Source organism: Thauera phenolivorans (assembly GCF_001696715.1).
Lineage (GTDB): Bacteria > Pseudomonadota > Gammaproteobacteria > Burkholderiales > Rhodocyclaceae > Thauera > Thauera phenolivorans.
Genome location: NZ_MBFM01000004.1, coordinates 1 through 88,477 on the forward strand (window position 1 = coordinate 1; position 88,477 = coordinate 88,477).

Sequence of the window (88,477 nt, forward strand, 5' to 3'; positions counted from 1 at the left end):
CGAAATACCCGCCGCAGCTCCGAGAAGCCCAGCGACTTCCACAGCTCGGTCAGCGCCCACACGTTACCGAGCGCGCGCGCGGACTCGAACGACACCGTGGGCGCCGGCGGCTTGGCGCCCATCGGCGCGCGGCCGGTGATCTTCAGCAGGCCGTTGATGACCGCGTCGAGCGACCCATCGACCTGTTCGGCGCGGCCGAGCGTGGCGACGGTGCGCTTCTTTACCCGTCCAGCCTCGTCGCGGTAGGACTCGACGAGTTGGACGTAGCGGCGACCTCCGGAGGTGGTGAGCTTGACGTGCATGATGCCGCCACTTTAACCACCTAAGAAGCGCCGTCAAGCTTGAGGGTGGCTGTTACAAACGTGCCACCACAGCGCTTTTGCGATCGCGGCCGTCAAACCCGCGCCGGCGCTGGAGGCACTTTCCGAAAAGGGGCGAAAATCGGGGTGAAGTGTCGAACCTCGGGGTCCAGGGCGGTGTCGCACTCACCCGGGCGCAGTTCGACGCGCTGGTGCTCGGGCTGCCATGGCAGCGGCTGGGCGACGGCGGTGTGATCCGGACACTCTGAACACGCGCTATCGGCGGATGCCCCGATGGTGGCGGAGGCGTGCATCGGACATGATCGATCCATGCCGCTGCCCGCCGACCTCGATCAACTGGATGCCGACGCCTTGCGTCGCCTGCTCATCGAGCAGGAGCGCGAACTCGTGTGGCGTCAGACCAAGATCGAGCGGCTCACGCATGAGCTGGCGCTGCACAAGCGTCATCGCTTCGGCGTGAGGACCGAGCGCCTGTCCACCGAGCAGGTGCAGCTCTTCGAGGAGACCGCCGAGGCCGATCTTGCGGCGATGAGCGAAGAGCTCGAGCAACTCCAGCCCAGTGTCGGCACGTCGACGCCCAAGGGCCAGGCCCGACGCAAGCCGCTGCCGCCCGAGCTGCCGCGCACCGAGATCCGTCACGAACCCGACTCGACCACCTGCGCCTGCGGCTGCCAGATGCGCCGCATCGGCGAGGACGTCGCCGAGAAGCTCGACTACACCCCGGGCCGCTTCACCGTCGAGCGCCACATCCGGGGTAAGTGGGCGTGCGCGGCGTGCGAGACCCTCGTGCAGGCGCCGGTACCGGCGTACATCATCGACAAGGGCATTCCCACCGCCGGCTTGCTCGCCCAGGTGCTGGTGGCCAAGTATCAGGACCATCTGCCGCTCTACCGGCAGGAAAGCATCTTCGGTCGGGCCGGGTTGGCGATCCCGCAGTCGACGTTGGCCCAGTGGGTGGGCCAGAGCGGCGTACACCTGCAGCCGCTAGTCGAGGCGCTCAAGGCCGACGTGCTGGCGCACCCCGTGCTGCACGCGGACGAGACCCCGGTGGCGATGCTCGATCCGGGTGCGGGCAAGACCCACCGCGCCTACCTGTGGTCCTACAGCGTCGGCGCGTTCGATCCGATCAAGGCGGTCGTCTACGACTTCGCCGACAGCCGCGCGGGCCGTCATGCCCAGGCGTTTCTGGGCGACTGGCGCGGCACGCTGATCTGCGACGACTACGCCGGCTACAAGGCGCTGATCGCCCTGGGGGTAACCGAAGCCGGCTGCATGGCGCACGCGCGGCGCAAGTTCTTCGATCTCGCTGCCCAGGGCCAGAGCCAGATCGCCAGCGAGGCGCTCGAGGCCATTGCCCAGCTCTACGGTGTCGAACGCGAAGCGGCGGAACTCGACATCGACGCCCGGCAGCGCTTGCGGGAAGCGAAGGCCCGCCCCATTCTCGAACGCCTGCATGCGTGGCTGCTCGCGCGCCGCACCCAGGTTCCCAACGGCTCGGGCATCGCGCGCGCCATCGACTACAGCCTCAAGCGCTGGGCTGCGCTCACGTACTACGTGGGCGACGGTCGGGTACCCATCGACAACAACTGGATCGAGAACCAGATCCGGCCGATTGCGCTCGGGCGCAAGAACTGGCTCTTCGCGGGCAGCCTGCGGGCGGGCCAGCGTGCCGCTGCGATCATGAGCCTGATTCAGTCCGCGCGGCTCAATGGCCACGAGCCCTTTGCGTATCTTAAGGATGTGCTCGAACGGCTGCCGACGCAGCCCTACAGCAGGATTGGGGAGTTGCTGCCGCATCGCTGGCAGCCGGTCGCCTGCGCCTGAGCGAAACGGCAAGACGGGTTCGCCGGGTGCTTACGGTACGGCTGCTTCCGCAGTCTTCGTCCTGAAGCGATTCGTAGACGGCCGACGCCCGATCCATTGATGAGATGGATCGGGCGCGGGAGGGATGGGGTTAGTCTGACGATGACCTACTTTCGCGAGGGCAATCCTGACTATCATCGGCGCGCACCTGTTTCACGGTCCTGTTCGGGATGGGAAGGCGTGGTACCGGGTGGCTATGGTCGTCAGACTTTGACTTGTCCGCCAGGGGGGGGGTTTTCCCCGTGGCGCAAATTGGGAAGGAGGTGTTGTTGCGTTGTTGTGTGATTGTTCAGGCGAGTGTTGCCTGTATAAGGTTATAGGATCAAGCCTCACGGGCAATTAGTATGGGTTAGCTTAACGTGTTGCCACGCTTCCACACCCCACCTATCAACGTGGTGGTCTTCCACGACCCTTCAGGGGGCTCGAGGCCCCGGGGAAGTCTCATCTTGAGGCGAGTTTCCCGCTTAGATGCTTTCAGCGGTTATCTCTTCCGCACATAGCTACCCGGCGATGCGACTGGCGTCACAACCGGTACACCAGCGGTGCGTCCACTCCGGTCCTCTCGTACTAGGAGCAGGCCCTCTCAAACTTCCAGCGCCCACGGCAGATAGGGACCAAACTGTCTCACGACGTTTTAAACCCAGCTCACGTACCACTTTAAATGGCGAACAGCCATACCCTTGGGACCGGCTACAGCCCCAGGATGTGATGAGCCGACATCGAGGTGCCAAACTCCGCCGTCGATGTGAACTCTTGGGCGGAATCAGCCTGTTATCCCCAGAGTACCTTTTATCCGTTGAGCGATGGCCCTTCCATACAGAACCACCGGATCACTATGACCTGCTTTCGCACCTGCTCGACGTGTGGGTCTCGCAGTCAAGCCACCTTTTGCCATTGCACTATCAGTACGATGTCCGACCGTACCTAGGTGACCTTCGTACTCCTCCGTTACCTTTTGGGAGGAGACCGCCCCAGTCAAACTGCCCACCATGCACTGTTCCCGACCCGGATTCACGGGCCTGGGTTAGAACCTCGACGACACCAGGGTGGTATTTCAAGGTTGGCTCCACCGGAACTGGCGTCCCGGTTTCAAAGCCTCCCACCTATCCTACACAAGTCCCGTCAAAGTCCAATGCAAAGCTACAGTAAAGGTTCATGGGGTCTTTCCGTCTAGCCGCGGGGAGATTGCATCTTCACAACCATGTCAACTTCGCTGAGTCTCAGGAGGAGACAGTGTGGCCATCGTTACGCCATTCGTGCAGGTCGGAACTTACCCGACAAGGAATTTCGCTACCTTAGGACCGTTATAGTTACGGCCGCCGTTTACCGGGGCTTCGATCAAGAGCTTGCACCCCATCACTTAACCTTCCGGCACCGGGCAGGCGTCACACCCTATACGTCCACTTTCGTGTTTGCAGAGTGCTGTGTTTTTAATAAACAGTCGCAGCCACCGATTCTCTGCGGCCCCTTCGCCCTTCGGCTGTTCGCCTACAAGCTAACGGGGCATACCTTCTCCCGAAGTTACGGTATCAATTTGCCGAGTTCCTTCTCCTGAGTTCTCTCAAGCGCCTTGGTATACTCTACCAGCCCACCTGTGTCGGTTTGCGGTACGGTCACGCCATGACTGAAGCTTAGAGGCTTTTCTTGGAAGCAGGGTATCAGCTACTTCGGATCCGAGGATCCTCGTCATCACGCCTTGGCTCAGCCCGACGGATTTGCCTATCGGGCACGCCTACACGCTTAAACCGGGACGTCCAACACCCGGCCAGCCTAACCTTCTCCGTCCCCCCATCGCATCATGGCCTGGTACAGGAATATTGACCTGTTTCCCATCGACTACGCATTTCTGCCTCGCCTTAGGGGCCGACTCACCCTGCGCCGATGAACGTTGCGCAGGAAACCTTGGGCTTACGGCGAGGGTGCTTTTCACACCCTTTATCGCTACTCATGTCAGCATTCGCACTTCCGATACCTCCAGCATCCCTTACGAGACACCTTCGCAGGCCTACGGAACGCTCCCCTACCACGTGTCAAAGACACATCCGCAGCTTCGGTTCATGGCTTGAGCCCCGTTACATCTTCCGCGCAGGACGACTCGACTAGTGAGCTATTACGCTTTCTTTAAAGGATGGCTGCTTCTAAGCCAACCTCCTAGCTGTCTGTGCCTTCCCACCTCGTTTACCACTTAGCCATGTATTTGGGACCTTAGCTGGCGGTCTGGGTTGTTTCCCTCTTGACAACGGACGTTAGCACCCGCTGTCTGTCTGCCGTATATCACTTTGCGGTATTCGGAGTTTGCTATCGCGGGGTAGATCGCAATGACCCCCCCAACGATTACAGTGCTCTACCCCCGCAAGTGTCCGTACGACGCACTACCTAAATAGTTTTCGGGGAGAACCAGCTATTTCCGGATTTGTTTAGCCTTTCACCCCTATCCACAGCTCATCCCCTAATTTTTCAACATTAGTGGGTTCGGACCTCCAGTGCGTGTTACCGCACCTTCATCCTGGCCATGGATAGATCATCCGGTTTCGGGTCTACGCCCAGCAACTGAAGCGCCCTTATCAGACTCGCTTTCGCTACGCCTCCCCTATTCGGTTAAGCTCGCTACTGAACGTAAGTCGCTGACCCATTATACAAAAGGTACGCAGTCACCCCTCAAGGAGGCTCCTACTGTTTGTATGCATGCGGTTTCAGGATCTATTTCACTCCCCTCCCGGGGTTCTTTTCGCCTTTCCCTCACGGTACTGGTTCACTATCGGTCGATCACGAGTATTTAGCCTTGGAGGATGGTCCCCCCATCTTCAGACAGGATTTCTCGTGCCCCGCCCTACTTGTCGCACGCTCAGACCCGCCACCTGGTTTTCGCATACGGGGCTATCACCCATATCGCCGGACTTTCCAGACCGTTTTGCTAACCTGATGGTTTAGTCGTGCAGGCTCTTCCGCGTTCGCTCGCCACTACTTGCGGAATCTCGGTTGATTTCTTTTCCTCGAGCTACTTAGATGTTTCAGTTCGCTCGGTTCGCCTCCACTGGCCTATGTATTCAGCCAGGGATGACCCTTAACGGGCCGGGTTTCCCCATTCGGACATCGTGGGATCAAAGCTCTATTGCCAGCTCCCCCACGCTTTTCGCAGGCTTACACGTCCTTCATCGCCTGTGATCGCCAAGGCATCCACCACATGCACTTAGTCGCTTGATCCTATAACCTTAGACCCTCTCATCGAAGGCCCAGCCTATAGGCTAACTCGCTTGTGTGGTGACCTTCGTCGCTGACAAGCACGAAAGCCACCGATGCAATCACACAACATGCAGCGCACACCGGCTCGATGCACGCTACACACCTTCTTCCAATTTGTTAAAGAGCCTACTGCCGAAACACCGCTTCACGCAGCGTCCCAAGAAGTAAGCCATGCCGACCCAACGATCGGCAGGGCTTACTTCTCGCACCTCGAGCACCCCACACGCGCCGCCACACACACGACACGCACTGGTGGAGCTGGTCGGGATCGAACCGACGACCTACGGCTTGCAAAGCCGCCGCTCTCCCAGCTGAGCTACAGCCCCCCGTGTCTTGCGTCGAACAACCAATCCCTTGGTGGGTCTGGTTGGGTTCGAACCAACGACCCCCGCCTTATCAAGACGGTGCTCTAACCAGCTGAGCTACAGACCCGCTACACCTCGAGGCCTATGGGCCTGAACAACCGATAAGTTGTGGATACTTGATCACCGCGGCTTCTTCTCTTGAAAGGAGGTGATCCAGCCGCACCTTCCGATACGGCTACCTTGTTACGACTTCACCCCAGTCATGAATCTCACCGTGGTAAGCGCCCTCCCGAAGGTTAAGCTACCTACTTCTGGTGAAACCCACTCCCATGGTGTGACGGGCGGTGTGTACAAGACCCGGGAACGTATTCACCGCAGCATGCTGATCTGCGATTACTAGCGATTCCGACTTCACGTAGTCGAGTTGCAGACTACGATCCGGACTACGATCGGCTTTGTGGGATTGGCTCCACCTCGCGGCTTGGCAACCCTCTGTACCGACCATTGTATGACGTGTGAAGCCCTACCCATAAGGGCCATGAGGACTTGACGTCATCCCCACCTTCCTCCGGTTTGTCACCGGCAGTCTCACTAGAGTGCCCAACCAAATGATGGCAACTAGTGACAAGGGTTGCGCTCGTTGCGGGACTTAACCCAACATCTCACGACACGAGCTGACGACAGCCATGCAGCACCTGTGTTCTGGCTCCCGAAGGCACCCTCGGCTCTCACCAAGGTTCCAGACATGTCAAGGGTAGGTAAGGTTTTTCGCGTTGCATCGAATTAATCCACATCATCCACCGCTTGTGCGGGTCCCCGTCAATTCCTTTGAGTTTTAACCTTGCGGCCGTACTCCCCAGGCGGTCGACTTCACGCGTTAGCTGCGTCACTCAGTGCATTGCTGCTCCGAACGACTAGTCGACATCGTTTAGGGCGTGGACTACCAGGGTATCTAATCCTGTTTGCTCCCCACGCTTTCGTGCATGAGCGTCAGTACAGGCCCAGGGGGCTGCCTTCGCCATCGGTGTTCCTCCTGATATCTACGCATTTCACTGCTACACCAGGAATTCCACCCCCCTCTACCGTACTCTAGCCTGCCAGTCACAAGCGCAGTTCCCAGGTTAAGCCCGGGGATTTCACACCTGTCTTAGCAAACCGCCTGCGCACGCTTTACGCCCAGTAATTCCGATTAACGCTCGCACCCTACGTATTACCGCGGCTGCTGGCACGTAGTTAGCCGGTGCTTCTTAGTCCGGTACCGTCATCCACATCCTATATTAGAGAATGCGATTTCTTCCCGGCCGAAAGAGCTTTACAACCCGAAGGCCTTCTTCACTCACGCGGCATGGCTGGATCAGGCTTGCGCCCATTGTCCAAAATTCCCCACTGCTGCCTCCCGTAGGAGTCTGGGCCGTGTCTCAGTCCCAGTGTGGCTGATCATCCTCTCAGACCAGCTACGGATCGTCGCCTTGGTGAGCCTTTACCCCACCAACTAGCTAATCCGACATCGGCCGCTCCAATCGCGCGAGGTCCCGAAAGATCCCCCGCTTTCCCCCTCAGGGCGTATGCGGTATTAGCCACGCTTTCGCGTAGTTATCCCCCACGACATGGGCACGTTCCGATGCATTACTCACCCGTTCGCCACTCGCCGGCAGGCCGAAGCCCCCGCTGCCGTTCGACTTGCATGTGTAAAGCATGCCGCCAGCGTTCAATCTGAGCCAGGATCAAACTCTTAAGTTCAATCCAGCAAAGTACTCAAAATACTGACTTACAGTATGAGCACTCGATCCTTGCGAAACAAAACTGCACAAACGCAGCTTCACCGCAGCAACCAAGCACCCACACTTATCGGTTGTTCATCTTTTTAAAGAACCGCCGCAACCCGTGCAGCGAAGAAGCGAGATTATGAGCAGATCAAACCACCCCGTCAAGCCCCAACCGGTAAATTCTTCAGCGCAACCGCCAAAGCCCCACCGACAGAACCAACCCCCTTCCACCCCCCCCGCACCGCAGATAAATCACCGCAGCGACGAAAGAAGCTGCGCATTATAGACACGGGAAAACGCACGTCAAGCGTCCGATCCATGAAAGTGCAAAAAGCGCGGGCGCGCGCCATTCCCTACCCTGAATGGAATTCAGCCTCGACGCTACAGAACGCGATAGCTGCGCAAATCGAAGTCATAGCCCCGACTCACGCCTGCCAGCGGAAGTAACCGGGCGGAACCGTGTTCGCCCTTCGCGAACAGTGTCTTCTCACCGATCGTCAAGCCTGGTGGCAAGGCGAGTCGGACGGAGTGGCCGGGCTGGATGGGATCGCAGGCAATCACGTCGAGCGCAAGGTCCGCACACTCGACGCTGAGCAAGACGGGCTCCAGGCAGAGCGTCTCGATGCCGACCGAAACACGTCCGGTGCCATAGCGCACGCGGCGCGCGACGCCGATCTGCCATTCGCCTCCGTCGAGCGCACGCACGCCCACCAGTTCCCCGTTGTCGGGAACCGGTCGGCTCGGCTCGAAGGGAATCGACGCTCCGAGCCCGGTTCGACTGAGATCGGTCACCCGCCAGGTTGCCGGCGCCGTTGCCGCTCGCGACGACAGGGCCGCACGCGTACCGGAGAACCCGCAGATCACCGCAAGATCCCCGTCCAATGCATAGCGGCGCGCGCGCCGCTTGGGCGGGTCGACGCACAGGCACGCCTTCAGCCTACGCACCGCGGCGATCGCCGATTCACGATCGAGCCCCTCGAGCCTCCGCGGCGTGCGCCCAAGACTCAGCAGCAGCGCGAGCTCGTCGAAGAACTCGGAGGCCAGGCCGGGACGAAAACTCCAGCCCCGACGGTCGGCAATCGGCGACAAGCGCCGCTGCGGGACGCAGACATCCGGTGGATCGACGAAGTAGTGAATGCCGACAGGCGCATCGCGACCAAGCGCCAGGAACGGCAGAGCGGCACCGATCGCCTCACAACTCGCGAGCGCCTCGGAAAAGGGCAGCTGATCGATATCTGCGGCAAACAGGGCGACCGCACGCAGGAACTCGCGTGAAACATTGGGAAGATCCCCCGCCACGTCACCAGCGGCCACCTCGTCCGCTGCTCGAAAAAGCGAGCCCAGGCGAATCCAGGCCAGCGAGGGCGGATCGTGCCGATCACAAAGACTCCACTGCACCTGGGATGCCATCACGCTCGCAGCGCGAAGCCGCAACGTCTCGGTGCCCACCGATGTTTCGTCGCCCAGCAAGGTCCAGTAGGCGTCGCCTAGCGCCGCGAAGACGTCGCGCACCGTTGCCAGCCACGCCGGCCTGCGGAACTCCCCCCCCGCGCCCACCTTGTAAGAGATCGCGAGGGAATGGGTCGCATCGCGCACGCTTTCGTCATGGCCCGTCACGAGCTCCACGTCGGCAGAGGACAGCCCGGCATGAAGCATTGCGCGAAGCGACGCACTCACCGCGCGAAGGCTGCGAACGACGTCGTCCTCGTCGAAAGGCGTTGGCGCCGAATTGACACTCGGGGACTTGACAGCGTTTTCCACGACTGCCTCCGATCAAAAAGGCTGCGCCTCCCTGCCACAGCGCACGGAAGATGGCGACTCAGAAATGTGCTGAAACAAATCGACGATAGCACAAAGCCATGAAGCCAAGTGAGCGTCGACCGCGAAAGAAGGGGACCTCACGGCAGACCGCGACGTTCCGAAGCCTGCCCCGGCAGGCAGCACAGCCAACCAGGATGTAATAACATCCTCTGTTTTCGACGGAAGTGCAGATGAAGCAATATCTCGATCTGATGCGTCACGTGCTCGAGCATGGCGACCGCAAGACCGATCGCACCGGCACCGGCACGCTCTCGGTCTTCGGCTGGCAGATGCGTTTTCCGCTGTCTGACGGCTTTCCGCTGCTGACCACGAAGAAGCTGCACACCCGCTCGATCATCCACGAACTGCTGTGGTTCCTGCAGGGCGACACGAACATCCGCTATCTCAAGGATAACGGGGTCTCGATCTGGGACGAGTGGGCGGATGCCGACGGCGAGCTCGGCCCGGTCTACGGCAAGCAGTGGCGCCGTTGGGAAAGCGGCGACGGCGGCACGGTCGACCAGATCGCCCGCTTGGTGGCCGGACTGAAAGCGAATCCCGACTCGCGCCGGCACATCGTCACCGCCTGGAACCCGGGCGAGGTAGACCGCATGGCACTACCGCCATGCCATGCGTTGTTCCAGCTCTATGTCGCCAACGGGCGGCTCTCCTGCCAGCTCTACCAACGCAGCGCGGACATCTTTCTAGGCGTGCCTTTCAACATCGCTTCCTACGCACTGCTGACGCTGATGCTCGCGCAGGTCTGCGACTACGAGCCGGGCGAGTTCGTATGGACCGGCGGCGACTGCCATCTCTACCTCAACCACCTGCAACAGGCCGAGGCGCAGCTCGCGCGCGCGCCGCGCGCCTTGCCTACGATGCGGCTGAATCCGGCGGTGAAGGACATCTTCGGCTTCCGCTTCGAGGATTTCGCCATCGACGGCTACGACCCCCACCCCCACATCAAGGCACCGGTAGCGGTATGAGCATCGACAACGAAATCGTCATCGTCGCTGCGGTCGCGCGCAATGGGGTGATCGGCCGGAACAACGCCCTGCCCTGGCGGCTCAAGGCCGACCTAGCGCACTTCAAGGCGCTGACGCTCGGCCACGCACTGCTGATGGGTCGCAAGACCTGGGAGTCGCTCGGGCGGCCGCTTCCCGGGCGGCGCAACCTGGTCGTCAGCCGCGACCCCGGCTATTCGGCGGCCGGCGCCGAAGTATTCACCAGCCCGGAGGCCGCATTGCGCGCGGCCCCCGGCGCGCGCGTCTTCGTCATCGGCGGCGCCGACCTCTACCGTCAGCTGATCGGGCAGGCCGACCGCCTGGTGATCACCGAAGTCTGGGCCGACGTAGAAGGCGATGCCCACTTCCCCGAGATCGATCCGCTGCGCTTCTGCGAGGATCGGCGCGAACCGCACCTCGCCGACGAGCACAACGAGCACGATTTCGACTTCGTCGAGTATCGACGTCGGGACTGACTCGCGCCGCATGCGCAAAAAACAGGGCCGCGCATAGCGGCCCTGTCTGTTTTCCGTTTCCGCCGGCCTCAGCCGCCGGCCACGCAGTCGATGTAGTATCGGCCGTCCTCGCCCTTCACCAGTCCGTGGATGTCGGTCTCGAACCCGGGGAAGCGGGCGTTGAAGTCACGACCGAAGCGAAGGTAGCGGACGATGGTGGCGTTGAAGCGCTCGCCGGGGATCAGCAGCGGGATGCCCGGAGGATAGGGCGTCACCAGCATGGCGGTGACGCGCCCCTCGAGCTCGTCGATCGCCACCCGTTCGATCTCGCGGTGCGCCATCTTGGCAAAGGCGTCGGCCGGCTTCATCGCCGGGATCATGTCCGAGAGGTACATCTCGGTGGTGAGGCGGGCGACGTCGTGCTCCTTGTAGAAGCTGTGGATCTGGTTGCAGAGGTCCTTCAGCCCCACCTTCTCGTAGCGCGGATGCTTGGCGATGAAATCGGGCATCACGCGCCACAGCGGCTGGTTGCGGTCGTAATCGTCCTTGAACTGCTGGAGCTCGGTCACCATCGTGTTCCAGCGGCCCTTGGTGATGCCGATCGTGAACATGATGAAGAAGGAGTAGAGGCCGGTCTTCTCGACGATGATCCCGTGCTCGGCGAGGTACTTGGTGACGATCGCCGCCGGAATGCCGGTGTGCTCGGCGAAGTCGCCGCTCATGTTCAGGCCCGGGGTGATGATGGTCGCCTTGATCGGGTCGAGCATGTTGAAGCCTTCGGCAAGGTCGCCGAAGCCGTGCCAACCCTCGCCGGCGTGCAGCATCCAGTGCTCGCGCTTGCCGATGCCTTCCTCGGCCAGGTACTCCGGCCCCCACACCTGGAACCACCATTCGTGCTCGCCGAAGTCGAGATCGACCTTGCGCATCGCGCGACGGAACTCGACCGCCTCGGTGAGCGACTCCTCGACCAGCGCCGGCCCGCCCGGCGGCTCCATCATCGCCGCGGCGACGTCGCACGAGGCGATGATCGCGTACTGCGGCGAGGTCGAGGTGTGCATCAGGTAGGCCTCGTTGAAAATGTCGCGGTCGAGCGTGCGGGTCTGCGAGTTCTGCACCAGGATCTGCGAGGCCTGGCTCAGGCCGGCGAGCAGCTTGTGCGTGGACTGGGTGGAGAACACCATCGACTCGCGACAGCGCGGGCGGTCGGCACCGATCGCATGGTAGTCGCCGTAGAACTCATGGAAGGCCGCGTGCGGCAGCCACGCCTCGTCGAAGTGCAGGGTGTCGATGTGGCCGTCGAGCATCTCCTTGATCGCCTCGACGTTGTACACCACGCCGTCGTAGGTCGACTGGGTGATGGTGAGGATGCGCGGCTTCTTGTTCTTCGCCTCGCGGGCGAAGGGGTTCGCCTCGATCTTCTTCTGGATGTTCTCCATCGAGAACTCCTCGATCGGGATCGGCCCGATGATGCCGTAGTGATTGCGGGTGGGCGTCAGGAACACCGGCACCGCGCCCGTCATGATGATCGAGTGGAGAATGGACTTGTGGCAGTTGCGGTCCACGACCACGATGTCGCCGGGCGCGACCGTCGTATGCCACACCATCTTGTTCGAGGTCGAGGTGCCGTTGGTGACGAAGTAGAGGTGGTCGCAGTTGAAGATGCGCGCGGCGTTGCGCTCGGAGGCCGCCACCGGGCCGGTGTGGTCGAGCAGCTGGCCGAGCTCGTCGACCGCGTTGCAGACGTCGGCGCGCAGCATGTTTTCGCCGAAGAACTGGTGGAACATGTGGCCGACCGGGCTCTTCAGAAAGGCGACGCCACCCGAATGGCCCGGGCAGTGCCACGAGTAGGAACCGTCGGCGGCGTAGTGGGTCAGCGCGCGGAAGAAGGGTGGCGCGAGCGAGTCGAGGTAGTTGCGCGCCTCGCGCACGACGTAGCGCGCGATGAACTCCGGCGTGTCCTCGAACATGTGGATGAAGCCATGCATCTCGCGCAGCACGTCGTTGGGAATGTGACGCGTGGTGCGGGTCTCGCCGTGCAGGAAGATCGGGATGTCGGCGTTGCGGAAGCGGATCTCCTGCACGAAGGCGCGCAGGTCGGCGATCGCCTTGTCGGCCGCCTCGGGCGAGGAGAACTCCTCGTCGTCGATCGACAGGATGAAGGCCGACCCCCGGCTCTGCTGCTGGGCGAAGGAGGTCAGGTCACCATAGCTGGTGACGCCGAGGACCTCGATGCCCTCCCCCTCGATCGCCTTCGCGAGGGCGCGAATACCCAGACCCGAGGTGTTCTCCGAGCGAAAATCCTCGTCGATGATGATGATGGGAAAGTGGAATCGCATCCTGCAGTTCTCCGGCGTGGCGCAGGACGATCCTGCAGGTCGGCAGGATCGTCCGAAAGGGGATCATGTTACTCCCCGCTCCTTTGCGCGCGCGTTACCAATGGTGTTTAAGAATGCACGAGGGGCCGCGATCGGCCCCCGTCACGCATCGATGAGGAATCGGCGGCGCTCAGATCTTCGGCAGCGTCACGCCGGTCTGGCCGAGGTACTTGCCGCCGCGATCCCGGTAGGAGGTCTCGCACACCTCGTCCGATTCGAAGAACAGCATCTGCGCGACGCCTTCGTTGGCATAGATCTTCGCCGGCAGCGGAGTGGTGTTCGAGAACTCGAGGGTCACGTGCCCTTCCCACTCGGGCTCGAGCGGGGTGACGTTGACGATGATGCCGCAGCGCGCATAGGTGCTCTTGCCCAGGCACACGGTGAGCACGCTGCGCGGGATGCGGAAGTACTCGACCGTGCGCGCGAGCGCGAAGGAGTTCGGCGGGATGATGCAGACGTCGCCGGTGAAATCGACGAAGTTGCGCGCATCGAAATCCTTCGGGTCGACGATCGTCGAGTTGATGTTGGTAAAGATCTTGAATTCGTTCGCCACGCGCACGTCGTAGCCGTAGCTCGACGTGCCGTAGGACACGATGCGCCCGCTGTCGTTGCTGCGCACCAGTTCCGGCGCGAAGGGCTCGATCATGCGGGCCTCTTCCGCCATGCGGCGAATCCACTTGTCGGACTTGATGGACATCCGGTACGCCTTCCTCGAGGGCCGCAGGGCCCGGTTGCGAAAGCCGCGTAGTGTAGGGCAAGCACCGCCGGCGGGAAAGCCGGCGATCCGCCATTTCCGGCCTCAGGTGTTCTTCATGACGATATTGGGGAACTTGTGCGTCATGTCCTTCGCCTTCTCCGCGATGCGCACCGCCAGCTTGCGTGCGATTTCCTTGTAGATCCCGGCGATGCGGCCGTCGGGATCGGCCACCACGGTGGGGGCGCCGCCGTCGGTCTGCTCGCGGATCTGGAGGTCGAGCGGCAGCGCGCCGAGGAAGGGGACCTTGTACTCCGCGCACATCTTCTCGCCGCCGCCGTGACCGAAGATGTGCTCCTCATGGCCGCAGTTCGAGCAGATGTGGATGCTCATGTTCTCGATCAGGCCGAGGATGGGCACACCGACCTTCTCGAACATCTTCAGGCCCTTGCGTGCGTCGAGCAGGGCGATGTCCTGCGGCGTGGTGACGATCACCGCTCCGGTGACGGGTACGCTTTGCGACAGGGTCAGCTGGATGTCGCCCGTACCCGGCGGCATGTCGATCACGAGATAGTCGAGATCCTTCCACGCGGTGTCCTTCAACAACTGGTTCAGCGCCTGGGTGGCCATCGGCCCGCGCCACACCATCGGCGTGTCGGGATCGATCAGGAAGCCGATCGACATCGCCTGGATGCCGTAGGCCTCGAGCGGCTCCATGGTCTTGCCATCGATGGATTCCGGGCGGCGGTCGCCGATGCCGAGCATCTGCGGCTGCGACGGACCGTAGATGTCGGCATCGAGGATACCGACCTGCGCGCCCTCGGCGGCCAGCGCCAGCGCCAGGTTGACCGCCGTCGTGCTCTTGCCCACTCCGCCCTTGCCGGACGACACCGCGATGATGTTGCGCACGCCGGGCAACAGCTTGACGCCGTGCTGCACGGCATGAGCGACGACCTTGCTCGTGACCGTGATGTCCACGCGGCCGATGCCCGGGAGCTTCGCCAGTGCATCGGCCAGCATGCGGCGGATCGCCTCGTGCTGACTGCGGGCCGGGTAGCCGAGTTCGACGTCGAAGCGCACGTCGGCGCCATCGACCGCCAGATTGCGGATCGCACGACTCGACACGAGATCCTTGCCGGTGTTCGGGTCGATCACGGACTTGAGCGCTTCGCTGACGGTTTCCTGGTTAAGACTCATCGCGGTTTCCTAGATAATCATGGCCCCGGCTCCCCGGGGCGGTGCGGGGATCATACCGGACCCGCCCCGTTCCCACACCCGTGCTGGCAGTGTGGTCTGTGCGAACGGCCGCACGCACGCAAGTACCCGAAACACGAGCACCCACCATGAAGAAGACCCTTTCCCGACTGATGCCCCTCTGCCTCACCGCCCTGCTCGCCGCCTGCGCAACGCCGGGCCCGCAACAGATCGACGACGGCAGCAAGCGCGGCGCGAGCGCCGAACGCATCGACTGGAGCGGGCTGCGCCTGCGTCTCGCCGCCGGCGTCGCCACCGACCCCGGCATCGAGCTCGGCGAACGCGAGGCCGGGAGCCTGCAGGTGCGCGTCCCCGTCGCCGACGGCTTCGCCCCGGGCAAGGCGGAAGTTCGCCCGGCACTGCAGCGCAGGCTCGACATCCTCGCCACGGCGCTCGCCGCCGAACGCGAGGTGGCCGTGCTCGTCGTCGGCCACACCGACAGCCAGGGCAGCGAGATGTACAACCTGCAGCTGTCGATCGCCCGCGCCGAAGCGGTCGCGGAGCAGTTGCGCGGCCGGGGCGTCGCCCTCGAGCGCCTCGCCGCCGACGGCCGCGGCGAGGCCGAACCGATCGCTGACAATGGGAGCGAGGCCGGCCGCGCGCAGAACCGCCGCATCGAACTTCTGCTGCGCGCGATGCCCTGAGAACGAGCGCGACGGTCAGCCGGTCGAGCGGGACCGGCCGGCGCTTTGTTAAACTTCCGTTTTTGATTCGCGCGAAACCCTCATGTCCCGCAAGCTCCTCGTCACCAACGCCCTGCCCTACGCCAACGGCGACATCCACCTCGGCCACCTCGTCGGCTATATCCAGGCCGACATCTGGGTGCGCTACCAGCGCATGCGGGGCAACCAGGTGCACTACGTGTGTGCGGACGACACCCACGGCACGCCAGTCATGCTGCGCGCCGAAAAGGAAGGCCTCACCCCCGAGCAGCTGATCGCCCGCGTCCATGGCGAGCATCTGCGCGACTTCACCGCCTTCGGCGTCGCCTTCGACAACTACCATTCGACGCACACCTCGGAGAACCGCTTCTACGCCGAGGACATCTACGGCAAGCTCAAGGCGGGCGGAATGATCGAGACGCGCGCGATCGAGCAGTACTATGACCCGGTCAAGGAGATGTTCCTGCCTGACCGCTTCATCAAGGGCGAGTGCCCGAAGTGCGGCGCCCCCGACCAGTACGGCGACAACTGCGAGGCCTGCGGCGCCGCCTACGCCCCCACCGAGCTGAAGAACCCCTACTCCGCGGTGTCGGGTGCCAAGCCCGTGCTGAAGACGTCGGAGCACTACTTCTTCCGCCTGTCGGACGAGCGCGCGGTGGCCTTCCTGCGCGAATGGACGCGCGGCACCAACGCCGCCGGCCAGCGCCGCCTGCAGGCGGAGGCCGCCAACAAGATGAAGGAATGGCTCGGCGACGAAGGCGAGAACAAGCTCTCCGACTGGGACATCTCGCGCGACGCGCCCTACTTCGGCTTCGAGATTCCGGGGGCGCCGGGCAAGTACTTCTACGTCTGGCTCGACGCGCCGATCGGCTACCTCGCCAGCTTCCGCAATCTCGCCGGCAAGCTCGGCGACATCGCGCTCGAGGACTACACCGACGCCGACCGCGCCGAGGCCGCCGGCACCGAGATGGTGCACTTCATCGGCAAGGACATCCTCTACTTCCACGCCCTATTCTGGCCGGCGATGCTCAAGTTCGCCGGCTACCGCACGCCGAGCCAGCTGTGCGTCAACGGCTTCCTCACGGTCGACGGCGCGAAGATGAGCAAGAGCCGCGGCACCTTCATCACCGCGCATTCCTACATCACGCAGAAGCTCAACCCGGAGTGGCTGCGCTACTACTTCGCCGGCAAGTCGAACGGCACGATGGAAGACGTCGACCTCAACCTCGACGACATGATCGCCAAGGTCAATTCCGACCTCGTCGGCAAGTACGTCAACATCGCCAGCCGCTGCGCCGGCTTCATCGCCAGGCGTTTCGACGGCAAGCTGGCCGCCAGCGATACGGTCGCGACGATGGAGTTCGAGGCCGCGCACCGCGCCGGCCTCGTGGCCCAGGCCTACGAGGAGCGCGATTACGGTCGCGCGCTACGCGAGATCATGCATCTCGCCGACACCGCCAACCAGTACGTCAACGAAAACAAGCCGTGGGAACTCGCGAAGCAGGAAGGCCAGGAGGTTCGCCTGCACCAGGTGTGCAGCACCGCGCTGACGATGTTCCGCGACCTCACCCTCTACCTGAAGCCGGTGCTGCCCGCGCTCGCCGTCGAGGTCGAGCGCTTCCTCGCGATCGAGCCGATGGCCTGGCCCCCGCACTGGGCAGCGCTGCCGGCTGGGCACGAGATCCGGCCCTACCAGCACCTGATGACCCGCATCGAGCGCAAGCAGATCGACGCCCTGCTCGAGGCCAACCGCGAATCGCTCGCGCCCGCCGCCCCGACAAAACCCGGCGGGGACGCCAGGGAGGGCGAGGCCGCTTCCTCCCAGCAGCGTCATGCCGAGAAGCAGCAGCACGCCGCCCAGGCGGCCGAGACCGCCTCGCCGCAGATCTCGATCGACGACTTCGGCAAGGTTGACCTGCGCATCGCGCGGATCGTCGATGCCCGGCACGTCGAAGGCGCCGACAAGCTGATCCGCCTGTCGCTCGACATCGGCGAAACCGACGACAGCGGCGCGCCGAGAACCCGGCAGGTGTTCGCCGGCATCAAGTCGGCCTACGACCCGGCCAACCTGGTCGGCCGGCTGACGGTCATGGTCGCCAACCTCGCCCCACGCAAGATGAAGTTCGGCATGAGCGAGGGCATGGTACTGGCCGCCTCGGATACCGACGGCAGGACACCCGGGCTGTTCATCCTGTCGCCCGACGCCGGCGCACAGCCGGGGATGCGCGTAAAATAAAACGATGCCTCTGACGCCCTCGAAACGCTGGATCATCCTGCATCACGCGGGACGAGGGTGCCTGTCTCCGTAGCACCGCCGCAGTCGCGGCATCGCGTTCACCTCAGTTCGCACGGAGACACCATGAAAATCCTGTTCCGCCCCAAACTCCTCGACACCCTGCACGGCTACGACCGTGCCGCCATCGTGGGTGACGTCTCGGCCGGCATCACCGTCGGCGTGCTCGCGCTGCCGCTCGCGATGGCCTTCGCGATCGCCTCCGGCATGTCGCCTGCCGCCGGCATCTGGACGGCGATCGTCGCCGGCTTCCTCGTCTCGCTGCTCGGCGGCTCACGGGTACAGATCGGCGGTCCCACCGGCGCCTTCATCCCCATCATCTACGCCATCGTGATGGACTACGGGGTGCAGAGCCTGCTCATCGCGACCATGATGTCCGGCGTGCTGCTGTTCGCGATGGGCGCACTGCGGCTCGGCAACATGATCCGCTTCATCCCGCTCTCGGTCGTGATCGGCTTCACCAACGGCATCGCGGTGGTGATCTTCATCTCGCAGATCAAGGACTTCCTCGGCCTGCAGATCGACAACCTGCCGGGCGAGTTCTTCGCCAAGATGGCCGCGCTGTGGGCTGCGCTGCCGACCCTGCAGACGCCCACCGTGGTGCTCGCGCTGGTTTCGCTCGGGGTGCTGGTGGCGTGGAACCGGGCCGCGGTGAAAGTCCGCTGGATGCGGCGGATGCCCGGACCGCTGGCGGTGCTGCTGATCATGACCGCGGTCAACGCGCTGTTCGCGCTGCCGGTCGACACCATCGGCAGTCGCTTCGGCGGCATCCCGCGCGAGATTCCCACCTTCGGCCTGCCCGAGCTCAGCCTCGGCACGCTCGGCAAGCTGATCGCGCCGGCGATCACCATCGCCCTGCTCGGCGCGATCGAGTCGCTGCTGTCGGCGCGGGTCGCCGACAGCGTGATCGACGACCGCCACGACCCCAACCAGGAGCTGATGGCGCAGGGGGTGGCCAACCTCGCCGCCCCGCTGCTCGGCGGTTTCGCCGCCACCGGCGCGATCGCCCGCACCGCGACCAACATCCGCTCCGGCGGCAAGACGCCGGTCGCAGGCATCGTCCATTCCATGGTGCTGCTCGCGGTCGTGCTGGTGCTCGCACCGCTGGCGAGCCACATCCCGCTCGCGACGCTGTCGGCGATCGTCGTCATGGTGTCGATCAACATGGGCGAATGGCATTCGTTCGCGCCGAAGGAGCTCGCTCGCTACTCGCTGAACTACCGCACGACCCTGCTCGGCACCTTCTTCGTCACCGTGCTGTTCGACCTCACTCTCGCTGTCGAGCTCGGCATGGTGATGGCGAGCCTGTTCTTCATCTACCGCATGTCCGACCTCACCCGCATCGAGCTCATCCCGCTGGCGCGGCGTTATCCCGACGCCGAGCTCGTGCGCCCCGACGGCACGCCGCGGGTGCTCGCCTACCGCATGTTCGGCAGCCTGTTCTTCGGCGCCGCGAACAAGCTCGAGAACCTGTTGCTGATGCAGCACGGCCATCCCGACGTGGTGATCCTCGACATGGACAAGGTCATCAGCATCGACACCACCGGGCTCGACATCCTGCAGACCCTGCACCGCAACCTCGGCAAGCGCGGCGCCCGGCTGGTGCTCTGCGGCCTGAACTCGCAGCCGGGCTCGCTGGTGTTCCGCTCCGGCTTCCTCGACCGCCTCGGCGACGACAACGTCGTCGCCACCCTCGACGAAGCGCTCGTCCGTGCCAACCAGCTGCACGGCGACGATCCGGAGATCGCCTATGCCTGATCGTGATCCAGCCCCCGTCGCCCGTCTGCTTCGCATCCGCGGGCGGGTGCAGGGAGTGTGGTATCGCGCCAGCGCGGTGGAACAGGCGCAGCGCCTCGGCCTGCGCGGCTGGGTGCGCAATCGCGCCGACGGCAGCGTGGAGATCCTGGTCGCCGGCAGCGAGAGCGGGATCGAGGATTTCCTCGACTGGGCGCGAATCGGACCGCCGAAGGCGCAGGTCAGCCGGATCGAGATCGAGGCTGCCGACCCGGCCGAGGCGGGGCCCTTCGCCCAGCGGCCCGACCACTGAAGCGGCTCAGTTCGGGTAGATCACCTCTACGCCCTCGGGCGCGAGCCACTCCCGCAGACTCTCGAGCAGCTGATCCTCGAGCCGCACCCGCCAGCCCTCGCCGAGCGGCAGCTCGGCCTCGGCCACCGCATTGCGGTAGTTCACCCGGATCGGACAGCCCCCGTCGCGGAAGGGCTCGAGCAGGGTCTGCAGGCGGTTGGCCGCCGCCACCGCACCGCCGGATTCGCCGACCTCGCCGTTGATCTTCAGCGCGAGTGCGCGCGCGAAGCGGGCGCGGGCCTCGCCCAGGGTCAGCAGGCGGTCGGCGACGATGCGCAGCCCCCCGGAAAAATCGTCGTTGCTCACCTTGCCCTCGACCACCAGCACCTCGTCGGTGACGATCTTGCCGCGGTTGGCCTCGAGCACCTCGGAATACACCGCGACCTCGCGCGACTGGGTGCCGTCGTCGAGCTGCACGAACACCATCTTGCCGCGGTTGCCCATCTTGGTGCGGGCCTCCATCACCACCCCGGCGAGCATCGCGAGATCGCGGGAGGGCTCGAGCTGGGCCAGGGTGCGGCGCACGAAGCGGCGCACCTCGGCCCTGTAGGCATTGAACGGATGGCCGGAGAGGAAGAAGCCGATCGCCAGCTTCTCCTCCCTGAGCCGGTCGCGCTCGCCCCACGGACGCGCGCGCACGAACTCCACCGGCGCACCCGCGGCCTCGGGCAGCAGGTCGAACAGGCCGCCCTGCATCGCGTTGGCTGCGGCCTGTTCCGCCGCCTCCATCGCCAGCGCGACGGTCGCCATCAGCTCGGCGCGGTCGCGACCGGCGTGGCCGGCGAGCGCGTCCATCGCCCCGGCGCGGATCAGCGCCTCGATCACCCGGCGATTGGCGAGGCGCCGGTCGACCCGCTCGCAGAAATCGAACAGGTCGCGGAAGGGCCCGGCCTTCTCGCGCGCGGCGATGATCGCGCGCACCGCCGGCTCGCCGACGCCCTTCACCGCGCCGAGGCCGTAGCGGATGGTCTTTCGATCGACCGGCACGAAGCGGTAGTCGGATTCGTTCACATCCGGCGGCAGCACCGCGATGCCGTTGGCGAGCGTGTCCTCGTAGAAGATCTTGACCGTGTCGGTGTTGTCGAGGTCGGACGACATCGTCGCCGCCATGAAGGCCGCGCAGTGGTGCGCCTTGAGCCACGCGGTGTGGTAGGTCACCACCGCATAGGCCGCGGTGTGCGACTTGTTGAAGCCGTACTCCGCGAACTTGGTCATGAGGTCGAAGAGCTGCTCGGCGAGCGCCGGGTCGTAGCCCTTCTGCTTCGCGCCATCGGCGATGGTGGCGCGATGCTTGGCCATCTCGTCGGCCTTCTTCTTGCCCATCGCGCGGCGCAGCATGTCGGCGCCGCCCAGGGTGTAGCCCCCGATGATCTGGGAGATCTGCATCACCTGTTCCTGGTACACGATCACGCCGTAGGTCGGCTCCAGACAGGCCTTGAGGTCCGGGTGGAAGTAGTCGATCTCCTGCTGCCCCTTCTTGCGCAGGATGAAGTCGTCCACCATGCCCGAGCCGAGCGGACCGGGCCGGTAGAGCGCGAGCACCGCGATGATGTCCTCGAAGCGGTCGGGCGCGAGCTTCTTCAGCAGCTTCTTCATGCCGTCCGATTCGACCTGGAAGATCGCCGTGGTGTTGGCGTCCTTCAGGATCTGGTAGGCGGCGGGATCCTCGAAGCCGAGGCTCATCAGGTCGGGGCGGCTGCCCTCGAGGCGCTCGACGTACGCCAGCGCCAGCTCGATGATGGTGAGGTTGCGCAGGCCGAGGAAGTCGAACTTCACCAGGCCGACCGCTTCCACGTCGTCCTTGTCGAACTGCGACACCGGGGTGGCGTCGTCGCCATCGGCGATGTAGAGCGGGCAGAAGTCGGTGAGCCTGCCGGGCGCGATCAGCACCCCGCCGGCGTGCATGCCGACGTTGCGCGACAGCCCCTCGAGCGGCTGGGCGAGGCTCCACAGCTCCTGCACCGACTCGCCGTCGTTGCCGTCCTTCATCATCTCGCCGATCTGCGGCTCCATCTCGTAGGCCTTGGCGAGCGAGACCGGCTTCGCGCCCTCGATCGGCACCAGCTTGGAGAGGCGGTCGCACAGACCGTAAGGGAGGTCGAGCACGCGGCCGACGTCGCGCACCACCGCCTTCGAGGCCATAGTGCCGAAGGTGGCGATCTGGCTCACCGCGTCCTTGCCGTAGCGCTCGCGCACGTACTCGATGACGCGGTAGCGGTTGTCCTGGCAGAAGTCGATGTCGAAGTCGGGCATCGACACCCGCTCCGGGTTCAGGAAGCGCTCGAACAGCAGCGCGTAGGCGAGCGGATCGAGGTCGGTGATCTTCAGCGAATAGGCCACCAGCGAGCCCGCGCCCGAACCCCGGCCCGGCCCCACCGGCACGCCGTTGTTCTTGGCCCACTGGATGAAGTCCGCGACGATCAGGAAGTAGCCGGGAAAGCCCATCTGGATGATGGTGTCGGTCTCGAACTTCAGCCGCGCCTCGTAGCGCGGGCGTTCCTTCTCGCGCTCCTCGGGATGCGGGTAGAGCTGGACCAGGCGCTCCTCCAGCCCCCGCTTCGCCTCCGCCACCAGGAAATCGTCGAGGGTCATGCCGTCCGGGGTCGGGAACAGCGGCAGGAAGTTCTTGCCGAGCTGCACCGTCAGCGAGCAGCGCCGCGCGATCTCGACCGCATTCTCGAGCGCCTCGGGGATGTCGGCGAAGAGCTCGCACATCTCGTCCTGGCTCTTGAGATACTGCTCCTCGGTGAATTCGCGCGGGCGGCGCTTGTCCGCCAGCACGTAGCCCTGCGCGATGCAGACTCGTGCCTCGTGCGCCTTGAAGTCCTCGCGCTTGAGGAACTGCACCGGGTGCGTCGCCACCACCGGCAGGCCGAGCTTGCCGGCGATGCCCATCGCCTGGCGGATGTATGCCTCGGTGCCGGGATGGCCTGCGCGCTGCAGCTCGATGTAGAAGGCGTCGGGGAACAGCCGCGCCCAATCCGCCGCCAGCGCCTCGGCCTGCTCGGGGTTGCCGTGCACCAGCGCCTGGCCGACATCGCCCGTCATCGCCCCCGAAAGACACAGCAGCCCGCTCGCCGCACCGCCCTCGAACCACTCGCGCCGGATCTCGGCGCGACCACGATGCTTGTTCTCCAGGTAGGCGCGCGTGAGCAGCGCACACAGCTGGCCATAGCCTTCGCGGTTGCGGCACAGCAGCAGCGTGCGCAAGGGCTTGTCGCGCTCGACATCGTTCTGGATCCAGACGTCGACCCCGACCACGGGCTTGAGCCCGGCCCCGCGCGCGCCCTTGTAGAACTTCACCATGCCGAACAGGTTGGCCAGGTCGGCGATGCCGAGCGCCGGCATGCCGTCGGCGGCGGCGCGCGCGATGGCCTCGTCGATCTGGACGATGCCGTCGGTGATCGAGTACTCGGTATGGACGCGCAGGTGGACGAACCGGGGTTCGCGGGACAGGGGGGCTTCGGCAGTCATGGGCGCGATTTTACCCGACCCCCGCCGCCCCACGCGGACCGATCAAGGCAGCAGCACGGTCGAGCCGGTGGTGAGACGCGCCTCGAGCGCGCGATGCGCCTCGGCGGCCTCGCGCAGGGCGAAGCGCTGGCCGATCTCGATCTTCACCTTGCCTGCCGCGACTACCTCGAACAGCTCGCCCGCGCGCTCGAGCAGTTCCCCGCGGTCGGCGATGTAGTCGAACAGGGTCGGCCGGGTGACGTAGAGCGAGCCCATCTTCATCAGCAGCGCACACTCGAAGGGCGGCACCGGCCCGGTGGCGTTGCCATAGCTCACCATCAGGCCGCGCCGGCGCAGACAGGCGAGCGAATCGAGGAAGGTGTCCTTGCCGATCGAGTCGTACACCACCGGCACGCCGGCGCCGCCGGTGATCTCGCGCACCCGCTCGGGAAATTTCTCGCGGGTGTAGACGATCACGTGGTCGCAGCCGAGCGCGCGCACCTTTTCCGCCTTGGCATCGCTGCCGACGGTGCCGATCACGGTCGCGCCGAGCGCCTTCGCCCACTGCACCATGATCGAGCCCACCCCACCGGCGGCCGCATGCACCAGGACGGTTTCGCCCGCCTGCACCGGGTAGGTGCTGCGCAACAGGTATTGCGCGGTCAGGCCCTGCATCATCATCGCCGCGCCCTCCTCGAAGGAGATCGCATCGGGCAGGCGCACCAGCAGGCCGGCCCCGATGTTGCGCACCTCGGCATAGGCGCCGAGCGGGCCGCCGGCATAGGCGACGCGGTCGCCCACCGCGACCTCGGTGACGCCCTCGCCCACCGCTTCCACCACCCCCGCGCCCTCCTGGCCGATCCCCGAAGGCAGCGACACCGGATAGAGGCCGCCGCGATGGTAGGTGTCGATGTAGTTCAGGCCCACCGCGTGCTGGCGCAGGCGCACCTCGCCCGGCGCCGGCGCGGGCGGCTCGACCGCCTCGAACTGCAGCACTTCGGGGCCGCCGTTGCGGTGGAAACGGATGACATGGCTCATTGCGATCTCCTTCAAGAGGGCGCACGGCACCGGCCTGGCACCTGCGCCACGGTTCAGCGGACGAACGACAGGCCGATACGGTACTGCGGATCCACCGACACGTTGTAGTCGCGCAGCGTCTCGCCATAGCCGCGGAAGTACTGGAAGTGAACGAAGGCCCCCACCCCGGAGAAGATGCTGCGCCGGAGCGGGTAGGAGAGATCGATCTCCGTGCCACTGTTGCCGTCGGTGCCGCGCCGCAGGAGCGCGGTCGCCATCAGCGCGTCGTCGCGCCCGACACGCAGCCCGAGCTGGGCGTAGCCGCGATAGCGGGTGATGTCCGGATTGTCCCGCTTGCCGAGATAGGCCCATGCCTTCGGAATCAGCCCGACGTAGGTGCCCCGCTCGTCGAGATAGTGGCGCAGCTCGGTCTGCAGGAACAAGGTGTCGATGCTGCGGGTGTCGGGGCCGTCCTTCCCGTTCGACTCATGCTCGTAGCCGGCGGCGAGCGTCGCCCAGCCGCCCGAGCCCGGGTCGGAAAGACGGAACTGGTAGAACAGCGACGGGCGGAAGCTGGTGTCGCGGAAGGGCTTGGAGTCGCTGCCGAGGTCCCACACCGAGGTCTGGGTGTAGCCGAAATACAATCCGCGCGCGAGCGGAAAGCGTTCGGCCACGACGCCGATGTCGTCGAAGATGCGGTAGCGGAAGCTGAACTGGAAGCGCGCCGAACGCGGATGCGAGCCGCCATAGACGAAGTACATCGGCTCGTGAAAACCGAGCGCGTTCGGCGCGGCAGGCACCGTCCCCGAAATCGCGGGCGACACCGGCGCCATGCGATCGACCCCGCTATCGACCCTGCCATCGACCGCCGCCAGCGGCGCGCCACCGGCGGCGGCAGGCGCGCCAGTGGCCACGGCGCTCGCGTCGAGCAGCAGACGCGCGGAGGGCGCTTCGCTCAGGCTCAGCATCGCCGTTCCCACCAGCTCTTGCGGCCAGCGGCCGAAGTAGTGGCGCTGGCGCGGATCGACGGGTTCGGCCTCGGCCGCCGCCAGCTCGATGGCGATGCCCTCGCCGCCGCCGGGCGGCGCGATGCGGGCTGCCAGCCGCGGCGGCAGCGCCTCGCTGTCGGGCGGCGCGATCACCACCACCTGAAAGGCCTCTCCCGGCACCACCGCGGGGTCTGCGGAGGCGAGCAGCCAGCTCGCGGCCTGTGCCGGCAGGCTCGCAGCGGCGCACAACAGGCCGGTCGCCAGCAGGCGCGCGGCGCATGTCGTCAGCTCGGTCTTTTTCATTGATACCCCGCAAAGGAGAAGAGGCAGCCGGGCGGCCCCGACTGCCTCGAACCCAGGCGCTCGCCCGCACGCGTCTACCACGCCGCGCGAGCACCACCGCGCCCGGATTCAGCGCGCGGCCTGCGCGTCGACCACCGCCAGCGCGGTGATGTTCACCAGCCGCCGCACGGTGGCCGACGGGGTGAGGATATGCACCGAGTTCGCCGCCCCGAGCAGGATCGGGCCGATCGACACGCCGTCGCCGTTGGCCATCTTCATCAGGTTGAAGGAGATGTTGGCGGCGTCGAGGTTGGGCATCACCAGCAGGTTGGCCTCGCCGCTCAGGGTCGACTCGGGATGCATCTTGTCACGGATCTCGACCGACAGCGCCGAGTCGCCATGCATCTCGCCATCGACGTTGAGGTCGGGCACGCGCTCGCGCAGGATCTCGCGCGCCGCGCGCATCTTGCGCGCCGAAGCCGACTTCGAACTGCCGAAGTTGGAATGCGACAGCAGCGCGACCTGGGGCTCGATGCCGAAGCGGCGCAGCTCTTCGGCCGCCATGCGGGCGATCTCGGCCACTTCCTCCGCGTCCGGCTCCTCGTTCACATAGGTGTCGGTGATCGCCAGCATGCGCTTGGGCAGTAGCAGCAGGTTCATCGCCGCGAACTGCCTGGCACCCGGCTTCAGGCCGATGACGTCGCGCACCTGCTGCAGGTGGTAGTCGTAGGTGCCGAAGGTGCCGCACACCAGGGCGTCGCCGTCGCCGCGGCGCAGCAGCATCGCACCGATCAGCGTGGTGTCGCGCAGGACCTTGGCCTTGGCGAGGTCGGGCGTGATGCCGTCGCGCCCCATCAGCCGGTAGTACTCGGTCCACAGCTCGCGATAGCGCGGGTCGGACTCCTGGTTGACCACGTCGAAGTCGCGCCCGGGCACGAGATGCAGACCGATACGGGCGATCCGCATCTCGATCACGCTCGGTCGCCCGATCAGGATCGGACGCGCCAGGCCCTCGTCGACCACCACGCGCACCGCATGCAGCACGCGCTCGTCCTCGCCCTCGGAATAGATCACCCGCTTCTGCTCGATAGGCACCGCCTTGGCCGCCGAGAACACCGGCTTCATGACGATGCCGGACGTGTACACGAAGCTGTTGAGGCTGGAGACGTAGGCGTCGAAGTCGGTGATCGGCTCGGTGGCGACCCCCGAATCCATCGCCGCCTTCGCCACCGCCGGCGCGATCTTCACGATCAGGCGCGGGTCGAAGGGCTTGGGAATGATGTAGTCGGGGCCGAAGCCGAGGTCCTGGCCACCATAGGCGGAGGCCACGATGTCGCTCTGCTCGGCCCGCGCCAGCTCGGCGATCGCCTTCACGCAGGCCAGCTTCATCTCCTCGTTGATCGTGGTGGCGCCGACGTCGAGCGCGCCCCTGAAGATGAACGGGAAGCACAACACGTTGTTGACCTGGTTCGGGAAGTCCGAACGGCCGGTGGCGACGATGCAGTCGGGGCGCACCGCCTTGGCGTCGGCCGGCAGGATCTCGGGGTTCGGGTTGGCGAGCGCGAAGATCAGCGGCTTGTCGGCCATCTTCGCCACCATCTCGGGCTTGAGCACGCCGGCGGTCGACAGGCCGAGGAAGACGTCCGCGCCCTCGATCACCTCGCCCAGGGTGCGCGCCGAGGTGTTCTGGGCGTAGCGCGCCTTGGTCGGCTCCATGTTGGCCTCGCGGCCCTCGAAGATCACACCCTTCGAGTCGCAGACGTAAACGTTCTCGCGCTTCAGGCCGACGCTCGCCATCAGGTCGAGACAGGCGATCGCCGCCGCGCCAGCGCCGGAGCACACCAGCTTGACCTTCTCGATGTCCTTGCCCACCACCTTGAGGCCGTTGATCAGGCCGGCCGCGGAGATGATCGCGGTGCCGTGCTGGTCGTCGTGGAAGACCGGGATCTTCATGCGCTCGCGCAGCTTCTTCTCGATGTAGAAGCACTCCGGCGCCTTGATGTCCTCGAGGTTGATGCCGCCCAGCGTGGGCTCGAGCGAGGCGATGATCTCGATCAGCTTGTCGGGGTCATTCTCGGACAGCTCGATGTCGAAGACGTCGATGTTGGCGAACTTCTTGAACAGGCAGCCCTTGCCTTCCATCACCGGCTTGGCCGCGAGCGGTCCGATGTTGCCCAGGCCGAGCACCGCGGTGCCGTTGGTGATCACCGCCACCAGGTTGCCACGGCTGGTGAATTCGCGCGCCTGCGTGGGGTCGGCGACGATCGCGTCGCAAGCGGCGGCCACACCCGGCGAGTAGGCGAGCGCAAGGTCGCGCTGGTTGGTGAGGCCCTTGGTCGGCACAACCGCGATCTTGCCGCGCGTCGGCGAACGGTGGTAGTCGAGCGCTGCAGCAATGAAGTCCTGATCCATTTTCTCCCTCTCGGAACAGTTTGGTGTATGCGGCCCGGTCGCGCCTGCGTCCAGGCCGCGCGTCCGGGATACGCCTTTGGGAGTTCGCTGCCGCGAATGCTTGTTGTTGTCGACGCCGGAGCGACGTGCGGCATAGCCCCGGGCCTTGCGGCCCGCATGTCGTCCGGCCTCGGGGAACGGGCGAGGATCGGCATGAATGACGAAGCGGAATTTTAGCGCAGCGCAACACCCTTTGGCAGAATGCTCGGCATTACGGGAAGGAGATCGACAGATGCGGCGAGTGGTGTTCAATCAGAAGGGCGGGGTCGGCAAATCGACGATCACCTGCAACCTGGCGGCGATCAGTGCCCACGGCGGGGCGCGCACCCTGGTGGTCGATCTCGACCCGCAGGGCAATTCCACCCAGTACCTGCTCGGCGGCGAGGCGGACGGGCTCGAAGCGACACTGGCCGACTTCTTCGACCAGACCCTCAATTTCAGGCTCAACCCCAGGCGCACCTCGGAGTTCGTCGTCGCCACCCGCTTCCCCGGCCTCCACGTGCTGCCCTCCCATCCGCAGCTCGAGGAGCTGCAGGCCAAGCTCGAGTCGCGCTACAAGATCTACAAGCTGCGCGACGCGCTCGCGGAACTCGCCGCCGACTACGACTGCGTCTACATCGACACCCCGCCGGCGCTGAACTTCTACACCCGCTCGGCGCTGATCGCCGCCGACGCCTGCCTGATCCCCTTCGACTGCGACGAGTTCTCGCGCCGCGCGCTCTACTCGCTGATCGAGAACGTCGAGGAGATCCGCGCCGACCACAACCGCGAGCTGCGGGTCGAGGGCATCGTGGTGAACCAGTTCCAGCCGCGCGCCAGCCTGCCGCAGAAGATGGTACTGGCCCTGGTCGAGGAAGGCCTGCCGGTGCTCGAGCCCTACCTGTCGAGCTCGGTGAAGATCAAGGAGTCGCACGAGCAGGCGATGCCGATGATCCACCTCGATCCGCGGCACAAGCTGACCCAGGAGTTCGTCGCCCTGCACGACGGCCTGGCGCGCAAGTACGGCGCCTGAGGCCCCGCTCGGCGGCGGGGCTCGTGCGCGGCCCCGCCGGGTTCAGGCCGCCTCGAGCTTCGCCACCGCGAGCAGCAGCCACTTGACCCCGGCGTCGCCGAAGTTGATCTGCGCCCGCGCGTCGCTGCCGCTGCCCTCGGCGGCGATGATCACCCCCTGGCCGAAGCGCGCGTGCCGCACCAGCTGGCCGACGCGCAGGCCGCCGGGAAGAGGCGCGCTCGCGGTCGGTGGCGGCGCAGGACGCGGCGACCGCCCGCTGCTCGAAGGCGTGTAGTAGCTGCCGCGCGCACTGCCGCCGAAGGCGCCGGCGGTGCTGGTCCGCACGCTCGGCGGCGTGAGCCACTTGAGCAGCGCCGGTGGAAACTCCTCGAGAAAGCGCGAACGCAGGTTGTAGCGGGTCTGGCCATGCAGCATCCGGCTCTGCGCGAAGGACAGGTAAAGCCGCTCGCGCGCCCGTGTCACCGCCACGTACATCAGGCGGCGCTCCTCCTCCAGGCCGGTGGGCTCGAGGATGCTGTTCTCGTGCGGGAACAGCCCTTCCTCCAGGCCGGAAAGGAAGACGACGTCGAACTCCAGCCCCTTGGACGAATGCACCGTCATCAGCTGCACCGCGTCCGAGCCCTGGTCGGCCTGATGCTCGCCCGCCTCGAGTGAGGCATGAGCGAGGAAATCGGCGAGCAGGGCGTGGTCCTGCTGCATCGCCTCGGCGCCGGCGTCGGCCTCGGCGAGGAAGTTGGCCGCCGCGTTGAGCAGTTCGTCCAGGTTCTCCAGCCGCTCGCGGCCCTCCTTTTCCGCCTTGTAGTGGGCGCGCAGGCCCGACAGCTCGAGCACGTGATCGACCAGTTCGGGCAGCGGCAGGCGCGTGGTGTCGCGCCGCATGTCCTCGATCAGTCGCACGAACTGCGCCAGCACGGTGCCGGGCTTGCCCGTCAGGTGCGGCACCGTGGCATACAGGCTGGTGGCGTAGACCCGCGCCGCATCCTGCAACACCTCGATCGAGCGCGCCCCGATGCCTCGGGTGGGAAAGTTCACCACCCGCGCGAAGGCGGTGTCGTCGTCGGCGTTGGCGATCAGGCGCAGATAGGCGAGCGCGTGCTTGATCTCCTGGCGCTCGAAGAAGCGCAGCCCGCCATACACCCGGTAGGGAATGCCGGCGGAGAACAGCTGGTGCTCCAGCACCCGCGACTGCGCGTTCGAGCGGTAGAGCAGCGCGATCTCCGCCCGCATCAGGCCCTCGCGCACCAGGGACTGGATCTCCTCGACGATCCAGCGCGCCTCGTCGATGTCGGCATAGGCCTCGAACACCCGGATCGGCTCGCCCGCACCCTGGTCGGTCCACAGGTTCTTGCCCAGGCGGTTGGCGTTATGGCGGATGATCGCGTTGGCGGCATCGAGGATGTTGCCGCGCGAGCGGTAGTTCTGCTCGAGGCGGATCACGCTGTCGACCCTGAACTCGCGCTCGAAGTCGCGCATGTTGCCGACCTCGGCGCCGCGAAAGCCGTAGATCGACTGGTCGTCGTCGCCGACGCAGAACATCGACGCGCCGCCCTCGCGGCCCTCGTCGGCGAACTGCTTCAGCCAGCGATACTGCAGCCGGTTGGTGTCCTGGAACTCATCCACCAGGATGTGGCGGAAGCGGCGCTGGTAGTGGCGGCGCACCGGCTCGTTGCGCTCGAGCAGTTCGTAGCTGCGCAGCAGCAGCTCGGCGAAGTCGACCACCCCCTCGCGCTGGCACTGCGCCTCGTACGCCTGGTAGAGCTGCACCCGGTGACGGGTGTAGTCGTCCCAGGCCTCCACCGCGTGCGGCCGGACGCCCGTCTCCTTCTGGCCGTTGATGAAGTGCTGCAGCTCCTTGGGCGGAAACTTCTCGTCATCGACATTGAGCGTCTTCAGCAGCCGCTTGATCGCCGCCAGCTGATCCGCCGAGTCCAGGATCTGGAACAGCTGCGGCAGGCCGGCATCGCGGTGATGCGCGCGCAGCAGCCGGTTGGCGAGGCCGTGGAAGGTGCCCACCCACATCCCGCGCGTGCTCACCGGCAGCATCGCTCCCAACCGGGCGAGCATCTCCTTCGCCGCCTTGTTGGTGAAGGTCACCGCGAGGATGCCGCCCGGGTCGGCCTGGCCGGACTGGATCAGCCAGGCGATGCGGGTGGTCAGCACGCGCGTCTTGCCCGAGCCGGCGCCGGCCAGGATCAGCGCGTGCTGCGGCGGCAGGGTAACGGCCTGGAGTTGTTCGGGATTGAGATTGGCAAGCAGCTTCGACATGAACGGACCCTTGTTCGAGCCCGCATTCTACCCGCCCCGGGGCTCGCCGCCGCCTGCGCCCGCCTGGCACCGCCCGGACCGCACGCCGCCATCTTGTTTCAATAAGCAACTATTGCTTGCTACACTGCCGGAGATCCGCTATCTTCCCGATTGTGCATAGCAGCATTTCGCCTTCAAAGCCGCAAACTCAGGCAGAAATGTAGGTGATTAATCAGACAGTAAGCTGCCCATTCGGCAGATATTGCAGCACCACAATCCGGACCGTACCGGCTTCACGAGAGCCCTCGCGGCAACCAGCCGAAACGCGGCAAGTAAAAGGATGCAAACCATGAAAACACCCAAACTCCTCCCCTGGTACGCCCGCAAGGCCGGCGTGCCGATCGAGCGCGCCGAAGTCCTGTGGGCGAAGGCCGTGCGGCAAGCCACCGACGAAACCGGCTGGGTAGGCAACGCCGAGTTCTGGGGCGCGAGCATGGACATCTTCCGCCAGCTCCTGGACGACGAGAAGGCCAGCCTGTGCGCACCGCGCGTGAGCCCGCTGCTCCGCCTGCAGCGCCGCCTGTGGCGCCTGCCGCTGCTCGCCCTCGAGGACCTGATGATGGCGTCGCGCACCCGCTGGCTGCGCAGCGGCGGCTTCCCGCGCATTTCCGTCTGACCCTGTTTACGGTATCCGCCTGCGGCGGGTACCACCGTCTCCCTCCCTCTCCGATGTCTGGAGAATTCGGCATCCGGCTTCCCGCCGGGTGCCATTTTTTTGCCCACTCGGCGCCAGCCGGACCTGCCCGCGCAGCTTCGCGCTGCAGCGGCCGCATCGCCCCTCCCGCTTCGGGGTATACTTTCGCGCTTTCAACGTCTTGAAGCGCGCACGCACCCTCATGCAGGACAAATACCAGCCCGCCGCCGTGGAAACGGCCGCCCAGCAGCACTGGGACTCCACCGAAGCCTTCCGCGTCAGCGAGGACAAGGACAAGCCCAAGTACTACTGCCTGTCGATGTTCCCCTACCCCTCGGGCAAGCTGCACATGGGGCACGTGCGCAACTACACCATCGGCGACGTGCTCGCGCGCTTCCACCGCATGAAGGGCTTCAACGTGCTGCAGCCGATGGGCTGGGACGCCTTCGGCATGCCTGCCGAAAACGCCGCGATCCAGAACAACGTGCCGCCGGCCAAGTGGACCTACGCCAACATCGAGTACATGAAGGGGCAGCTCAAGCGCCTCGGCTTCGCCATCGACTGGTCGCGCGAGCTCGCCACCTGCACCCCGGAGTACTACCGCTGGGAACAGTGGCTGTTCACCCGCCTGTTCGGGAAGGGCCTGATCTACAAGCGCCTCGGCACGGTCAACTGGGACCCGGTCGATGAGACCGTGCTCGCCAACGAGCAGGTCATCGACGGCCGTGGCTGGCGCTCGGGCGCGCTCGTCGAGAAGCGCGAGATCCCCATGTACTACATGAAGATCACCGCCTACGCCGACGAGCTGCTGTCCGCGCTCGACGATCTGCCGGACTGGCCCGAGCAGGTCAAGCTGATGCAGAAGAACTGGATCGGCCGCTCCGAGGGTGTGGAGATCAGCTTCCCGTTCGACTTCTCCAGCATCGGCCACGAGGGCGTGCTGAAGGTGTTCACCACCCGCGCCGACACCCTGATGGGCGCGACCTACGTCGCGGTGGCCGCCGAGCACCCGCTCGCCACCCAGGCCGCGGCCAGCAACCCGGCGCTCGCCGAGTTCATCGAGGAGTGCAAGCGCGGCGGCGTCGCCGAGGCCGACATCGCAACGATGGAGAAGAAGGGCATGCCCACCGGCCTCAAGGTGCGCCACCCGCTCACCGGCGAACCGCTGGAAGTGTGGGTCGCCAACTACGTGCTGATGGGCTACGGCGAAGGCGCGGTGATGGCGGTGCCGGCGCACGACGAGCGCGACTTCGCCTTCGCCACCAAGTACGAGCTGCCGATCCGCATGGTGGTGGGTTCCGAGGCCTACGCCGACACCGTCGCGCCCTGGCAGGACGCCTACGCCGGCTACGGCCGCCTGCTCAATTCGGGCAAGTACGATGGTCTCGATTTCCAGCGCGCGGTCGATGCGATCGCCGCCGACCTCGCCGCCAAGGGCCTGGGCGCCAAGCGCGTGCAGTACCGCCTGCGCGACTGGGGCATCTCGCGCCAGCGCTACTGGGGTTGCCCGATCCCGATGATCCACTGCGCAGACTGCGGCGACGTGCCGGTGCCGGACGCGCAACTGCCGGTGGTGCTGCCCGAGAACGTCGAGCTCACCGGGCGCGGCTCGCCGCTCGCCCGTATGCCGGCGTTCTACGAGTGCAGCTGCCCCAGCTGCGGCAAGCCGGCGAAGCGCGAAACCGACACCATGGACACCTTCGTCGAGTCGTCCTGGTACTTCCTGCGCTACGCCTGCGCCGACAACAAGGACGCGATGGTGGACCAGCGCGTCGATTACTGGGCGCCGGTCGATCAGTACATCGGCGGCATCGAGCACGCCATCCTGCACCTGCTGTATTCGCGCTTCTTCACCCGCGCGATGCGCGACTGCGGCCTGGTCGAGGCCTCCGAGCCCTTCAGCGCGCTGCTGACCCAGGGCATGGTGGTGGCCGAGACCTACTACCGCGACCTCGAGGGCGGCAAGAAGCAGTGGATCAACCCGGCCGACGTGGTCGTCGAGCGTGACGAGCGCGGCCGCATCGTCGCCGCCAAGCTCGAATCCGACGGCCTGCCGGTGGTCATCGGCGGCACCGAGAAGATGTCGAAATCGAAGAACAACGGCGTCGACCCGCAGTTCCTCGTCGACCAGTACGGCGCCGACACCGCGCGCCTGTTCATCATCTTCGCCTCGCCGCCCGACCAGCAGCTCGAGTGGTCCGACTCCGGCGTCGAGGGCGCCTCGCGCTTCCTGCGCCGGGTGTGGAACTACGGCCACGCCTTCACCACCGAGACGCGCGCTGCGCTGCCGGCCGAGCGGCGGCTCGCGGCTGGCGCGCTGCCCGCCGCGGCGGCCGACGTGCGTCGCGACATCCATACCCACCTCAAGCAGGCCACCTACGACTTCGGCAAGCACCAGTTCAACACCGTGGTGTCGGCGGCGATGAAGATCCTCAACGCGCTCGAGAAGGCGCAGAAGGAGCTCGCCGCCAGCGACGCCGCGGCGCACGCCGAAGTGGCCGAGGAAGGTTTCTCCATCCTGCTGCGCCTGCTGTCGCCGATCACCCCGCACATCTGCCATGCCCTGTGGCAGGACTGCGGCCTCGGCACCGACATCCTCGCCGCAAGCTGGCCCGAGGTCAGCGAGGACGCCCTGAAGCAGGACGAGGTCGAGCTGATGCTGCAGGTCAACGGCAAGCTGCGCGGCAGCATCAGGGTCGCCGCCGACGCGTCGAAGGCCGACATCGAGGCGGCGGCGCTCGCCAACGAAGCCGCGCAGAAGTTCATGGACGGCAAGCCGGCGAAGAAGGTCGTCGTCGTGCCCGGCCGCCTGGTCAACATCGTCGCCTGAGGTCAGTCGATGCCCCTATTCCGGCCTCGCGCCCGGCCCCTCTCCCGCCGCGCCTTCCTGCTCACCGGCCTGCTGCTGCCGGCCGCAACGGCCCTCGGAGGCTGCGGCTTCCGCCTGCGCGGTCCGCAGCGGATGGAGTTCGCGACCCTGCACGTCGGCGTGCCCGCGCAGACCGAGCTGGGCGCCCAGCTGCGCCGCCTGGTCGCCACCAGCGACAGCACGATCGTGGTCGAGGATCCGGCCGAGGCCGAAGCCCGCTTGCAGATCCTCGCCAACGCACGCGGCCGGGAGATCCTCAGCCTCACCGGCGCCGGCAAGGTGCGCGAGTACCAGCTCAACCAGTCCCTGCGCTTCCAGCTGCTCGACAAGGCGGGCAAGACACTGATCCCGCCCACCACGCTGTCGGCGCGGCGCGACTACAACTTCGACGAGGACGCGGTGCTCGGCAAGGCGCAGGAAGAGGAGATGCTCTACCGCGACATGCAGGACGACCTGGTTCAGCAGCTGATGCGCCGGCTCTCCGCCTACCGCCGCAGCGGCTGAAGCAGCGGTGAACCTGCGTCCCGACCAGCTCGCGGCCCAGCTCGCGAAGCCGCTGGCGCCGCTCTGGGTGCTGCACGGCGACGAACCGCTGCTGGTGCTGGAGGCGGCCGATGCGATTCGCGCCGCGGCGCGCAAGCAGGGCTACGAGGAGCGCGAAACCCTGGTCGTCGGTCAGGGCTTCAAGTGGGAGTCGCTGGCGCTCGCCGCCGGCAACCTGTCGCTGTTCGGCGGCGCCAGGCTGATCGACCTGCGCATCCCCACCGGCAAAGCCGGGCGCGACGGCGGCGAGGCGCTGCAGCGCTACGTCGCCCGCCTGCCCGAACAGACCCTGACTCTGGTGACCCTGCCGGGGCTCGACTGGGCGACACGCAAGACCGCCTGGTTCAGGACCCTCACCGATGCCGGCAACACCATCGAACTGAAGGCCCCCGAGCGCGAGCGCCTGCCCGACTGGATCGCGCGCCGGCTGGCAGTGCAAAAACAGTCGGCCACACCCGACGCGCTCGCCTTCATCGCCGAACATGTCGAGGGCAACCTGCTCGCCGCCCACCAGGAGATCCTCAAGCTCGGCCTGCTCCACGGCGAAGGCGCGCTGAGCCTGGAACAGGTGCAGGAGGCGGTGCTCGACGTCGCCCGCTACGACATCGACGGCCTGCGCCAGGCGGTGGTGGAGGGCGAGTCCGCCCGCTGCGCTCGCCTGCTCGAAGGCCTGCGCGGCGAAGGCGCTGCGCCGCCGCTGGTGCTGTGGGCGCTCGCCAACGAGGTGCGCACCCTCGCCAGCCTGCGCGCGGGACAGGACGCCGGCCAGCCGCTGGCCGCGCTGTACAAGAGCGAGCGGGTGTTCGACGAGCGCCGCAAGCGCCAGCTCGGCCACGCGCTGAGCCGTCTCCCGCTCGGCGCGCTCACCGCCGCCCTGCTCCACGCCGCGCGCATCGACCGCATCATCAAGGGCCTCGCCCCGGGTGACGTCTGGGACGAATTCCTCCAGCTCGCGCTGCGCCTGGCCCGCCGCGCATAGCCCTTGCGCCGCGTTCGGTGCTTTAATTGCCGTTTAGCCCGACACTGCCGACACCGCGATGGACATCCAGAACTACATGCAGACCCTCGGCCAGCAGGCTCGCGCCGCCTCGCGCCTGCTCGCCGCCGCATCCACCGAAGCCAAGAACACTGCGCTGCGCGCGATGGCGACCGAGATCCGCGCGCGTCGCGACGACCTGCTCGCCGCCAACGCGGCCGACCTCGAGGAAGCCCGCCGCGCCGGCCTCGAGCCCGCGCTGCTCGACCGCCTCACGCTCGACGCGAAGGGCATCGAGGCGATGGCCGAGGGCCTCGAGCAGATCGCCGCCCTGCCCGATCCGGTGGGCGAGATCAATGAGGTCAAGCGCCGCCCCTCGGGGATCCAGGTCGGCAAGATGCGCGTGCCGCTCGGCGTCATCGGCATCATCTACGAGGCCCGTCCCAACGTCACCGCCGACGCCGCCGCGCTGTGCCTGAAGTCGGGCAACGCCGCGATCCTGCGCGGCGGCCGCGAGGCGATCAACGCCAATCGCGCGATCGCCGCCTGTGTGCGCGCCGGCCTGCTCGAAGCCGGCCTGCCCGAGCACGCGGTGCAGGTGGTCGAGACCACCGACCGCGCCGCGGTGGGCGCGCTGATCACCATGCCCGAGTTCGTCGACGTCATCGTCCCGCGCGGCGGCAAGGGCCTGATCGAGCGCATCTCGGCCGAGGCGCGGGTGCCGGTGATCAAGCATCTCGACGGCAACTGCCACGTCTATATCGACGCCGAGGCCGACCCCGCGAAGGTGGTGCCGATCGTCGAGAATGCCAAGACCCAGCGCTACGGCACCTGCAACACCGCCGAATCCTTGCTGGTGGCGCGTGACGTCGCCGACATCTACCTGCCCGAGATCGGCCGCATGCTCGCCGCCCGGGGGGTGGAGATGCGCTGCTGCGCCGACTCGCTCGCGCTGCTGCGCGAGGCGGGCGTCGCCGCCGACAAGCTGGTCGCGGCTACCGACGCCGACTGGCGCGAGGAGTACCTGGCACCGATCATCGCGGTGAAGCTGGTCGACGGCCTCGACGCGGCGATCGCGCACGTCAACACCTACAGCTCCGGCCACACCGAGGCGATCGTCACCGAGAACTACACGAGCGCGATGCGCTTCCTGCGCGAGGTCGACTCCGCGTCGGTGATGATCAACGCGTCGACCCGCTTCGCCGACGGCTTCGAATACGGGCTCGGCGCGGAGATCGGCATCTCCACCGACAAGATCCACGCGCGCGGTCCGGTCGGCCTCGAGGGCCTGACCAGCCAGAAGTGGATCGTCTTCGGCAATGGCGAGATCCGCCGCTGAGGCAGACACCCGGCGGGGCGAAACCGCGCTGGCGCACGCCGGTGCGGGCTTCGCCGCCATCATCGCCCTGCCATTCGGCCCGTTCGGCATCCGCACCGCGGACGCACGCCTGAGCGAACTGGTCTTCCTGCCGCCCGGCACCCCGCTGCGGGCGCCGGTCGACGCCCTCGCGCGCGGCGCCGCCGAGGCCTTGCTGGCCTGGGTCGACGACCCCGCCCGTCGCTTCACCCTGCCACTGGCCGATTCCGGCACACCCTTCCAGCGCCGGGTCTGGGCGGCGATCTCGGCCATACCGCCGGGCCGCACCGAGACCTACGGCGAGCTCGCGCGCGCCCTCGGCAGCGCCGCACGCGCGGTCGGCCAGGCCTGTGGCGCGAACCCCTTCCCGCTCGTCGTGCCCTGCCACCGCGTCACCGCCGCCACCGGCATCGGCGGCTTCGCCAATGCGCGCGACGGCTGGCTGCTCGAGGCCAAGCGCTGGCTGCTCGCCCACGAAGCCCGCCGATGAGCGTCGCTGCACGCGCCGAGGACGCGCTCGCGGCCGCCACCCGCGCCGAACTCGACGCCTTCACCGACTCGCTCTGGCTCGAACACGGCCTGTCGCGCAACACGCTGGCCGGCTATCGCAGCGACCTCGCGCTCTTCGCCCGCTGGCTCGAGCCGCGCGGCGGCGGCCTGCGCGACGCCACCGCTGCCGACCTCGCCGCCTACCTCGCCGAGTTCGCACGCCGCGCCCGGCCGGCGAGCCAGCGTCGCCTGCTGTCGGCCTGGCGGCGCTACTTCCGCCACCTGCTCACGCACCAGCAGATCGCCGAGGATCCGACCCTCTTCCTCGACCCGCCAATGCCCGCCCAGCGCTTCCCGCGCACCCTGAGCGAGACCCAGGTCGAGGCCCTGCTCACCGCCCCCGACACCGGCAGCCCGCTGGGCCTGCGCGACCGCTGCATGCTCGAGGTGCTCTACGCCGCCGGCCTGCGCGTATCGGAACTCGTCGGCCTGAAGACTTTCGCCGTCAGTCTCGACCAGGGACTGGTGAGAATTATCGGCAAGGGCGGCAAGGAACGACTGGTCCCGCTCGGAGAAATCGCCGCGGACTGGATCCAGGCCTATATGCGCGAGGCCCGGCCGCAATTGCTCGCGGGGCGCAATTGCGACGAGGTTTTCATTACCCGGCTCGGCGCCGGAATGACAAGACAGATGTTCTGGCGCATCATCAAGACGCACGCCCTCACTGCCGGAATTGCGCCCGAGCGCATTTCACCCCACACCCTGCGCCATGCATTCGCCACCCACCTGCTCAATCACGGCGCCGACCTGCGTGTGGTGCAGATGCTGCTCGGGCATGCGGACATTTCGACGACCCAGGTCTATACCCATGTCGCGCGCGAGCGCCTGAAGAAGTTGCATGGCGAACATCACCCACGCGCCTGAAACAATGCACACGAGGCCATCATGAGCCAGACCGAACGCCACGCTCCGGAAACCCCCGCCACCCGCTTCCTGCGCCAGAACCATATCGCTTTCTCGACCCACCTCTACGAATACGAAGAGCACGGTGGTACCAAGGTTTCCTCGCGCGAATTGAACGTCAGTGAGCATGCGGTGGTGAAGACCCTGGTAATGGAGGATGAAAACGCCCATCCGCTGATCGTGCTGATGCACGGTGATCGCAAGGTATCCACCAAGGAACTCGCCCGCCAGATCGGCTGCAAGAAGGTGGAGCCCTGCAAACCGGAGGTCGCCAATCGCCACACCGGCTATCTGGTGGGCGGCACCACGCCGTTCGGCACCCGCAAGCGCCTGCCGGTCTACCTCGAAAGGACCATCCTCGACCTGCCGCTGATCTATATCAATGGCGGTCGCCGCGGATTCCTGGTCGGCATTCACGCGCACGACCTGCTGCGCGCGCTCAATCCCACGCTCGTCGAGGTCGGGCAATAAGGAATGATTTTTTTGATCTCCGCGACAATCGAATTCATTTCACGCGCAATTGGTGGCAGAATCGGATTCGTCGAGCCCGCACCATTGCGAACCATCGTAATTGGCCCGTAATTCGTAGGATACACAAGGACCCGGTCGCTCCACGCGGCCTCAATTACGGAGAAATCATGGATATTCCCAGCCTGTCCACCTTGTCGCTCGTCGAGCTGCGCCGCCTGCAATCCAAAGTCGAAACCGAGATTCGCCGCCGCAGCGACACGGCCCGCCGCGCTCTGCTGAAGAAAGTGCAGAAAATGGCCGCCGACGAAGGCCTCTCCCTCGACGATCTGATCGAGAGCACCGTCGAAGCGGAGAAACCCGCAGCCAAAAAGGTCGGCCCGCGCGCCGCGGCGAAAAAGGACAAGCCGGCGCCGGTGGTCAAGTACCGCAATCCGGCCAATCCGGAACAGGGCTGGAGCGGCCGTGGCCGCAAACCGCAATGGGCGCTCGACTGGATCGCCAGCGGCAAGTCGCTCGACGAACTGGCAGTCTGAATCGCGCCGTCAAAGAACGAATCGCCGGCCGCGGGCCGGCGTTTTCATTTGCGCCGGAGCGCCCGACTGGCTGCCGGGCGCCGCAATCAGCCTTCCGCGTCGGGCAGCAATACGCCCTCGCGGCTGCGCTGGATGAACACGCCGACGCGTTTCACCCCTTTCATCACGCCGATCTTGGCGATGCGGATCTTCACCCAGGGCGCGCCGAATTCCTCGAACAGCATGTTCACGACGAATTCGCCGAGCGTTTCGATGAGGTTGAAATGGCGCGCCTCGAGCTCGGCGCAAATCCGCTGGATCACCTTCGAATAATCGATGGTGTCGGCAATGTCGTCGCGCCGGGCGGCGGCATCGGGGACGCCGAAAGTCAGGTTGAGTTCGAGCAACTGCGCCGCCTGCCGCTCGCGCGGATAGATGCCGACCCTCGCGTGGACGCGCAATTCCTCGATGAAGATGAAATCCATGCTGTTTCCCGATTAGAATCGACGCGATTCTAGCGCGGATGCGGGACACACCCGCAGGCTTCTCGGCCCGATCCGGTCCGCGCACTGGCCTTGATCGGCCCCGCATGCCGGGGCCGGGGAGAAACGATGTCCCTGCTGCTCCTGCTTCTCGCCGCCTATCTCGTCGGCTCGATTCCCTTCGCAATCGTCGTCAGCAAGCTGTTCGGCCTGCAGGACCCGCGCGCCTATGGCTCCGGCAACCCGGGCGCGACCAACGTGCTGCGCAGCGGCAACAAGGGGGCTGCAGCGCTGACCCTGCTCGGCGATGCGTTCAAGGGCTGGCTCGCGGTGTGGGCCGCGACCCGCTTCGGCTTCGGCCCATCCGAGGCTGCCTTTGCCGGCCTCGCCGCCTTCCTTGGCCATGTCTTCAGCTTCTTCCTGCGCTTCAACGGCGGCAAGGGCGTCGCCACCGCGATCGGCGTGCTCGCCGGCGTGGAGCCCCGGATCGCGATCTTCTGCGCGATCGTCTGGCTGGCGGTCGCCTACACCACCCGCTACTCCTCGGTCGCCGCGCTGTCCGCAGCGGCGCTCGCGCCGGTCGCCGGCCTGATCTTCCTCGGCCCGGTGCCGGCGGTGCTGGCGCTGCTGGCGATGAGTGCGATCCTGTTCTGGCGCCACGCGGAGAACATCCGGCGCCTGAAGGCAGGCACCGAAGGCAGGATCGGCGCGAAGAAGTCCTGAGCGCTCAGTCGGCCGCAGCCAGCGGCGGGCGCAGTTCCATCAGCGGCCAGCGCGGCCGGATGCGCACCGCCGGCGGCGACAGACGGCGTTCCCCGGCCGCGAGCCGCAGCGCGCCGGCGAAGGCGATCATCGCCCCGTTGTCGGTGCACAGCGCCGGCTCGGGGTAATGCACCCGACCGCCGCGCGCGGCGAGCGCCGCATCCAGGTTTGCGCGCAGGCAGCGGTTCGCGCCGACGCCGCCCGCCACCACCAGGGTGTTGAGGCCGGTCTTCTTCAACGCCGCGAGCGACTTCGCACACAGCACGTCGACCACCGCCTGCTGGAAGTCCGCCGCGAGATCGGCCGCATCCGCGGGATTCCAGTCGTCCGCCGACACCACGTTGAGCACCGCGGTCTTGAGGCCGCTGAAGCTGAAGTCGAGGTCGCCCGAACGCAACATCGGCCGCGGCAGCCGGAATCGACCGGTCGCGCCCGTCTCCGCCAGCGCCGCCAGCTGCGGCCCGCCCGGATAGCCGAGCCCGAGCAGCTTGGCGGTCTTGTCGAAGGCTTCGCCGGCGGCGTCGTCCACCGACTCGCCGAGCAGCGCGTAATCGCCCACCCCGCGCACCCGCATGAGCTGGGTGTGCCCGCCCGAGACCAGCAGGGCGACGAAGGGAAAGGCGGGCGGGTCGGCAGACAGCAGCGGAGACAGCAGATGGCCCTCGAGATGGTGCAGCGGCAGCGCCGGCACCCCGAGGCTCAGGGCGAAGGCCTCGGCCACGCTCGCCCCCACCAGCAGGGCGCCTGCCAGGCCGGGGCCGGCGGTGTAGGCGACCGCGTCGAGCTCGCCGACGGCCAGGCCCGCCTCGGCGAGAGCCTGCCTGATCAGCAGCGGCAGGCGGCGGATGTGGTCGCGCGAGGCGAGCTCGGGCACGACGCCGCCGTAGGCCGCGTGCAGGTCGATCTGCGAGTGCAGGCAGTGCGCGAGCAGGCCGGCGTCGGTGTCGTACACCGCGACCCCGGTCTCGTCGCAGGAGGACTCGATCCCCAGTACTTTCATTGCTTCCATCCGCTTGATTCGGTGCAGCATTCTAGCAACCGCGACGGCCGCCGGGCGCATACGGGGGCTTGCCATCGCGGGTGTGCTCGGTTATATTCGCCGTCTTTCTGCTCACCGACACCCAAGGAAGTACGCAATGCCCGGTATTCGCGTCAAGGAAAACGAGCCGTTTGAAGTTGCGATCCGCCGCTTCAAGCGCACTATCGAGAAGACCGGTGTGCTTACCGAGCTCCGCGCCCGCGAGTTCTACGAAAAGCCCACCGCCGAGCGCAAGCGCAAGCTGGCCGCTGCCGTGAAGCGCAATCACAAGCGCCTGCGCAGCCAGATGCTGCCGCCGAAGCTCTACTGATCACGCCGCAGCCGGTTCTTCCGGATGCCTGAACGCCGGGCGGAAACCCCTGAGGTTTCCGCCCGGCGTCGTGCTTTCCGCACGGAATGATCCCACAGTCTTTCGTCCAGGAACTGCTGTCGAGGGTCGACATCGTCGACGTCATCGAACGCCACCTGCCGCTGAAGAAGAGCGGTGCGAATTACTTCGCCTGCTGCCCCTTCCACGGCGAGAAGTCGGCTTCGTTCTCGGTCAGCCCGAGCAAGCAGTTCTACCACTGCTTCGGCTGCGGCGCGCACGGCAGCGCGATCGGCTTCCTGATGGAACACAACGGCCTCGGCTTCGTCGACGCCGTGAAGGAACTCGCCGGCCAGGTCGGCCTGCAGGTTCCCGACGACGGCCACCACGCGAGCCCGGCGGAAACCGACGCGCGCGAGCGCCTCTACGAGGCAATGGCCGCAGCGGCCCGCTTCTACAAGGAACAGCTGCGGCACGGCCCGGCGGCGGTCGCCTACCTGAAGCGGCGCGAGGTCAGCGGCGAGATCGCCGCCCGCTTCGGCCTCGGCTTCGCCCCCGATGAATGGCAGGCGCTGCAGCGCGTGTTCCCCGACTATCAGGCGAAGACGCTCGCCGAGGCCGGCCTCGTCATCGACAACGACCAGGGCCGCCGCTACGACCGCTTCCGCAACCGCATCGTGTTCCCGATCCACGACCGCCGCGGCCGCATCATCGCGTTCGGCGGCCGGGTCATGGACGGCGGCGAGCCGAAGTACCTGAACTCGCCGGAAACCCCGCTGTTCGAGAAGGGCCGCGAACTCTACGGCCTGTTCCTCGCCCAGAAGGCGATCCGCGACGCCGGCCACGTGGTGGTGGTCGAGGGCTACATGGACGTGGTCGCGCTCGCCCAGTTCGGCGTCGCCAACGCGGTCGCCACGCTCGGCACGGCGACCACGCCGCAGCACGTGCTCGCCCTGTTGCGCCAGACCGACCGCATCGTGTTCTGCTTCGACGGCGACGCCGCCGGCCGCCGCGCCGCCTGGCGCGCGCTGGAGAACGCGCTGGAGGCGCTGCGCGACGACGCCACCCTCGCCTTCCTCTTCCTGCCCGCCGAGCACGATCCCGACTCCTTCGTGCGCGCCGAAGGCGCCGAAGCGTTCCGCAAGGCCGCCGCCGGCGCGACCTCGCTGGCCAATTTCCTGATCCAGGAACTTTCGGCACGGCATGCACTCGATACCGCCGAAGGGCGGGCCGGACTGGTGCATGAAGCACGTCCGCTGGTGACCCGTATCGGCGCGCCCCTGTTGCGGCTGCAGGTAATGAAGATGCTTGCCGAAGCGAGCGAACTGACCCAGACCGAGATCGAGGACGCCTTGGGCTTGCGCCAATCGCGCGCCGTACGCAAGGCACCGCCGCACCAGGAGGGTTGGCGACCGCCCGCAGGGAATTTCACGCCTCGCCGGGCACCTGTGCGTGGTGGGCGCCGCAAGCCGCCATCGGCGATCGAGTCGTTGCTGCGTCTGGTGCTCACCCACACCGCCCTGGCCGCCCGCCTGCCGGTGGGACTGATCCCGGACGACAGCGCCGAAGGGCGCGCCCTGATCGCGATCATCGACATGCTGAGCCTGGGCGAGCCGGTGCCGGCCGGCGGCCTCGGCGCGCTGATCGAGCGCTTCCGCGACACGCCGCACGGCGAGCCCCTGTCACGGATCGCGGCCGAGCTGGTGGATGCCGAATTCGACGAGGCGGTGATAGAGCCCCTGTTCGAGGACATCCTGCGCAAATTGCAGATCGACCATGTCAGCGCCGAGCTTGCCGAGCTGATGCAACGCTCGCGCGAAAACGGTCTCGACAACCGCGGCCGGCACCGCATGGCCGAGCTGCTGGTGGAGAAGAGCAAACTCTCCTCCGCGGCTAAAGGCTCGGATCTATAGTATAATTTTCCGTTTTTCCCCAATCCAAGCTCTGACTTGAGGAGTGCCATGGCACGCGAAAAAGCCAAGGATGCGCGCAAGGACGGTCCGAAGGGACGCGCCTCCAAGTCGAAGGACAAGGTTGCCCAGCTGATCGAAGCGCCGGCAGCCAGTCCGCTCGACGCCGAGGTGCGGCGCACGCGGCTGAAAACCCTGATCACGCTCGGCAAGGACCGCGGCTATCTCACCTACGCCGAGATCAGCGATCACCTGCCGGACGACGTCGCCGATGCCGAACAGATCGAAGGCATCATCGCGACCTTCAACAACATGGGCATCCAGGTCTACGACGTCGCGCCCGCGGCGGACGACCTGCTCATGTCCGACAACGTCGCCAGCTCGGTCGACGAGGACGTCGCCGAGGAAGAGGCGGAACAGGCCCTGTCGTCGGTCGACGCCGACTTCGGCCGCACCACCGACCCGGTGCGCATGTACATGCGCGAGATGGGCACGGTCGAGCTGCTGACCCGCGAGGGCGAGATCGAGATCGCGAAGCGCATCGAGGACGGCCTCAAGCACATGGTACAGGCGATCTCCGCCTGCCCGACGACGATCGCCGAGATGCTCGAGAGTGCCGACAGGATCGCCCGCGACGAGATGCGCATCGACGAGTTGATCGACGGCCTGATCGATCCCAACGCCGCGGACGAAGCGGCGGCGCAGGAGGATGACGAGGCGCAGGAGGACGCGGACGCGGAGGAGGAATCCGACGACGCCGACGGCGACTCCGAAGAGGAGGACGAGGACGAGGAGGATGAGGGCGCCAAGGCCGAGCGGGCCGCGGCCCAGTCGCTGCTCCAGCTCAAGACCGATGCCCTCGCCCGCTTCGAGGGGATCCGCGAACTGCAGCAGAAGATGATGGCCGCGCTCGAAGCCAGGGGCTCGTCCGACCTGAACTACCTCGCGCTGCAGCAGGCGATCTCCGACCAGCTCCTGAACATCCGCTTCACCGCCAAGACCATCGAGCGCCTGTGCGACTCGGTGCGCCAGATGGTGGATCAGGTGCGCGGCCACGAACGCCACATCCTGCAGTTGTGCGTCGACCGCGCCGGCATGCCGCGCCAGCACTTCATCAAGATCTACCCCGGCCACGAGACCGACTCCGCCTGGCTCGAGGCCGAACTGGCCGGCAACAAGGCCTACGTCGAAGGCCTGTCGCGCGTCGCCCCCTCGATCCTGGAAGAACAGCAGAAGCTGCTCGAGCTGCAGGACAGGCTCGGCATCACGCTGAAGGACCTGAAGGACATCAACCGCCAGATGTCGACCGGCGAGGCAAAGATGCGCCGCGCCAAACGGGAAATGACCGAGGCCAACCTGCGCCTGGTGATCTCGATCGCCAAGAAGTACACCAACCGGGGCCTGCAGTTCCTCGACCTCATCCAGGAAGGCAACATCGGCCTGATGAAGGCGGTCGATAAGTTCGAATACCGCCGCGGCTACAAGTTCTCGACCTACGCTACCTGGTGGATCCGCCAGGCGATCACGCGCTCGATCGCCGACCAGGCACGCACTATCCGCATCCCGGTGCATATGATCGAGACGATCAACAAGATGAACCGCATCAGCCGCCAGATCCTGCAGGAGACCGGCCTCGAGCCCGATCCCGCGACCCTGGCCGAGAAAATGGAGATGCCCGAGGAGAAGATCCGCAAGATCATGAAGATCTCCAAGGAGCCGATCTCCATGGAGACGCCGATCGGCGACGACGACGACTCCCACCTGGGCGACTTCATCGAGGACACCGCCACCCTGGCGCCGGCCGAGGCCGCGGTGTACACCGGACTGCGCGACGCTACCGGCGAAGTGCTCGACTCGCTCACCCCGCGCGAGGCGAAGGTGCTGCGCATGCGCTTCGGCATCGAGATGAACACCGACCACACGCTGGAAGAGGTCGGCAAGCAGTTCGACGTCACCCGCGAGCGCATCCGCCAGATCGAAGCGAAGGCCCTGCGCAAGCTGCGTCACCCGAGCCGCTCCGAGAAGCTGCGCAGCTTCCTCGACAGCGACCAGTAAGGATTTGCCGGGCCTTTAGCTCAACGGTTAGAGCAGAGGACTCATAATCCTTTGGTTGCGGGTTCGAATCCCGCAGGGCCCACCAGCAGAATCAAGCACTTGCGCCAGTCCTTCGGGGCTGGCGTTTTGCTTTTCTTGGGTCGTGTAAGCGCTATGTAAGCGCCAGCGCGAGGTCAGCACCACGCGGCCGGCCTCGTCGTTTTTCGCGGTTAGCGGTGAAGGAAGGGGGTCCATGCGGTTCGCGCGCTCGGTTCCTCGTGATTTTTGGCGGCAGGCGGCCGCCGGGAATGCCCTTCAGGCGCGCCAGGAACGGCCACAGCAGGCGCAGCAGGCCGGGGTGATGCTCTGCCCTTGCCGGGCGCTTCAGCGGCTTGTGCGGCCTCTGGTGCGCGGTGCCCTTGGCGCAATGCAACACGCCAGAAGCGAAAGCAATGGTCATGCCGTCGCTTCGCGTGCATTGCAGGGCTGGTGATGCGGCGTTTCTTGCTTGTGGTTGCTACTGTCATTGTGCGACGCAGCGTTGCGGCTAGGCCACCACGGACGGCAGGCGAAGAAAAACCGCCTCGGGGGCGGTTCAGTTCGCAGGGGTGCGGGTTCAGTCCGGGCCGGGTGCGCGTCGAGGTCGTTTGCTGATTTTCGCGGGAATCAAAACGGGCGAAACCTGCATAGCGCAAGGCTATCGGACAGGTTCAGTTTGATTGTTTTTGAAAACGGGGGTTTTTTCTGCGCGTGCGAATGGGCGCGGTTTCTTCGGTCGGCACCTTCTAGACTTTTCACCCGCCCCTACCCCGTCAGCCTCGCAAGCTCTCGCGCCAGTCGGTCGCGCTTCGGTTCCAGCAGCGGAAGCGTTCGCGCTCCCCATGCGCTCGGGTGCGCTTGGTACCGTGCAATCATGCCCTCCACATGCGCCAGGGCGGCGCGTATGCGGTCTAGGGCGGCTTCTTGCTTGCGTCGGCAGGCCACCCCACAGTAAAGGCGCTTGCGGCCTGTCTCAGGCTGCTCTAGGGGCTTTCCGCAGACTCTGCAATTCTCCGGCATCGTCGGGTTCCTCCGAGCATGTGACCGTTTTTGGATGCGTTTATGGTTGAAAGGCTTACCGGACGGTTCCCAGTGGGGTCGCCCTCCATTCTGGAATGGCCCCTTGGGGTGTGAAGGTGTCGGCCACGCACTCACCACAAATGCTGCCGACGGTCGATTTATTGCGATGGCTCGACGGGCCACTTTCAGGGGTGAAACCTAACCCCCGCAATTCTTTGTCGCTTAGCTCACGACCAGCGCAGAACCCGCAGTGCGGAAAATCGGAATCACGCGAAGTTCGCCCAAAACCGTCACGAGGTTCTTGGTGAAATCGTCGCCGCTGTAGCCGACCTCGATGCTGAAACCATCGGCCACGATAAGCTCGCAATGGCTCGAATCCAGCACCATCGCTGAACCGGCTGTCACGCTGGGACTCAGCACCACACGCAAGCCGCGCAGGTTCGGCTCAATCGCGCCCAGGTAGCTGCCGCTCAAATAGTGGTCATTCAAGGTGCCGGTTGCCGTGCAAATGCCCAGCCACGCCGCCGGACTCATGCAAACCACATCGGGCACAAAGCCATCGCCCTGCATGTCAGCCGCTGCGGCGGAAATGCTGTCAACCAATGCGGGGTAAGTGCTCGTGCTGAATCCCGTCGCCAGCGCGCCGAACCCAGCCCATGCGGGCGTGATGTTGCCGTCAAACAGCGCTGCATCAAGGGCGCTGCCAACGCTGCGCATCAAGGTGATATTGACGGCGCGCTTCAGTTCCTCGCTGTCTGCCAGGGCTTGTTTCGACATCTTGCAGTAACCCGCAATCGTCAACGCGCTTTGCGTGATGATGGTGTGGTCAGGACGGATTGCAGCCTTCGCAGCGCCTTCGCCAGCTTGAACCGCTGCCGCGCCTTGCGTGCCGGTAAACCGCGAATACTCAACAACTGAAGTGCTTGCCACGCGGCGCGATGGCATGGCGTTTTGCAGGCCAATGATGCCGCCTTCAATGGCACCCACGCCGCCCGCGATGATGCTGCGGCCCGATGCGGTGCTCACAGGGTCGGCGGCGGCTTTGATTTCCAGGCGCAGGGATTTGGTTTTGCCGAACAGCTCGCGGTTGGCTTCGAACTGCGTCGCCACCTGCGCCCCGAGATTGTCAGCAGTGCCGCCGGGCATGGACTTCATGGTGACGCCGCCTTGCGCGAGGTCGGTCAGTGCCGCGTCAATCTTTGCGTCTTGCTCTGCCTTGGCAGCTTTGATTTCTGCGGAGAGCTTGGATTGCAGGGCCTTGATGCCCTCCTGGACTTCTTGAATAACGGTGGTGGACATGATGATGCCTTTCAAATGTTGGATGAATCGCCTAATCCATCGCATCGCAAGCATCACGCAGGTGTCAGCAATTGGGTGTCTTTTCGCTGGCAGGGTCAGAATCGCTCTGTTGTCCAGCCCGAGAAAATCACTCGGCGCCTGCCGGATGTTTTTGCATCGCGGCATTGGCCGCGAGTTTAACACATAGGATAAAAAGCGCCCGCGTTTAAAGGTTTTTCACCAGTTCGCGCAGGCCACCAGCGGCCGGGCGGTTTGGGTTCGTCGTGCGCGGGCGGCGTTGCATGCTTGGTGCGCTTCGTCGGCAAGGCGTGCCACTGCCTCGGGGCTCACGCCAAATTCAGCGGCGGCCACGGTTGAAGCTCGCGCCAGGGGGTGCCCTTCCTCCAGCAGAAGGCGGGCGGCTTGCACTGCTCGGAAAAGGCTCAGGCTCATCGTTCAGGGCTCCAGAAAAGGGGGGCGGTTTGGCTCTCTGCTGCGGTCTGTCGGGTTCCCGTTTTTTCCTTCCCGCTGTTCCCGCCCCCATAAAGGGGGCGCGGGAAAAACGGGAAACCCCGGCGCTCCTGTTTTTTCCCGTTTCGGGAATTTCGGGAAAGTCACGGAAGCCACAACCAGCCCTCCTGGTGCTTCAGGTTTCCCCGGCCCACCAGTCCGGTAACGGCTTGTTGTGCGCGTTCCCGGCGGCGCTTCTGCTCGCACGGAAGCGCAGCGGCGGCGGCGGTTACTGCGGCCTCCAGTTCGATGCAGGGGCGGCCGGGCGGGGCCGATGCCTTCCCATAGGCGCGCACGTCCTTCAGCGCGGCGGCGATGGCGTCATATGCCAGCCGTTGATTACCTCCACCGGGCAGGGCGGCGCGGCGGATGCCTTCGGCGGGGCGCTCCGTCGGCTCGATTGCGCACGATGTAAGCGGCTCTCCGTCGCTGTCGGTGCCAAGTTCCACCACGTCGAGGCGGAAGGGGTGCGCGTCTCCGTCTGCACCGTCCTTGCTCTTGGCGGTTCGCCATTCCCGGCGGTCGTCGTTGCGGCTCACCTCGATTACGGCATCAAGCGCACCCAATAGGCTTGAATGGCCTCGCATGCCTCGGGTCTGGTCCTTCCCCGAGTGATGTACGGCAAGCACCAGCCCGCCAAGCTCGGTTTGCAGGGCTTTCAGGCCGGCGATTACTTCGCCCATGTCGGCGCTCGTGTTCTCGTCCATTCCCGGCGCGGAAGCGGCCAGGGTGTCGATACACAGCACGCCACCGGCCAGCCCGGCGGCCTTTGCGGCTCGCACGATGTCGGCGCGGTCTGTCGGCTTGCGCACGTCGAGGGGCGCGGCAAGGAAGCGCATGCGTTCTGCTCCACCGTGTCGGGTCTGGTGCGCTTGCACTCGTTGCGCAATGCCGGCTTCGCCCTCAAGGGCGATGTACAGCACAGGCGCGGACTGCACTCGATAGCCAAACCACGGCCGGCCGGTCGCAATGGCGGCAAGCACGTCGAGGGCTAGGAAGCTCTTACCGGAACCGGGCGGGCCGTAGATTGCGGCGATGCCCTCTTGTGGCAGCACACCACGCACGCGCCAGCGCACAGGCGGAAGGGCGGCGAGTTCGTCGGCGGTCATCAGGCGGAACCGTTGCGGCGGCGCTTTCGGGTTGCGCAGCAGTTCGGCCAGGGCGTCGAGGCCGTCCCTCTGATGCATGTCGTTCGCGTCGAAGTTCTGCGGACTGTCGGCGGGCATTTCCACCCAGGTGCATTCAATATCCCTTGCGATGCGTGCGCAGTGGTCCTCCTTGCCGGCGTCGGCAATCAGCACCAGCCGGGCGGCCGGATAGCGGGCCTGAAACGCGCGGGCTACCTGCTCCATGCGGCCGGCACCGAAGGCCACCACGGCAGGCATGCCGGCGGCGGCGTTGCAGCTCCATGCCTGCCCGATGCCCTCGCACACGGCGATGCTCGGCCCTTCGCCCGGCGGCGTGATTCGCCCCACCACGAAAGCACCGGCCACCGGGCGGCCGGGCGCGTTCAGCTTCTTGCCCTCGCTCGGGATGAACTGCACCGTTTGCAGCTTGCCGGCCATGTCATAAGCCGGAACCATCAGCGCACCGTCGAGGGCTTGCCCGGCGATGCGCTCCGGGCCTCGATACACGCGCAGGCCGGCGGGGTTGCCTTCCTTCTTGATGATGTACGGGTGCGCCTCTGTCGCAGGCTCTCCGGCCTTCCATGCGCTTTCCACATCGAAGGGCGGGCGCTTGCCTTGCTCGGGGCGCTGCGGGGCTTGTGCGGGCTTCTGGCGCGTCTGGTGCGGTCGGTGTTGCGGGCCGTTGTGTTCCTGCCAGCCGGCCGCCTTCGCCATTGAAAAGAGGGTGCCGGCTTGAATGCCTCCGTCCTCCTTGATGCTTCTCCACACTGCGGCGCAATCAGCCTTCCCGGCGTAGTTCCCGGCGGTCGCGCTCCACTGCTCGAAGTCATCGAATTGCAGGCCGGCGGCCTTCGCTGCCATTGCGGCGCGCACCCATTCAGCGCGCTCCGCTCCGGCGTCGAGGATCCACAAGGCGCGGCGTGCGCGTTCGGGGTCGTGTCCGTTGTGCATGCCGGGCCTCACTGCCAGCCGGCAAGGGTTGCGGCCACAGCCAGAAGCGCCAGCCAGCCGGCCAGCTCGGGGGCGATGAATCCGCCTTGCTTGCGCCTTTCGAGGGCGGCAGCGGTTGCGGGGACCTGCCGGTCGAGGCTGTATTCCGCAATCAGCGGGCGGCAGCGCGGATGCGCGATAAGGCGCGAGCGGATGCCCCATCCGTCATCCTTCAGGCTCTTGATGTGCGCGGCCAATCTCCAGCCGGGCCGGTAGTCGGCTTGATTCAGCGGGCCTGCAATCAGGGCTTGCAGTGCGTCGGCTTTGCGGGTGCCCTCGGTCGGCCAGATAGCGGGCGTTGCAGCGGGCAGGCTGTCCGGGAAAAGGTCCGGCGCGGTATCATTGCGGCGCTTGTCCAGGGCGCTCGCTTCCTTCGGGGGGCGGGCGTTTTTCATTGCTGCGCCTCCTTGTATTCGCGGACTGCCTCGGCAATCGCACTGCCCGGCGCACTCCCGATGCACTCGGGCTCCAGTGAGCGCAGCAGGCGCGGGGTCAGGTACTCGGCTACAGCAGCGGCGGCGGATTGCTTGTCCTGCCCGAAAATCTGCGTCAGGCGCGCGGCCAGCCGGGCGGAAGCGTCGGTAATGCTGTCGGACTGGTACAGATCGGATAGCGCGTCCTCGGCAATGCCGCGCGCATTTGCTGCCTGGATTGCGCCGGCCTGCTGATGGCACTCCGTCTGGTCGGCGGCCTCGCGCAGCTTGTCGGCCATTTCGCGCAGGGCGCGGGCGTCTGTGCGGGCTCGCACAACGAAGCCAAGGGGGTCGTTGACCAGCAGCATGCCGGCGGCCGGGTCGGCTTGAAGGGCGCCCACCGGGCCGAGGCTGGCAATCGTGATGAGGGCGGGCGCGTTCATGCTGCCACCTCCTCGCCAGCGGCCAGCCGTTCGATTTGGTCAGCAGGCCACGCCAGGAAGCGATTAGCCAGCTTCAGCGGGCGAACGTTGCAGTAATGCCCATCGCGGCAAAGGGCGGCGCGCAGGGTTTGCGGGCGGATGTGAAGGGCGGCGGCGGCCTGCTCGGTCGAAAGGGTGCGGGCGGCGAGCGGCGCATCATTGCGCCATGCGGTCGGGATGGTTTGGGCTTGCATCGCGGGGGCTCCGTCGAGTGTTGACGGTGCCCATTACATGCAATGGAATGCCCCCGGTCGCCAGTTTGCAAAAACGAGGGCGAAAGTCTGCAAAGTCAGATTCGCGGCCAGTTCATCCGAAGGGCCTTGCGGAAGGGCTTTTGCTGGCGCTCATGCTCGTTGAATAGGTCGGTCGCCTTGCGCTGGCAAATCGGCAAGCGCAGTTCCTCGCGCGCTCGCTTGATGCAGGCGTCTTTGCTCAGGTGCGGTTCCTTGGCGTGAATATCCCAAACGCGCACGGCAAGGCTAACCGCTTGCGAGTGGGTGCGGCGCACGTTCTGGCCTCGCTTCCCGGCGGGCATTCGGCGCGCAACGCCGAAAGCGTCATCAAGCGTTACCGGCTCGGCTTCAAAGCGTCTGATGCGCTCCTGAAACCCGGTTGCGCACCAGTACGGAAGCGGCAGATTCTGGCGCGCACACTCCCGGATTGCCCACAGAATCGCGGAACTGTCGCCGGCCTCGTATTTCAGCCGATACACCTCCAGCAGTTCATGCACATCTAGCAGTGACTGCATATGCAAGGCGTCGCCATCCGGCCGCCATGACCAGCGGATGCCGGTTCGGAATCCATGCGCACAGTCTCCCCATGCCTGCTCGATGCGGGCTAGCTGTTCCTCGTCCTCGCTCGGTCGCATGTCGGGCGGCGCAAGCTCAAATGCCTTTCTGAAAGGGTTCATTTCTCGCGCTCCTTCGATGCGCTCCTTCGTTTGGGTGCCGCGCCAGCCGGGTGAAGGTCTCCCGGTTTTCTCCCCGTCGGGATAGGCGCGGCATGCTCGGTCAGGCCACGCGCAGCGCGGGGGCGGCCTCTTGCTCGGTCGGCTGTTCGATGCCGGCTTCGCTCAGAATCCAGGCTTCAATCTTCGTGTGCCACTGGCGCAGCAGGTCGATAGGGCGGACTCGGTAATGCTTTTCAGCGGTCGCGCTCGGCTTGTGCCCTTGGATTTGCGCCACGATGCCGGCGGGCACTTCGCACCACTCGGACAGGCTGCCGAAACTGCGGCGCAGGCCGTGAATCGTGATGTTCGGCAAGCCGGCATCCCTCAAGGCGCGGTTGTGCGCAATGCGCGGCTCTTGCAGGTAGCCAGAAGCGGCGGTCTTGCTGGCGAATACCCACGGCGAAGGCTCCCAGGCGTCGAGGTCGTTTTTGATGCGCTTGCCGTGAAGGATGCGGAACTCAGCCGGCCGGGTGTCGTTGCGGCGCTTCAGGTCGCGCAGCAGGCCGGAAACATAGGGCGTTAGCGGAATGGTGCGCTCGCCTTCCACCTTGTCGCGGATGATGATTTTGTTCCAGCGAAAATCCACGTCCTCCCATCGCATTTCGGCCACTTCTTCCCGGCGTGCGCCAGTCAGCAGGGCCACTTGCAGATAAGCGGCCTGCACCGGGTTGGTGATGGCGCGCACTTGCTCGAACCAAGGGCGCAGCATTTCGCGTTCTAGGGCGTCTCGCTTGGCTTGGCGCTTGGGCAGTTCCTCGCGCACTGCCTTCGATGCGCAGGCGTCGGCGTGAATCTGCTTCTGGTACTCGGGGCGGTCGGCGCACCAGTTCAGGAAGCCACGCAGCAGGCGGAAGGCCAGCGCGGCTTGCGTCGGGCGCTTGGCGGCTTCGTCCTTCAGCCAGGATTGCACGCGGGCGGCGTCGATTTTCGCCAGCGGCAGCACCAGCAGCGGGCGCAGCAGGCCGGGCTGTGTCTTGCCGTCCTCGGTCGTCTTGCGGCCTCGGGTGATGGTCTCGCCTCCCTCTTTGCTCAGGGTGACGTGATTCCGGTAACTGGTTTCGCCCCACTTCGGCCGGCGGGCCTCAAGGTAGGTTGCCCAGGCTTCCAGGGCGGGCGCTTCGATGCGGCGGGCTTCCTCGCGCTTGGCCTCGCTGGCGGCGATGCGTTCGGCCTTCTCTTGGCGCGGGTCGGTGCCCTGGTCGACAAGGGTTTGCAGGCGGCGCGCTTCGGTGCGGGCGTCGTCAATTCCCCATGCGCGGGAATCCCCGATGGTGACGCGAAAATCCTTGTTGTTCAGCTTGCCTTGATAGACGAAGGCTTTCGCGCCAGCGGTCGCACGCAGGGCAAGGCCGGGCGCTTCGGAATCCCACAAAAAGGCTTGGGCCTTGCCGGTCGGGCAGGCGAAGTCACGGATGCGGCCGGCGGTCAGTTTGGTGCGTGCCATGTTCTCGGTCTCCCTTGCAGTCGCTTACATCGGGGTTCCATGTAAGCGCTATGTAAGTGGATTCTAGAATATGGCTCAACATCAAGCAATGCAGAGAATCGCCTTTTCCCTTGCTTTTCCGTCGTTTAGCGTTTTGTCTGCATACTGCTCAACGTCGAAAAAGGGGCTTTCCCTCGGACTCATAATCCTTTGGTTGCGGGTTCGAATCCCGCAGGGCCCACCAGCAGAACCAAGCACTTGCGCCAGTCCTTCGGGGCTGGCGTTTTTCTTTTCGGGCGATGCGGAGCACGGCCCTTCTCCTCCGCCGAGCCGCAGGCTCAGGGCTCACCGTGCCGCTCCAGGGCCCGCGCCGCACCGATCAACGCCGCATGCGGCGCGCGGATCACCCAGGTCGGGATCGCGGCGAGATAGCCGCTGAAACGGCCCTTGCTCTCGAAGCGCGCGCGGAAGCCCGAGCGCACGAAGAAGTCCCCCAGCTTGGGCACGATGCCGCCACCGATGTAGATGCCGCCGCGCGCGCCGAGGGTGAGGGCGAGATCGGCGGCCACGGTGCCGAGCATCGCGCAGAAGCTCCCGAGCGCTGCGACGCACAGGGGGCAAGTGCCCGCCAGCGCGCGCGCGCTCACTTCGGCCGGGGTGAGCGCCTCGCCCACTTCACCACGCAGCGCGGCGTGCGCCTCGTACAGTGCCAGCAGCCCCGGGCCGGACAATGCGCGCTCGGCGGAAACGTGCGGGTATCGCGTCGCGAGCCGCGCGAGCAGGGCCGCCTCGCCGGCGTCGCTCGCCGGCAGGGTGACGTGGCCGCCCTCGGCCTCGAGCGCGACGTAGTCATCGCCGCAGGGGATCAGGCCCGACACGCCGAGGCCGGTGCCGGCACCGAGCAGACCGATCGCCCGGCCCGCAACAGGCCTGCCGCCGCCGACCGCGAGCAGGTCCTCGCCCGCCAGCGCGGGCAGCGAGAGGGCGAGCGCGGTGAAGTCATTCACGACCTCGAGCCGCTCGAAGCGCAGTGTCTGACGCAGCCCGCGGATCGAGAACACCCAGTCGAGATTGGTCATCCGCACATCGTCACCGGTGACCGGGGTGGCGATGCCGAAGGCGCACCAGCGTGGCCGCGCCCCGGGCAAAGCCTCGAGATAGTGCGCGATGGCCTCGGCCGGCCCGGCGAAGTCGCCGCTCCGCAGCGTGCGTGTCGCCTCGGGGGCGGCACCCGGCGCGGTGACGAGGGCGAAACGCGCATGCGTTCCACCAATGTCGCCGACCAGGTGCGGATAGGTATGAAGGGATGGAGCACTCATCTCGCGACCTCGTAATCCTCCGCTGCCCGCCCGGGAGCCCGAACCGGCGCTCGTTCACGCCAGTTTCGCCCCGGCTCCGTGCACTCTTTTACAGATTGGACCGAATTGTGCTTGAATGATTTGACACTCCTCGGATCCCGGGCCCGCCATGGCGACGACGCGCTGCACCTTCTGCCAGCACGACAACCCCGACGATGCACAATTCTGCAACGCGTGCGGCTCATCGTTGAAGCTGCAGCTCTGCGAGGGCTGCGGCGCGATCAACGACATCACCGCGCCGGCGTGTCACAAGTGCGGGAAGCCGTTTCCGCAGGTGGTTGCGAATGCCGCGCCCGGGACGAATGGCGACCCCGAGCAGGTCCCGGCGGGCGAGACACCCGCCGCCCTTCCCCCGGGGCGCTCGGCGCCGCAGGTCGACGTACGCACCACGCTCATCGGGCTGGTCGTGCTCGCGCTGCTGGCAGCGCTGGCCTACCTCGCCCTGCGCCCCGCCGACGAGCCTGCGCCCCCGCCCGCTGCCGCCGGCACCGTCGCCCCGGCCGCCCCGGCCGCCGTTTCCAGCGTGCCCGATGCGCGTGAGACGGCACCGGAGCCGCCGGTCGAGCCCGTGGTCGAGCCCGTGGTCGAGCCACCGCCTCAGCCCGCGCTCGACCGCGCCGACGAGGCCGTAGCGGGCGAGGCCGCAGCGGCGCAGGAAGAGGCGTCTGCTCCGCCAGCGGACCCGGCGCTCAACGCCGTCGTCCCCACGGCGCCGCCCCCGAAATCCACCACCGCCTGCGAGCCGGCGCTGGATGCGCTCGGACTGTGCGATCACCCCCAACGATAGGCAAAGGAGAACATCGGCATGCGGCGACTGGTAACGGGCATTCTCACCTGCGTGACGCTCCTGCTGCCCACGGCGGCGCAGCCTGCCGCGGAGTACAAGATCGTGACCGCCTCCGAGCGCGGCACCTACATCCAGATCGGGCGCGATCTCGGCAAGTTCGTCGCCCCCCAGGCCGACATCGCGCTCCAGGTCCTGCCCTCCGCCGGGTCGGCGGAAAACGTGCGCCGCCTGCGCTACGAGCCGGGAGTGAAGTTCGCCCTCGTCCAGTCCGACGTCTATCAGGCCTTCCTCGACCAGGCCGACGAGGGCAATGCCGAGGCGGCGCGCATGCTGCGGCCGCTGCGGGTGATCACCCCGCTCTATGACGAGGAGATTTACTTCATCGCCCGCGCCGATGCGCCGATCGAGTTCGTGCACCAGATCGCCGACACGCGCATCAACGTCGGGCCGCTCGGCAGCGGCACCGCGCTGTCCGCCACCACGCTGTACCGGCTCATGTTCGGCGCCCCCATCGCGGACGATAAGACGAGCCACCTGACGAACGAGGATGCCCTCGTGCGCCTGCTCACCGACAACAGCCTGGACGTCGTCGTCGTCGTCGCCGGCCAGCCCGCCCGGCTGCTCGCCGAAATGAAGCCCGAGGCGCGCCAATACATCAAGCTGCTCAAGTTCGACCCCGAGCACGCCAGCAGCCAGGCGGCCCTCCGCACCTATTTCCCGGCGCGGATCCGGGCAGGCAGCTACCCCAACCTGCTCGCGACCGACCTCGACGGCATCGCGGTACGGGCCTTCCTCGTCACCTACGATTACACGACGCCCAGGACCATTCGCCATCTCGCCGCCTTCGCGCGCGCCTTGTGCGAGGGCATGCCGCGCCTGCAGGCCGAGGGCCATCCGAAATGGAAGGAGGTGAGCCTGTCGCTGCCCGCCCTCGGCAAGGGCTGGGCCTATTCGAGCGCGACCGAAGCACAGATCCGCAGCTGCATGCAGGGCGCCCCTGCGACGCCGTCACCGCCCAAGCGCGCGGACTGCACCCAGCAGGAACGCATCCTCGGTCTGTGCGAATGACCCCGGCGAGCGCAGACCGCCCCGACGCGCGTGCCTGAGCGGAGCGCAGTGATGAGCGCCGCGATGAGCGCCGCATCGCGCCGACGCCTGTTGCAGGCGCTGCTCGCGGGCACGGCCGCGCTCGCCTTGCCGGCCACCGCCCGCGCAACCGGCGCCGCCCTCGCGGGCGCGCCACTGACGCGACCGATCCCCTCCTCCGGCGAGCAGCTGCCGCTCGTCGGCCTGGGCAGCTGGATCACCTTCAACGTCGGCAACGATCCGGTGGCGCGCGCCGGCTGCGCCGAGGTGATGCGCAACTTCTTCGCCGCCGGCGGACGGCTGATCGACTCCTCGCCGATGTACGGCTCCTCGCAGGCGGTGATCGGCGAGGGCCTCGCCCGCCTCGGGCTGCCGCCGCAGGCGTTCGCCGCCGACAAGGTGTGGATCTACGGTGGCCCCCGCGGCCGCACACAGATCGAGGCATCGCGCGAGGCCTGGGGCGTGCCGCGCTTCGACCTGCTGCAGGTGCATAACCTGCTGTCGTGGGAGGCCCACCTCGAGACCCTGTTCGGGATGAAGGCGGCCGGCGAGCTCCGCTACGTCGGCATCACCACCTCGGAGGGCCGGCGCCACGCCGACTTCGAGCGCATCATGCGCAGCCAGCCGCTCGACTTCGTGCAGTTCAGCTACAACGTCCTCGATCGTGAGGTGGAACGCCGGCTGCTGCCGCTCGCGCGCGAGCGCGGCATCGCGGTGCTCGCCAACCGCCCCTTCCGCCAGGGCGCGCTGACCACCGCGCTCGCCCGCCAGCCGCTGCCGCCGTGGACGGCGGAGCTCGGCTGTCGCAGCTGGGCGCAGCTGCTGCTCAAGTTCATCGTTTCCCACCCGGCGGTCACCGCCGCGATCCCCGCGACCCGTCGCGTGGATCACGTGCTCGAGAACATGGCGGCCGCACATGGCCCCATGCCCGACGAGGCGATGCGCCGGCGCATGATCGCCGAGGTCGAAGCGCGCTGATGGCCGATTGGTGGAGCTACACCCTGGCGGACTTCGCGCTGTACTCGCCCGCCACCTACCGCCGCATGCTCGAGCTCTACAACGTCGCGATCTGGCCGGCGCAGCCCTTCGCCCTGGCGCTCGGCGGGCTCGTCCCGCTGCTGGCGGCGAGGCCCGGCGGCGCCGGACGCATCGCCACCGTGCTGCTCGCGCTCGCCTGGCTATGGACCGGCTGGGTCTTCCATCTCGGCCACTACGCCGCGATCAACTGGGCGGCAAACGGCTTCGCTGCCGCCTTCCTGCTGCAGGGCGCGCTGCTGCTGGCATTAGGCGCCGCGGGCGGCGTTCTGGCGGCGGCGCACACGCCCACCGCGCGGTCGCGCGCCGGCCTCGGCCTGTTTCTGTTCGCGCTCCTCGCCTATCCCTTCGTCGGCCTCCCCGGCGGTGGTGGCTGGCGCGAAGCGGAAATCCTCGGGCTCTTTCCCGACCCCACCGCACTCGCCACCCTCGGCCTGTTGCTGATGGCTCGCCGCGCCCCGCTCCCCTTGCTCGCCGTGCCGCTCGCCTGGTGCGCGCTCGCCGGCGCCACGCTCTGGGAGCTCGACCCCGCGCGCGCCTGGCTGCTGCCGGCGGCGGCGATCGCCGTGCTCGGCCTGCGCCCCTGGCGCGACGCCGCACATCGACCGTAAAGGGAAGGTCGATGACCGGGAGAGATCCTCCGCATCTCCGACGCACGCCGCGCGTCAGCACGTCTTCATAGTCGCCCGTGCTGCCCACAACGGGCAGCCGTCATCGATCGGGGAGGGTTTTCCGCAATACTGCGCACCGCGGGGGACGGCAACAATCGTCCCTGACTCCCGCAGCGAGTCTCCGAACCTTCACCCCGGCAGGAAGCGACCATGAGCGAGTTCGTCCTCGAAACGGCGGGCCTCACCAAGGAATTCAAGGGCTTCGTCGCAGTCTCCGACGTCAACCTCAAGGTGCGCCGCGGCACCATCCATGCGCTGATCGGCCCCAACGGTGCGGGCAAGACCACGGTCTTCAACCTGCTCACCAAATTCCTCACCCCGAGCGCCGGCACGATTCACTTCGAGGGCCGCGACATCACCCACGAGGCGCCCGCGCTCACCGCGCGCCGCGGCATGGTGCGCTCCTTCCAGATCTCGGCCACCTTCCCCAATCTCACCGCGCTCGAGAACGTGCGCATCGGCCTCCAGCGCAGGCTCGGCAAGCATTTCCACTTCTGGCGTTCGACGAAGTCGCTCGCCGCGCTCGACGACCAGGCGATGGCCCTGCTCGAGTCGGTCGATCTGGCGCAGTTCGCCCACACGGTCACCGCCGAGATGCCCTACGGCCGCAAGCGCGCGCTCGAGTTCGCCACCACGCTCGCGCTCGAGCCGAGCATGATGCTGCTCGACGAGCCGACCCAGGGCATGGGACACGAGGACATCGGCCGCGTGGTCGAGGTCATCCGCAAGGCCGCTGCCAACCGCACCATCCTGATGGTCGAACACAATCTGTCGGTGGTCGCCGACCTGTGCGACCGCATCACCGTGCTCACCCGCGGCAGCATCCTCGCCGAGGGCGACTACGCCGAGGTGTCGAAGAACCCGAAGGTGCTCGAGGCCTACGTCGGCTCCGAGGACATGAGCGACGCCCACCACTGAGCCGGAGCCGCCCCACAATGACCAGCGCCTTCCAGCCCCGCCCCGAGATGCTGCGCCTGCAGGACCTGCACGCCTTCTACGGCGAGTCCCACATCCTGCACGGCATCGACCTGCGGGTGATGCGGGGCGAATGCGTCACCCTGCTCGGCCGCAACGGCGCCGGCCGCTCGACCACGCTGAAGGCCATCCTCGGCCTGGTGGGCCGGCGCACCGGTTCGGTCATGGTCAATGGCAAGGAAGTCATCGGCGAACCGACCCACCGCATGGCGCAGCACGGCATCGGCTACGTGCCCGAGGAGCGCGCGATCTTCGCCTCCCTCAGCGCCGAGGAGAACCTGCTGCTGCCGCCCCAGGTGTCGAGCGGCGGGCTGTCGGTCGACGAGATCTACGCGATGTTTCCCAACCTGCACGAGCGCCGCGCCAGCCCCGGCTCGAAGCTCTCGGGCGGCGAGCAGCAGATGCTGGCGATGGCGCGCGTACTGCGCACCGGGGCGCGCCTGCTCCTGCTCGACGAGATCACCGAGGGCCTCGCGCCGGTGATCGTCAGGAAGCTCGGCGAGGTCATCGTCGAGCTGAAGTCGCGCGGCTTCACGATCGTGATGGTGGAGCAGAACTTCCGCTTCGCCGCACCGCTCGCCGACCGGCACTACGTGCTCGAGCACGGCGAGATCATCGCCACCATTCCGGCCGAGGAACTCCCCGGGCGGATGGCGTGGCTGCATCAGACGCTCGGGGTCTGACCCGCGCGAGCAGAACCATACCAACGGAGACAACGATGCACGTTCGCAAACTGCTCACCCTCGCCTGCACCGCAGCCTTCGCCGCCTTCGCCGGCGGCGCGCACGCACAGATCTCGGGCGACACGGTCAAGGTCGGCGTCCTCACCGACATGTCGGGCACCTACTCCGACCTCGCCGGCGCCGGTGCGGTGCTCGCCACCCAGATGGCGATCGACGACTTCGTCGCCGCCGAGAAGCCCGACTTCAAGGTCGAGCTGGTCTCCGCCGACCACCAGAACAAGGCCGACATCGCCTCCAACAAGGCGCGCGAGTGGTTCGAGCGCGAGGGCGTCGACACCGTCACCGAGCTGGTGTCGACCACGACCGCGCTGGCGGTGATGAAGGTGGCCAAGGAAATGAACCGGATCACGCTGATGAGCGGCCCGGGGTCGACGCCGATCACCAACGAACAGTGCACCGACCTCAACGTGCACTACACCTACGACACCTACGCGCTCGCCAACGGCACCGCCAAGGCGGTGACCCAGCAGGGTGGCGACAGCTGGTTCTTCCTCACTGCCGACTACGCCTTCGGCCAGGCGCTCGAGAAGGACTCCTCCTCGGTCGTGACCGCCACCGGCGGCAAGGTGCTCGGCTCGGTGCGCCACCCCTTCCCCGCCTCCGACTTCTCCTCCTTCCTGCTTCAGGCACAGGCCTCGGGCGCCAAGATCATCGGCCTGGCCAACGCCGGCGCCGACACCACCAACGCGATCAAGCAGGCGGCCGAGTTCGGCATCACGCCCAAGCAGCAGCTCGCCGGCCTGCTGATGTTCATCTCCGACGTGCATTCGCTCGGCCTCAAGAACACCCAGGGCATGTACCTCACCACCGGCTTCTACTGGGACCTCAATGAAGACACCCGCGCCTGGTCGCAGCGCTACTTCGAAAAGCAGAAGCGGATGCCGACGATGGTGCAGGCCGGTCAATACTCGTCGGTCATGCACTACCTGAAGGCGGTGAAGGCGGCGGGCACCGATGAGGCGGGCAAGGTCATGGCGCAGATGAAGTCGACCCCGATCAACGACTTCTTCGCCACCAACGGCCGCATCCGCGACGACGGCCGCATGGTGCACGACATGTACCTCGCGCAGGTGAAGTCGCCGGCGGAATCGAAGGGTCCGTGGGACTACTACCACATCCGCCAGACCATCCCGGCGGACGAGGCCTTCCAGCCGCTGTCCGAGTCGCGCTGCCCGCTGGTGAAGAAGTGATGCCCGCCGGCGTCCGCCCGGCCTGATCCGATCCACCACGACGCGCCGGGGACGACACACCGTCCCCGGCGCGGGAGCCGCGCCATGGAAATCTTCGGGGTACCGAGCGCGCTGTTCGGCAGCCAGCTGCTGATCGGCCTGATCAACGGTTCCTTCTACGCCATTCTGAGCCTCGGCCTGGCGATCATCTTCGGCCTGCTCAACATCATCAACTTCGCCCACGGCGCCCAGTACATGATGGGCGCCTTCGTCGCCTGGATCGCGCTCACCCGCTTCGGCATCAACTACTGGGCCGCGCTGCTGCTGTCGCCGCTGCTGATCGGCCTGCTCGGCGTCGTCCTCGAACGGACCATGCTGCGCAAGCTGTACAAGCTCGACCATCTCTACGGCCTGTTGCTGACCTTCGGCCTGGCGCTGATCTTCGAGGGCCTGTTCCGCGACCAGTACGGCATCTCCGGTCAGAGCTACGACGTGCCCGAGCTGCTGCAGGGCGGCATCAACCTCGGCTTCATGTTCCTGCCGATCTACCGCGCCTGGGTGGTGGTCGCCGCGCTCACGGTGTGCTTCGGCACCTGGTTCATGATCGAGAAGACCAAGCTCGGCGCCTACCTGCGCGCGGGCACCGAGAACCCGCAGATCGTCCAGGCGCTCGGCATCAACGTGCCGCTGCTGATCACCTTCACCTACGGCTACGGCGTGGCGCTCGCCGCCTTCGCCGGAGTGCTCGCCGCCCCGATCTACCAGGTCAGCCCGATGATGGGCTCGAACCTCATCATCGTCGTCTTCGCGGTGGTCGTCATCGGCGGCATGGGTTCGATCATGGGTTCGATCGTCACCGGCCTCGGCCTCGGCCTGATCGAGGGCCTGACCCGGGTCTTCTACCCCGAGGCCTCCGCGGTCGTCGTCTTCGTCATCATGGTGATCGTGCTGCTGGTCCGGCCCGCCGGATTGTTCGGCAGGACCGCCTGAGCGCGCACAAGGAAGCCAACATGCAGAGCAACATGTCCGCGCTCGAGCGCGCCACCCCGCTGATCTTCATCGTCCTGTTCGTGATCGGGCTGGCCGCGCCTTTCTTCATCTATCCGACCTTCCTGATGAAGATCCTGTGCTTCGGCCTGTTCGCCTGCGCCTTCAACCTGCTGCTCGGCTACGTCGGCCTGCTCTCCTTCGGCCACGCCGCCTTCCTCGGCACCGCCGGTTACGTGTGCGGCTGGATGGTGCGCGATCTCGGGCTGACGCCGGAGCTCGGCATCCTCGCCGGTACGCTCGCGGCGGGCGCGCTCGGCTGGATCTTCGGCACGCTCGCGATCCGCCGCACCGGGATCTACTTCGCGATGATCACCCTGGCACTGGCGCAGATGGTCTATTTCCTCGCCCTGCAGATCAAGGCCACCGGCGGCGAGGACGGCCTGCAGGGGGTGCCGCGCGGCCACCTCTTCGGCCTCATCGACCTGTCGGACAACATCGCCATGTACTACCTGGTGTTCGCGGTGTTCTGCATCGGCTTCTTCATCATCTACCGCACCATCCACTCGCCCTTCGGCCAGATCCTGAAGGCGATCCGCGAGAACGAGCCGCGCGCGATCTCGCTCGGCTACGACGTGGCGAAGTTCAAGCTGCTCGCCTTCGTCATCTCGGCCTCCCTCGCAGGCACCGCCGGCGCCACCAAGACCCTCGTGTTCCAGCTCGCGTCGCTCACCGACGTGCACTGGCACACGTCGGGCGAGGTGGTGCTGATGACCCTGCTCGGCGGCCTCGGCACCGTCCTCGGCCCGCTCGTGGGCGCGGCCACCATCGTCAGCCTGCAGAGCGAGCTGGCCGACACGGTGGGTTCCTGGGTGACGGTGATCATGGGCGCGATCTTCGTCGCCTGCGTGCTCGCCTTCCGCCGCGGCATCGTCGGCGAGATCATGGCCCTGGTACGCCGCGCCGGCATCCGCTGAGCGCGGCGGGGTTCAGCCCGGGAACAGCCGCCGGTAGAGGGCGCGACCGGTGTAGGCCGCCACCGGCAGGCTCACCACCAGCAGCGGCAGCAGCAGCGCGCTGACGATGATCGCCACCGCCATCGCGAGCGCCCAGCTCATCACCACCGGGAAGCGGGTGAACACCGTGCGCACGCTGGCCGCCACGCCCGACACCAGGGTCGCGCGTCCGTCGTAGATGAGCGGGATCGAGAAGGCCGAGACGGTGAAGATGATGAAGGCCAGCACCGCCCCCATGATCGAGCTGAAGAAGGTGAAGCGCGCGATGTCGGTGTCGAAGGCGAAGAGGCGGCCGAACCCGCTCGGCACCTGCCCCACCATGAAGCCGTAGAGCGTGCCCGCATCGGTCATCCAGATCAGGAACAGCAGCGCGCAGACGAAGGACACGACCCAGCCGCCGCGCGGCATGCGCGCGAAGCCGGCGCGAATGTCGGCGAAGCCCGGCCGCCCGCCCTGACGATGGCGATCATCGATCGCGAAGAAACCCGCCAGCAATGCCGGCGCCAGCAGCATGAAGCCGCCTGCCAGCGACAGGCTCAACGGCGCAAGCGACATCAGCTCGAGGGCCACGAACAGGATCAGGCCGAGCAGCGCGAAGATCGCGGCGAATGCCATGCTGAGGCCGCGCACCGCGCGGAACACCGCGACACCCTCGGCGAACGCCGCAGCGAGGTCGCACATCCGGATCGGCGCCGGGCGCAGCGCGCCTGCTTCGGGTGCGGACTGCGGGCCTGGATCGGCAGGAGAAGTCGGCATGGCGGGCCTCCGCGCGCGGGGAAAATGCCTCGATTCTCGATCCGTGCGCGGCGCCGCGCCTTGATTCGAATCAGGCGGCTCAGGTCTTCGCCTGGATCAGCTCCACCTTGTAGCCGTCCGGATCCTCGACGAAGGCGATCACCGTGGTTCCGTGCTTCATCGGGCCGGCCTCGCGCACCACCTTGCCACCGCGGGCGCGGATATCGTCACAGGCCTTGTAGGCGTCGTCCACCTCGAGCGCGATGTGCCCATAGGCGGTGCCGAGCTCGTACTTGTCCACGCCCCAGTTGTAGGTCAGCTCGATCACCGCGCCCTCGGTCTCGTCCTGGTAGCCGACGAAGGCCAGGGTGAACTTGCCGTCCGGGTAGTCGTGGCGGCGCAGCAGGCGCATGCCGAGCACCTCGGTGTAGAAGGCGAGCGAACGATCGAGATCGCCGACGCGCAGCATCGTGTGCAGGATTCGCATCTTGTCAGTCCTCTTGTGGCGTGAATGAAGTTGCGGCAGCGCCGCCGATCAGCGGCAGTCCGGCGGCTGCCTTGCGCAGCGCGGCGCGGGCGCCCCGCCATTGCGGGTAGAGACGCTCGACGACCGCCCAGAAACGCGGCGAATGGTTCATCTCGAGCAGATGGGCGACCTCGTGCGCGACCACGTAGTCGATCAGCGCCGGCTCGAGGTGCACCAGGCGCCAGTGCAGGCGGATGCCGCTCGCGCGGCTGCAGCTGCCCCAGCGGGTGCGCGCGCTGGTCAGTCGCACCGGCGGCGGGGCAAGCTGGAGCCGTCCGCAGTAGTGCTCGACGCGGCCGCGGTACCAGGCGAGCGCCCTCGCCTTCAGCGCGCGCTCGAGCGCGCGACCGCGATCGACATGTGCGGGCAACACGAGCGCCTCGCCGCCGTCGGCGGCCGCGGTCCAGTGCGTCGCACGGCAGGCGGCGACCCGCAGGCGGACCTCGCCACCGAACAGCGGCAGGCGGGCACCCTCGGCAGGCTCGAAGATCGCCGGTCGGGGCGCGCGCTCGCGCGCCTCGAGGCGGTCGAGCAGCCAGCGGCCGTGGCCGCGGACGAAACGCTCGACCGCGCCAAGCGGCGTGCCGTGCGGCACCGCCACGCGGGCACCGCGATGATCCACCTGCAGGGCGAAGGAGCGCCGCGCGGAGCGGCGCAGCGTCAGCGGCACCGCGGTGCCATCGATGACGATGGTGTGAGGCTGTTCGGATGCGGCGGCGCGTGCGCGCGCGACCCGGCTCAGGCCTTGGCGGTCCACTCGAGCCCGCGGCGGTCGAGGTCGGCCTGTATGCGCGCCATCGCGGCAGCCACCAGCGCAGCCGGCCCCTTCATGCCGAGCTCGAGCGAACGGCGCTGGCCCTCGTCGGCGATGGTCGGCAGGCTGAACAGGGTGGCTTGCGGGAAGTCGGCGGTGATCTCGCGCATCAACCCGATCAACTGGCCTTCGTAGCAGTCCCACACCGTCACCGCGCGCTCGACGTAGTCCTCGGCGTGATGCAGGTGGGCGTAGTGGGTGTCGAGCACCCACGCCATCATCGGCCACGACATCACCGGGAAGCCCGGCGCGAAGTAATGGCCGTTGATCGAGAAGCCGGGAATGCGGTTGAAGGGGTTGGGAATGATCGCGCTGCCCACCGGAAACTCGCCCATCTGCAGCCGCTCGGGGGTGACCTCGTCGCCGAAACGGGCGCGAATCTCGGCCTCCGCCTCGGGATGCAGCGCCAGCTCGAGGCCGAGCGCGGCGGCGACGGCCTCACGGGTGCGGTCGTCGGGGGTGGCGCCGATGCCGCCGAAGCTCAGCACCACGTCGCCGCTGGCGAAGCTCTGTTTCAGCGTCTCGGTGAGCATGCCGAGCTCGTCGCCGGCATAGCGCGCCCACGACAGCTTGAGGCCGCGCGCGCCGAGCAGCTCGATCACCTTGCTCAGGTGCTTGTCCTGGCGACGGCCGGAGAGGATCTCGTCGCCGATGATGAGGGCCCCGAATTTCATGCGCTGTTCCGTGGCAGGGAGGGCGGCGCCGGCTCGGCGTCGAGGATGCTCACACCGCGCGTGCCGCGATCGCGGCGCAGCGCCTCGAGCAGGTAGTGTACGAAAGCGAGTCCGGCGAAGGCGGGCGCCACCAGGTTGAGGAAGGGCACGTAGGCGAGCATCGCCGAGCCGCCGCCGAGCACCATCATCGGCATCCGCTGCTCCTCGCGCATGCGCTCCATCTCCTGCTTGTCGGCGTGCAGCATGAGCGCGTCGTAGCCGAAGGCGCGCTGGTTGAGCCAGCCGGTCAGCAGCACCGGCGCCACCAGGCCGACGCCCGGGATCAGCCAGAAGGGCAGCGACAGCAGCAGCCCGCCGAGGAACTGCAGCGAGGCGAGCACCGCGTTCCAGGCGCTGCCCATGTTCGAGCCGCCGCGGCGCTGCTCGAGATCGGCGTAGTCGCGCCGGCCGACGCGCTCGAGCATCAGCGGCAGCGCGATCGTCGCCACCAGCAGCGCCGCGGTGACGTAGATCAGCGGCACGAACACCAGCACCACCGAGACCTTGATCAGCACCAGCACCACTGCGGCGACCATCTCGGAGGCCTGCAGCCAGCCGCCGACCCAGGCCCAGCCCTCGATCCAGCTCATGAGACCGGTGGTCAGCGGACCCCAGGACATGATGCCGATGCCGATCCACAGCGCGGTCGCCAGCACGCCGGGCCAGACCAGGTGGAAGAAGATGTCGCGCCGCCCCAGGCTCTTGAGGGCGCGCCCGAAGGCCACGAAGATTTCACGCATCGAACTCACCTCGGCATGCCCGGCAGGCCACCCGGCAGCATGCCCTTCATGCTGCGCATCATCTTGGCCATCCCGCCCTTGGAGAACTGCTTCATCATCTTCTGCGTCTGCTCGAACTGGTTGAGCAGACGGTTGACCTCCTGCACCGTCACCCCGGCGCCGGCGGCGATGCGGCGCTTGCGGCTGGCCTTGAGGAGCTCCGGCTTCGCGCGCTCGAGCGGGGTCATCGAGTTGATGATGCCCTCGATGCGGCCGATCGACTTCTCCTCCGCGCCGCCCTGCAGCTTGCCGGCGGCCTGGGCGAACTGGGCCGGCAGCTTGTCGAGCATCGAGGACAGGCCGCCCATCTTGCGCATCTGGGCGATCTGCTCCTTGAAGTCGTTGAGGTCGAAGCCCTTGCCGGTCTTCAGCTTGTCGGCGAAGGCGCGCGCCTTGTCCTCGTCGACGCCGCGCCGTGCCTCCTCGACCAGGCCGAGGATGTCGCCCATGCCGAGGATGCGGCTCGCCATGCGGTCGGGGTGGAAGGGCTCGAGGCCGCTGAGCTTTTCGCCGACGCCGGCGTACTTCAGCGGCTTGCCGGTGACGTGGCGGACCGACAGCGCCGCGCCGCCGCGCGAGTCGCCGTCGAGCTTGGTCAGCACCACGCCGGTGAGCGGCAGCGCGTCGTTGAAGGCGCGCGCGGTGTTGACCGCGTCCTGGCCGAGCATGGCGTCGACCACGAACAGGGTCTCGATCGGCTTGACCGCGGCGTGCAGGGCCTTGATCTCCGCCATCATCGCCTCGTCGATCGCGAGCCGGCCGGCGGTATCGACGAGCAGCACGTCGAGGTGGTGCTTGCGCGCGAAATCCACCGCGGCGAGCGCGATGTCGACCGGCTTCTGCTCGATGGTAGAGGGGAAGAACTCGACCCCCGCCTGCGCCGCCACCGTCTTCAGCTGCTCGATCGCCGCCGGGCGGTAGATGTCGGTCGACACCACCAGCACCTTCTTCTTGTGCCCCTCCTTCAGCAGCTTGGCGAGCTTGCCGGTGGTGGTGGTCTTGCCCGCACCCTGCAGGCCGGCCATCAGCACCACCGCGGGCGGCTGGGTGGCGAGGTTGAGGCCCTCGTGGGCGGTGCCCATCAGCGCCTTGAGCTCGTCGTGCACCACCCCGACCAGGGCCTGGCCCGGGGTCAGCGAGCCGCTCACTTCCTGGCCGACCGCCTTCTCCTTGACCTTGGCGATGAAGTCCTTCACCACCGGCAGGGCGACGTCGGCCTCGAGCAGGGCCATGCGCACCTCGCGCATCGCTTCCTGGATGTTTTCCTCGGTCAGGCGGGCCTGGCCGCGCAACGTCTTGACGACTTTTGACAGGCGCTGGGTGAGATTGTCGAGCATGTTCGCGGGGACCTTCGGAGGGTAAGACTTGGAGTAAACTCTAGGGCTCTATGCAGACGATTCTACTTCATCTCGTTCCCGCCACGCTGTATGCCTGGCTCGGGCTGGTCTTCTGGCGCAACTGCTGGGTCGCCGAAGACGGCCGGCCGCGTAGCTGCCTGCCGCGTCGCGATCGCCTGGTGCTGCTGTTCGCGATCGTGGTCCATGGCGTGGCCCTGCAGGGTGCGCTGTTCCCGAGCGGTCACGAGATGCGCTTCGGCTTCGGCGTGTCGGTGTCGCTGATGGTGTGGCTGGCGATCTGCTTCTACTGGATCGAGACCCTCTACACCCGGCTCGACGGCCTGCACGGCCTGGCGATGCCCGCCGGTGCGGTCGCGGTGCTGATCCCGCTGGTGTTTCCCGGCGAGCACGTCCTCGCCAACGCCGGCTCGCCCGCCTTCCGCGTGCATTTCGTCATCGCCATGCTCGCCTACAGCCTGTTCACGCTCGCGGTGCTGCACGCGATGCTGATGGCCGTGGCCGGGCGCCAGCTGCACAACGCCCGCTTCAATCGCGCGCTCGCCTCGCTGCCGCCGCTGCTGACCATGGAGGCGCTGCTGTTCCGCCTGATCGGGATCGCCTTCGTGCTGCTCACGCTGACCCTGATCACCGGGGTGCTGTTCTCCGAGAGCCTGTTCGGCGAGGCGTTCCGCGGCGACCACAAGACGATCTTCGCCTTCATCTCCTGGTTCCTGTTCGGCGCCCTGCTGCTCGGCCGCCGGCTGTGGGGCTGGCGCGGCCGCAAGGCGGTGCGCTGGACGCTGGCCGGCTTCGTCGCGCTGATGCTCGCCTACGTCGGCAGCCGTTTCGTCGTCGAGGTCATCCTGCACCGCATCTGAGACATGGTTCGCGCCTGAGCGCGGAACATTTCTTTACAATCCGGGACTCGCCGGCGATCATCCGCCGAACGCCATCAGAGACCAGGAAATGGCCGCAGATACCCCGATTGCATTGAACGGTCTTGCCCGGGCACTGATCCAGCAAGGCCGCCTCACCGAAGCCGATGTCATCTCCTGCAGCGCCGCCAAGGCGGGCTCCGCGAGCGGCTCGCTGCTGCAGGAGCTCGCCGAACGCAAGCTGATGAGCCTGCGCGAGGCCGCCCGCTTCGCCGCCCAGACCTTCGGCTATCCGCTGCTCGACCTCGCGGCGATCGAGAAGCAGCAGATCCCGCGCGACGCGGTCGATCGCAAGCTGATCCAGAAGCACCAGGTGGTGCCGCTCGCGCGCCGCCAGAACCGTCTCACCCTGGCGGTGGCCGATCCCTCCAACATGCGCGCGCTCGACGAGATCCGCTTCCAGACCGGCGCCCAGCTCGATCTGGTGGTGGTCGAGGCGGACAAGCTGCTGCGCCTGGTCGAGACCCTGTCCGAAACCGCCGAGGACGCCCTGCGCGGCCTCACCGGCGAAGACTTCGACATGGAGCTGCTCGACCAGGAAGCGCCCGGCGAAGCCTCCGGCGACGAGGCCAACGCCGACGTCGACGACACCCCGGTGGTGCGCTTCATCCAGAAGGTGCTGGTCGACGCGATCAACGAGGGCGCCTCCGACATCCACTTCGAGCCCTACGAGAAGTACTACCGCATCCGCGTGCGCACCGACGGCGTGCTGCGCGAGATCGCCCAGCCGCCGCTGATGCTCAAGGAGCGCATGGCCGCGCGGATCAAGATCATCTCCCGCCTCGACATCTCGGAAAAGCGCGTACCCCAGGACGGGCGCATGAAGCTGACGCTGTCCAAGACGAAGGCGATCGACTTCCGCGTGTCGACCCTGCCGACCCTGCATGGCGAGAAGATCGTGATGCGGATCCTCGACCCGAGCTCGGCGATGCTCGGCGTCGATGCGCTCGGCTACGAGCCGGATCAGAAAAAGGCCCTGCTCGCGGCGATCGACCGCCCCTACGGCATGATCCTGGTTACCGGCCCGACCGGTTCGGGCAAGACGGTGTCGCTGTACACCTGCCTCAACATGCTCAACAAGGCGGGGGTCAACATCTCCACCGCCGAGGACCCGGCCGAAATCAACCTCGCCGGCATCAACCAGGTCAACGTCAACGAAAAGGCCGGGCTGACCTTCGCCACCGCGCTGCGCGCCTTCCTGCGCCAGGATCCGGACGTGATCATGGTGGGCGAGATCCGCGACCTCGAGACCGCCGAGATCTCGGTCAAGGCGGCGCAGACCGGTCACCTCGTGCTCTCCACGCTGCACACCAACGACGCCCCCGGCACCCTCGAGCGCCTGCGCAACATGGGAGTCGCGCCCTTCAATATCGCCTCATCAGTGATCATGATCACGGCGCAGCGCCTGGCACGTCGCTTATGCTCCTGCAAGCAGCCGGTGGACATCCCGGTGGAGGCCCTGCTCCACGCCGGCTTCCGCGCCGACGAGCTCGACGGCAGCTGGCAGCCCTTCGGCCCGGTCGGCTGCGAGCGCTGCAAGGGCAGCGGCTACAAGGGGCGCGTCGGCATCTATCAGGTGATGCCGATCAGCGAGGAAATGACCCACATCATCATGACCAACGGCAACTCGCTGGACATCGCCGCGCAGGCCGAACGCGAAGGCGTGCGCGACCTGCGCCAGTCCGGGCTGCTGAAGGTGCGCCAGGGCGTGACCTCGCTCGAGGAAGTGCTGGCGACGACGAACGAATAAGGCAACGGAAACCCGACAGATGGCGACTGCGACCCGCACGATGCGCAACATCGGCCCGAAGGAGGAGTTGTTCTCCTGGGAGGGCAAGGACAAGACCGGCAAGATCATGCGCGGCGAGATGCGGGCCACCGGCGACACCGTGGTACAGGCCACGCTGCGCCGCCAGGGCGTGCTCGTCACCCGCATCAAGAAGCAGAAGATGGCGCGCGGCGGACGCATCGGCGAAAAGGACATCGCGCTGTTCACCCGCCAGCTGGCGACGATGATGAAGTCCGGCGTGCCGCTGCTGCAGGCCTTCGACATCGGCATCAAGGGTTCGCCCAACCCGGCGCTGTCGCGCCTGCTCAACGACGTGCGCAACGACGTCGAGACCGGCTCCAGCCTGGCGCAGGCCTTCAGCAAGCACCCGGTCCATTTCGACAAGCTGTTCTGCAACCTGGTGCACGCCGGCGAACAGGCGGGCATCCTCGACAACCTGCTCGACCGCATCGCGACCTACAAGGAAAAGATCCTCGCGATCAAGAGCAAGATCAAGTCGGCGCTGTTCTACCCGGCCGCGGTGATCGTGGTCGCCGCGCTGGTGATCTCGGTGATGATGCTGTTCGTGATTCCCGAGTTCAAGAACGTGTTCACCAGCTTCGGCGCCGACCTGCCCGCGCCCACGCTGATGGTGATCGCGATGTCGGACTTCTTCGTCGACTACTGGTACATCCTGCTCGGCACCGTCATCGGCACCATCGTCGGCATCTCCTACATGTACAAGCGCTCGGAGAAGATGCAGATCCTGGTCGACCGCGCGGTGCTCAAGCTGCCGGTGGTCGGCGACATCATCATGAAGGCGACGGTGGCGCGCTGGGCGCGCACGCTGTCGACCATGTTCGCCGCCGGCGTGCCGCTGGTCGAGGCGCTCGACTCGGTGGGCGGCGCCTCGGGCAACTATGTGTACCTCAAGGCCACGCGGCAGATCCAGAACGAGATCAGCGGCGGCACCAGCCTCACCGTGGCGATGCAGAACGCGAGCGTGTTCCCGACCATGGTGGTGCAGATGGTGTCGATCGGCGAGGAGTCCGGCCAGCTCGACTCGATGCTCTCGAAGTCGGCCGACTTCTACGAGCAGGAGGTCGATGACGCGGTCGGCGGCCTGTCGCAGCTGCTCGAGCCGATCATCATGGTCTTCCTCGGCACCGTGATCGGTGGCCTGGTGGTCGCGATGTACCTGCCCATCTTCAAGCTCGGCTCGGTGGTCTGAGTCTCTTCCCCTTCCCTGCCCGGCCGCGCCGCGGCCGGGCCCTGTGCGCCCGTCCATGACCGATCTCCTGCGCGACCCGCTCGCCTTCACCGTCCTCGCGTCGCTGCTCGGCCTGTTCGTCGGCAGCTTCCTCAACGTCGTCATCCATCGCCTGCCCAGGATGATGGAGCGCGAATGGCACGCGCAGGCCGCCGAACTGCGCGGCGAGCCGCTGCCCGAGGCGCCGCGCTTCAACCTCGCCACGCCGCGCTCGCGCTGCCCGCACTGCGGCCACGTGATCACCGCGCTCGAGAACATCCCGGTGGTGAGCTACCTGGTGCTGCGCGGGCGCTGCCGCCACTGCAGCGCGCCGATCGGACGCCGCTACCCGGTGGTCGAGCTGCTCACCGCCGCGCTCTCGGGCTATGCCGCCTGGCACTTCGGCTTCGGCCTCGCCGCCGCCGGCGCCCTGCTGTTCATCTGGGCGGTGGTGGCGCTGACCTTCATCGACCTCGACACCCAGCTGCTGCCCGACGACCTCACCCTGCCGCTGCTCTGGCTCGGACTGCTGTTCAACCTCGGCGCCACCTTCACCGACCTGCCCTCGGCGGTGATCGGCGCGGTCGCCGGCTATCTCGCGCTGTGGTCGGTGTTCTGGCTGTTCAAGCTCGCCACCGGCAAGGAGGGCATGGGCTACGGCGACTTCAAGCTGCTCGCGGCGATCGGCGCCTGGCTCGGCTGGCAGATGCTGCCGCTGACCATCCTGCTCTCCTCGCTGGTGGGCGCGGTCACCGGGATCGCGCTGATCGTGCTCGGCCGCCACGGCCGCAACGTGCCGATCCCCTTCGGCCCCTACCTCGCCGCCGCCGGCATCATTGCCCTGTTCTGGGGCGAGTGGATCACCAGCCGCTACCTCGGCATGCTCTGAGGGCGAAGGGCGCGCCGCCCTTGAAACCCGCCCTTCCAGCCCCCATCTAGGCGCCGCACCCCGGCACTGCGGGGCTCCGCTTTTTCCTTATGCTGCGTTGCGCTAGACTTGCGCACTTGCCTTTCGGGAGCTTGTCATGCCCATCTACGAATATCGTTGCGAAAGCTGCGGGTTTCAGAAGGAACACCTGCAGAAAATGAGCGACGCGCTGCTCACCACCTGCCCGTCCTGCGGCAAGGAGAGCTACGCCAAGCTGCTGTCGGCCGCCGGCTTCCAGCTCAAGGGCTCCGGCTGGTATGCCACCGACTTCAAGGGCGGCGGCGGCGGCAGCGCGAGCGCCGCGTCGCCCGCCGCGAGCGAGAGCGCGGCCGCGCCGAGCTGCGCGGGTGGCGGCTGTGCCTGCCACTGAGCGGCGCGCCGCAAAGACGAGCGAGTGAAGAAATACTTCATCACCGGACTGCTGATCTGGATCCCGCTGGCGATCACCTTCATGGTGCTCGCGTGGACCGTCGGCACGCTCGACCAGATCCTGCTGCTGCTGCCGAACGGCTACCACCCCAAGGAGCTGTTCGGCGTCGACATCCCCGGCGCCGGCGTGGTCTTCAGCGTGCTGCTGGTGTTCCTCACCGGTCTGGTCGCAGCCAACGTGCTCGGCCAGAAGCTGGTGCAGCTGTGGGAAGCGATCCTCTCCCGCATCCCGGTGGTGAAGTCGATCTACTACAGCGTCAAGCAGGTCTCCGACACCCTCTTCTCCAGCAGCGGCCAGGCCTTCCGCAAGGCGCTGCTGGTGCAGTACCCGCGCGAGGGCGCGTGGACGATCGCCTTCCTCACCGGCAAGCCCGGCGGCGACGCGGCCAACCACCTGCCCGGCGACTACGTCAGCATCTACGTGCCGACCACGCCCAACCCGACCTCCGGCTTCTTCCTGATGATGCCGAGGGCCGACGTGATCGAGTTGGAGATGAGCGTCGACGAGGCGCTCAAATACATCGTCTCGATGGGCGTGGTCGCGCCGCCGCTGCGCAAGCCGGCCGAGCGCCCGGCCCTGCTCAACGAGCAGCCGCCCGCCAACTGACGAACTGACGACAGGCTCCCGAACCCCTTTTCCCGGCCCACCCGGGCCAACGCCGAACAGCCGGAACGATAACGATGCGAACTCACTACTGCGGCAAAGTCACCGCTGCCGATCTCGACCAGACCGTCACCCTGTGCGGCTGGGTCCACCGCCGCCGCGACCACGGCGGCGTCATCTTCGTCGACCTGCGCGACCGCGAGGGCCTGGTGCAGGTGGTGTGCGACCCCGACCGCCCCGACATGTTCAAGGTCGCCGAATCGGTGCGCAACGAGTTCGTGCTGAAGATGACCGGCAAGGTCCGCCGCCGGCCGGCCGGCACCGAGAACCCGAACCTCACCTCGGGCGAGATCGAGGTGCTGTGCCACGAGATCGAGGTGCTCAACGCCGCCGTCACGCCGCCCTTCCAGCTCGACGACGAGAACCTGTCGGAGACGGTGCGCCTGACCAACCGCGTCATCGACCTGCGCCGCCCGCAGATGCAGAAGAACCTGATGTTGCGCTACAAGACCACGATGGCCTTCCGTCGCTTCCTCGACGGCGCGGGCTTCATCGACGTCGAGACGCCGATGCTCACCAAGAGCACGCCCGAAGGCGCACGCGACTACCTCGTGCCCTCGCGCGTCCATCCGGGCCAGTTCTTCGCCCTGCCGCAGTCGCCCCAGCTCTTCAAGCAGCTGCTGATGGTGGCGGGCTACGACCGCTACTACCAGATCGTCAAGTGCTTCCGCGACGAGGACCTGCGCGCCGACCGCCAGCCCGAATTCACCCAGGTCGACCTCGAGACCTCCTTCATGGACGAGCACCAGATCACCGCCCTGGTCGAGGACATGATCCGCTTCGTGTTCAAGGAAGCGATGGCGGTCGAGCTGCCCACGCCCTTCCCGCGCATGACCTACGCCGAGGCGATGCGCCGCTACGGCTCGGACAAGCCCGACCTGCGCGTCACCCTCGAGCTCACCGACGTCACCGACGCGGTGCAGGACGTCGCCTTCAAGGTCTTCAGCGGCCCGGCCAACGCCGGCGGCCGCGTCGCCGCGATGCGCGTGCCCGGCGGCAACGCCCTGACCCGCGGCGAGATCGACGAATACACCAGGTTCGTCGGCATCTACGGCGCCCGTGGCCTCGCCTACATCAAGGTCAACGACGCCAGCCAGCCCAACGAGCAGGGCCTGCAGTCGCCGATCGTCAAGAACCTGCACGAGACCGCGCTGCGCACCATCATCGAGCGCACCGGCGCCCAGTCGGGCGACCTGATCTTCTTCGGCGCCGACAAGACCAAGGTGGTCAACGACGCCATGGGCGCGCTGCGCGCCAAGCTCGGCCACGAGAAGGGCTACGTCACCGGCGAGGCCTGGTGCCCGGTGTGGGTGGTCGACTTCCCGATGTTCGAATACGACGAGGACGACAAGCGCTGGGTGGCCTGCCACCACCCCTTCACCAGCCCGAAGGACGAGCACCTCGAGCTGCTCGAGTCCAATCCGGGCGAGTGCCTCGCCAAGGCCTACGACCTCGCGCTCAACGGCTGGGAGATCGGCGGCGGCTCGGTGCGTATCCATCGCGCCGACGTGCAGGCAAAGGTCTTCGATGCGCTGCGGATCGGCGCCGAGGAGCAGCAGCAGAAGTTCGGCTTCCTGCTCGACGCCCTCAAGTACGGCGCCCCCCCGCACGGCGGCCTGGCCTTCGGCCTCGACCGCATCGTCACCATGATGACCGGCGCCGAGTCGATCCGCGACGTCATCGCCTTCCCCAAGACCCAGCGCGCCCAGTGCCTGCTGACCAACGCCCCGGGCGACGTCGACGAGAAGCAGCTGCGCGAGCTGCACATCCGCCTGCGGCAGAAGGTCGAGACCCAGGTGGAAGTGGATAGGTAACCATTCACGCACTCGGCGCCACTAGTTCAGCACGTCGCGCTGTCGGAGGTCTCAGGGCGGGAGGATCAGACCTTCCGCCCTTTCTTTTCTCCCGTATGCATCATGGCTCTCGTAGCAGACGGCGCCGCATGTCGTTGACGCATGACATCGGAAATTACAATAAGATGTAAATGCCGATGAACGCCCCCTTTCTATTTGCAGGCTGGTTTCGTAAACCGTCACGCACGGATTCGAAGCGGCGTGCATACGTCATGAGAGCATGCAGGATGAGCGAACCGACCATTTTCGACCATGGCTCCGACCCAAACTTCCTTTCCTACTATGCAGATTCAAGCGTTTCCGACAACACTTTGGGGCGTTTCACAAGAACGCGAAACAACATACTGCGTTTGCTCGCCCGGGTCCGTGGCACGGACGGCCCGCTGCGAGTCGCGGACATCGGCTGCGGCGCTGGCACCTGCAGCCAGCTCTGGGCCAAGCTGGGTCACTCTGTCCATGGCCTGGATGTCAATGCGCCGCTGATCGAACTCGCAGGTTCCCGTGCTGCCGAAGCCGGCCTGCCCATCGAGTTTCGTGTCGGATCTGCAACCCAGTTGCCCTATGCCGATGCGCAAATGGACGTAGTCCTGCTGCCCGAGTTGCTCGAGCATGTTGCCGACTGGGAACTTTGCTTGAAAGAGGCAGCCCGCGTTCTCGCACCCGGCGGTCTCCTCTTTCTAAGCACGACGAACGCTCTCTGTCCTATCCAGGACGAATTCGATCTGCCGATGTACAGCTGGTACCCGGGCCCGGTCAAGCGCTACTACGAGCGGCTTTCAGTGACGACCCGCCCGGAGCTGGTGAGACACACGAAGTACCCCGCGGTCCACTGGTTCAGCTTCTACCAGCTTCGCGATTATCTCGCTCGCCTCGGACTCGACAGCCTCGACCGTTTCGATGCGGCCGACGATCGAAAATTTAGCGTGAAGGGCCGTGCAGCCCTGAGGCTCATCAGGCGCGTTCCTCTCGCTCGCTGGATCGCTCACGTGCTCACCCCGGATGTGACCATCTATGCAATCAACCGATCCGCACGGGCGTGACCACTGTTCCTGCACGCGCCGCCCACTTGGAGCGAACGTGCGCCGGGCGCTTCTTCTTCTGGTCTTCCTGCTCGGCCTCGCCGGCCTGCTCGGCTGCAGCCCCGTCACCGAGCAGCGCACGGCCCCTCCCGACCTGCCGCGCGAGGCGGTGGAGACGATCGCGCTGATCCGGCAGGGCGGCCCCTTCCCCTACCGCAAGGACGGCACGGTGTTCCAGAACCGCGAGCGCCTGCTGCCGCAGAAGCCGCGCGGCTTCTACCGCGAATACACGGTGAAGACGCCGGGCGCGCGCGACCGCGGCGCGCGGCGCGTCGTCACCGGGGGCGACCCGCCCGAGGTCTACTACTACACTTCGGATCACTACCGCAGCTTCCGCCAGATCGAGCCCCGCCCATGACCGCTCCCGCCGCCTTCGATCCCGCCCTGCTCGACCCTGCCACCGAGGTCCTGCCGCTCGCCGACGACACCCGCGACGCGTTGCTCGCCGCCGCCGCCGCACGTGGCTTCCTGTACTTTCGCATCGATCTCGCCGGCTGCGCCAGCAAGGCCGAGCTGCTGCGGCGGGTGGCCGGCGCGATGCGCTTTCCCGACTGGTTCGGCCACAACTGGGACGCGCTCGCCGACAGCCTCGGCGACCTCTCATGGCTGCACGCGCCGGGTTACGTGGTCGTACTCGAGCACCCGCAGGGCCTGCACCGCGCCGAGCCCGAGACCTTCGCCGTCGCCCTCGAGGTGTTCGCCGAGGCCGCCGCCTGGTGGGGCGAGGAGAACGTGCCTTTCCGCGTCTTCGTCAGCGGGAACGAGGCGGACGAAGGGGCCGGCAATACATCCCCCCCGCCTGCGCCCGCTGCCGATCGATGAGCTCGGCCAGGCAGGCCGGGCAGTAGCAGCCACCCACCGCAGCATCGGGCACCACCACGCCCGCCGGATAGGCGGTGCACCAGCAGGTTTCCACCCCCGCCTCCATGCCGCAGCTGAAGGCCTCGCCGCAGCGCGGGCACACGTTGGTGGGCGCGGCGGCAGCCGCATGCGCCCCATCCTTTTCAATCGTCATCGCGTCGCCTCCTTCCGGGCAGTGGCTCGATCGGGCTCAAACGATACACGCACCCGGCTTGAAATATCCCGATCGGTACCTATATTGATGATGAAGCCGGGATGCACCGGCAGCGACTCACAAGCAAAGGAGGCAACACGATGGCAAGCAACATCACTCCTCGCCGCAGCGATCCGCTCGACGACCTCTTCCGTGGCTTCTTCGTCCGTCCGGTCGAATTCGGCGGCTTCCCCGGGGCCGAGGCCCCCCAGATGCGGGTCGACGTCAAGGAGAACCCGGACAACTACGAGGTCCATGCCGAACTGCCCGGCATGAAGAAGGAAGACATCCACGTCCATATCGACGGCCCGGTGGTGTCGATCAGCGCCGAACGCAAGCAGGAGAAGGAAGAGAAGGAAGGCGAGCGCGTGCTGCGCAGCGAGCGCTACTTCGGCAAGGTCTCGCGCAGCTTCCAGCTCGGCCAGGATGTCGATGAAGGCAAGGCGGCCGCGAAGTTCGCCGACGGCGTGCTGACCCTGACGCTGCCGAAGAAGGCCGAAGCCCAGGCCAAGCGCCTGAACATCGAGTGACGCGCAAGCGCCCCGGTGGCATGCCGAGCCGCCACACCCGACCAGGGGTGGCGGCTTTTTCATGTCTGCGCCCGCCACTCCCCGCGCTGGCGCTGGGCGCGCTGCTGCTCGCCGCCGCTCCCGTCGATGCCGCCACCCTGCGCGTGGGGCCGGGCGAAGCGATCGCGCGCATTGCCGACGCCGCCAAACAGGCGAAGGACGGCGACGTGGTCGAGATCCTGGCCGGCGAGTACCGCGGCGACGTCGCGGTCTGGAAGCAGAAGCGGCTGACAATCCGTGGGGTCGGCGGGCGGCCGGTGCTGATCGCCGACGGCGAAAGCGCCGAGGGCAAGGCGATCTGGGTGATCCGCAACGGCGACTTCGTGGTCGACAACATCGAATTCCGCGGCGCCCGCGTGGCGGACGGCAACGGCGCCGGCATCCGCTTCGAGCGCGGCCGCCTCAGCGTGCGCAACAGCGCCTTCCATGACAACCAGACCGGCATCCTCACCGCCAACTTCGAGGACGCCGAGCTGCGCATCGAGGACAGCGTGTTCGCCGAGGCGCCGCGCCAGGAGCATTCGCTGCCGCATCTGCTCTACGTCGGCCGCATCGCCCGCTTCGAGGTGGAGGGCAGCCGCTTCCATCAGGGCCAGCGCGGCCACCTGATCAAGTCGCGCGCGCGGCGCAGCGAGATCCGCTACAACATGATCCACGACGGCCCGGCGGGGGAAGCCTCCTACGAGATCGACCTGCCCAACGGCGGCCACGCGACGCTCGTCGGCAACGTCATCGGCCAGAGCGCTGCATCGCAGAACGCGACGGTGGTCACCTTCGGCGCCGAGGGCGATGCCTGGCCCGACAGCCGGCTGGAGCTGGCGCACAACACGCTGCTCAACGAGGGGCTGCGTCCAGCCCTGTTCCTGCGCGTGTGGGCCGAGCGGCTGCCGGCGGCGACGCCGGTGCTGACCCGCAACAACCTCACCGTGGGCCTCGGCGTCTTCACCACCACGAACGCCGGCGACCATGCGGGCAACGTCCCGCTGCCGCCCGGCGCGCTCGGCGACCCCGGCATTCTCGACTTCAGCCTCGGCGCCGACGCCCTGCTGCGCCGGCGGGCCTTCCCGCCCGCCCCCTCGCACCTCGTGCCCCAGGCCGAATTCGCCCTCCCCCTCGGCACGCGTCCCCTGAACCCGCCCGCGCGCTGGGTCCCCGGGGCGTTCCAGACACCTCGGCTCGGCGAGTGACGCGGCGGTCGCCGCTGCTACGCGGGATCGGTCGGATGCCCCGCGGCACGCCCGCGGTGGTCCACGCAGAGCCATCCTGATCGCCTAGAATTGCGGTGTTTCCCACGAGGACCCCGCACATGAACGTCAGCCCGAGCGTCAATCCCAAGACCGCCTCCGTCGAACCCGCACTCAAGGCCGAGATCCTGGCCGAGGCGCTGCCCTATATCCAGCGCTTCTTCGACAAGACCATCGTCATCAAGTACGGCGGCAACGCGATGACCGACCCCCACCTCAAGGACTGCTTCGCGCGCGACGTCGTGCTGCTCAAGCTGGTCGGCCTCAACCCGGTGGTGGTGCACGGCGGCGGTCCGCAGATCGAGACCCTGCTCACCCGCGTGGGCAAGAAGGGCGAGTTCATCCAGGGCATGCGGGTGACCGACGCCGAGACCATGGAAGTGGTCGAGATGGTGCTCGGCGGCCAGGTGAACAAGGAAATCGTCAGCCTGATCAACAAGCACGGCGGCAAGGCGGTAGGCCTCACCGGCAAGGACGCCAGCTTCATCCGCGCCAAGAAGCTGCTGATGCAGAAGCTCGACGCACCCGCGGGCGACGTGGTCGACGTCGGCCAGGTCGGCGAGATCACCAGCATCGACCCCAGCCTGATCTCCTTCCTCGACAAGGGCGACTTCATCCCGGTGATCGCGCCGATCGGCGTCGGCAAGGACGGCGAGACCTACAACATCAACGCCGACGTCGTCGCCGGCAAGCTGGCCGAGATCCTCAAGGCGGAAAAGCTCGTCCTGCTCACCAACACCCCGGGCGTGCTCGACAAGCAGGGCAACCTGCTCACCGGCCTCACCCCGGGGCAGATCGACGAGCTGGTCGCCGACGGCACCCTGTCGGGCGGCATGCTGCCCAAGATCGGCTCGGCGCTCGACGCCGCGCGCAACGGCGTCAAGTCGGTGCACATCATCGACGGCCGCGTCGAGCATTGCCTGTTGCTCGAGATCCTCACCCACCACGGCGTGGGCACGATGATCAAGAGCCGCTGAGCGGCGCAGCCCATGGCCACCCCGCCCAGGCTCGACGCCGACGCCATCCGCGCCATCCTGCGCCGGGTGATCGATCCCGAGGTCGGCGTGAACATCGTCGACCTCGGCCTCATCTACCGGATCGAGGTCGGTGACGACGACATCCGCATCGAGATGACGATGACCTCGCCCGCGTGCCCGATGGCCGACATGATCCTCGACGACATCGACGCCGCCCTCGATGCGACGATCCCCCCCGAGGTGCAGCTGCACGTCGACCTGGTGTGGGATCCGCCGTGGACACCCGAGCGCATGGCGCCCGAAGCGCGCGCCCACTTCGGCTGGAAAAAGCCCTGAGCGCGGCGTGATACGCGAGATTCCCCCGCCCGCACGGATCCCGCTCCTCGTCCTCGGCCTGCTCTCGCTGCTCACCGGGGTGCTTGCCGGCCTCGCGCGGCTCGGCGTGGCGGTGCCCGACTTCGGCGCCGCCCAAGCCGGCAGCCATGCGGCGCTGATGATCGGCGCCTTCTTCGGCACCGTCATCAGCCTCGAACGCGCGGTCGCCCTCGGCAGCCCGTGGTCCTACCTCGCGCCGGCCGCCGCCGGCACGGGCGGCGTCGTGCTGCTCGCCGGCGGTCCCTTGGCGGCGGCGCAGTGGGCGATGCTCGCCGGCGCCGCGGTGCTGGTACTCGCCAGCCTGCGGGTGACGCAGCGCCAGCTCGCGCTGTTTACCGTGATGCTCGCGATCGGCGCGCTGTGCTGGCTGGCGGGCAACATCGCCTGGCTGGCGAGCGGCGACCTGCAGGTCGCGGTGCCGCTCTGGCTCGCCTTCCTGGTGCTGACGATCGCCGGCGAGCGCCTCGAACTCACCCGCTTCCTGCCCGCGCGCCCGGCGGCGGCGCCGAGCTTCGTCGCGATCGTGACACCGATCCTCGCCGGCGCCCTGCTCGTGCCCTGGCGCGAGGCTGCCGGTCTCGGCGTCTTCGCCGCCGGCCTGCTCGCGCTCGCCGCCTGGCTGCTCCTCTACGACATCGCCCGTCACAACGCACGCCAGCACGGCCTCACCCGCTTCATCGCGATCTGCCTGCTCTCGGGCTACCTGTGGCTGGGCGCCGCCGGCCTCGCCGGGCTCGCAGGCGGCTTCGCCCCCGGCCACGCCCTGCACGACGCCGCGATGCACGCGATCGCGCTCGGCTTTGTCTTCTCGATGGTGTTCGGCCACGCGCCGATCATCTTCCCGGCGGTGGCGAAGGTGAAGATTCCCTGGCATCCCGCCTTCTACCTGCCGCTCGCGCTGCTGCACGGCTCGCTCGCGCTGCGGGTCGCGGGCGGCCTCGCCGACGCCTTCAGCCTGCGCCAGTGGGGCGGCATCGCCAACGCGCTCGCGCTGGCAGCCTTCATCCTCACCATGGTGATCAGCGTGGTGCGCGGCCGCAAGGCGCAGCCCGCCGGGCGCCGGCGGCGCAAACGCGAACTCGGCTGAACACTCAGCGCAGGCGCACGATGGCATTATTCCGCCGTCCGTGATGCGTTGCGGTTGTTACCGTCATGTTGCGGCGGTAGGCTGAGGGCAATCGCCCGCGCTTCGCGATGCGGACCCCGGATTTAGCTCGAACAGAGGCAAACCCAGCATGAAACTCACCATTTTCGGAACCGGCTACGTCGGCCTCGTCACCGGCGCCTGCCTGGCGGAAGTCGGCCACACCGTCGTCTGCATGGACGTCGACCAGACCAAGATCGAGAAACTCAAGGACGGGATCATCCCGATCTGGGAGCCCGGCCTGCAGCCGATCGTCGAGCGCAACGTGGCCGAAGGCCGGCTTCGCTTCACCACCGACGTCGAGGAGGCGGTCAAGCACGCGGAAATCCAGTTCATCGCGGTCGGCACCCCGCCCGACGAGGACGGCTCGGCCGACCTGCAGTACGTGCTCGCGGTGGCCGAGTCGATCGCCCGCCACATGCCGCGCTACCGGGTGGTGATCAACAAGTCCACCGCGCCGGTCGGCACCGCCGACAAGGTGAAGGCGCGGATCGACCAGGTGCTCGCCGAGCGCGGCGAACCGATCCCCTTCGACGTCGTCTCCAATCCGGAATTCCTCAAGGAAGGCGCGGCGGTGGGCGACTTCCTCAAGCCCGACCGCATCATCATCGGCACCCGCTCGGCCAAGGCGCAGGAGCGCATGCGCGAGCTCTACGAGCCCTTCAACCGCAACCACGAACGCACGATGTTCATGGACGTGCGTAGCGCCGAGCTCACCAAGTACGCCGCCAACGCGATGCTGGCGACCAAGATCAGCTTCATGAACGAGCTCGCCAACATGGCCGAGATCCTGGGCGCCGACATCGAGGAAGTGCGCAAGGGGATCGGCGCCGACCCGCGCATCGGCTACCACTTCATCTACCCGGGCTGCGGCTATGGCGGTTCATGCTTCCCCAAGGACGTCCAGGCGCTCGGTCGCACCGCCGACCAGATCGGCTACGACGCCCCGCTGCTGAAGGCGGTCGAAGCGGTCAACAACCGCCAGAAGACCACGCTGTTCGCCAAGCTGGCGAAGCACTTCGGCGGCGCCGACAAGCTCGCCGGCAAGACCATCGCGGTGTGGGGCCTCGCCTTCAAGCCCAACACCGACGACATGCGCGAAGCCCCCAGCCGCACCCTGCTCGAGGCGCTGTGGGAGGCGGGTGCGACGGTGCAGGTCTTCGACCCGGTGGCAATGGAGGAAACCCGCCGCATCTACGGCGAGCGTCCGCAGCTGGCGCTGTGCAGCAACAAGTACAGCGCGCTCGAGGGCGCGGACGCGCTGGCGATCTGCACCGAATGGCAGCAGTTCCGCGCGCCCGACTTCGAGGAGATGGAAGGTCTGCTGAAGTCGAAGGTGATCGTCGATGGGCGCAACCTGTACAGTCCGGAGCGGTTGCAGGGCGATGGCTGGCGCTACTACAGTGTGGGCCGCAGCATGAGTTGAGCGCCGGGCGCACCCGTCCGGCGAACGGTCGGGGGGCGTGCGGTGCGCGAGCGATTCAGCGGTGTGAACGGGTGGCGCCTCCTCGTGGGGGCGCTGATCGCCTATGGTTCGCTCTATCCGTTCCAGTTCGTCTGGCCGGATTCGCCCTCGGGTGCGCTAGCCGCCCTGCTGCACGACAGCCGCCTGTGGTCGAGTCGCGGCGACGTCGCCGGCAACTTGCTGCTCTTCGTACCCTGGGGCGCGCTGCAGGCCACAGCGCCGGCACACTCGCGCTGGCACTGGCCCAGCTTCGCCAGCGGCATCGCGCTCGCCCTCGTCCTGCAGGTGCTGCAGATCGGCCTGCCCAGCCGGGACGCCGCGCTGTCGGACGTGTTCTGGAACAGCATCGGCATCCTCGTCGGCCAGTTCGTGCTGCATCCGTTCGTGCGCAAGCTGGTGGCCGGTCGCGGGGCGTCATCGCAGTTCGATCCCGCGCTCCTCCTGCCCCTGCTGTGGCTGGGCCTGATGGCACTGCCGCTGCTGCCGTCGCTCGACTGGCAAGCCTTGAAGAGCCACCTGCGCGTGTTCCTCGGACCGTCGGCCGTCGGCTTCCCAGACCTCCTCCTCGCCTACGCCGGCGTCCTCGTCGTCGGGAGCGCGCTGGCCTCGCGCTTTCCGCCGGCACGCACCCTGCTGCTGCTCGGCCTCACCATCGCCCTGGCTGCCGCGGCAAAGCTGCTCACCGTTCACAACGCGCTGTATCGGGCGGAGCTCCTGAGCTGGTGTCTGGCGTGGGCGAGCGCCGTCTTCCTGATCCAGTTTCGCCCCCAGTGGCTGAACGCCCTCGCTTTCGGCGCGATGCTCCTCGGGATGACGCTTTCCGCGCTCGCGCCCTTCGACTTCACCGGTTCGCCGGGCGCCTTCAACCTGCTCCCCTTCGTCGGCTACCTGCGCGGCGACATGCTGGGCAACCTGCGCGAGCTCGCGCAGACCGCATGGGTGGCGGTCGCGATCCTCTGGCTCGGCGCCCGCATCGGCGGCAACGTGCGCGGCATCGGTGGCTTCCTGGTCGTCTGGGTGCTGCTGCTCGAATTCGCCCAGATGTGGATCGTGGGGCGCAGCGCCGACATCACGCCCGCGCTCACCACCCTGATCGTGAGCCTGCTGATGCGCGACGCGCGACTCGGCGCGGCTCAAGCGATCGCGCAGCCGGGCACCGCACCCGTCCGCAGCGAGGAGGTCCCGAACGACCGGCTGGCGGAGGTGCCGAAAACGTCCCAGCCCCTTTCCTGGCGCTCGCCGCTCGGCCTCGCCGGACTGGCCGGCTGGATCCTTGCCGTCATCGCGCTGTCATGGCTGGTGCGCCAGCCGGGCGTACCCTACAACGTGCGCGAACTGTTCCTCGGCGATGGCAATCCGCTGGCGATCGCGGTGTTCACCCTCGCCCTGCTGTGGATCGGCGCTGGCAGCTGGCTGGCAGTGAAGATCGCTGCAGGAGCGCGCCACCCCTGGCTCCAATTGCCGGTCCTGCTGGTCGCGAACGGCATCGTCAGCCTGCTTCTGCTGCTGGCGAGCGTCACCGGCGAGAGCATCATGGACATCGCCGGCAGCACCAATCTGCACTGGATGGTGGTGAACAAGCTCAGCTGGGGAGCGTGGTGGGCGGGTGTCTTCCGCGAACACATCAGCCCGGGGTTCGTCGCGCCGATCGAGCGCGTCGTGCGTTACCTGGCCCTCTACCTGCCGCCGTCGGCCTTCCTGGCGGTCGCCCTGCTGGCGGCGAAGCCCGAGTCGCTGCCAGGACGCCGCCTCGACGCCATCAAGGCCGGCCTCGTGCTACTGCCGCTGCTGTGGCTGTGCAAGTCGATCGCCTTCGACTGGTCATCAACCGACAACCTCAACGAGCTGATCGCCCCGAGCGGAGCATTCGGCCTCGGTGGCGGCGCCTACCTCTACCTTCTGCTGGGCATTGCTGCGGTCAACATGGCAGTGCTCGGCCAGGCCGCCAGCCCGCGCGCGCTTGCGGCCACGGCCGTGCTGACCGTGCTCTGCCTGCCCGTCTCCTGGTTCCTGCTCACGAAGGGCCTGTCACCCGCGGTGGAAAAGTACGGCATGTTCTACTCGGGCGTGCAGTTCCTGCTCGGCCCGGATCGCAAGGAGGTGCTGCCCGACTCCGTCCTGCAGCTGCGCTGGATGGCGCTCTATCTCGGTCTGCTGCTGGTGGGCGCGGCCGGCATCCGGCTCGCGCGCGGGGTTTTCTGGCGCGCACAGGCGATGCTCACACGACGCGGCCTCGTCAAGGCTCCCGCCACGCACCCACGCGCTCCAGCTTGTTCTTGAGGCCGGGAAACGGAAAGCCCATCCGGTAGGCTGCGTGTGCGCTCTTCAGGGCCTTGTCGTACTGCTTGAGGTCGAAGTACGCGAGGCCGAGGTTGTAATGCACGTTGGCGTTGTCACCCGCCTGCGCCAGTGCCGCCTCGAGCTGCGCGACCGCATCCTTGTGCTTGTTGCGCTTGATCAGGTAGAGACCGTAGACCGTCTTCACCATCGGGTCGTCGGGCGCGAAGCGAAGGGCGCGGTCGAACCAGCACTCCACGGTGTACTGAGCGCCCGGCGGCGGATTCAGCTTCACCTTCAGCGAGTAATCCCCCATCGTCATCAGTGCCTGATAGTGATTGGGAAACTTCTTTAGTGTGTAGGCGATGTCGGCGGCGAGCTGGTTCGTGGTTCCGCCCCGCCGCATCATCCTCACATCGTCGGTAAAGTGCACCCGCTCGACGAGACGCCGGGCCTCCGCGGAAGCCATACGGTAATCAGCTGTGGTACTGCCATCGGTGAACGGGGCGACGCACCCCATTTGACCGAA

The 88,477-nt window shown here is 66.8% G+C and carries 75 protein-coding genes, 3 tRNA genes, 3 rRNA genes and 1 pseudogene; 48 read left to right on the forward strand and 34 right to left on the reverse strand.

Annotated elements, in window-relative coordinates; genetic code table 11:
• Nucleotides 1-302: pseudogene (locus tag BB334_RS09945) on the reverse strand (IS1634 family transposase); the annotation flags it as partial.
• A gap of 327 nt (nucleotides 303-629) precedes the next feature.
• Here BB334_RS09945 and tnpC point away from each other — a divergent pair.
• Nucleotides 630-2,144 carry an IS66 family transposase gene (gene tnpC / locus BB334_RS09950; RefSeq protein ID WP_068805151.1) on the forward strand — a complete coding sequence of 505 codons (1,515 nt, stop codon included), beginning with the start codon at nucleotides 630-632 and terminating at the stop codon, nucleotides 2,142-2,144.
• 133 nt (nucleotides 2,145-2,277) lie between these two features.
• Here tnpC and rrf read toward each other — a convergent pair.
• The 6 genes from rrf to BB334_RS09980 form a co-directional block, all read right to left on the reverse strand.
• A 5S ribosomal RNA gene (gene rrf / locus BB334_RS09955) occupies nucleotides 2,278-2,391 on the reverse strand.
• Between the two features lie 110 nt (nucleotides 2,392-2,501).
• A 23S ribosomal RNA gene (locus BB334_RS09960) occupies nucleotides 2,502-5,387 on the reverse strand.
• Nucleotides 5,388-5,676: 289 nt separating this feature from the next.
• Nucleotides 5,677-5,752: transfer RNA gene (locus BB334_RS09965), tRNA-Ala, on the reverse strand.
• Nucleotides 5,753-5,781: 29 nt separating this feature from the next.
• Nucleotides 5,782-5,858: transfer RNA gene (locus tag BB334_RS09970), tRNA-Ile, on the reverse strand.
• A gap of 74 nt (nucleotides 5,859-5,932) precedes the next feature.
• A 16S ribosomal RNA gene (locus tag BB334_RS09975) occupies nucleotides 5,933-7,471 on the reverse strand.
• The 16S, 23S and 5S rRNA genes sit together here with 2 tRNA genes alongside, the layout of an rRNA operon.
• 407 nt (nucleotides 7,472-7,878) lie before the next feature.
• Entirely contained in the window at nucleotides 7,879-9,258 is a 1,380-nt protein-coding gene (locus BB334_RS09980) for a hypothetical protein (protein WP_068808032.1), read from the reverse strand.
• Nucleotides 9,259-9,488: 230 nt separating this feature from the next.
• On the opposite strand from BB334_RS09980, the gene BB334_RS09985 reads away from it, so the two are divergent.
• Both BB334_RS09985 and BB334_RS09990 read left to right on the forward strand, forming a co-directional pair.
• The gene (locus tag BB334_RS09985; protein WP_068808034.1) at nucleotides 9,489-10,283 is read left to right on the forward strand and encodes a thymidylate synthase; all 795 of its coding nucleotides are present in this window, start codon (nucleotides 9,489-9,491) and stop codon (nucleotides 10,281-10,283) included.
• Nucleotides 10,280-10,777 (forward strand): dihydrofolate reductase, encoded by a 498-nt coding sequence (locus BB334_RS09990; RefSeq protein WP_068808037.1) that lies wholly within the window; start codon nucleotides 10,280-10,282, stop codon nucleotides 10,775-10,777. Before BB334_RS09985 ends, BB334_RS09990 begins: the two co-directional genes overlap by 4 nt.
• 68 nt (nucleotides 10,778-10,845) lie before the next feature.
• On the opposite strand, the gene BB334_RS09995 is transcribed toward BB334_RS09990, so the two are convergent.
• The 3 genes from BB334_RS09995 to apbC all read right to left on the reverse strand — a co-directional run bounded on the left by BB334_RS09995 (nucleotide 10,846) and on the right by apbC (nucleotide 15,022).
• On the reverse strand, nucleotides 10,846-13,092 hold the full coding sequence (locus BB334_RS09995; protein ID WP_068808039.1) for an arginine/lysine/ornithine decarboxylase: 2,247 nt from the start codon (nucleotides 13,090-13,092) through the stop codon (nucleotides 10,846-10,848).
• A gap of 169 nt (nucleotides 13,093-13,261) precedes the next feature.
• Entirely contained in the window at nucleotides 13,262-13,828 is a 567-nt protein-coding gene (gene dcd / locus BB334_RS10000; RefSeq protein ID WP_068808042.1) for a dCTP deaminase, read from the reverse strand.
• 102 nt (nucleotides 13,829-13,930) lie between these two features.
• A complete protein-coding gene (gene apbC, locus BB334_RS10005; protein WP_068808044.1) occupies nucleotides 13,931-15,022 on the reverse strand; it encodes an iron-sulfur cluster carrier protein ApbC in 1,092 nt (363 codons plus the stop codon).
• Nucleotides 15,023-15,168: 146 nt separating this feature from the next.
• Between apbC and BB334_RS10010 the strand changes: the two genes are divergently transcribed.
• From BB334_RS10010 to BB334_RS10025, 4 genes are all read left to right on the forward strand, one after another.
• Nucleotides 15,169-15,723, forward strand: coding sequence for an OmpA family protein (locus tag BB334_RS10010; protein ID WP_068808046.1), 555 nt, complete (start codon nucleotides 15,169-15,171; stop codon nucleotides 15,721-15,723).
• 82 nt (nucleotides 15,724-15,805) lie between these two features.
• Nucleotides 15,806-17,977 (forward strand): methionine--tRNA ligase, encoded by a 2,172-nt coding sequence (gene metG, locus BB334_RS10015; RefSeq protein WP_068808048.1) that lies wholly within the window; start codon nucleotides 15,806-15,808, stop codon nucleotides 17,975-17,977.
• A 123-nt stretch (nucleotides 17,978-18,100) separates the two neighbouring features.
• On the forward strand, nucleotides 18,101-19,792 hold the full coding sequence (locus BB334_RS10020) for a SulP family inorganic anion transporter (protein WP_068808051.1): 1,692 nt from the start codon (nucleotides 18,101-18,103) through the stop codon (nucleotides 19,790-19,792).
• Nucleotides 19,785-20,081, forward strand: a complete 297-nt coding sequence (locus BB334_RS10025) for an acylphosphatase (RefSeq protein WP_068808057.1) — start codon at nucleotides 19,785-19,787, stop codon at nucleotides 20,079-20,081. The genes BB334_RS10020 and BB334_RS10025 overlap by 8 nt, the downstream gene beginning before the upstream one ends.
• A gap of 6 nt (nucleotides 20,082-20,087) precedes the next feature.
• Here the strand turns inward: BB334_RS10025 and dnaE are convergent, their stop codons facing one another.
• From dnaE to BB334_RS10045, 4 genes are all read right to left on the reverse strand, one after another.
• Nucleotides 20,088-23,594: a DNA polymerase III subunit alpha gene (dnaE, locus tag BB334_RS10030; RefSeq protein ID WP_068808060.1), complete on the reverse strand. Its 3,507-nt coding sequence runs from the start codon at nucleotides 23,592-23,594 to the stop codon at nucleotides 20,088-20,090.
• A 42-nt stretch (nucleotides 23,595-23,636) separates the two neighbouring features.
• Nucleotides 23,637-24,611 (reverse strand): quinone oxidoreductase family protein, encoded by a 975-nt coding sequence (locus BB334_RS10035; RefSeq protein ID WP_068808063.1) that lies wholly within the window; start codon nucleotides 24,609-24,611, stop codon nucleotides 23,637-23,639.
• A gap of 53 nt (nucleotides 24,612-24,664) precedes the next feature.
• Entirely contained in the window at nucleotides 24,665-25,882 is a 1,218-nt protein-coding gene (locus BB334_RS10040) for a phospholipase A (RefSeq protein WP_068808066.1), read from the reverse strand.
• A gap of 108 nt (nucleotides 25,883-25,990) precedes the next feature.
• Nucleotides 25,991-28,273, reverse strand: a complete 2,283-nt coding sequence (locus BB334_RS10045) for an NADP-dependent malic enzyme (protein ID WP_068808069.1) — start codon at nucleotides 28,271-28,273, stop codon at nucleotides 25,991-25,993.
• 271 nt (nucleotides 28,274-28,544) lie between these two features.
• Here BB334_RS10045 and BB334_RS10050 point away from each other — a divergent pair, with 271 nt between their 5' ends.
• Nucleotides 28,545-29,324 (forward strand): ParA family protein, encoded by a 780-nt coding sequence (locus tag BB334_RS10050; protein ID WP_068808072.1) that lies wholly within the window; start codon nucleotides 28,545-28,547, stop codon nucleotides 29,322-29,324.
• Between the two features lie 42 nt (nucleotides 29,325-29,366).
• Here the strand turns inward: BB334_RS10050 and BB334_RS10055 are convergent, their stop codons facing one another.
• Entirely contained in the window at nucleotides 29,367-31,589 is a 2,223-nt protein-coding gene (locus BB334_RS10055; RefSeq protein ID WP_068808075.1) for a UvrD-helicase domain-containing protein, read from the reverse strand.
• Nucleotides 31,590-31,917: 328 nt separating this feature from the next.
• Here BB334_RS10055 and BB334_RS10060 point away from each other — a divergent pair, with 328 nt between their 5' ends.
• From BB334_RS10060 to BB334_RS10100, 9 genes are all read left to right on the forward strand, one after another.
• The gene (locus tag BB334_RS10060) at nucleotides 31,918-32,244 is read left to right on the forward strand and encodes a hypothetical protein (protein ID WP_068808078.1); all 327 of its coding nucleotides are present in this window, start codon (nucleotides 31,918-31,920) and stop codon (nucleotides 32,242-32,244) included.
• A gap of 220 nt (nucleotides 32,245-32,464) precedes the next feature.
• Nucleotides 32,465-35,092 (forward strand): leucine--tRNA ligase, encoded by a 2,628-nt coding sequence (leuS, locus tag BB334_RS10065; RefSeq protein WP_068808080.1) that lies wholly within the window; start codon nucleotides 32,465-32,467, stop codon nucleotides 35,090-35,092.
• A 9-nt stretch (nucleotides 35,093-35,101) separates the two neighbouring features.
• Nucleotides 35,102-35,635: an LPS-assembly lipoprotein LptE gene (locus BB334_RS10070; RefSeq protein ID WP_068808082.1), complete on the forward strand. Its 534-nt coding sequence runs from the start codon at nucleotides 35,102-35,104 to the stop codon at nucleotides 35,633-35,635.
• 7 nt (nucleotides 35,636-35,642) lie between these two features.
• Nucleotides 35,643-36,653 carry a DNA polymerase III subunit delta gene (holA, locus tag BB334_RS10075; RefSeq protein ID WP_068808084.1) on the forward strand — a complete coding sequence of 337 codons (1,011 nt, stop codon included), beginning with the start codon at nucleotides 35,643-35,645 and terminating at the stop codon, nucleotides 36,651-36,653.
• 58 nt (nucleotides 36,654-36,711) lie between these two features.
• The gene (locus BB334_RS10080; protein ID WP_068808086.1) at nucleotides 36,712-37,989 is read left to right on the forward strand and encodes a glutamate-5-semialdehyde dehydrogenase; all 1,278 of its coding nucleotides are present in this window, start codon (nucleotides 36,712-36,714) and stop codon (nucleotides 37,987-37,989) included.
• Nucleotides 37,970-38,497: a methylated-DNA--[protein]-cysteine S-methyltransferase gene (locus BB334_RS10085; protein ID WP_083200381.1), complete on the forward strand. Its 528-nt coding sequence runs from the start codon at nucleotides 37,970-37,972 to the stop codon at nucleotides 38,495-38,497. Before BB334_RS10080 ends, BB334_RS10085 begins: the two co-directional genes overlap by 20 nt.
• Nucleotides 38,494-39,420 (forward strand): site-specific tyrosine recombinase XerD, encoded by a 927-nt coding sequence (gene xerD / locus BB334_RS10090; RefSeq protein WP_068808088.1) that lies wholly within the window; start codon nucleotides 38,494-38,496, stop codon nucleotides 39,418-39,420. The genes BB334_RS10085 and xerD overlap by 4 nt, the downstream gene beginning before the upstream one ends.
• Nucleotides 39,421-39,441: 21 nt before the next feature.
• On the forward strand, nucleotides 39,442-39,930 hold the full coding sequence (ybaK, locus tag BB334_RS10095; protein WP_068808091.1) for a Cys-tRNA(Pro) deacylase: 489 nt from the start codon (nucleotides 39,442-39,444) through the stop codon (nucleotides 39,928-39,930).
• Between the two features lie 167 nt (nucleotides 39,931-40,097).
• Nucleotides 40,098-40,463 (forward strand): H-NS histone family protein, encoded by a 366-nt coding sequence (locus BB334_RS10100; RefSeq protein ID WP_068808093.1) that lies wholly within the window; start codon nucleotides 40,098-40,100, stop codon nucleotides 40,461-40,463.
• 86 nt (nucleotides 40,464-40,549) lie between these two features.
• Here BB334_RS10100 and BB334_RS10105 read toward each other — a convergent pair whose 3' ends face one another.
• Nucleotides 40,550-40,927, reverse strand: a complete 378-nt coding sequence (locus BB334_RS10105) for a dihydroneopterin aldolase (RefSeq protein ID WP_068808096.1) — start codon at nucleotides 40,925-40,927, stop codon at nucleotides 40,550-40,552.
• A 126-nt stretch (nucleotides 40,928-41,053) separates the two neighbouring features.
• Here BB334_RS10105 and plsY point away from each other — a divergent pair, with 126 nt between their 5' ends.
• Nucleotides 41,054-41,647 carry a glycerol-3-phosphate 1-O-acyltransferase PlsY gene (gene plsY, locus BB334_RS10110; RefSeq protein WP_068808104.1) on the forward strand — a complete coding sequence of 198 codons (594 nt, stop codon included), beginning with the start codon at nucleotides 41,054-41,056 and terminating at the stop codon, nucleotides 41,645-41,647.
• A 4-nt stretch (nucleotides 41,648-41,651) separates the two neighbouring features.
• On the opposite strand, the gene tsaD is transcribed toward plsY, so the two are convergent.
• Entirely contained in the window at nucleotides 41,652-42,686 is a 1,035-nt protein-coding gene (tsaD, locus tag BB334_RS10115) for a tRNA (adenosine(37)-N6)-threonylcarbamoyltransferase complex transferase subunit TsaD (RefSeq protein WP_068808105.1), read from the reverse strand.
• Nucleotides 42,687-42,822: 136 nt separating this feature from the next.
• Here tsaD and rpsU point away from each other — a divergent pair, with 136 nt between their 5' ends.
• From rpsU to BB334_RS10135, 4 genes are all read left to right on the forward strand, one after another.
• Nucleotides 42,823-43,035 carry a 30S ribosomal protein S21 gene (gene rpsU / locus BB334_RS10120; protein WP_068808106.1) on the forward strand — a complete coding sequence of 71 codons (213 nt, stop codon included), beginning with the start codon at nucleotides 42,823-42,825 and terminating at the stop codon, nucleotides 43,033-43,035.
• 86 nt (nucleotides 43,036-43,121) lie between these two features.
• Nucleotides 43,122-44,945 (forward strand): DNA primase, encoded by a 1,824-nt coding sequence (gene dnaG / locus BB334_RS10125; RefSeq protein ID WP_068808107.1) that lies wholly within the window; start codon nucleotides 43,122-43,124, stop codon nucleotides 44,943-44,945.
• A gap of 48 nt (nucleotides 44,946-44,993) precedes the next feature.
• A complete protein-coding gene (gene rpoD, locus BB334_RS10130; protein ID WP_068808109.1) occupies nucleotides 44,994-46,997 on the forward strand; it encodes an RNA polymerase sigma factor RpoD in 2,004 nt (667 codons plus the stop codon).
• A 9-nt stretch (nucleotides 46,998-47,006) separates the two neighbouring features.
• Nucleotides 47,007-47,082 (forward strand) — tRNA-Ile (locus BB334_RS10135).
• Between the two features lie 66 nt (nucleotides 47,083-47,148).
• On the opposite strand, the gene BB334_RS18190 is transcribed toward BB334_RS10135, so the two are convergent.
• The 9 genes from BB334_RS18190 to BB334_RS10175 all read right to left on the reverse strand — a co-directional run bounded on the left by BB334_RS18190 (nucleotide 47,149) and on the right by BB334_RS10175 (nucleotide 56,526).
• Entirely contained in the window at nucleotides 47,149-47,436 is a 288-nt protein-coding gene (locus BB334_RS18190) for a hypothetical protein (RefSeq protein ID WP_158014393.1), read from the reverse strand.
• An 821-nt stretch (nucleotides 47,437-48,257) separates the two neighbouring features.
• Nucleotides 48,258-49,334 (reverse strand): phage major capsid protein, encoded by a 1,077-nt coding sequence (locus BB334_RS10140; protein WP_158014394.1) that lies wholly within the window; start codon nucleotides 49,332-49,334, stop codon nucleotides 48,258-48,260.
• A 593-nt stretch (nucleotides 49,335-49,927) separates the two neighbouring features.
• Complete coding sequence (locus tag BB334_RS10145) at nucleotides 49,928-51,901, reverse strand: AAA family ATPase (protein WP_068808114.1); 1,974 nt, start codon at nucleotides 51,899-51,901, stop codon at nucleotides 49,928-49,930.
• Nucleotides 51,902-51,909: 8 nt separating this feature from the next.
• Nucleotides 51,910-52,335 carry a hypothetical protein gene (locus BB334_RS10150; protein WP_068808117.1) on the reverse strand — a complete coding sequence of 142 codons (426 nt, stop codon included), beginning with the start codon at nucleotides 52,333-52,335 and terminating at the stop codon, nucleotides 51,910-51,912.
• On the reverse strand, nucleotides 52,332-52,796 hold the full coding sequence (locus tag BB334_RS10155; protein WP_068808119.1) for a hypothetical protein: 465 nt from the start codon (nucleotides 52,794-52,796) through the stop codon (nucleotides 52,332-52,334). Before BB334_RS10155 ends, BB334_RS10150 begins: the two co-directional genes overlap by 4 nt.
• Nucleotides 52,793-53,029 carry a hypothetical protein gene (locus tag BB334_RS10160; protein WP_068808121.1) on the reverse strand — a complete coding sequence of 79 codons (237 nt, stop codon included), beginning with the start codon at nucleotides 53,027-53,029 and terminating at the stop codon, nucleotides 52,793-52,795. The genes BB334_RS10155 and BB334_RS10160 overlap by 4 nt, the downstream gene beginning before the upstream one ends.
• A 95-nt stretch (nucleotides 53,030-53,124) precedes the next feature.
• Complete coding sequence (locus BB334_RS10165) at nucleotides 53,125-53,745, reverse strand: hypothetical protein (protein WP_068808122.1); 621 nt, start codon at nucleotides 53,743-53,745, stop codon at nucleotides 53,125-53,127.
• 100 nt (nucleotides 53,746-53,845) lie between these two features.
• On the reverse strand, nucleotides 53,846-55,228 hold the full coding sequence (locus tag BB334_RS10170; RefSeq protein WP_068808125.1) for a tyrosine-type recombinase/integrase: 1,383 nt from the start codon (nucleotides 55,226-55,228) through the stop codon (nucleotides 53,846-53,848).
• Nucleotides 55,229-55,545: 317 nt separating this feature from the next.
• Nucleotides 55,546-56,526 (reverse strand): glucokinase, encoded by a 981-nt coding sequence (locus BB334_RS10175; protein ID WP_068808128.1) that lies wholly within the window; start codon nucleotides 56,524-56,526, stop codon nucleotides 55,546-55,548.
• A 148-nt stretch (nucleotides 56,527-56,674) separates the two neighbouring features.
• Here BB334_RS10175 and BB334_RS10180 point away from each other — a divergent pair, with 148 nt between their 5' ends.
• The 9 genes from BB334_RS10180 (at nucleotide 56,675) to BB334_RS10220 (ending at nucleotide 64,995) form a co-directional block, all read left to right on the forward strand.
• The gene (locus BB334_RS10180; RefSeq protein ID WP_068808131.1) at nucleotides 56,675-57,352 is read left to right on the forward strand and encodes a zinc ribbon domain-containing protein; all 678 of its coding nucleotides are present in this window, start codon (nucleotides 56,675-56,677) and stop codon (nucleotides 57,350-57,352) included.
• A gap of 18 nt (nucleotides 57,353-57,370) precedes the next feature.
• A complete protein-coding gene (locus BB334_RS10185) occupies nucleotides 57,371-58,420 on the forward strand; it encodes a TAXI family TRAP transporter solute-binding subunit (protein ID WP_068808133.1) in 1,050 nt (349 codons plus the stop codon).
• A 51-nt stretch (nucleotides 58,421-58,471) separates the two neighbouring features.
• Complete coding sequence (locus BB334_RS10190; RefSeq protein ID WP_198531225.1) at nucleotides 58,472-59,416, forward strand: aldo/keto reductase; 945 nt, start codon at nucleotides 58,472-58,474, stop codon at nucleotides 59,414-59,416.
• The gene (locus tag BB334_RS10195; protein ID WP_068808136.1) at nucleotides 59,416-60,084 is read left to right on the forward strand and encodes a DUF6064 family protein; all 669 of its coding nucleotides are present in this window, start codon (nucleotides 59,416-59,418) and stop codon (nucleotides 60,082-60,084) included. The genes BB334_RS10190 and BB334_RS10195 overlap by 1 nt, the downstream gene beginning before the upstream one ends.
• A gap of 210 nt (nucleotides 60,085-60,294) precedes the next feature.
• Nucleotides 60,295-61,062: an ABC transporter ATP-binding protein gene (locus tag BB334_RS10200; protein WP_068808139.1), complete on the forward strand. Its 768-nt coding sequence runs from the start codon at nucleotides 60,295-60,297 to the stop codon at nucleotides 61,060-61,062.
• Nucleotides 61,063-61,079: 17 nt separating this feature from the next.
• Nucleotides 61,080-61,802 (forward strand): ABC transporter ATP-binding protein, encoded by a 723-nt coding sequence (locus BB334_RS10205; protein WP_068808142.1) that lies wholly within the window; start codon nucleotides 61,080-61,082, stop codon nucleotides 61,800-61,802.
• Nucleotides 61,803-61,837: 35 nt separating this feature from the next.
• Nucleotides 61,838-63,052 (forward strand): ABC transporter substrate-binding protein, encoded by a 1,215-nt coding sequence (locus tag BB334_RS10210; protein WP_068808145.1) that lies wholly within the window; start codon nucleotides 61,838-61,840, stop codon nucleotides 63,050-63,052.
• Between the two features lie 84 nt (nucleotides 63,053-63,136).
• Complete coding sequence (locus BB334_RS10215; protein WP_068808148.1) at nucleotides 63,137-64,021, forward strand: branched-chain amino acid ABC transporter permease; 885 nt, start codon at nucleotides 63,137-63,139, stop codon at nucleotides 64,019-64,021.
• Nucleotides 64,022-64,041: 20 nt separating this feature from the next.
• Nucleotides 64,042-64,995, forward strand: a complete 954-nt coding sequence (locus BB334_RS10220) for a branched-chain amino acid ABC transporter permease (protein WP_068808152.1) — start codon at nucleotides 64,042-64,044, stop codon at nucleotides 64,993-64,995.
• Between the two features lie 12 nt (nucleotides 64,996-65,007).
• Here the strand turns inward: BB334_RS10220 and BB334_RS10225 are convergent, their stop codons facing one another.
• From BB334_RS10225 to ffh, 6 genes are all read right to left on the reverse strand, one after another.
• Nucleotides 65,008-65,790 (reverse strand): DUF2189 domain-containing protein, encoded by a 783-nt coding sequence (locus BB334_RS10225; RefSeq protein ID WP_068808155.1) that lies wholly within the window; start codon nucleotides 65,788-65,790, stop codon nucleotides 65,008-65,010.
• 79 nt (nucleotides 65,791-65,869) lie between these two features.
• The gene (gene gloA / locus BB334_RS10230; protein WP_068808158.1) at nucleotides 65,870-66,256 is read right to left on the reverse strand and encodes a lactoylglutathione lyase; all 387 of its coding nucleotides are present in this window, start codon (nucleotides 66,254-66,256) and stop codon (nucleotides 65,870-65,872) included.
• Nucleotides 66,257-66,260: 4 nt separating this feature from the next.
• Nucleotides 66,261-67,052 (reverse strand): M48 family metallopeptidase, encoded by a 792-nt coding sequence (locus BB334_RS10235; RefSeq protein ID WP_232756711.1) that lies wholly within the window; start codon nucleotides 67,050-67,052, stop codon nucleotides 66,261-66,263.
• The gene (locus BB334_RS10240) at nucleotides 67,034-67,783 is read right to left on the reverse strand and encodes a competence/damage-inducible protein A (RefSeq protein WP_068808161.1); all 750 of its coding nucleotides are present in this window, start codon (nucleotides 67,781-67,783) and stop codon (nucleotides 67,034-67,036) included. The genes BB334_RS10235 and BB334_RS10240 overlap by 19 nt, the downstream gene beginning before the upstream one ends.
• Nucleotides 67,780-68,562: an EI24 domain-containing protein gene (locus tag BB334_RS10245; protein WP_068808164.1), complete on the reverse strand. Its 783-nt coding sequence runs from the start codon at nucleotides 68,560-68,562 to the stop codon at nucleotides 67,780-67,782. The genes BB334_RS10240 and BB334_RS10245 overlap by 4 nt, the downstream gene beginning before the upstream one ends.
• A 5-nt stretch (nucleotides 68,563-68,567) precedes the next feature.
• Complete coding sequence (gene ffh, locus BB334_RS10250) at nucleotides 68,568-69,938, reverse strand: signal recognition particle protein (protein ID WP_068808166.1); 1,371 nt, start codon at nucleotides 69,936-69,938, stop codon at nucleotides 68,568-68,570.
• Nucleotides 69,939-69,988: 50 nt separating this feature from the next.
• Between ffh and BB334_RS10255 the strand changes: the two genes are divergently transcribed.
• The 10 genes from BB334_RS10255 (at nucleotide 69,989) to BB334_RS10300 (ending at nucleotide 79,665) form a co-directional block, all read left to right on the forward strand.
• Complete coding sequence (locus tag BB334_RS10255; protein ID WP_068808168.1) at nucleotides 69,989-70,816, forward strand: cytochrome C assembly family protein; 828 nt, start codon at nucleotides 69,989-69,991, stop codon at nucleotides 70,814-70,816.
• A gap of 88 nt (nucleotides 70,817-70,904) precedes the next feature.
• A complete protein-coding gene (gene pilB, locus BB334_RS10260) occupies nucleotides 70,905-72,623 on the forward strand; it encodes a type IV-A pilus assembly ATPase PilB (protein WP_068808170.1) in 1,719 nt (572 codons plus the stop codon).
• A gap of 19 nt (nucleotides 72,624-72,642) precedes the next feature.
• A complete protein-coding gene (locus tag BB334_RS10265) occupies nucleotides 72,643-73,872 on the forward strand; it encodes a type II secretion system F family protein (RefSeq protein WP_068808172.1) in 1,230 nt (409 codons plus the stop codon).
• A gap of 55 nt (nucleotides 73,873-73,927) precedes the next feature.
• The gene (locus BB334_RS10270) at nucleotides 73,928-74,779 is read left to right on the forward strand and encodes a prepilin peptidase (protein ID WP_068808174.1); all 852 of its coding nucleotides are present in this window, start codon (nucleotides 73,928-73,930) and stop codon (nucleotides 74,777-74,779) included.
• Nucleotides 74,780-74,915: 136 nt separating this feature from the next.
• Nucleotides 74,916-75,188, forward strand: a complete 273-nt coding sequence (locus tag BB334_RS10275) for an FmdB family zinc ribbon protein (RefSeq protein WP_068808176.1) — start codon at nucleotides 74,916-74,918, stop codon at nucleotides 75,186-75,188.
• Between the two features lie 24 nt (nucleotides 75,189-75,212).
• A complete protein-coding gene (locus BB334_RS10280) occupies nucleotides 75,213-75,854 on the forward strand; it encodes a DUF502 domain-containing protein (protein WP_068808179.1) in 642 nt (213 codons plus the stop codon).
• A 74-nt stretch (nucleotides 75,855-75,928) separates the two neighbouring features.
• On the forward strand, nucleotides 75,929-77,725 hold the full coding sequence (gene aspS / locus BB334_RS10285) for an aspartate--tRNA ligase (protein ID WP_068808182.1): 1,797 nt from the start codon (nucleotides 75,929-75,931) through the stop codon (nucleotides 77,723-77,725).
• Nucleotides 77,726-77,991: 266 nt separating this feature from the next.
• Complete coding sequence (locus BB334_RS10290) at nucleotides 77,992-78,804, forward strand: class I SAM-dependent methyltransferase (protein WP_068808184.1); 813 nt, start codon at nucleotides 77,992-77,994, stop codon at nucleotides 78,802-78,804.
• Between the two features lie 37 nt (nucleotides 78,805-78,841).
• Complete coding sequence (locus BB334_RS10295) at nucleotides 78,842-79,201, forward strand: ribonuclease domain-containing protein (RefSeq protein WP_068808186.1); 360 nt, start codon at nucleotides 78,842-78,844, stop codon at nucleotides 79,199-79,201.
• A complete protein-coding gene (locus BB334_RS10300) occupies nucleotides 79,198-79,665 on the forward strand; it encodes a barstar family protein (RefSeq protein ID WP_083200385.1) in 468 nt (155 codons plus the stop codon). Before BB334_RS10295 ends, BB334_RS10300 begins: the two co-directional genes overlap by 4 nt.
• Here the strand turns inward: BB334_RS10300 and BB334_RS17585 are convergent.
• A complete protein-coding gene (locus BB334_RS17585) occupies nucleotides 79,595-79,858 on the reverse strand; it encodes a cysteine-rich CWC family protein (protein ID WP_083200386.1) in 264 nt (87 codons plus the stop codon). The genes BB334_RS10300 and BB334_RS17585 overlap by 71 nt on opposite strands.
• A 140-nt stretch (nucleotides 79,859-79,998) precedes the next feature.
• Between BB334_RS17585 and BB334_RS10305 the strand changes: the two genes are divergently transcribed.
• The 7 genes from BB334_RS10305 to BB334_RS10335 all read left to right on the forward strand — a co-directional run bounded on the left by BB334_RS10305 (nucleotide 79,999) and on the right by BB334_RS10335 (nucleotide 87,951).
• Entirely contained in the window at nucleotides 79,999-80,427 is a 429-nt protein-coding gene (locus BB334_RS10305) for an Hsp20/alpha crystallin family protein (protein WP_068808188.1), read from the forward strand.
• A complete protein-coding gene (locus BB334_RS10310) occupies nucleotides 80,424-81,653 on the forward strand; it encodes a right-handed parallel beta-helix repeat-containing protein (protein ID WP_232756712.1) in 1,230 nt (409 codons plus the stop codon). Before BB334_RS10305 ends, BB334_RS10310 begins: the two co-directional genes overlap by 4 nt.
• A gap of 119 nt (nucleotides 81,654-81,772) precedes the next feature.
• The gene (gene argB / locus BB334_RS10315; RefSeq protein ID WP_068808190.1) at nucleotides 81,773-82,687 is read left to right on the forward strand and encodes an acetylglutamate kinase; all 915 of its coding nucleotides are present in this window, start codon (nucleotides 81,773-81,775) and stop codon (nucleotides 82,685-82,687) included.
• A 12-nt stretch (nucleotides 82,688-82,699) separates the two neighbouring features.
• Nucleotides 82,700-83,023, forward strand: coding sequence for a metal-sulfur cluster assembly factor (locus BB334_RS10320; protein WP_068808192.1), 324 nt, complete (start codon nucleotides 82,700-82,702; stop codon nucleotides 83,021-83,023).
• A 10-nt stretch (nucleotides 83,024-83,033) separates the two neighbouring features.
• A complete protein-coding gene (locus tag BB334_RS10325; RefSeq protein WP_068808911.1) occupies nucleotides 83,034-84,149 on the forward strand; it encodes a hypothetical protein in 1,116 nt (371 codons plus the stop codon).
• 148 nt (nucleotides 84,150-84,297) lie between these two features.
• Nucleotides 84,298-85,632 carry a UDP-glucose dehydrogenase family protein gene (locus BB334_RS10330; RefSeq protein ID WP_068808194.1) on the forward strand — a complete coding sequence of 445 codons (1,335 nt, stop codon included), beginning with the start codon at nucleotides 84,298-84,300 and terminating at the stop codon, nucleotides 85,630-85,632.
• Nucleotides 85,633-85,695: 63 nt separating this feature from the next.
• The gene (locus BB334_RS10335) at nucleotides 85,696-87,951 is read left to right on the forward strand and encodes a VanZ family protein (protein ID WP_158014395.1); all 2,256 of its coding nucleotides are present in this window, start codon (nucleotides 85,696-85,698) and stop codon (nucleotides 87,949-87,951) included.
• Here the strand turns inward: BB334_RS10335 and BB334_RS10340 are convergent.
• Nucleotides 87,908-88,477, reverse strand: a 570-nt coding sequence (locus tag BB334_RS10340; RefSeq protein ID WP_068808912.1) for a tetratricopeptide repeat protein, incomplete at its 5' end; no start/stop codon positions are given. The two genes, BB334_RS10335 and BB334_RS10340, sit on opposite strands and share 44 nt — an antisense overlap.

Bases quoted from the DNA above. Each gene is read 5' to 3' on its own strand.
- metG (WP_068808048.1), top strand. From the start codon at position 15,806: ATGTCCCGCAAGCTCCTCGTCACCAACGCCCTGCCCTACGCCAACGGC.
- BB334_RS09985 (WP_068808034.1), top strand. From the start codon at position 9,489: ATGAAGCAATATCTCGATCTGATGCGTCACGTGCTCGAGCATGGCGAC.
- BB334_RS09995 (WP_068808039.1), bottom strand. From the start codon at position 13,092: ATGCGATTCCACTTTCCCATCATCATCATCGACGAGGATTTTCGCTCG.
- BB334_RS10100 (WP_068808093.1), top strand. From the start codon at position 40,098: ATGGATATTCCCAGCCTGTCCACCTTGTCGCTCGTCGAGCTGCGCCGC.
- BB334_RS10145 (WP_068808114.1), bottom strand. From the start codon at position 51,901: ATGCACAACGGACACGACCCCGAACGCGCACGCCGCGCCTTGTGGATC.
- BB334_RS10275 (WP_068808176.1), top strand. From the start codon at position 74,916: ATGCCCATCTACGAATATCGTTGCGAAAGCTGCGGGTTTCAGAAGGAA.
- BB334_RS10195 (WP_068808136.1), top strand. From the start codon at position 59,416: ATGGCCGATTGGTGGAGCTACACCCTGGCGGACTTCGCGCTGTACTCG.
- BB334_RS10040 (WP_068808066.1), bottom strand. From the start codon at position 25,882: ATGAAAAAGACCGAGCTGACGACATGCGCCGCGCGCCTGCTGGCGACC.
- BB334_RS10080 (WP_068808086.1), top strand. From the start codon at position 36,712: ATGGACATCCAGAACTACATGCAGACCCTCGGCCAGCAGGCTCGCGCC.
- ffh (WP_068808166.1), bottom strand. From the start codon at position 69,938: ATGCTCGACAATCTCACCCAGCGCCTGTCAAAAGTCGTCAAGACGTTG.
- BB334_RS10060 (WP_068808078.1), top strand. From the start codon at position 31,918: ATGAAAACACCCAAACTCCTCCCCTGGTACGCCCGCAAGGCCGGCGTG.
- BB334_RS10300 (WP_083200385.1), top strand. From the start codon at position 79,198: ATGACCGCTCCCGCCGCCTTCGATCCCGCCCTGCTCGACCCTGCCACC.
- aspS (WP_068808182.1), top strand. From the start codon at position 75,929: ATGCGAACTCACTACTGCGGCAAAGTCACCGCTGCCGATCTCGACCAG.
- BB334_RS10265 (WP_068808172.1), top strand. From the start codon at position 72,643: ATGGCGACTGCGACCCGCACGATGCGCAACATCGGCCCGAAGGAGGAG.
- BB334_RS10150 (WP_068808117.1), bottom strand. From the start codon at position 52,335: ATGAAAAACGCCCGCCCCCCGAAGGAAGCGAGCGCCCTGGACAAGCGC.
- BB334_RS18190 (WP_158014393.1), bottom strand. From the start codon at position 47,436: ATGACCATTGCTTTCGCTTCTGGCGTGTTGCATTGCGCCAAGGGCACC.
- BB334_RS10215 (WP_068808148.1), top strand. From the start codon at position 63,137: ATGGAAATCTTCGGGGTACCGAGCGCGCTGTTCGGCAGCCAGCTGCTG.
- BB334_RS10140 (WP_158014394.1), bottom strand. From the start codon at position 49,334: ATGTCCACCACCGTTATTCAAGAAGTCCAGGAGGGCATCAAGGCCCTG.
- BB334_RS10170 (WP_068808125.1), bottom strand. From the start codon at position 55,228: ATGGCACGCACCAAACTGACCGCCGGCCGCATCCGTGACTTCGCCTGC.
- BB334_RS10270 (WP_068808174.1), top strand. From the start codon at position 73,928: ATGACCGATCTCCTGCGCGACCCGCTCGCCTTCACCGTCCTCGCGTCG.
- BB334_RS10330 (WP_068808194.1), top strand. From the start codon at position 84,298: ATGAAACTCACCATTTTCGGAACCGGCTACGTCGGCCTCGTCACCGGC.
- BB334_RS10085 (WP_083200381.1), top strand. From the start codon at position 37,970: ATGGCGAGATCCGCCGCTGAGGCAGACACCCGGCGGGGCGAAACCGCG.
- tsaD (WP_068808105.1), bottom strand. From the start codon at position 42,686: ATGAAAGTACTGGGGATCGAGTCCTCCTGCGACGAGACCGGGGTCGCG.
- tnpC (WP_068805151.1), top strand. From the start codon at position 630: ATGCCGCTGCCCGCCGACCTCGATCAACTGGATGCCGACGCCTTGCGT.
- BB334_RS10045 (WP_068808069.1), bottom strand. From the start codon at position 28,273: ATGGATCAGGACTTCATTGCTGCAGCGCTCGACTACCACCGTTCGCCG.
- ybaK (WP_068808091.1), top strand. From the start codon at position 39,442: ATGAGCCAGACCGAACGCCACGCTCCGGAAACCCCCGCCACCCGCTTC.
- BB334_RS09990 (WP_068808037.1), top strand. From the start codon at position 10,280: ATGAGCATCGACAACGAAATCGTCATCGTCGCTGCGGTCGCGCGCAAT.
- BB334_RS10050 (WP_068808072.1), top strand. From the start codon at position 28,545: ATGCGGCGAGTGGTGTTCAATCAGAAGGGCGGGGTCGGCAAATCGACG.
- leuS (WP_068808080.1), top strand. From the start codon at position 32,465: ATGCAGGACAAATACCAGCCCGCCGCCGTGGAAACGGCCGCCCAGCAG.
- pilB (WP_068808170.1), top strand. From the start codon at position 70,905: ATGGCCGCAGATACCCCGATTGCATTGAACGGTCTTGCCCGGGCACTG.
- argB (WP_068808190.1), top strand. From the start codon at position 81,773: ATGAACGTCAGCCCGAGCGTCAATCCCAAGACCGCCTCCGTCGAACCC.
- BB334_RS10175 (WP_068808128.1), bottom strand. From the start codon at position 56,526: ATGAGTGCTCCATCCCTTCATACCTATCCGCACCTGGTCGGCGACATT.
- BB334_RS10010 (WP_068808046.1), top strand. From the start codon at position 15,169: ATGAAGAAGACCCTTTCCCGACTGATGCCCCTCTGCCTCACCGCCCTG.
- BB334_RS10070 (WP_068808082.1), top strand. From the start codon at position 35,102: ATGCCCCTATTCCGGCCTCGCGCCCGGCCCCTCTCCCGCCGCGCCTTC.
- xerD (WP_068808088.1), top strand. From the start codon at position 38,494: ATGAGCGTCGCTGCACGCGCCGAGGACGCGCTCGCGGCCGCCACCCGC.
- BB334_RS10320 (WP_068808192.1), top strand. From the start codon at position 82,700: ATGGCCACCCCGCCCAGGCTCGACGCCGACGCCATCCGCGCCATCCTG.
- BB334_RS10305 (WP_068808188.1), top strand. From the start codon at position 79,999: ATGGCAAGCAACATCACTCCTCGCCGCAGCGATCCGCTCGACGACCTC.
- BB334_RS10210 (WP_068808145.1), top strand. From the start codon at position 61,838: ATGCACGTTCGCAAACTGCTCACCCTCGCCTGCACCGCAGCCTTCGCC.
- BB334_RS10255 (WP_068808168.1), top strand. From the start codon at position 69,989: ATGCAGACGATTCTACTTCATCTCGTTCCCGCCACGCTGTATGCCTGG.
- BB334_RS10185 (WP_068808133.1), top strand. From the start codon at position 57,371: ATGCGGCGACTGGTAACGGGCATTCTCACCTGCGTGACGCTCCTGCTG.
- BB334_RS10105 (WP_068808096.1), bottom strand. From the start codon at position 40,927: ATGGATTTCATCTTCATCGAGGAATTGCGCGTCCACGCGAGGGTCGGC.
- rpoD (WP_068808109.1), top strand. From the start codon at position 44,994: ATGGCACGCGAAAAAGCCAAGGATGCGCGCAAGGACGGTCCGAAGGGA.
- BB334_RS10180 (WP_068808131.1), top strand. From the start codon at position 56,675: ATGGCGACGACGCGCTGCACCTTCTGCCAGCACGACAACCCCGACGAT.
- BB334_RS10160 (WP_068808121.1), bottom strand. From the start codon at position 53,029: ATGCAAGCCCAAACCATCCCGACCGCATGGCGCAATGATGCGCCGCTC.
- BB334_RS10055 (WP_068808075.1), bottom strand. From the start codon at position 31,589: ATGTCGAAGCTGCTTGCCAATCTCAATCCCGAACAACTCCAGGCCGTT.
- BB334_RS10205 (WP_068808142.1), top strand. From the start codon at position 61,080: ATGACCAGCGCCTTCCAGCCCCGCCCCGAGATGCTGCGCCTGCAGGAC.
- BB334_RS10025 (WP_068808057.1), top strand. From the start codon at position 19,785: ATGCCTGATCGTGATCCAGCCCCCGTCGCCCGTCTGCTTCGCATCCGC.
- plsY (WP_068808104.1), top strand. From the start codon at position 41,054: ATGTCCCTGCTGCTCCTGCTTCTCGCCGCCTATCTCGTCGGCTCGATT.
- BB334_RS10035 (WP_068808063.1), bottom strand. From the start codon at position 24,611: ATGAGCCATGTCATCCGTTTCCACCGCAACGGCGGCCCCGAAGTGCTG.
- dnaG (WP_068808107.1), top strand. From the start codon at position 43,122: ATGATCCCACAGTCTTTCGTCCAGGAACTGCTGTCGAGGGTCGACATC.
- rpsU (WP_068808106.1), top strand. From the start codon at position 42,823: ATGCCCGGTATTCGCGTCAAGGAAAACGAGCCGTTTGAAGTTGCGATC.
- dcd (WP_068808042.1), bottom strand. From the start codon at position 13,828: ATGTCCATCAAGTCCGACAAGTGGATTCGCCGCATGGCGGAAGAGGCC.
- gloA (WP_068808158.1), bottom strand. From the start codon at position 66,256: ATGCGAATCCTGCACACGATGCTGCGCGTCGGCGATCTCGATCGTTCG.
- BB334_RS10190 (WP_198531225.1), top strand. From the start codon at position 58,472: ATGAGCGCCGCGATGAGCGCCGCATCGCGCCGACGCCTGTTGCAGGCG.
- BB334_RS10155 (WP_068808119.1), bottom strand. From the start codon at position 52,796: ATGAACGCGCCCGCCCTCATCACGATTGCCAGCCTCGGCCCGGTGGGC.
- BB334_RS10220 (WP_068808152.1), top strand. From the start codon at position 64,042: ATGCAGAGCAACATGTCCGCGCTCGAGCGCGCCACCCCGCTGATCTTC.
- BB334_RS10240 (WP_068808161.1), bottom strand. From the start codon at position 67,783: ATGAAATTCGGGGCCCTCATCATCGGCGACGAGATCCTCTCCGGCCGT.
- BB334_RS10200 (WP_068808139.1), top strand. From the start codon at position 60,295: ATGAGCGAGTTCGTCCTCGAAACGGCGGGCCTCACCAAGGAATTCAAG.
- BB334_RS10245 (WP_068808164.1), bottom strand. From the start codon at position 68,562: ATGCGTGAAATCTTCGTGGCCTTCGGGCGCGCCCTCAAGAGCCTGGGG.
- BB334_RS10165 (WP_068808122.1), bottom strand. From the start codon at position 53,745: ATGAACCCTTTCAGAAAGGCATTTGAGCTTGCGCCGCCCGACATGCGA.
- BB334_RS10225 (WP_068808155.1), bottom strand. From the start codon at position 65,790: ATGCCGACTTCTCCTGCCGATCCAGGCCCGCAGTCCGCACCCGAAGCA.
- dnaE (WP_068808060.1), bottom strand. From the start codon at position 23,594: ATGACTGCCGAAGCCCCCCTGTCCCGCGAACCCCGGTTCGTCCACCTG.
- BB334_RS10020 (WP_068808051.1), top strand. From the start codon at position 18,101: ATGAAAATCCTGTTCCGCCCCAAACTCCTCGACACCCTGCACGGCTAC.
- apbC (WP_068808044.1), bottom strand. From the start codon at position 15,022: ATGAGTCTTAACCAGGAAACCGTCAGCGAAGCGCTCAAGTCCGTGATC.
- BB334_RS17585 (WP_083200386.1), bottom strand. From the start codon at position 79,858: ATGACGATTGAAAAGGATGGGGCGCATGCGGCTGCCGCCGCGCCCACC.
- BB334_RS10290 (WP_068808184.1), top strand. From the start codon at position 77,992: ATGAGCGAACCGACCATTTTCGACCATGGCTCCGACCCAAACTTCCTT.